General features: G+C 72.1%; 68 protein-coding genes. 34 read left to right on the top strand and 34 right to left on the bottom strand.

What is annotated here, in order from left to right:
• Window positions 1-587 (top strand): response regulator (locus M8J74_RS24260; protein WP_249838473.1); only part of this gene is annotated, 587 nt, incomplete at its 5' end.
• 19 nt (window positions 588-606) lie between these two features.
• Here M8J74_RS24260 and M8J74_RS24255 read toward each other — a convergent pair.
• Window positions 607-2,310 carry an NAD-dependent malic enzyme gene (locus M8J74_RS24255; RefSeq protein ID WP_249838472.1) on the bottom strand — a complete coding sequence of 568 codons (1,704 nt, stop codon included), beginning with the start codon at window positions 2,308-2,310 and terminating at the stop codon, window positions 607-609.
• A gap of 141 nt (window positions 2,311-2,451) precedes the next feature.
• Between M8J74_RS24255 and M8J74_RS24250 the strand changes: the two genes are divergently transcribed.
• Window positions 2,452-3,516 (top strand): sodium:calcium antiporter, encoded by a 1,065-nt coding sequence (locus tag M8J74_RS24250; protein ID WP_249838471.1) that lies wholly within the window; start codon window positions 2,452-2,454, stop codon window positions 3,514-3,516.
• A 27-nt stretch (window positions 3,517-3,543) separates the two neighbouring features.
• Here the strand turns inward: M8J74_RS24250 and M8J74_RS24245 are convergent, their stop codons facing one another.
• Window positions 3,544-4,755: an erythromycin esterase family protein gene (locus tag M8J74_RS24245; protein ID WP_249838470.1), complete on the bottom strand. Its 1,212-nt coding sequence runs from the start codon at window positions 4,753-4,755 to the stop codon at window positions 3,544-3,546.
• 58 nt (window positions 4,756-4,813) lie between these two features.
• Between M8J74_RS24245 and M8J74_RS24240 the strand changes: the two genes are divergently transcribed.
• Both M8J74_RS24240 and M8J74_RS24235 read left to right on the top strand, forming a co-directional pair.
• Complete coding sequence (locus tag M8J74_RS24240) at window positions 4,814-5,554, top strand: TioE family transcriptional regulator (protein ID WP_249838469.1); 741 nt, start codon at window positions 4,814-4,816, stop codon at window positions 5,552-5,554.
• 74 nt (window positions 5,555-5,628) lie between these two features.
• A complete protein-coding gene (locus M8J74_RS24235; protein ID WP_249838468.1) occupies window positions 5,629-6,741 on the top strand; it encodes a diaminopropionate ammonia-lyase in 1,113 nt (370 codons plus the stop codon).
• Window positions 6,742-7,045: 304 nt separating this feature from the next.
• On the opposite strand, the gene M8J74_RS24230 is transcribed toward M8J74_RS24235, so the two are convergent.
• The 13 genes from M8J74_RS24230 to M8J74_RS24170 form a co-directional block, all read right to left on the bottom strand.
• Complete coding sequence (locus M8J74_RS24230; RefSeq protein ID WP_249838467.1) at window positions 7,046-7,711, bottom strand: carbonic anhydrase; 666 nt, start codon at window positions 7,709-7,711, stop codon at window positions 7,046-7,048.
• A gap of 81 nt (window positions 7,712-7,792) precedes the next feature.
• The gene (locus M8J74_RS24225; protein ID WP_249838466.1) at window positions 7,793-8,518 is read right to left on the bottom strand and encodes a DUF6348 family protein; all 726 of its coding nucleotides are present in this window, start codon (window positions 8,516-8,518) and stop codon (window positions 7,793-7,795) included.
• A 10-nt stretch (window positions 8,519-8,528) separates the two neighbouring features.
• Entirely contained in the window at window positions 8,529-9,308 is a 780-nt protein-coding gene (gene arsM / locus M8J74_RS24220; RefSeq protein ID WP_249838465.1) for an arsenite methyltransferase, read from the bottom strand.
• A gap of 86 nt (window positions 9,309-9,394) precedes the next feature.
• Complete coding sequence (locus M8J74_RS24215; protein WP_249838464.1) at window positions 9,395-10,051, bottom strand: aggregation-promoting factor C-terminal-like domain-containing protein; 657 nt, start codon at window positions 10,049-10,051, stop codon at window positions 9,395-9,397.
• Window positions 10,052-10,272: 221 nt separating this feature from the next.
• A complete protein-coding gene (locus tag M8J74_RS24210) occupies window positions 10,273-10,953 on the bottom strand; it encodes a response regulator (protein ID WP_249838463.1) in 681 nt (226 codons plus the stop codon).
• Between the two features lie 23 nt (window positions 10,954-10,976).
• Complete coding sequence (locus M8J74_RS24205) at window positions 10,977-12,161, bottom strand: sensor histidine kinase (protein ID WP_249838462.1); 1,185 nt, start codon at window positions 12,159-12,161, stop codon at window positions 10,977-10,979.
• 63 nt (window positions 12,162-12,224) lie between these two features.
• Window positions 12,225-14,420, bottom strand: coding sequence for an MMPL family transporter (locus tag M8J74_RS24200; RefSeq protein ID WP_249838461.1), 2,196 nt, complete (start codon window positions 14,418-14,420; stop codon window positions 12,225-12,227).
• Between the two features lie 248 nt (window positions 14,421-14,668).
• Window positions 14,669-17,533 carry a glycoside hydrolase family 2 TIM barrel-domain containing protein gene (locus tag M8J74_RS24195; RefSeq protein ID WP_249838460.1) on the bottom strand — a complete coding sequence of 955 codons (2,865 nt, stop codon included), beginning with the start codon at window positions 17,531-17,533 and terminating at the stop codon, window positions 14,669-14,671.
• A 27-nt stretch (window positions 17,534-17,560) separates the two neighbouring features.
• Complete coding sequence (locus M8J74_RS24190) at window positions 17,561-18,430, bottom strand: carbohydrate ABC transporter permease (protein ID WP_249838459.1); 870 nt, start codon at window positions 18,428-18,430, stop codon at window positions 17,561-17,563.
• Entirely contained in the window at window positions 18,427-19,395 is a 969-nt protein-coding gene (locus tag M8J74_RS24185) for a carbohydrate ABC transporter permease (protein WP_249838458.1), read from the bottom strand. Before M8J74_RS24185 ends, M8J74_RS24190 begins: the two co-directional genes overlap by 4 nt.
• 20 nt (window positions 19,396-19,415) lie before the next feature.
• The gene (locus M8J74_RS24180) at window positions 19,416-20,681 is read right to left on the bottom strand and encodes an ABC transporter substrate-binding protein (protein ID WP_249838457.1); all 1,266 of its coding nucleotides are present in this window, start codon (window positions 20,679-20,681) and stop codon (window positions 19,416-19,418) included.
• A 246-nt stretch (window positions 20,682-20,927) separates the two neighbouring features.
• Window positions 20,928-22,772, bottom strand: a complete 1,845-nt coding sequence (locus M8J74_RS24175) for a glycoside hydrolase (protein ID WP_249838456.1) — start codon at window positions 22,770-22,772, stop codon at window positions 20,928-20,930.
• A gap of 11 nt (window positions 22,773-22,783) precedes the next feature.
• Complete coding sequence (locus M8J74_RS24170; RefSeq protein ID WP_249838455.1) at window positions 22,784-24,028, bottom strand: ROK family transcriptional regulator; 1,245 nt, start codon at window positions 24,026-24,028, stop codon at window positions 22,784-22,786.
• A 319-nt stretch (window positions 24,029-24,347) separates the two neighbouring features.
• Here M8J74_RS24170 and betA point away from each other — a divergent pair, with 319 nt between their 5' ends.
• Both betA and M8J74_RS24160 read left to right on the top strand, forming a co-directional pair.
• Window positions 24,348-26,018, top strand: coding sequence for a choline dehydrogenase (gene betA, locus M8J74_RS24165; protein ID WP_249838454.1), 1,671 nt, complete (start codon window positions 24,348-24,350; stop codon window positions 26,016-26,018).
• A gap of 3 nt (window positions 26,019-26,021) precedes the next feature.
• On the top strand, window positions 26,022-26,858 hold the full coding sequence (locus M8J74_RS24160; RefSeq protein ID WP_249838453.1) for a methylenetetrahydrofolate reductase: 837 nt from the start codon (window positions 26,022-26,024) through the stop codon (window positions 26,856-26,858).
• A gap of 103 nt (window positions 26,859-26,961) precedes the next feature.
• On the opposite strand, the gene purU is transcribed toward M8J74_RS24160, so the two are convergent.
• Window positions 26,962-27,843 (bottom strand): formyltetrahydrofolate deformylase, encoded by an 882-nt coding sequence (gene purU / locus M8J74_RS24155; RefSeq protein WP_249838452.1) that lies wholly within the window; start codon window positions 27,841-27,843, stop codon window positions 26,962-26,964.
• Window positions 27,844-28,060: 217 nt separating this feature from the next.
• On the opposite strand from purU, the gene M8J74_RS24150 reads away from it, so the two are divergent.
• The 10 genes from M8J74_RS24150 (at window position 28,061) to M8J74_RS24105 (ending at window position 43,567) form a co-directional block, all read left to right on the top strand.
• Window positions 28,061-29,530 carry an aldehyde dehydrogenase family protein gene (locus tag M8J74_RS24150; RefSeq protein ID WP_249838451.1) on the top strand — a complete coding sequence of 490 codons (1,470 nt, stop codon included), beginning with the start codon at window positions 28,061-28,063 and terminating at the stop codon, window positions 29,528-29,530.
• 20 nt (window positions 29,531-29,550) lie between these two features.
• Window positions 29,551-30,639 carry a quaternary amine ABC transporter ATP-binding protein gene (locus M8J74_RS24145; RefSeq protein WP_107416203.1) on the top strand — a complete coding sequence of 363 codons (1,089 nt, stop codon included), beginning with the start codon at window positions 29,551-29,553 and terminating at the stop codon, window positions 30,637-30,639.
• Window positions 30,639-32,651 carry an ABC transporter permease gene (locus M8J74_RS24140; RefSeq protein ID WP_249838475.1) on the top strand — a complete coding sequence of 671 codons (2,013 nt, stop codon included), beginning with the start codon at window positions 30,639-30,641 and terminating at the stop codon, window positions 32,649-32,651. Before M8J74_RS24145 ends, M8J74_RS24140 begins: the two co-directional genes overlap by 1 nt.
• Window positions 32,652-32,665: 14 nt before the next feature.
• Complete coding sequence (locus M8J74_RS24135) at window positions 32,666-33,634, top strand: ABC transporter substrate-binding protein (protein WP_249838450.1); 969 nt, start codon at window positions 32,666-32,668, stop codon at window positions 33,632-33,634.
• 215 nt (window positions 33,635-33,849) lie between these two features.
• Window positions 33,850-36,288 carry a GcvT family protein gene (locus M8J74_RS24130; protein ID WP_249838449.1) on the top strand — a complete coding sequence of 813 codons (2,439 nt, stop codon included), beginning with the start codon at window positions 33,850-33,852 and terminating at the stop codon, window positions 36,286-36,288.
• 114 nt (window positions 36,289-36,402) lie between these two features.
• The gene (locus M8J74_RS24125; RefSeq protein ID WP_249838448.1) at window positions 36,403-37,263 is read left to right on the top strand and encodes a bifunctional methylenetetrahydrofolate dehydrogenase/methenyltetrahydrofolate cyclohydrolase; all 861 of its coding nucleotides are present in this window, start codon (window positions 36,403-36,405) and stop codon (window positions 37,261-37,263) included.
• Complete coding sequence (glyA, locus tag M8J74_RS24120; protein WP_249838447.1) at window positions 37,260-38,546, top strand: serine hydroxymethyltransferase; 1,287 nt, start codon at window positions 37,260-37,262, stop codon at window positions 38,544-38,546. The genes M8J74_RS24125 and glyA overlap by 4 nt, the downstream gene beginning before the upstream one ends.
• Window positions 38,543-39,775 carry a sarcosine oxidase subunit beta family protein gene (locus M8J74_RS24115; protein ID WP_249838446.1) on the top strand — a complete coding sequence of 411 codons (1,233 nt, stop codon included), beginning with the start codon at window positions 38,543-38,545 and terminating at the stop codon, window positions 39,773-39,775. Before glyA ends, M8J74_RS24115 begins: the two co-directional genes overlap by 4 nt.
• Window positions 39,776-39,795: 20 nt before the next feature.
• Window positions 39,796-42,972, top strand: a complete 3,177-nt coding sequence (locus M8J74_RS24110) for a sarcosine oxidase subunit alpha family protein (protein ID WP_249838445.1) — start codon at window positions 39,796-39,798, stop codon at window positions 42,970-42,972.
• The gene (locus M8J74_RS24105) at window positions 42,965-43,567 is read left to right on the top strand and encodes a sarcosine oxidase subunit gamma (protein ID WP_058926975.1); all 603 of its coding nucleotides are present in this window, start codon (window positions 42,965-42,967) and stop codon (window positions 43,565-43,567) included. The genes M8J74_RS24110 and M8J74_RS24105 overlap by 8 nt, the downstream gene beginning before the upstream one ends.
• An 18-nt stretch (window positions 43,568-43,585) precedes the next feature.
• On the opposite strand, the gene M8J74_RS24100 is transcribed toward M8J74_RS24105, so the two are convergent.
• Window positions 43,586-44,437: a class I SAM-dependent methyltransferase gene (locus tag M8J74_RS24100; protein ID WP_249838444.1), complete on the bottom strand. Its 852-nt coding sequence runs from the start codon at window positions 44,435-44,437 to the stop codon at window positions 43,586-43,588.
• Between the two features lie 74 nt (window positions 44,438-44,511).
• Between M8J74_RS24100 and M8J74_RS24095 the strand changes: the two genes are divergently transcribed.
• Both M8J74_RS24095 and M8J74_RS24090 read left to right on the top strand, forming a co-directional pair.
• Window positions 44,512-44,985, top strand: a complete 474-nt coding sequence (locus M8J74_RS24095; protein WP_249838443.1) for a helix-turn-helix domain-containing protein — start codon at window positions 44,512-44,514, stop codon at window positions 44,983-44,985.
• A gap of 108 nt (window positions 44,986-45,093) precedes the next feature.
• Window positions 45,094-46,572: a glutamate-cysteine ligase family protein gene (locus tag M8J74_RS24090; protein ID WP_249838442.1), complete on the top strand. Its 1,479-nt coding sequence runs from the start codon at window positions 45,094-45,096 to the stop codon at window positions 46,570-46,572.
• Window positions 46,573-46,582: 10 nt separating this feature from the next.
• Here the strand turns inward: M8J74_RS24090 and M8J74_RS24085 are convergent, their stop codons facing one another.
• The gene (locus M8J74_RS24085) at window positions 46,583-48,373 is read right to left on the bottom strand and encodes a helix-turn-helix domain-containing protein (RefSeq protein ID WP_249838441.1); all 1,791 of its coding nucleotides are present in this window, start codon (window positions 48,371-48,373) and stop codon (window positions 46,583-46,585) included.
• A gap of 163 nt (window positions 48,374-48,536) precedes the next feature.
• Here M8J74_RS24085 and M8J74_RS24080 point away from each other — a divergent pair, with 163 nt between their 5' ends.
• The 6 genes from M8J74_RS24080 (at window position 48,537) to M8J74_RS24055 (ending at window position 57,299) form a co-directional block, all read left to right on the top strand.
• Window positions 48,537-50,294, top strand: coding sequence for an FAD-dependent oxidoreductase (locus M8J74_RS24080; RefSeq protein WP_308406091.1), 1,758 nt, complete (start codon window positions 48,537-48,539; stop codon window positions 50,292-50,294).
• Window positions 50,295-50,367: 73 nt separating this feature from the next.
• Window positions 50,368-51,279, top strand: coding sequence for a YceI family protein (locus M8J74_RS24075; RefSeq protein WP_058926980.1), 912 nt, complete (start codon window positions 50,368-50,370; stop codon window positions 51,277-51,279).
• Window positions 51,280-51,409: 130 nt separating this feature from the next.
• Window positions 51,410-52,633: an aminotransferase class V-fold PLP-dependent enzyme gene (locus M8J74_RS24070; protein ID WP_249838439.1), complete on the top strand. Its 1,224-nt coding sequence runs from the start codon at window positions 51,410-51,412 to the stop codon at window positions 52,631-52,633.
• A gap of 236 nt (window positions 52,634-52,869) precedes the next feature.
• Entirely contained in the window at window positions 52,870-54,882 is a 2,013-nt protein-coding gene (locus M8J74_RS24065) for a galactose-binding domain-containing protein (RefSeq protein WP_249838438.1), read from the top strand.
• A 27-nt stretch (window positions 54,883-54,909) separates the two neighbouring features.
• Entirely contained in the window at window positions 54,910-55,500 is a 591-nt protein-coding gene (locus M8J74_RS24060) for a TetR/AcrR family transcriptional regulator (protein ID WP_249838437.1), read from the top strand.
• A gap of 137 nt (window positions 55,501-55,637) precedes the next feature.
• On the top strand, window positions 55,638-57,299 hold the full coding sequence (locus tag M8J74_RS24055) for a cellulase family glycosylhydrolase (protein WP_249838436.1): 1,662 nt from the start codon (window positions 55,638-55,640) through the stop codon (window positions 57,297-57,299).
• A gap of 107 nt (window positions 57,300-57,406) precedes the next feature.
• Here M8J74_RS24055 and M8J74_RS24050 read toward each other — a convergent pair whose 3' ends face one another.
• Entirely contained in the window at window positions 57,407-58,453 is a 1,047-nt protein-coding gene (locus M8J74_RS24050; RefSeq protein ID WP_249838435.1) for a LacI family DNA-binding transcriptional regulator, read from the bottom strand.
• A 199-nt stretch (window positions 58,454-58,652) separates the two neighbouring features.
• Between M8J74_RS24050 and M8J74_RS24045 the strand changes: the two genes are divergently transcribed.
• Complete coding sequence (locus tag M8J74_RS24045; RefSeq protein ID WP_249838434.1) at window positions 58,653-59,708, top strand: glycoside hydrolase family 5 protein; 1,056 nt, start codon at window positions 58,653-58,655, stop codon at window positions 59,706-59,708.
• Between the two features lie 79 nt (window positions 59,709-59,787).
• Here M8J74_RS24045 and M8J74_RS24040 read toward each other — a convergent pair whose 3' ends face one another.
• The 7 genes from M8J74_RS24040 to M8J74_RS24010 form a co-directional block, all read right to left on the bottom strand.
• Entirely contained in the window at window positions 59,788-60,462 is a 675-nt protein-coding gene (locus tag M8J74_RS24040; protein ID WP_249838433.1) for a LuxR C-terminal-related transcriptional regulator, read from the bottom strand.
• A gap of 105 nt (window positions 60,463-60,567) precedes the next feature.
• Window positions 60,568-62,328, bottom strand: a complete 1,761-nt coding sequence (locus tag M8J74_RS24035; protein ID WP_249838432.1) for a protein kinase domain-containing protein — start codon at window positions 62,326-62,328, stop codon at window positions 60,568-60,570.
• 122 nt (window positions 62,329-62,450) lie between these two features.
• Window positions 62,451-64,022: an oleate hydratase gene (locus tag M8J74_RS24030; protein ID WP_249838431.1), complete on the bottom strand. Its 1,572-nt coding sequence runs from the start codon at window positions 64,020-64,022 to the stop codon at window positions 62,451-62,453.
• Window positions 64,023-64,151: 129 nt separating this feature from the next.
• Window positions 64,152-65,366 carry a globin domain-containing protein gene (locus tag M8J74_RS24025; RefSeq protein ID WP_249838430.1) on the bottom strand — a complete coding sequence of 405 codons (1,215 nt, stop codon included), beginning with the start codon at window positions 65,364-65,366 and terminating at the stop codon, window positions 64,152-64,154.
• 214 nt (window positions 65,367-65,580) lie between these two features.
• A complete protein-coding gene (locus M8J74_RS24020; RefSeq protein WP_249838429.1) occupies window positions 65,581-66,387 on the bottom strand; it encodes an SAM-dependent methyltransferase in 807 nt (268 codons plus the stop codon).
• 84 nt (window positions 66,388-66,471) lie between these two features.
• Window positions 66,472-66,723, bottom strand: a complete 252-nt coding sequence (locus M8J74_RS24015; protein WP_058926992.1) for a DUF397 domain-containing protein — start codon at window positions 66,721-66,723, stop codon at window positions 66,472-66,474.
• Entirely contained in the window at window positions 66,720-67,595 is an 876-nt protein-coding gene (locus M8J74_RS24010) for a Sco1979 family transcriptional regulator (protein ID WP_249838428.1), read from the bottom strand. Before M8J74_RS24010 ends, M8J74_RS24015 begins: the two co-directional genes overlap by 4 nt.
• Window positions 67,596-67,858: 263 nt before the next feature.
• Here M8J74_RS24010 and M8J74_RS24005 point away from each other — a divergent pair, with 263 nt between their 5' ends.
• Window positions 67,859-68,299: an ATP-binding protein gene (locus M8J74_RS24005; RefSeq protein WP_249838427.1), complete on the top strand. Its 441-nt coding sequence runs from the start codon at window positions 67,859-67,861 to the stop codon at window positions 68,297-68,299.
• 15 nt (window positions 68,300-68,314) lie between these two features.
• Here M8J74_RS24005 and M8J74_RS24000 read toward each other — a convergent pair whose 3' ends face one another.
• Window positions 68,315-69,727, bottom strand: coding sequence for a PP2C family protein-serine/threonine phosphatase (locus M8J74_RS24000; RefSeq protein ID WP_249838426.1), 1,413 nt, complete (start codon window positions 69,725-69,727; stop codon window positions 68,315-68,317).
• Between the two features lie 93 nt (window positions 69,728-69,820).
• Between M8J74_RS24000 and M8J74_RS23995 the strand changes: the two genes are divergently transcribed.
• Window positions 69,821-70,606: an SAM-dependent methyltransferase gene (locus M8J74_RS23995; protein WP_308406089.1), complete on the top strand. Its 786-nt coding sequence runs from the start codon at window positions 69,821-69,823 to the stop codon at window positions 70,604-70,606.
• 475 nt (window positions 70,607-71,081) lie between these two features.
• Here M8J74_RS23995 and M8J74_RS23990 read toward each other — a convergent pair whose 3' ends face one another.
• Genes M8J74_RS23990 through M8J74_RS23980 form a run of 3 tightly spaced genes read right to left on the bottom strand, consistent with a single transcriptional unit; the run spans window position 71,082 to window position 72,312 of the window.
• Window positions 71,082-71,399, bottom strand: a complete 318-nt coding sequence (locus tag M8J74_RS23990; RefSeq protein ID WP_249838425.1) for a hypothetical protein — start codon at window positions 71,397-71,399, stop codon at window positions 71,082-71,084.
• Window positions 71,396-71,866 (bottom strand): nitroreductase family deazaflavin-dependent oxidoreductase, encoded by a 471-nt coding sequence (locus M8J74_RS23985; protein WP_249838424.1) that lies wholly within the window; start codon window positions 71,864-71,866, stop codon window positions 71,396-71,398. The genes M8J74_RS23990 and M8J74_RS23985 overlap by 4 nt, the downstream gene beginning before the upstream one ends.
• Window positions 71,863-72,312 (bottom strand): OsmC family protein, encoded by a 450-nt coding sequence (locus M8J74_RS23980; RefSeq protein WP_249838423.1) that lies wholly within the window; start codon window positions 72,310-72,312, stop codon window positions 71,863-71,865. Before M8J74_RS23980 ends, M8J74_RS23985 begins: the two co-directional genes overlap by 4 nt.
• Before the next feature lie 246 nt (window positions 72,313-72,558).
• On the opposite strand from M8J74_RS23980, the gene sqr reads away from it, so the two are divergent.
• From sqr to M8J74_RS23965, 3 genes are read left to right on the top strand one after another with little or no spacing between them, the layout of a single operon-like run.
• A complete protein-coding gene (sqr, locus tag M8J74_RS23975) occupies window positions 72,559-73,821 on the top strand; it encodes a type III sulfide quinone reductase, selenoprotein subtype (protein WP_249838422.1) in 1,263 nt (420 codons plus the stop codon).
• A 17-nt stretch (window positions 73,822-73,838) separates the two neighbouring features.
• The gene (locus M8J74_RS23970) at window positions 73,839-74,156 is read left to right on the top strand and encodes a TusE/DsrC/DsvC family sulfur relay protein (protein WP_249838421.1); all 318 of its coding nucleotides are present in this window, start codon (window positions 73,839-73,841) and stop codon (window positions 74,154-74,156) included.
• A gap of 14 nt (window positions 74,157-74,170) precedes the next feature.
• Window positions 74,171-74,644, top strand: coding sequence for a DsrE/DsrF/DrsH-like family protein (locus M8J74_RS23965; RefSeq protein ID WP_249838420.1), 474 nt, complete (start codon window positions 74,171-74,173; stop codon window positions 74,642-74,644).
• Here M8J74_RS23965 and M8J74_RS23960 read toward each other — a convergent pair.
• The 4 genes from M8J74_RS23960 to M8J74_RS23940 form a co-directional block, all read right to left on the bottom strand.
• Window positions 74,637-74,912 (bottom strand): hypothetical protein, encoded by a 276-nt coding sequence (locus tag M8J74_RS23960; RefSeq protein ID WP_058927000.1) that lies wholly within the window; start codon window positions 74,910-74,912, stop codon window positions 74,637-74,639. The two genes, M8J74_RS23965 and M8J74_RS23960, sit on opposite strands and share 8 nt — an antisense overlap.
• 382 nt (window positions 74,913-75,294) lie before the next feature.
• Window positions 75,295-76,467: an acyl-CoA dehydrogenase family protein gene (locus M8J74_RS23950; RefSeq protein WP_249838419.1), complete on the bottom strand. Its 1,173-nt coding sequence runs from the start codon at window positions 76,465-76,467 to the stop codon at window positions 75,295-75,297.
• 103 nt (window positions 76,468-76,570) lie between these two features.
• Window positions 76,571-78,124, bottom strand: coding sequence for an acetolactate synthase large subunit (locus tag M8J74_RS23945; protein ID WP_249838418.1), 1,554 nt, complete (start codon window positions 78,122-78,124; stop codon window positions 76,571-76,573).
• Window positions 78,125-78,146: 22 nt separating this feature from the next.
• Window positions 78,147-79,520 carry an FAD-binding oxidoreductase gene (locus tag M8J74_RS23940; protein WP_249838417.1) on the bottom strand — a complete coding sequence of 458 codons (1,374 nt, stop codon included), beginning with the start codon at window positions 79,518-79,520 and terminating at the stop codon, window positions 78,147-78,149.
• Between the two features lie 242 nt (window positions 79,521-79,762).
• On the opposite strand from M8J74_RS23940, the gene M8J74_RS23935 reads away from it, so the two are divergent.
• The 4 genes from M8J74_RS23935 (at window position 79,763) to M8J74_RS23920 (ending at window position 82,854) form a co-directional block, all read left to right on the top strand.
• A complete protein-coding gene (locus tag M8J74_RS23935; protein ID WP_249838416.1) occupies window positions 79,763-81,481 on the top strand; it encodes a SulP family inorganic anion transporter in 1,719 nt (572 codons plus the stop codon).
• Window positions 81,478-81,954, top strand: coding sequence for a pyridoxamine 5'-phosphate oxidase family protein (locus tag M8J74_RS23930; RefSeq protein ID WP_249838415.1), 477 nt, complete (start codon window positions 81,478-81,480; stop codon window positions 81,952-81,954). The genes M8J74_RS23935 and M8J74_RS23930 overlap by 4 nt, the downstream gene beginning before the upstream one ends.
• 3 nt (window positions 81,955-81,957) lie before the next feature.
• Complete coding sequence (locus tag M8J74_RS23925; RefSeq protein WP_249838414.1) at window positions 81,958-82,383, top strand: ATP-binding protein; 426 nt, start codon at window positions 81,958-81,960, stop codon at window positions 82,381-82,383.
• A 120-nt stretch (window positions 82,384-82,503) separates the two neighbouring features.
• Window positions 82,504-82,854 carry an ArsR/SmtB family transcription factor gene (locus tag M8J74_RS23920; RefSeq protein ID WP_249838413.1) on the top strand — a complete coding sequence of 117 codons (351 nt, stop codon included), beginning with the start codon at window positions 82,504-82,506 and terminating at the stop codon, window positions 82,852-82,854.
• The last annotated feature ends 418 nt before the right edge of the window (window positions 82,855-83,272 follow it).

Raw genomic sequence — 83,272 nt, 5'->3', positions numbered from 1 at the left:
ACGTGGTAGGGGAGGCCGCGCACGGCGCCGAGGCCGTCCGCAAGGCCGCCGAACTGCGCCCCGACGTGGTGCTGATGGACGTGCGGATGCCCGGCATGGACGGCATCGAGGCCACCCGCCGCATCGTCGCCTCCGGCGGCCGCTCCCGCATCCTGGTGCTGACCACGTTCGACGTCGACGAGTACGTCCACGCCGCCCTGCGCGCCGGAGCCAGCGGCTTCCTCCTGAAGGACGCCCGCCCCGAGGAACTCCTCGCCGGCATCCGCGCCGTGGCCGCGGGCGACGCCGTCATCGCCCCCGCCCTGACCCGGCGCATCCTCGACGAGTACGCCCGGTACCGGCCCGCCCGCCCGGGCGACCCCGCCGAGGACGCGCGCCTGGGCACGCTGACCGAACGGGAACGCGAGATCCTCGAAGCCGTCGGCAGGGGCTGGACCAACGGCGAGATCGCCGCGCACTTCGTGCTGTCCGAGTCCACCGTCAAGACCCACGTCGGCCGCGTCCTGGCCAAGATCGGCGCCCGCGACCGCGTCCAGGCCGTGATCTTCGCCTACGACATCGGACTCGCCCGGCCCAACGAGGGATGAGCGCGGAGCGTCCAGCGCCTCAGACCGCCACCACCGGCCGGTACACCGGCTCCCACATCGCCCGGCGGACCCGGTCCTCGATGGTGTCGTCCACCGGCTCGCGGGCGACGCCGTCCTCGGCCGCCGCCCGCGCCACGGCGACCGCCACCGCGGCGGAGGTGCGCCGCAGCAACCGGGTGTGGGGGAGCAGGGAGGCCCCGCGGGCGGTGGAGTCGACCTGTCCGGCGACCGCGTGGGCCGCGGCGGACAGCATCGAGTCGGTGACCCGCGTGGCGCGGGCGACGACGGCACCGAGACCGAGACCGGGGAAGACCAGCGCGTTGTTGGCCTGGCCGATCTCATACGTGACTCCACCGCGGGTCACCGGCTCGAAGGGGCTGCCCGTCGCGATGAGCGCACGGCCCTGCGTCCAGTCCAGCAGGTCGGAGGGCACGGCCTCGGCGAGCCGGGTCGGGTTGGACATCGGCAGCACGATGGGGCGCTCGGTGTGCGCGGCCATCTCCCGCACGACGCTCTCGGTGAAGGCCCCGCCCTGGCCGGAGGTGCCGATCAGCACGGTGGGCCGGACCCGGCGCACCACCTCCTCCAGGGAGACGCCCCCGAGCTTCGCGTCCCGCCGCCAGCCGGCGACCTCCTCGGCCGGCCGGGCGTAGCGGAGCTGGACGTCGCGCAGCCCCTCCTGGTCACGGGTGATCAGCCCGTGGCGGTCCACGGCCCAGAAGCGGGCGGTGGCCTCCTCGCGGCCCAGGCCCTGCGCGGCCATGGCGTCCCGCAACTGGTCGGCCACGCCGATCCCCGCCGTCCCGGCGCCGAGGACCACCACCCGGTGCTCGGGCAACGGCATCCCGCTGGCCCGCACAGCGGACAGGACGGCGGCCAGGTTCACCGCGCCTGTGCCCTGGATGTCGTCGTTGAAGACGAAGTGCTCACGCCGGTAACGGTCCAGGACGCGGCGCGCGTTGGCGGCCCCGAAGTCCTCGAAGTGCAGCAGCGCGTCCGGGAAGAGGCGTTCCGCGGTGGTGACGTAGCGCTCGATGAAGGCGTCGTACGTCTGCGTGTCCACCCGGGGGTGGCGGTTGCCCAAGTAGAGCGGGTCGTCGAGGAGTTGCTCGCGGTTGGTGCCGACGTCGAGGACGACGGCGAGGGTGCGGGCCGGGTCGATGCCGGCCGCGGCCGTGTACACGGCGAGCTTGCCCACCGAGATGTCGATGCCGCCCACCCCCCAGTCGCCGATGCCCAGGATGGCCTCGCCGTCGGTCGCCACCACCAGGTCGACGTCGGCCGCGTCCAGCCCGGAGGCGCGCAGGGCGCGTTCCATGTCCTCGGGGGCGTCGACCGACAGGTAGATGCCGCGCGGGCGCCGGTACTCGGTGCTGTAGCGCTCGATGGCCGTGCCGACCGTCGGTGTGTAGACGATGGGCAGCATCTCCGGGAGGTGATCGCTCAGCAGGCGGTAGAACAGCACCTCGTTGCGGTCGTGCAGGGCGGCCAGGTTGACGTGCTTGGCCAGGTCGGTGGGCTGCGCGGAGTACTGGCCGTACGCCCGGTCGGCCTGCTGGTCCAGGGTGAGCACGCGCGGCGGGATCAGTCCGTCGAGGCCCAGGTCCCGCCGTTCCTGCGCGGTGAAGGCCGTACCGCGGTTGAGACGCGGGTCGGCGAGCACGGCACGGCCTCGCGCCGAGGTCTCGAAACGGTGGTGGCCGGCGTTCCACTCGGTGCTCATCGTCGCTCCGTGACGTGTCCGGGGGCGCGACCGTCGGCCGCCCTGTCCCTTCCCAGGGTGACCCACGCGGGCACGGGCCGCCGCGCAGGCCGGGCACGAGCGTCGTACACGTGGAGACGATCGGTGGGTACCCGCGCGTGCATGGGATCTCTGGGCTCTCCGGTTCTGCTGTTGTTGTTCGTCGCGAGCGCGGCCGTCATCTGGTACGCGGGCATCAAACTGTCCGACACCACCGACGTCCTCGCCGAGCGTCTCCACCTGGGCAGCGCGCTGGGCGGGCTGATCCTCCTCGCCGTGGCGACCAACCTGCCCGAGCTCGCCATCACCGTCTCGGCGGCCCTGGCGGGGCAGTTGGACGTCGCCGTCGGCAACATCCTCGGCGGCATCGCCATCCAGACCATCGTCCTGGCCGTGCTCGACGCCGCGGGCGTCCGTCCGCGCGCCCCGCTGACCCGTGTCGCCGCCAGCCTGCAACTGGTGCTGGAGGGCGCCCTCGTCGTGGTGGTCCTGGCCGTGGTGGTCATGGGCACCCAGCTCTCCCCGGGGCTGCACGCCGCCCGGCTGGCCCCGGCCTCCATGGCCGTCGCCGTCCTGTGGGTGATCGGCCTGGTGCTGCTGAACCGGGCCGGCCGCGGGCTGCCGTGGCGGGAGGGCGGCGACGCCCCGGACAGCCAGCCCGAACCGCGCGGCCACTCCCGGGGGAAGAAGGAGAAGGCCGCCACCGACCAGGGCGTGCGGACCGGCCGCGCCGGGCTGATCTTCGGCACGGCGGCCCTCGCGACGCTCGTCGCCGGTGTGGTCATCGAACGCAGCGGCGAGGAGTTCTTCGCCCGCCAGGGACTGAGCGGTGTGCTGTTCGGCGCGACCGTCCTTGCCGCCGCCACCTCCCTGCCCGAGGTCAGCACCGGCCTGACCTCCACGAAGCTGGGCGATCACCAACTCGCCATCAGCGACATCTTCGGCGGCAACGCCTTCCTGCCCGTGCTGTTCCTGCCGGCCGCGATCATCTCCGGCAAGCCCGTGCTCCCCGCCGCGCACGACACCGACATCTACCTCACCGCCCTCGGCATCGTCCTCACCGTCACCTACATGGCGGGACTCGTCTTCCGCCCGCGCCGGCAGTACGCCCGGATGGGCATCGACAGCGTCATGGCCGTCGTCATCTACGTCGTGGGCATCGCCGGCCTGGCCACCATCGCCACCTGAACGGGGTCGGCGCGCGGGAAGTGGAACCTAGTAACGGGCCTCCTCCCGGACGTCCTTGACGAACACGACGCCCGCCGCGTCCCGCAGGTGAGCCGGGTCGAGCGGTGCGTAGCCGAACCAGGGGGACTCGCGGGGCGCGGGAGGCGTGGCGCCGAGGGCCGAGGCGAGCCGCCCGGCGTCGACGACACAGCGGTCCTCCGGGAGCGCGTACAGCAGGCCCTCGACGGTGTCCGGCGCGGGCGTGTCCACCCCCCGGTGGCGGATCGTGCCCAGGGCCGTGGCCAGGAAGGCGTACCGCGCGCCGAGCCGGGCGCCCACCAGGGCACCGGCGCTCCACCACTCCACCGGCCCCTCCCACATCCGCATCGAGCTCTTCGCCCGCTGCAGATGGGAGTTGTGGGCGTGCACCAGCACCGGGCCGCGTTCGGCGAGGGCCAGCAGGTTGTGGGCCATCATCAGATCGCGCAGCGCGCACAGCCGTGTCATGCGGGCCGGTGAGGGGTCGGCCATCGCGTGGTGATAGCGCAGCAGTCCGACGGCGGTACGGCCGTACAGGCGCGCCCGCTCCCAGTCCTCCCGCGAGCCGGCCCCGCCCGGGTCGGGCGGCTGCGTGCCGAGCAGGGCCACCAGGTCGTCGGCCAGCAATCGGAGCCGGCCCGCCTCGGCCGTGCGGCCCACGGACCGGGACGGGTCGGTCATCGCGGCGGGCTCGGTCCACCGCTCGTCGGGCCCGAGCAGACCGTCGAGCGTCTCCGCGGCGCAGGGCAGCAGGTTCGCGGCGACCCGGTGCGCGAGGTGGGCGTGCAGCGCGGTGAGGGACTGCCGGGGGCTTGCGGCCCCGGTGATCTCCAGGGGGCCGTCGAAACCGGCGAAGCGCACCCACTCGGACGCGGGCCGCCGCGCGTTGTGGGCGCGCATCCAGCGCACCAGCTCGCGGTTGCCGGGCAGGGCGCCCCAGCCGTGGCTGAACCCGCGCTCCATGACGTCGTCGAGGGTGCCGGTGCCCGAGGTGACGTACTCGTCCACTGCCAGGCCCCGCACGCAGTCGCTCTCGATCGCGACGGTCCGGTAGCCCTCCTGTTCGACGAGTTGCCGGAAGAGGGCGTTGCGCAGGTCGAGCAGGGAGCCCTCGCCGTGGGTGGGCTCGCCCAGCCCGAGCAGCCGGGGCCGGCCGGGAAGCAGCCTCATGACGGAGGCGGCGTCGACGGTCGCGGTGATGTCTTCGATGTCAGCGGCCATGCCTTCAACGGTATCGTTGAACTTGCGATTGAGACTTTTGGACGATACGAGCAGGAGCATGGCGCGAAACCCTCAAAACGCGGGACGGCTCAGGCCCGTCGATCTGGCCCGCGCGCACGGTCTGTCCACCCAGGCGGTCAGGAACTACGAGGAGGCCGGCATCCTCCCTCCGGCCGACCGCACCGCCCACGGCTACCGCACCTACCTCCCGCTGCACGCGGCGGCTCTGCGGGCGTTCCTCGCGCTGCTGCCCGGGCACGGCCACCCGACGGCGGCGTCGATCATGCGGGCGGTGAACCGGGGCGCGACCGACGAGGCGTTCCGCCACATCGACGAGAGCCATGTCCAGCTCCTCGACGACCGGCGGACGCTGCATGCCGTGGAAGAGGCCCTGCGCGCCCTGGAACCCGCCCCGGCGTCCGAGCCCGGCGGCATCTTCATCGGGCCGCTCGCGGACCGGCTCGGCGTCCGGCCGGCGACCCTGCGCAAGTGGGAGCGCGCCGGGCTGGTGCGCCCGCACCGCGAGCCGCGCACCGGCTACCGCGTCTACGACGACGCCGCCGTACGGGACGCCCGGCTGGTCCACCAGCTCAGGCGCGGGGGCCACCTGCTCGAGCAGATCGCCCCGCTCATCACCCAGGTGCGCGCGGCCGGCGGACTCGAACCCCTGGAGGGCGCACTGGCCGACTGGCGCCGCCGGCTGTCCGGCCGCGCACGGGCGATGCTGAACGGGGCGGCCGAGCTGGAGGCGTACCTCCGCCTGACGCAGGCGGCCGCGGACGGCGCCACCGGTGACTGATCTTTCGGTTTTCCGACGTACAGGTCGCAAACGTTCGCTGGACCGATCCCACGGGCGCATCGGACCCTGGACGGGTGGCCGACAACTCTCTCGCGCCCTCCTGGTACGCGCGACCCGACGCCCGCGCCTGGCGGTGCGAACCCGCGCCCGCCGACGTCCGGGCCTTCCACCGCTCGCTGCCCGACCACGCGCCCACGCCGCTCACCGAACTCCCCGTGCTCGCTGAGGAGTTCGGGGTGGGCCGGGTCTTCGTCAAGGACGAGTCGTGCCGGCTGGGGCTGCCCGCGTTCAAGGCGCTGGGCGCGTCCTGGGCGGTCCACCGCGCCCTCGCCGAGCGGGCCGAGCGGGGTGCGGAACCCGGACCGGTCACCCTGGTGGCGGCCACCGACGGCAATCACGGCCGCGCCGTGGCCCGCATGGCACACCGCCACGGCCACGCCGCCCACGTCTTCGTCCCCCGGGGCGTGCACCCGCGGGCCGTCGCGGCCATCGCCGCCGAAGGGGCACGGGTCACCGAGGTCGCGGGCCCGTACGACGAGGCCGTGCGCCTGGCGGCGGAGGCGGCCACCGCCCCGGACACCCTGCTGATCCAGGACACCGGCCTGCCGGGCTACGAGCGGATCCCGCGCTGGATCGTCGAGGGCTACTCCACCCTCTGCGCCGAGATCGACGAGCAACTGACCGCTGTGGGGGTCACCGAAGGCCCCGATCTCGTCGCGGTGCCCGTGGGGGTGGGCTCCCTGGCCCAGGCCGTGGTCACCCACTACCGCGGCAGCCCCCGCGGACATGCCCCGGCGCTGCTGTCGGTGGAGCCGGAGGCCGCGCCGTGCGTCCTGCGCAGCCTCACCCTGGGCAGACTCGTCAGTGTGACGACGGGCGAGACCGTCATGGCCGGCCTGAACTGCGGCACACCGTCCGGCATCGCCTGGCCGCACCTGCTCGCCGGGCTGGACGCGGCGATCGCCGTCACGGACGACGACTGCGCCCGGGCCGGCGCCGACCTCGCGGCCTCGGGCGTCTCCTCGGGGCCCTGCGGCGCCGCGGCGCTGGCCGGTCTGCGCGCGGCGATCACCGGCACGGATGCCGCGGACCGCCGCACGGCCCTGGGGCTCGGGCCGGACTCGGTCGTCGTCCTGCTCAGCACCGAGGGCACGGCCGCCAACCCGGGGAGGCCGGCGGCGTGCTGACCCCTCCCGTGGCCGCGACCGGCGTCCTCGGGCTGCTGACCGCCGTGCCCGGAGATCGCCGTGTTCTCCACCGGCCTGCTGCCCTCACTCGTCCCCCCGGGGCTGCCCACCGCCTGGGGCATGGCGGTCCTGGTCCTGCTCCACACCGCCCTCACCCTCGTCCGGCTCGGCGGCTGTGTGTGGTCTGCCGGCGAAGGCGGGCCCGGTCCTCGACGGACCGCGGGCCGGCCGTGGGCTCGGCCGCGTCATGGGCGTCGTGCTGATCGGCCTGGGCCTGCCGGTCTCCTCGCACGCGTCGAGCGGGTCAGCCGACCTCGGCTCGTGAGGCGGTGCCGGGGCGCTCGGCCGGGAGCTCCAGGCCGCGGGCGACGACGGGACGGGCGCTGCCGTCGGCCAGCCGGTAGGTCAGGCCCACCACGGCGGTGCGCCCGCGCGCGACCTGGTCGGCCAGTTCCCGCGAGCGGTCCAGGACGAAGTCGACGGTGTGCCGCACGTGCGTGGCGATGAACTCCTCGTCCTCGCTCGCACCGTCGGCGTGAGCGGCCAGCACACTGGGCGTCACGCGCTCTATCACGTCGCGCAGGTACCCGGGCGCCGCCCTGCCGTCCGTCACGGCGGCCCGGGTCGCGGCGACCGCTCCGCAGGCGTCGTGGCCGAGGACGACGACGAGCGGGCAGTCGAGCACGCTCACCCCGTACTCGATGCTGCCGAGCACCTCCGGACCGGCGGCGTGTCCGGCGGTGCGGACGACGAACAGGTCGCCCAGGCCCTGGTCGAAGATGATCTCGGCGGCCAGCCGGGAGTCGGAGCAGCCGAGGAGTACGGCGAACGGCCGCTGGACGGAGGTCAGGTCGGCGCGGCGGGCGGCGTCCTGGTTGGGGTGCAGGGGCGTGCCGGCGGCGAAGCGGTGGTTGCCTGCCAGGAGCAGGTCGTACGCCTCGCGCGGGCCGGAGGGAAAGGCATCGCTCATGGTGTCGCAGGTTACGGCGGAATCGGGTCCGGCGTCGCGCCGGGGTCGGCCAGATGCCGCACAGGGGGGCCGGGCCGGCCGTCAGCCGTCGGCCGGGAGAAGCAGCGCGTAGTGGCGGACGGCCGTGAACACCGTCGGCTCGGGCAGGCCCAGCTCCGCCATGGCGGCCGAGGCGGGTTCGTGCCGTTCCCCGTTGACGCGGATCTCGGCGTGCATCGCGCCGGGCCGGCCGCCGTAGAAGACCTTGACCCCGTCGAAGAACGGCGACCGCAGGTCCTGGACGAAGGTGTGGGCGACGCGGTGCAGCACGTTCGCGTCGAGGAGGGCGGTCTGCAGGCGCCGGTTCTCCGCGGGGTCGACGCCGAGGCCGACCACGCCGGAGGCGATCATGTGCCGGCCGGGGACGCCGCGCTCGTCATCGGGGTCCGTGTGGTCGGCGAAGCGCCCGCGCGGGTCGAGGAGTTCGAGCATGCAGGCACCCGCGGTCTGCACCCACGAGTCGGCCGCGCGGCGCGGATCGCCGGACATCGCCACGACACAGTCGGCGAAGCAGGGGACGTCCGGCTGGATGCTCACGTCCGGCAGTGCGACGAGGTCGTAGTGGTGCCCGCCGCCGTGATGCGGCGGTGCCACGCCCACCGCCCATCCCCGCGGGCTGCTCAGCGAGTTGCCCTTGAGCGTGGAGCCCTGGGTGGCGCCGGGCGCGTACTCCTCGATACTCGCCTGCACGAGGGCGAGGAACTCCAGGTCGGGCAGGCGATCCTCGGCAGGCCGCGCGCCGCGCGCACGCCGTCGTATCCAGGGCATGCGGCGGATCTTACGGGAGCCGCCCGGACCCGCTGCCGGCCCCGGCGGGTTTGACGGCGCGGATCAGGGCGGAGTGCATGCCGTCGGCGACCGGGTGGGTCGGGGTGATCTCGATGCCGGTGAAACCGGCGGCTTCGAGGCCCGCGCGGTATTCGGCGAAGGACAGGGCGCCGGCGATGCACCCGACGTAGTCGCCGCGCTCGGCACGCTGCTCGACGGTGAGGGTGTCGTCCGAGACGATGTCGGACACGCCGATCCGGCCGCCGGGCCGCAGCACGCGGAAGGTCTCGGCGAACACCGCCGCCTTGTCAGTGGACAGGTTGATCACGCAGTTGGAGATCACCACGTCGACGGTGTTCGCGGGCAGCGGGATCGCCTCGATGGTGCCCTTGAGGAACTCCACGTTCGTCGCGCCGGCCTTCGCCGCGTTGGCCACGGCGAGTTCTAGCATCTCGTCGGTCATGTCCAGCCCGTACGCCTTGCCGGCCGGGCCGACGCGACGGGCGGACAGCAGGACGTCGATGCCGCCGCCGGAGCCGAGATCCAGGACGCGCTCGCCGGCGCGCAGTTCCGCCACGGCGGTGGGGTTGCCGCAGCCGAGGGAGGCGGCGACGGCCTCCACGGGCAGGGCGTCGCGCTCGTCCGCGGCGTACAGCGAGGAGCCGAAGTCGGCGTCGACCTCGACCGGCTCGGGCCCGCAGCAGGCCGCCGCACCCTCGGTGACCTGGACGGCCGCTGCCGCGTACCGGCGACGGACCGCTTCGCGCAGATCGGTGGACTGCTCGTTCATGGCGCACCCCCAGGGCTTCTTGATGCAAGCCTGCGCCTTGCATCGACGGACGTCAACATAGAAGTCCGTCGAAACAGTGGGGTGCGTCAGTACGCGTGGTGGACCTGCCAGAACGCCCAGGCGTCGCAGGGGCTGCCGTAGGCGGCGTTCATGTAGTTGAGCCCCCACTTGATCTGGGTCGCGGGGTTCGTCTGCCAGTCGGCGCCGACCGTGGCGTACTTGGACGCCGGCAGGGCCTGCACGAGGCCGTAGGCGCCGGAGGAGGCGTTGAGGGCGTGCATGTTCCAGCTGGACTCGCGTTCCACGATGTTGCTGAAGCACTGGAACTGGCCGCTGGGCACGATCTGCCGGGCCAGGGCCTGGAGCTCGGCGACGGAGTACGTCCGCTGGAGGGAGACGGCGGTGCCGCGGCTGGCGGCGCTCTTGGTCTCGGCGCGCTTCGCGGCTTCCTTCTTCGCCGTGGCCGTCCTGGCGGCGGCCTTGCGGGCGGCCTCCTCGGCCTCTTTCCTGGCGCCGGCGTCCGCCTGCACGGCCTGCGCGTCGGCCTGCATCGCCAGGGACTCGGTCTGCACCTGGGCCTGCCGGCCCGCCGGTATGTCCGCGAGCAGCGTCGCGTCGGCCGCGCCGGCCTCGGCGCCGCCCGGCTGCGCGGCGCTGCCCGAGGCGACGCCGACAACGCTTCCGACGGCGGTGACCGCGGACGCCGAGGCCACCGCGAATCCGCGGACCGAGATCGGGCTCACTGGTCTTCCTTCCGGGTGGTCCGTGGCGCCTTGCCCTGGAGGTGCGGGCAACTCGCCTCACGCATCCCGCAGTTGGAACACTCTGCCGCGCCGTGGCAGGGCGCGCAATGGTGAAGGAGGTGTGGATGCTCACATCTGAGCCGACACCGCGAGCCCTTCGACGCCGGAGCGGGGAGGCACGGGAGCGGGGGCACGGGCCGGTGTCACCCGGTGGACGCCGCTCACGGGTCCGCACGCCGGCCGGCGCGCACCAGACCGCTCTCGTAGGCGATGACGACGAGCTGGGCGCGGTCGCGGGCGCCCAGTTTCGCCATGGCCCGGTTGGCGTGGGTCTTGGCGGTGACCGGGGTGACGAAGAGGCGTTCGGCGATCTCGTCGTTGGACAGCCCCTGGCCCACCAGCGTCAGCACCTCGCGCTCCCGGGGAGTGAGCGCGGCCAGCCGGTCGGGGTCGACGAGGTCCCCCGCCGAGGGCTGGTCGAGGACGCGCGCGATGAGCCCCTTGGTGGCCGTCGGCGACAGCAGCGCTTCTCCGGCGGTGACCAGGCGGACGGCGTCGAGAAGCTGGGCCGGCTCGACGCCCTTGCCGAGGAACCCGCTCGCGCCCGCCCGCAGGGCCTCGATGACGAACTCGTCCTCCTCGAAGGTGGTCAGGACGAGGACCTTGACGCCGGCCAGATCCTCGTCCCGGCCGATCAGGCGGGTCGCCTCGATACCGTCGACCCCGGGCATCCGGATGTCCATCACCACGATGTCGGCCCGTTCGGAACGCGCCAGCCGCACCGCCTCCGCGCCGTCGGCGGCCTCCGCGACGACCTCCATGTCCGGCTGGGCGTCGATGAGCAGCCGGAAGGTGCCGCGCAGCAGGGCCTGGTCGTCGGCGAGCAGGACGCGAATCGTCATCAGCGGTGCTTTCTCGAGGGGTGTCAGAGCGGGGCGGGGGCGAGGGACAGCGGCAGTTCGGCGACGACCCGGAAGCCGCCTTCGGGGCGCGGGCCCGCGGTGACGCTGCCGCCGATCGCGGTGGCCCGCTCCCGCATGCCGACCAGACCGTGACCGCCGCCCGTGCCCACCTTGGGCGGACCGGGGCGTCCGTCGTCGGTCACGGTGATCCGCAGCGCGAGCGGGCCGTAGTCCAGGACCACCTCGGCCCGGGTCGCGGACGCGTGCTTGTGGGTGTTGGTCAACGCCTCCTGGACGATGCGGTAGGCCGTCAGCTCGGTGGCGGGCGCCGGCGGGCAGGCGCTGCCGGTCCGGGTCACCGACACCGGAAGCCCGCCGGCCCGGATCCCGGCGACCAGTGTGTCGAGGTCGGCCAGGCGGGGGATCGGGGCACGCGAGCCCGGTGCGTCGTCCGGCTGCCGCAACAGGCCGACGGTGGCCCGCAGTTCGTCCAGCGCGGCGCGGCTGTTGTCCTTGATGTGGGCCAGGGCCTCGTACGCCCGGTCGGGGTCGGTGCGCATCAGATGGTGGGCCACCCCTGCCTGGGCGTTGACGAGGGTGATGTGGTGCGCGACCACGTCGTGCAGATCGCGCGCGATGCGCACGCGTTCCTCGGTGACCCGGCGCCGGGCCTCCTCCTCCCGCGTGCGCTCGGCGCGCTCCGCCCGCTCCCTCGCCTCCGCCAGATGCTCGCGGCGGCCGCGCACGGCACGGCCCAGGGCGGTGGCCGCGATCACGAAGTCGAACCGCAGCAGACCCCTCGCCCCCAGCAGGGACTCCGCGTGGGTGGCGGCGAAGACGCCGGTGACCGCCACGGCGGAGGCGACGCCGACGATCCACGCCGTGCGCCTGCTGCCACGGTCGGCGAGCGTGTACAGGGCGACCAGGCTCGCCGCCGGAGTGGCCGCGGTGTGCGGGGAGAAGGCCATCAGCGTGAGATCGACGGCCAGGGTGAGAAGGGCGACGCCCAGCGGGCGGCGGCTGCGGACGATCAGCGGCACACAGAACAGCGCCGTCCACGCCACCTCCGCCCAGCGCGGCTCCCGCCAGCCCGAGGGGCCCACGGCCGTCGCGGCCGCGGCGATCAGGACCACCGGAATCGCGGGCAGCGCGTCCCTGATCCGTTCATGACCGGCCGACCACCGCCGCCACACCGTTCCCACGTCCATTCCCTCACTGTAAGGAGCGCGGACCAGCCGGAAGCCGGCCCGCTCCGCCGGGCGCCGGGTGCCCTAGTCGGCCAGTCCGGCGGGCTGCGGCCTTCGATCCGGCTGATGTGCCGGGACCGGCTCGTCGTCCGCGGGGCCTTCCACGGACACCCGCGGCAGGGCCGCGTCCAGCCGGCGGGGCAGCCACCAGTTCGCCCGTCCGCACAGGTGCATGAGCGCCGGGACGACCACCATCCGGATCAGCAGCGCGTCGAGGGCGACGGCCACGGCGAGACTGACGCCGAACTCCGAGATCACCCGCATGCCGCCGAAGACGAAGGAGCCGAAGACGCAGAACATGATGGTGGCGGCGACGGCGATCACCCGGCCGGTCTCGGCCTGCCCGACCCGAACCGCCCGGTGGCTGTCACCGGTGCGGGCCCACTCCTCCCGCATCCGGCTGACCAGGAAGACCTGGTAGTCCATGGACAGACCGAACATGATCCCGACGACCAGGATCGGCACGAACGACTCGATCGGCCCGGCGGCGCCCAGCCCGAGGAGCGAGGACCCGAAGCCGTACTGGAAGACGACGACGATCGCGCCGAACGCCACCCCGACGCTCAGCACGTTCAGTACGGCGCCCACGGCCGGGACGAGCAGGCTGCGGAAGGCGACGGTCAGCAGCAGGAACCCGAGCGCGGCGATCACCAGCACGAACACCGGGAGCTTGGCCAGCAGCACCGAGGCGAAGTCGTCGTTGCTCGCGGTGGTGCCGCCGACGTACACCTTCAGGGACGTGCCCTGCTCCACCGGCGGGATCACGTCCTCGCGCAGGCGGTCGATCAGATCGGAGGTGGCCGCCGACTGCGGGGAGGTCGTCGGCACCACGGAGATCACGCCGACCGCCCGCCCCTCGGCCATGGGGGCCGCGCCGACATCGGCGACCCCGTCGACCCGCCGCAGGTCGGTGACGAGCCGCGCCTCGGCGGCCTTGGCGGCGGCGGTGGGCGCCTGCACGGCGAGGACGAGCGGGCCGTTGAAGCCGGGCCCGAAACCGTTCGCGATCATGTCGTACGCCTGCCGGTTCGTGGACGTCGTGGGCAGGTTGCCGTCGTCGGAGGCGCCGAGCCGCAGCGACAGCGTCGGGAAGGCGAGCGCCGCCAGCACGACCAGGGCGACCAGGCCGAGAGCCCTGGGCCGGGCCTGGACCCGCGCGGCCCACCGCCCCCACAGTCCGGCCCCGTCAGCGGGCGCGACCGCGCCGGCGGCCACAGCCCGGCGCTCGGCGCGCCCGAGGACCCGCAGGCCGATCATGGCGAGCAGCGCCGGCAGCAGGGTGATGGCGGCCAGCACCGTCAGGACGACGGTGACGGCCGCGCCGACGGCCATGCCGTTGATGATGCCGACGTTCAGGGTGAGCATCCCGAGGAGCGCCACCACGACGGTCAGCCCGGCGAACACCACCGCCCGCCCCGAGGTGTTCAGCGACTTGGCGATCGACTCGCCGACGCCCATCCCCGCCTTCAGGTTGGACCGGTGCCGGTTCACGATGAACAGGGCGTAGTCGATGCCCACGCCGAGGCCGATCAGCGAGCCGAGGGTCAGCGTCGTGCTGGAGAGGGTGATGACGTGGCTGATGAGCATCACCGCGAGGGCGGAGGTGCCCACGCCGACGACGGCCGTCACGATCGGCAGTACCGCGACCCACACCGCGCGGAAGACGCACAGCAGCACCACGAAGGCCAGCGCGACGCCCATGGCGTCGGCGACCGGATTCGGCGCGGGGGCGACGCTGAACGCCTGCCCGTTCAGCGCGATGCGCAGGTTCCCCGACTGCGGGGCGGTCGCCAGATCCTCGACATGGGCGATCTGCCCGTCGGCCACCTCGCGGTCGAACGCGACGGTGGCGTAGGCGGTGCGGCCGTCCCCGCTGACCTGCGCCCGGCCCGCGGTCGTGAAGGGGCCGGTGACGGAGGCGACGCCCGGCGCGTCGGCGACACGGTCCAGCGCGCCCGCCATGGCCTTCTCGGCCGTCGGATCGGTGACCCTGCCGTCGTCGACCTGCCAGACGACCCGGCCGCTCTTGCCCGCCGCGCTGTCGGAGGCCCGCTGCAACAGGGCCGTCGCCCTGGCCGAGTCGGTGTTCTGGGAGGTCGGGCTGTTGCCGAAGGCACTGCCGGCCGCACCGGCCCCGGCCCCGAGGGCGAGCAGCAGGCCCACCCAGACCAGGACGACGGCGAGCCGGTGCCGGTGGCACCAGCGGGCGAGAGGGGACATCGACGAGCCTTTCGGGGGATACGCCACGATCGGGCCGCCGATCACGGCCCGCCCTCACGCTCGCAGCCCCGCGTCCTGTCGTCGTCGGCCGTCCGCAGACACTTGCGCCTGCTGCGATCGCAGTAGCTCGACGACCTGGCCGACGGCGTCCTCCCCAAGGACCTGCTCGTTCCCGGCGGCGGCATGACGCGGCCGTCCCGTCGGCGAGGACGGGACGGCCGCACACTGCGAGGGTCACGCGGATCGTGTCACCCGGTGGCCGAGAACACGAAGGAGAACTCGGCCGGCTCGGCCCGTAGCCAGTACGCGGGCAGCACGCCGGGCCCGCAGGACCCGGTGCCGATGCCGTGCAGGCCGTGGTCGAGATTGACCCACACCGTCTCACCGGGTGTCAGGTCGGTGAGGTGGGTGGCCGCGTCCAGCTGCTCGGTCGTCCAGCGCCGGGCGGTGAGGAAGAACTCCGGGTCGCCCTCCACGCGCAGCCCGCCGATCTCCGCCCAGCGCACGTCGGCACGCGCCCCGTTCTCCTGCGGACGCAGGTACGGCGTCTGCATGCCGTCCACGGTCGACTCCCAACGCGCCACTCGCGAGGCCGACTTGGTGTCGGGGTAGCCCTCGCCGGGGCCGCCGCCGTACCACGTCACCGCGTCGGCGCTTTGAAGCCCGAAGCGGACGCCCAGCCGGGGCAGCGGCACCGGCCACTCGCCCTCCGGGCCCACGGACACCGTCAGCTTCAGACGGTCGCCGTCCGAGGTCCACCGGTACACCGTCGCCAGGCCGAACTCCCACGCGGCGGGCGCCACCCGGGTACGCACGGTCAGCGCGTCACCGTCGAGCTCGACGGAGTCCAGCCGGTGCCGCATGCGGTGCAGGCCGAACTTGCGCCACAGCTGCGCGTACCGGGTGTCGGACTGCCACTCCGCGCCCTCGTCGTTGTCGGTCGTCGCCCGCCACACGTCCAGCCGCAGTCCGCTGACCGCGACACCGCCGAGGGACCGCAGCGCCCCGCTGCGGGCGTCGAACGCGGCCGGACCGAGCGTGATCACACCGTCGTCGGCCACCGGTTCCGCGCTCGCGGACACCACCGGCAACGGCCGCGCCGCCACGGCCACCTGGCCCCAGGCCACCTCGTGACCCTGCGGCGCCCAGGAGGTGTCGGCCGCCAGCGACGCCCGCACCGTCCACAGGGTCTCGGCGCCCGTGTGCCCGTGCGGCGGTTCGGGCAGCTTCACCTCCGCCGACTCGCCCGGGCCGAGCGCGGGCACGGCCAGGGCGCCCGACTCGACCGTCTCGCCGTCCACTTGGTACGACCACTCGAAGGCGAAAGCCGAAAGGTCGGCGAAGTCCTGCTTGTTCGTCACCCGCACGGTGCCGTCGGACGGCTCGAGGGAGACGGGCTCGATGACCTTCTTGAACTCCAGCAGGCCGGGGGAGGGACGCCGGTCCGGGAAGATCAGGCCGTCGCACACGAAGTTGCCGTCGTGCAGCTCCTCGCCGAAGTCGCCGCCGTAGGCGTAGCCCAGCTCGGCGTGCTTGACGCCGTGGTCGATCCACTCCCAGATGAAGCCGCCCTGGAGGCGGTCGTAGGACTCGAACAGCCGCTGGTAGTCGGCGATGCCGCCGGGGCCGTTGCCCATGGCGTGCCCGTACTCGCAGAGGATGAAGGGGAGTTGGCGACGCTTGTGCGTGCCGCCGTCCAGGTCCCGGCCGATGGCCTCGACCTCGGCGTGCGAGGCGTACATCCGCGAATAGACGTCCGTGTCACGGCAGTTCCAGTCGCCCTCGTAGTGCACGAGGCGGGAGGAGTCCCGGCCGTGGATCCACTCGGCCATCGCGGTCAGGCCCCGCCCGGTGCCGGCCTCGTTGCCCAGCGACCAGATGACCACCGACGGATGGTTCTTGTCCCGCTCGACCATGCGCTCGGCGCGGTCGAGGAGGGCCGGGGTCCAGCGGTCGTCGTCGACGGGGTTGTCCCGCCAGGCCTGCTCGGTGAAGCCGTGGGTCTCCAGGTCGCACTCGTCGATGACCCACAGGCCCAACTCGTCGCACAGGTCGAGGAAGGCGGGATGCGGCGGGTAGTGGGAGGTGCGCACGGCGTTGAGGTTGTGCCGCTTCATCAGCAGCACGTCCTCGCGCATCGTCTCCAGGTCCAGGGCGCGGCCCTTCTCGGGGTGCCACTCGTGGCGGTTGACGCCCTTGAAGAGCACCGGCCGGCCGTTGACCTTGATCAGACCGTCGGCCAGCTCCACGGTACGGAACCCGATGCGCAGCGGGACCCGTTCGCCCTCGGTGACCAGCTCGCCGTCGTACAGCTTCGGCACCTCGGCCGACCACGGCTGGACCGGGACCGTGACCGTGGTGCCCGTCTCGACATCGATGTCCAGGGCGGGCACGAGCACCCGCCCGTCGACGTCGGAGTCGACGCGCAGGGTGCCCTCGCCCATGGCGTGGTCGTAGGAGGCGTGCACGAAGAAGTCGAGCGCGCTGCCCGCCGGGCGGTGCAGCAGCGTCACGTCACGGAAGATGCCGGGCAGCCACCACTGGTCCTGGTCCTCCAGGTAGGAGCCGGCCGACCACTGGTGGACGCGGACGGCGAGCACGTTGCCGCTCGGCTTGAGCAGGTGCCCGACGGCGAACTCGTGCGGCAGCCGGGAGCCCTTGAACTCGCCGATGTCCGTGCCGTTCAGCCAGACGCGGGCGCAGGACTCCACGCCGTCGAAGCGGAGCACCGCCCCGCCCTCGGCCGGCCAGTCCGTGGGCAGGTCGAAGACGCGCAGGTGGTCGCCGGTCGGGTTCTCCGTCGGGACGTGCGGCGGGTCGACCGGGAAGGGGTAGAGGTGGTTGGTGTAGATCGGCAGGCCGAAGGCACCGTCGCCCTGGAGCACCCAGTGACCCGGGACCGTGACCTCGCCCCAGTCCCCGGCGTCGAAGCCGGGCTCGGCGAACGAGTCGTCCTCGGCGTCGGCGGTCGGCGACACGCGCAGCCGCCAGCTGCCGTTGAGCGAGAGTGACGCCGCGTCGGAGGACGCGTACCAGGCACGGGGCGGAAGGGCTCCGCTGCCGGGCGAGACGTCCTCGACGTAGTCGAAGGCAGGGGTGGTACGGAAAGACATCGGTCTCCAGGTCGTGAGTGGAGGGCGTCAGCCCTTGATACCGGTCTGCGCGATCCCCTGCACCAGCCAGCGCTGGAGGAAGAGGAACACGAAGATCAGGGGCAGGATGGAGATGGCGGTGGCCATGAAGATCAGGTGGAAGTTGACCGTCTGGTTCGTCATGAAGGAGGACAGGGCGATCTGGACGGTCCAGGAACTCGGGTCCTGTCCGATGACCAGGGGCCACAGGAAGGAGTTCCAGGCGCTGATGAAGGTGATCGTGGCGATCGCCGCGAAGAAGTTCAGCGAGTTGGGTACGACGATCCGCCAGTACGCACCCCAGTAACCGAGCCCGTCCACGCGTGCCGCCTCCTCCAGCTCCTTGGGGAATCCCAGGAAGTACTGCCGGAAAAGGAAGCAGGTGAAACCACTGAACAGCCCCGGGATGATGAGGCCGCGGTAGGTGTCCACCCAGCCGAGGGACGAGACCAGCACGAAGCTGGGCACGAAGGTGACGGCCGTGGGGACCATGAGGGTCGCGAGGACCGCGTAGAAGACCTTGTTGGCGTGCTTGTACGGGATGCGGGCCAGGCCGTAGCCGGCCAGGGAGCAGACCAGAAGGGTGCCGAGCGTGGTCAGGACGGCGACGACCAGGGAGTTCACCATGGAGCGGCCGAACTCGACCGTCGGGTCGTCGAACAGCTCGGAGACGTTGGCCCACTGGAACGAAGGCAGCAGCTTCCAGTTCTCGCCCGTGATCTCCGGGTCCGTGGAGAGGGCGTTGCGGACGATCAGGTAGAACGGGACCAGGAAGAGCAGGGCTGCGACGCCGACGGAGACGTACAGTCCCGTGTTGCCGAGGATTCCCCGGGCCTTCTTGTGCTGCTTGCCGACCTGATGAGGTGCGGTGGTGGTCACTTGGACTCATCCCCCCTTCCGAAGCCCATGAACTTGCCCTGGACCAGGGTGACGAGGCAGATGAGCAACGACAGGATGACCGCGCCCGCGCTGCCGGCGCCGTAGTCCTGGTTGGTCCCGAGGGCTGCCTTGTAGAGCTCCATGAGCGGTGTCTGCGCCCAGGTCGCCTTGGTGCCGATGATGTTGAAGAACTCGTCGAACGCCTGGTACGCGGCGATGAGCAGCAGCAGGATCACCGCCGTCGAGGTGGCCCGCAGCTGCGGCAGGGTGATGTACCGGAAGGTCTGCCAGCCCTTCTTGGCGCCGTCGATTGCGGCGGCCTCGTACAGCTCGGCCGGGATGTTCTGCAGCGCCGCGAGGAAGAGGATCATGTAGAACCCGGACTGGATCCACAGGCGCAGGGTCACGATGACCAGCCAGTACCAGGGCGGGGTCGGGTCCGCCAGATAGGCGATGTTGTCGACGCCGAACCAGCCGAGGACGGTGTTCATCAGACCGAAGCGGACGCCGCTGAAGATGGACATCTTCCAGATCAGCGCGGCGGCGACGTAGGACACGGCGGTCGGCAGGAAGAACACCGAGCGGAAGAAGGCCCGCATGAATCGCAGCTGGTTCACCAGCAGTGCCAGCCCCAGCGACAGGGCCCAGGTCGTCGGCACGATGAAGGCGGCGAACACGCTGAACGTCAGCAACGAGTCGGGGAAGTTGCTGTTGGTCAGGATCTGCTTGTAGTTGTCGAGGCCGATGAAGTTGCTCGGTGTGACCGTGTACCGGGCGTCGAAGAAGCTGAGCCAGATGCTCCAGACGATCGGCACGAAGACGAAGATCACCAGGCCGATGAGGAAGGGCCCGGTGAAGAGCCAGAAGTTGAGCGTCGGGTTGCCCCGCAGGCCCCGCCGCGGCCGGGCCTGGGAGGCCTTGGCCGGGGCGGGCTGGGCGACCCCGCGTGTGGTCGTGGTCGACATGTCGTGGTCTTCCCGGCGGCCTATCCGAACAGCTTCTTGAGCTCGACGTTTACCTTCTTGTCGCAGGCGTCGAGCGCCGCCTCCGGGTTGCCGTTCTTGCGCACGGAGGACGCGATCACGTCGTTGAACGCGGTGATCATCACCTGGTCGAAGCCGATGTTGTCGAAGTGGCCGTAGTCGGTGAAGAGCTTGACCGCCTCGGCGGGCAGACCCGACTTGAGCTTGGTGGCCGAGTTGGCTATCGAGGTGCGCGGCGGGATGTGGAAGCCGTAGGAGAGCGCCCAGTCCTCCTGGTACTTCTTCTGGTCGATCCACAGCCACTTGACGTATTCCTTGGCGGCGTCGACGTTCTTGCTCTTGGCGTTCACGAAGATCGACCAGCCGCCGTTGTAGACCGACAGCTTGCCGGAGCTGCCGATCTTCGGGAACGGGAAGATGCCCAGGTCGTCGCCGAGGGCCTTCTGCATGGCCGGCATCGACCACATGCCGCCCCACTGGATCGCGCACAGACCCTGGTTGAGGGCCGAGGGGTCCCAGAAGTCGGTGGGGGCGTCCAGCAGCACGTGGCCGCTGGTGAACAGCGTGCGCAGCTTCTTCAGGCCCTCGACGACGCCGTCCGTGTGATACCCGATCTTGTTGTTCGCGTCGAGGGTCTCCGCGCCGGCCGAGAAGATCAGGTTGTTCTGGATCGCCGTGAAGTCGTTGCCGAGGAAGACGCCCTTGACCTTGTCGGTGGTGAGCTTGGCCGCCGCGTCCAGCAGCTCGTCGAGCGTGGTCGGGACGTCGACCTTGGCCTTCTCCAGCATCGACTTGCGGTAGTAGAAGAACTGCGGGTCGTCGATCATCCGGATGCCGTAGATCTTGCCGTCGACCGTGTGCGACTTGATGTCGTTCGGGTTGAAGTCGTCCTTGACCGGATCGATGAGGTCGCTGAGGTCGGCGACCTGGCCGCTCTTGACCATCTGCAGCTGCGGGTGGAACTCGAAGACGTCCGGGGCCTGCTTGGTGAGCAGCGCGGAGAAGAGCTTCGCCTCGAAGTTGTTGCCCGTGATCCAGTTGGTGCTGACGCCGGCCTTCTTGTACGCCGCCGCGTACCGCTTGATGGCCTGCTCGGTGCCCGCCTCGCCGTAGGCGTGGAAGTACTGCACGAGCTGGGTGCCGGACCCGCCGCTCCCGCCCCGCCCGTTGTTGCTGCCGCACGCGGCGAGGGTGCCGGCGGCGGCCATGCCCGCGGCGGCCCGGAAGAGGGACCTGCGGGAGAAGTTGTCGTTGCTCAATGCCGACATGCTGACGTCCTTGTCTCGAGTGCGGCTGCGGCTCTGCGGCTCAGCGCCCGGTGGCTCGAACTGATTGCAGGGCCGGACGCTAAGCTTTCGATCAGGGCTTAGGCAAGGGGTTGGACGAAGTCTGCGCGAAATGTTGTCTGCCGTTCGGCATGCCGAACGCAAGCACTTTCCATGGGAGTTGAGATAAGTGAGGGCCGCCCGGCCAGGGGTGGCCGGGCGGCCCTCGAAACAGTGAGTGCTACGAGGTCACTGCCGGGACCACGCCTCGTTGCCGCCGCCGTTGCAGCTGTAGAGGATCACCCTGCTGCCGTCGGCGGTCGCCTGCCCGCTGACGTCCAGGCACTTGCCGGACGCCTCGCTGAGGATCTGGCCGTTGGCATTGAGCAGCCAGCGCTGGGACGCGTCCCCGGTGAAGTCGGGGGTAGTCGTCAGCCCCGAGCTCCCGGCCGTCAGATAGCCGTTCACGCCCTTCAGGGCGCCCTTTCCGTCGTACGACCACGACTGTTCCGCCCCGCCGGTGCAGGTGCTGATGGCGGCTCCCGAGGCGTCCGCGGTCAGGCACTTGCCGGACTGCCTGCCCTGCCAGGCGCCCGTGACGGCCGTACTGCCGTGGCCGCGCTGGTCGAGGACGTACGTCGTGACGGAACGCGCGGCCAGGTGCGCCGAGACCGTGCCGCCGCTCACCGGCGGCTTGGCCACCCTGGCCCAGTCCTCGGTCGCCGAGGTCCGCACGGCCTGGCTCGCCCGCACCGGAGTCCTGCTGTTGAAGTGCAGGTTCAGCGGTGTGTCGGTGGTGTTGTGGTTGTTGACCACGACCACCCACTTGCCGCCGGACTCGTAGGAGGAGACCTCGACCCCGGCCGGCGCCCCGGTCACGTTGTGCGCGACCGAGCCCGGCCGGACGAACTTGCTGTACTGGCCGAGCGCGTAGTACCGCTTGGTGAAGTACAGGTTCTGGTTGCCGTTCGTCGCGTAGTCGGGGTCGTAGTAGACCAGTCCGTCGTTCCAGCCGGCGTCGTTCCTCTCGGTGGGGGAGGTGCCGTAACCGCTGGCCAGCGCCACCCACCACTGGAAGGCCGAGTCGTGGGCGCTCGCGAAGTCCTTGTAGATGATCCGCGACATCAGCAGGGCGTTGTCGATGGTCGGGTCGTACTCCTGGTTCCAGCCCGTCGAGCCCTTGCCGAAGCAGCAGATCTCGGTGGCCCAGGACTTCTGGCCGACGGCCCTCGACGTCTCGTAGACGTTGGCGAGCTGTCCGTCGTTCGGATTGTTGTACGTGTGGTGGGCGAGCGCCGACACGTACTGCCGCGTCCCCGGCTGTGAGATCCACTGGGGCAGCTCGAAGACGAACTGGGTGGTCTGGCTGGACTCGTCGGCGATGATCGACGTCTGCTGCTTGCGGGCCCGCTGCTCGGCGCCCAACGCCCGCACGATGTCGTCCCGTTGGTCGACCGTGACCTGCATGCCCTCCTGGCCGCACGAACCGAAGTCGTTGTCGGGCTCGTTGAAGGGGCTGATGTAGTCCAGCTTGACGCCCTGGCGGGCGAAGTGGTCGGTGACGTCGGCGACGTACTTGGCGTAGTCGCCCTCGTTCTCGGCCTTCAACTGCCCGCCGCAGCTCTGCCCGTTGGTGGTCCATTCGGCCGGTGCGCTGTTGACGAAGCCGATCAGGTCCTTGACGCCGTACTTCGCGGCGTACTTGAGGAAGGTGCGGCCGCCTTTGTCCCTGCTCCAGTCGTAGGAGCCGTCGGGGTTCAGGAAGTCCTCGGCGGCGCGGGCCGGGGTGGTGACCGCGACTCCACCGCCGCCGATGTTGTAGCGGTAGGAGGACAGGGCGAGGCCCTGCCTGGAGAACAGCAGCTTCGCCACCCTGGCCTGCACCTCGGGCTCGAAGTGCTGCAGGTCGTTGACCCACCAGGCGCCCGAGGCGCCGATGTCGTCGATGGTCTGGGCGGCGTGGGGGGAGACCTCGGCCGCCGTGGGGGTGGCGGCCGAGGCGGTCGGGGCGGATATCAGGGGGCCGGTGACGGCGAGCGCGGCCGCGGCCGTCAGCAGGAGCGGTCTCCTGCGGTGGGGGTGAGTCACGTGCATCCCTTCCGTCGTCATGAAGGTGGTGCGGTACGGCTCCTTGCGGGGGTGGTGCGTCTGCCCGTCCTCTGGCTCACCGACTGCAGGGCCCCTTCGAGCGCGAACGTGGCCGCGCCCAGGCACACCGGGTCGGTGGGGATGGGGGAGAGGACGATCTCGGTGGCGGCCATCGGCCGCTTCAGCGCGTGCCGCCCGACGGCGGCGCGCACCTCGTCCAGCAGCGGCTCGGCCAGCTTCCTGGCGACCCAGCTGCTCAGGACGACCACTTCGGGGTTGAACAGGTTGACCAGGTCGGCGATGCCCGCGCCGAGGTAACGGGCCGTGTCGCGGACGACCTTGACGGCCTCCGGGTCGTGCGCGGCGACCGCCGCGGCGAGCGCGTCGATGGTGGCCGTCTGGTCCTCGGGGTGCAACAGCGTGCTGCGCGGGCTGAGTTCGCGCAGGTTCAGCATGATCCCGGGGGCCCCGACATACGTCTCCACGCAGCCGTGGTTGCCGCAGTGGCACAGCCGGCCGTCCAGGACGATCGTGTTGTGCCCCCACTCGCCGGCACTGTTGCTCACGCCGCGGTGCAGCGCGCCGTCCAGGATCAGGCCGGCGCCCACGCCGGTGCCGAGGTTGACCACCACGGCGTCGCGGCGTCCGCGCGCGGCCCCGAACCACAGCTCGGCCACCGCGCAGGCGCGCAACGGGTTGTCCAGGTAGAGGGGGTAGGCGATGACCTCGGAGAGCAGGTCGAGCAGCGGCACGTCGTGCCAGTCCCAGTTGGGCGCGTACTCCGAGATGCCCGTGGCGCGGTCCACCTGCCCGGGCACGCTCACTCCGACGCCCAGCACCCGGGCGCCCTCCACGCCGGCCTGGGTGACGACGGCGCCGACGGCCGCGGCGACATGGCCGACGACCTGCTCGGGCCGGTTCTCGCCGGGCCGCATCTCCTCCATGGCGCGGGCCAGGACGTTCAGCCCGAGGTCGAAGAGCTCGACGCGGACGTACGTCTCCGCGATGTCGACGCCGATCAGCGCGCCGCCCGAGGTGTTGACGGCCACCAGGCCCCGGGGGCGGCCGCCCGCCGAGTCCTCGAAGCCGACCTCGGTGATCATGCGCAGGTCGAGGAGTTCGCCGACGAGCGTGGCGACGGTGGCCAGGCTCAGGCCCGTGGCGGCCGCGAGCTCCTGGCGGGAGGTGGGAGACTCGGCGATGATCTGGCGCAGCACCTCGTAGCGGTTCGCGGTTCGGATGTCACGCGATGTGCGCTTCACTGGAGTCTTCACTGACGTTCGTCCCCATCCCTTCCCAGGCCGGTACCGGCCGGGTCGGCAGTGAACACCAGCACCGGCGCGGCGCAAGGCTATGGCCTGCGGGGGACTTTCGACAAGGGATTGGGAAAGGGTTGAAAAACCCGGACCTGCCGTCTTGGCCGCAGTGGCCGTAAGCATAAGCCCCCGACGGGCGGTGCCGGTGCGGATCGGCGTGCCGGCCCCGGTTCCCGTCAAGTTGCGCGCCTCGCAACCTAGTGCGTATAGCGATACCGGTACTAGCATGCCTCGCGTATCTACGGCGCGAGCGAGACGAGGCACCATGGCTCCCTTGCAGTACGACTTCGTCATCGTCGGCGGCGGTTCGGCCGGCAGTGCACTGGCGAACCGGCTCTCGGCGGACCCGGCGAACAAGGTGCTGGTCCTGGAAGCGGGCCGGTCCGACTACCCGTGGGACGTCTTCATCCAGATGCCCGCGGCACTGACGTATCCCATCGGCAGCCGCTTCTACGACTGGAAGTACGAGTCGGAGCCCGAGCCCCACATGGGCGGCCGGCGCATCTACCACGCCCGCGGCAAGGTGCTCGGCGGTTCCAGCAGCATCAACGGCATGATCTTCCAGCGCGGCAACCCCATGGACTACGAGCGCTGGGCCGCCGATCCCGGGATGGAGGCGTGGGACTACGCCCACTGCCTGCCCTACTTCCGGCGCATGGAGAACTGCCTCGCCGCCGACCCGGACGACGAGTTCCGCGGCCACGACGGCCCCCTCGTCCTGGAGCGCGGCCCCGCCACCAACCCGCTGTTCACCGCCTTCCAGAAGGCCACCGAGGAAGCCGGCTACGCGCCCACCGACGACGTCAACGGCTACCGGCAGGAGGGGTTCGCCAAGTTCGACCGCAACGTCCACCGCGGCCGCCGCCTCTCGGCCTCCAAGGCCTACCTCAAGCCCGTCATGAAGCGGCCCAACCTCACCGTCACCACCCGCGCCCTGGTCACCCGCGTCCTGTTCGAGGGCAAGCGGGCCGTCGGCGTCGAGTACCGGCGCGGCAAGGGCGCCCCCCAGCAGGTCCGGGCCAAGGAGGTCATCCTCTGCGGCGGCGCCATCAACTCCCCCCAGCTCCTGCAGCTCTCCGGCGTCGGCAACGCGCGGGAGCTGAGCGCGCTCGGCATCGACGTCGTCCACGACCTGCCGGGCGTCGGCGAGAACATGCAGGACCACCTGGAGGTGTACGTCCAGTACGCCTGCAAGCAGCCGGTCTCCATGCAGCCGTACATGGCGAAGTGGCGCGCGCCCTTCATCGGCCTGCAGTGGCTGTTCCGCAAGGGGCCGGCCGCGACCAACCACTTCGAGGCGGGCGGTTTCGCCCGCAGCAACGACGACGTCGACTACCCCAACCTGATGTTCCACTTCCTGCCCGTCGCCGTCCGCTACGACGGCTCCTCGCCCTCCGGCGGCCACGGCTACCAGGTGCACGTGGGCCCCATGTACTCCGACGCCATCGGCTCGGTGAAGATCAAGAGCCGGGACCCGCGCGAGCACCCGGCGCTGCGCTTCAACTACCTCTCCACCGAGCAGGACCGCCGCGAGTGGGTCGAGGCGATCCGGGTCGCCCGCAGAATCCTCAACCAGCCCGCGATGGCCCCCTACAACGGCGGGGAGATCTCGCCGGGACCGAAGGTGGACACCGACGAGGAGATCCTCGCCTGGGTCGCGAAGGAGGGCGAGACCGCCCTGCACCCGTCCTGCACGTGCAAGATGGGCACCGACGAGATGGCCGTGGTCGACCCGGCCAGCATGCGGGTGCACGGAGTCGAGGGACTGCGCGTCGTCGACGCCTCCGTCATGCCGTACGTCACCAACGGCAACATCTACGCGCCCGTGATGATGGTCGCCGAGAAGGCCGCCGACCTGATCCTCGGCAACGAACCCCTCGCCCCGTCCAAGGCCGCCTACTACCGCCACCGCGACGCCCAGACGCAGGCCGGGTAGACCTTGGCCGGCCAAGCACTGCGCCGCCTGCTGGAGCACGTCCGCTACGAGGTGCTGCCCGCGGCGGCGACGGAGGAGAAGGTCCTCGCGCACGTCCCGCGCGACGTCGTGGTCACGGTCACGGCGTCGCCGGTCAAGGGACTGGAGCCGACCCTGGAGCTGACCGGGCGGCTCGCCGCGCACGGCTACCGCGTCGTCCCGCACGTGCCCGCGCGGCTGCTGCGGGACGACGTCCACCTCAAGGAGGTCGTCACCCGGCTGCGCGAGGCGGGCGTGGACGACGTCTTCGTACCGGCGGGCGACGCCGACCCGCCGGCGGGGCCCTACGACGGCGCCCTGCCGGTGCTGGTGAGGCTCGGCGAGCTGGGCGCGCCCTTCGCCCGGGTCGGCATCACGGGCTACCCCGAGAGCCATCCCCTCATCCACGACGACCTGACCGTCCAGGCGATGTGGGACAAGCGCGCGCACGCCACGTACATCGTCAGCAACCTGTGCTTCGACGCGCGGGTGCTGGGGGAGTGGATCGCGCGCGTGAGGCGCCGGGGAGTGACGCTGCCGCTGTGCGTGGGCGTCGCCGGCCCCGTGCAGCGGACCAAGCTGCTCGCCGTCGCGACGAAGATCGGCGTGGGGGAGTCGGCGCGGTTCCTGAGCAGGCATCCGTCGTGGTTCCTGCGGTTCGCCGCTCCCGGGGGCCATGCGCCGGAGCGGCTGCTGGAGCGCGGTGAGGCGGCACTGACCGCACCGGCGTCCGGTGTGGCGGGCCTGCACTTGTTCACCTTCAACCAGATCGCCGAGACCGAGCGCTGGCGCCGGGCGGCGCTGGAGCGGCTCGGCGGCTGACGCGGCGGCGGGGCCGGGAAGGACATCCGTCCGTCCCGGCCCCGCTTCCGTGTGTCCCCGAGCCGTCCGGCCGTCGTATACGGAGGACCGGCGCGAGGCGGCCTCAGCGGAAGACGACCGTGCGGTTGCCGTCCACCATCACGCGGCTCTCGCTGTGCCACTTCACCGCGTGCGCCAGCACCTGCGCCTCCACGTCCCGGCCGACCGTCACCAGTTCGCCGGGGTCGAGGGAGTGGTCGACGCGGACCACGTCCTGCTCGATGATCTGGCCCTCGTCCAGGTCCGGCGTGACGTAGTGCGCCGTCGCGCCGACCAGCTTCACACCGCGGGCGTACGCCTGCTCGTAGGGGCGCGCCCCCTTGAAGCTCGGGAGGAAGGAGTGGTGGATGTTGATGGCACGGCCGTCGAGCTGCTTGCACAGGTCGTCGGAGAGGATCTGCATGTAGCGGGCCAGCACGACGAGGTCGACGTCCAGCTCGCGCACCAGCTCCATCAGCCGGGCCTCGGCCTCGGGCTTGGTGTCGCGGGTGACCGGGACGTGGTGGAAGGGGATGCCGTAGGTCTCGGCCAGCCCCTCGAAGTCCCGGTGGTTGGAGACGATCGCCGGGATCTCGATGTTCAGCGACCCGGTGCGCCGGCGGAAGAGCAGGTCGTTCAGGCAGTGCCCGAACTTCGACACCATGATGAGCGTCCGGGTGGGGGTGGCGGCGTCGCGCATGGTCCAGGAGATGCGGTGGGCCTCGGCGACCGGGCCGAACCGGTAACGCAGGGTTTCCAGGTCCGCGATTGGATCGGAAACGTCGAAGTGGACCCTCATGAAGAAGCGGCCCTTGAGCCGGTCGTCGAACTGCTGGCTCTCCAGGATGTTGCCGCAGTTCCTGACGAGGAAGCCGCTCACGGCATGGACCAGTCCCGCGCTGTCGGGACAGGAGAGGGTGAGGACGTATTCGCGGCCTGACTGCGGACGAGGGAACTTGGGGGACACGGCGGCCTCCGTCGGTGCGTAATGCACAACTCAGTGAGCGATGCGCAACATAGTCCGGGCTCGCGGGACTCTCGGTCAAGAGAGAAGGGGCCTTTGGACCCTTGCCGAATCGTCATCGGCGGACCCCTTGACGTATGTCCTCACATTCGCCAGGGTGTTCCACCACAAGCAATACGGTGCACGATGCGCAACGCATTTCGGTTGAAGGGCTGGGCGCGTGGCAGACCTGTATGTGGACGGTGAATGGCGGGAGTCGGTGGCCGGTGGCCGCCGGGAGATCCGCTGTCCCGCTGACGGCACGCTCGCCGCGACCGTCTCCGAGGCGACACGCGCCGACACCGAGGCGGCGATCGCCGCGGCCCGCCGCGCCTTCGACGAGGGCCCCTGGCCGCGCACCCCCGAGCGCGAGCGCGGCGCCCTGCTGCTGCGCACCGCCGACATCATGGAGCGCGACGCCAAGGTGTTCGCCCGCGCCGAGTCGCTGGACACCGGCAAGCGGCTGGTGGAGAGCGAGTACGACATCGCCGACGTCGTCTCCTGCTTCCGCCACTACGGCGGCCTCGCCGGCACCGACGCCGGACGCGTCATCGACACCGGACGCGACGACGCCGTCAGCCGCGTCGAGTACGAGCCGGTCGGGGTCTGTGGACTGATCACACCCTGGAACTACCCTCTGCTGCAGGCCAGTTGGAAGGTCGCCCCGGCTCTCGTCGCCGGCAACACCTTCGTCCTCAAGCCCAGCGAGCTCACCCCCTCCACCTCCATCCTGCTGATGCGGGCCCTTGAAGAGGCGGGACTGCCCGCGGGCGCCGGCAACCTCGTCCTGGGCGCCGGACCCGAGGCGGGCGCCCCGCTCTCCGAGCACCCGGCGGTCGACATGGTCTCCTTCACCGGCGGACTGGAGACCGGCAAGCGGATCATGGCCACCGCCGCCGCGACCGTGAAGAAGGTCGCCCTCGAACTCGGCGGCAAGAACCCGAACGTCGTCTTCGCGGACGCCGACTTCGACGCGGCCGTCGACTTCGCCCTGACCGCCGTCTTCCTGCACTCCGGGCAGGTCTGCTCGGCCGGCGCCCGGCTGATCGTCGAGGACGCGCTGCACGACCGGTTCGTCGACGAGATCGTCCGCCGCGCCCGGAACATCCGGCTCGGCGGCCCCTTCGACCCCGACGCCGAGACCGGCGCGCTGATCTCCGCCCAGCACCTGGCGAAGGTCGAGGCGTACGTCGCCGCCGGGCTCGCCGAGGGCGCCGTACTGCGCTGCGGCGGCGCACGGCCCGACGACCCCGCCCTCGCGGGCGGCTTCTACTACCCGCCGACCGTCCTCGACGAGTGCCGGCAGGACATGCGGGTCGTGCACGAGGAGTCCTTCGGACCCGTGCTGACCGTCGAGCGCTTCACCGGCGAGGACGACGCCGTCCGCATCGCCAACGACACCGAGTACGGACTCGCCGGAGCCGTCTGGACGCAGGACGCGGGCCGCGCCCAGCGGGTCGCCCGGCGGCTGCGCCACGGCACGGTGTGGATCAACGACTACCACCCCTATGTGCCGCAGGCGGAATGGGGTGGCTTCGGGCACTCGGGCACGGGCCGGGAGCTGGGACCGACCGGCCTCAACGAATACCGCGAGCCCAAACACATCTGGCAGAACATCCAACCTCGGCCGCAGCACTGGTTCCGCGGCTGAACGCCGAAATGAGGTCGAACGTGACCACCACACAGACCGAGGTGCCGCAGCGGCGCGGCGGGCCCCAGGACTCGGCCGGCACGCCGGTGATCTCCGTGCGCAGGCTGTGGAAGGTGTTCGGGCCGAAGGCCGAGAAGGTGCCGGAGTCCGAGGAGCTGTGCGGCCTCAGCCGCCGCGAGCTCATGGACCGTACCGGCTGCACGGCCGCCGTCCGGGACGTCGGCTTCGACGTCGCCCCCGGCGAGGTCTTCGTCGTCATGGGCCTGTCCGGCTCCGGCAAGTCCACGCTCGTGCGCTGTCTGACCCGGCTGATCGAACCCACCTCCGGCGAGGTCGTCTTCGAGGGCGAGGACATCCGGGGTGCCGACGCGGCCCGGCTGCGCGAGCTGCGCCGCCGCAAGTTCTCCATGGTCTTCCAGCACTTCGGGCTGCTGCCGCACCGCCGGGTCGTCGACAACGTGGCCTTCGGCCTGGAGATCCGCGGCATGAGCCGGGCCGAACGCACCAAGCGGGCCCTGGAGGTCGTGGACCTGGTCGGCCTTTCCGGCTACGAGAACTCCTACCCCGACCAGCTCTCCGGCGGCATGCAGCAGCGCGTCGGCCTGGCACGGGCGTTGGCCGGTGAACCGGACGTCCTCTTCTTCGACGAGCCGTTCTCCGCGCTGGACCCGCTGATCCGCCGCGACATGCAGAACGAGGTCATCCGGCTGCACCACGAGGTCGGCAAGACCATGGTGTTCATCACCCACGACCTCTCCGAGGCGCTCAAGCTGGGCGACCGCATCCTGATCATGCGCGACGGCAGGACGGTCCAGTGCGGCACCGGCGACGAACTCGTCGGCGCCCCGGCCGACGACTACGTCCGCGAGTTCGTCAAGGACGTGCCGCGCGGCGAGGTCCTCACCCTGCGCTGGATCATGCGCCCGCCGGCCGACGGCGACGAACTCGACGGCCCCGAGCTCGGCCCGGACGTCGTCGTACGGGAGGCCACCCGCACGGTGCTGGCCGCCCACAAGCCGGTCAAGGTCGTCGAGAACGGCAAACTGCTCGGCATCGTCGGCGACGAGGAGATCCTCTCCGTGGTCGCCGGGCAGGAAGGCGGCGCATGATGGCCGTCACCATCGAGAAACCCGACGGGAAACCGGGCACGGCGGAGAAGACGGTCCCCGCCGCTCCCGTGGAGAAGACCCGCAGGATCAGCCGGGCCATGGTGGTCGGCGCCGTCCTGGTCGTCTGGCTGGTGCTGTTCGCCGTGCTGCGCGGCAAACAGACCCTGTCTCTCGCGGCGGCCGACCTCACCGGCCTGCACAAATGGCTGAACGACCTCAACGACTCCATCGGCGCCAACCGCAACTCCAACCCGCTCTTCCTGTACTTCTTCAACGAGATCCGGCTGGTCATCGACAACCTGGTGACCTTCATCCAGCACCTGATCTCCCAGCCGTCCGGCGCCCGTCCGGTCCCGCAGATCGGCTGGCTCGGCGTGGTCGGCCTGGCGGGCTACGTCTCCTGGGCCGTCGGCAACTGGCGGGTGGCGCTGCTGGCGGTGGCGGGCTTCACCTTCTTCGGGCTGCAGGGCCTGTGGCAGGAGAGCATGGACACCCTCGCGCTCACCGTCTCCGCGGTGTTCGTGGCGCTGCTCTTCGCCATCCCGCTCGGGGTGTGGGCCGGGCTGTCCGACCGCTTCAACCGGGTCGTCACGCCGTTCCTCGACTTCATGCAGACGATGCCCACCTTCGTCTACCTCGCCCCGCTGACCCTGATCTTCCTCATCGGCGGCGCCTCCGCCACCATCGCCACCGTCATCTACGCGGCCCCGCCGACGATCCGCATCACCGCGCACGCCATCCGCAACGTGTCGAAGACGACCGTCGAGGCGGCCGACTCGCTCGGCGCCACCCGCCGCCAGTCGCTGCTGAAGGTCCTGCTGCCGATGTCCAAGCGGACCGTGGTGATGGGCGTCAACCAGACCATCATGGCCGCCCTGGCCATGGTGACCATCGCGGCGCTCATCAACGCCCCCGGACTCGGCGCGAACGTCATCCAGGCCCTGCAGTCGCTCGACGTGGGCACGGCCTTCAACGCGGGCCTCGCCATCGTCGTCATGGCGATCGTGCTGGACCGGGTCACCACCGCGGCCAGCGCCCGCGAGGAGACCTCGCGCAACGCCAAGGACCGCTTCGCGACATGGCGCCGGCCGCTGCTGGGCGCCGGCGCGGTCCTCACCCTGGTCCTGATCTACCTGTCGCACACCTACCTGTGGGCGGCCGACTTCCCCGGCGACGGCACCGTCGGCACCCACATCGCCAGTGCCGCCGACACCGCGACCAACTGGGCGCAGGACCACCTGTCGGGCCTGACCAACGCCATCCGCGACGTCCTGACCAACGGCCTGCTCAACCCGTTCCAGACCCTGCTCACCGACTCCCCGTGGTGGCTGGTGGGGGCGGTGCTGGTCGTGCTGGGCGTGGTGCTCGGCGGCTGGAAGGCCGGTGTCACGGCGGCCGTGTGCGTGGGCCTGCTGGTCGGCACCGGTCTGTGGTCGGACGCCATGACCACGCTGGCCTCGACGCTGGTGGCGACCGTGCTGGTGATGGTCCTCGGCATCGTCTTCGGGGTGTGGATGGGCCGCAGCGCGATAGTGGACCGCATCATCCGGCCCAGCCTCGACGCGGCCCAGGTCATGCCGCCGTTCGTCTATCTCGTGCCGTTCCTCGCGCTGTTCGGCGCCACCCGCTTCACGGCGATCGTCGCCGCCGTCGTCTACGGCGCGCCCGTCGCCATGAAGATCATCGCCGACGGGATCCGGGCCGTGCCGGAGACCACCGTGGAGGCGGCCACCTCCGCCGGGTGCAACACCTGGCAGATCATCACCAAGGTTCAACTGCCGATGTCACGCAGTGCCCTGACGCTCGCGACCAACCAGGGCCTGATCTACGTGCTGTCGATGGTTGTGGTGGGCGGCCTGGTAGGAGCGGGCGCCCTCGGCTACGACGTCGTGGCCGGATTCTCGCAGGGTGAGCTGTACGGCAAGGGGCTGGCGGCGGGACTCGCCATCGTACTGCTCGGAGTCATGTTCGACCGGATCACTCAGGCAGCGGCGCGACGCGCGAGCGCTTAAAGGAGCAGGACACCATGGCAAGACACTGGCGTGCCGGCGCGGCCGGCCTGGCCGTCCTCGGCCTCACCCTCACCGCCTGCGGCGGTGCGAAGGTCGGCGACACCTCCTCGGGCTCGGACAACGCGGGCGGCTCCGGCAAGTGCGGCGCCTTCAACCTCGCGGTCAACCCCTGGGTGGGCTACGAGGCCGACGCGGCGGTCGTCGCCTACGTCGCCCAGCACAAGCTCGGCTGCACCGTGAACAAGAAGAACCTCAAAGAGGAGATCGCCTGGCAGGGCTTCGGCACCGGCGAGGTCGACACCGTCCTGGAGAACTGGGGTCACGACGACCTGAAGAAGAAGTACATCAGCGGCCAGAAGACCGCCCAGGAGGCCGGCCAGACCGGCAACAAGGGCATCATCGGCTGGTACGTGCCGCCGTGGCTGGCCAAGGCGCACCCCGACATCCTCGACTGGAAGAACCTCAACAAGTACGCCGCGAACTTCAAGACCTCGGAGTCGGGCGGCAAGGGCCAGCTCCTGGACGGCGACCCGTCCTACGTCACCAACGACGCGGCCCTGGTGAAGAACCTCAAGCTGAACTTCAAGGTGGTGTACGCGGGCAGCGAGACCGCGCTCATCCAGTCCTTCCGGGACGCCGAGAAGAACAAGAAGTGGGTCATCGGCTACTTCTACGAGCCGCAGTGGTTCCTGTCCGAGGTCCCGCTGAAGAAGGTGTCGCTGCCCAAGTACACGACCGGCTGCGACGCGGTGGCGGAGAAGATCGCCTGCGACTACCCGGTCTACGACCTGGACAAGATCGTCAGCACGAAGTTCGCCAAGTCCGGCAGCCCCGCCTACAAGCTGGTGAAGAACTTCAACTGGACGAACGACGACCAGAACACCGTCGCCAAGTACATCGCGCAGGACAAGATGACCGACGACGCGGCCGCGAAGAAGTGGGTCGACGCCAACAAGGACAAGGTGGACGCCTGGCTCAAGTAGGCCCGGCCCGGGGCCGGTCGAACACGCCCGGCGGGCGGTGCGCACCCTCGCGCACCGCCCGCCGGGCATTGCCGTGTTCAGGCCGTGTTTCGGGCCGTTTTCCGACGTCACGGACCCCTTGACACCCCCCTCCACGAAAGGCACGCTGAGTTGCGCAACCTGAATCACGTTGCGCAGAAAGCAACTGAACGGTTCTTGATTCCGGAGGTGCGGCGATGGCGGGACCCCGAGTGGTGATCATCGGAGTGGGCGTCGTGGGAGCGGCCCTCGCGGACGAGATCTCCGCACGAGGCTGGACCGAAGTGACCGTGGTCGACCAGGGCCCCCTCCCCGCCACCGGAGGATCCTCGTCGCACGCCCCCGGCCTGGTCTTCCAGACGAACTCGTCCAAGACCATGACCGAACTGGCCCGCTACACCGTCGAGAAGTTCTGCTCCCTCGACGTCGACGGCAAGCCCTGCTTCCTGCAGGTCGGCGGCCTGGAAGTGGCCACCACCCCCGAGCGGCTGACGGAACTGCGCCGCCGCCACGGCTGGATCACCGCCTGGGGCATCGAGTCCCGGCTGCTGACCTCCGACGAGTGCGTCGAGCGCCACCCGCTGGTCGACCGCGACAAGGTCCTCGGCGGCCTCCTCGTCCCCACCGACGGCCTCGCCAAGGCCGTCCTCGCCGTCGAGGCCCAGATCCGCCGCGCCACCGAGCGCGGCGTCACCTTCCTCGCCCGCCACGAGGTCCTGGACATCCTCCGGGCCGACGGCGAGGTCACCGGCGTCCGCACCGACCAGGGAGACCTGGAGGCCGACATCGTCGTGTGCTGCGCCGGCATCTGGGGCCCGAAGATCGCCCGCATGGCCGGGATGAACCTCCCGCTCACCCCGCTCGCCCACCAGCTCGCCTGGACCGGCCCGATTCCCGCCCTCGCCGGCCAGACCGAGGAGGCCGTCCGCCCGATCCTGCGCCACCAGGATGCCGACCTGTACTACCGCGACCGCTTCGACGGCATCGGCATCGGCTACTACGGCCACCGCCCCATGCCCATCACCGCCGACGAGATCCTCTCCGTCGACGAGGCCGGCGGCATGCCCTCGGTCCTGAAGTTCACGGAAGAGGACTTCGCGCCCGCCTGGAGCGAGACGCAGAACCTGCTCCCCGCCACCCGGGACGCCAAGGTCGAGGAGGGCATCAACGGCCTGTTCTCCTTCACCACCGACAACTTCCCGCTCCTCGGGGAGTCCCCGGACCTCAAGGGCTTCTGGGTCGCCGAGGCCGTCTGGGTCACCCACTCCGCGGGCGTCGGCCGGGCCATGGCCGAATGGCTGGTCGACGGCCACTGTTCGTCCTTCGACCTGCACGAGTGCGACGTCAACCGCTTCGAGCCGCACCAACTGACCCCCGAGTACGTCCTGGCCCGCGACTGCCAGAACTTCGTCGAGGTCTACGACATCCTCCACCCCCTCCAGCCGTCCGGCCGGCCGCGCCCGATCCGCAAGAGCCCCTTCTTCGCCCGCCAGCAGGAGCACGGGGCGTTCTTCCTGGAGGCCAACGGCTGGGAGCGCCCGCAGTGGTACGAGGCCAACGCGCACCTGGTGGAAGGCCGTTCCATCCCCACGCCGAACGACTGGGCCGCGCGGTACTGGTCGCCGATCGTCGGCGCCGAGGCCCAGGTCACCCGCGAGACGGTCGCCCTGTACGACATGACCGCCCTCAAGCGCCTGGAGGTCAGCGGCCCCGGCGCCGCCGACTTCCTGGAGCGCCTGGTCACCGGCAAGGTCGCCAAGTCCGTCGGCTCGGTGACCTACACGTTGCTCCTGGACCACGACGGCGGCATCCGCAGCGACATCACCGTGGCGCGGCTGGCGCGCGACCTCTTCCAGGTCGGCGCCAACGGCAACCTCGACCTCGACTGGTTCACCCGCCACCTGCCCGCGGACGGCACCGTCCAGGTCCGCGACATCACGCCCGGCACCTGCTGCATCGGCCTGTGGGGGCCCCTGGCCCGCAAGGTCCTGCAGCCGCTGACCGACGAGGACTTCTCGAACGACGGCCTGAAGTACTTCCGCGCCAAGCGCGCCCACATCGGCAGCGTCCCGGTCACCGCGATGCGGCTGTCGTACGTCGGCGAACTCGGCTGGGAGCTGTACACCACCGCCGACCTCGGCGAGAAGCTCTGGGACACCCTGTGGGCGGCGGCCGAACCCCTCGGCGGCATCATCGCCGGCCGCGGCGCCTTCAACAGCCTGCGCCTGGAGAAGGGTTACCGCTCCTTCGGCACCGACATGACCTACGAGCACGACCCCTACGAGGCCGGCGTCGGCTTCGCGGTCAAGCCCGACAAGGAGGACTTCGTCGGCAAGGCGGCACTGTCGCTCCGCAAGGAGCACGTGGGGCGCAGGCTGACCTGCCTCACCATCGACGACCCGCGGTCGGTCGTGCTGGGCAAGGAGCCTGTGTACGACGGGGAGCGGGCCGTCGGGTACGTCACCAGCGCGGCGTACGGCTACACCATCGGCAAGGGGATCGCGTACGCGTGGCTGCCGGTGGAGGTGGCTGCGCCGGGCACGGTGCTGCACATCGGGTATTTCGACGAGCGCGTCGAGGCGGTCGTCGCCGAGGAGCCGTTGTTCGATCCGACGATGTCGCGGCTGCGGGGGTGAGTTCCGAAGGGCCGCGGCGGGTCGGTGTTCGGCCGCGGGCTCGTCGTGGCTGGTCGCGCAGTTCCCCGCGCCCCTTCACAGCATCCAGTCCTCGTCAGGGAAGGAGCACCGTCGGTGACAGCACAGGTACTCGACGGCAAGGCCACCGCCGGCCGCATCCGGCATGAACTGGCCGATCGTGTCGCCAAGTTGACCGCCGGCGGTGATCGCCCGCCCGGTCTCGGGACCGTTCTCGTCGGGGACGACCCCGGCAGCCGGGCCTACGTCGCAGGGAAGCACCGGGACTGCGCTCAGGTCGGTATCGCCTCCCTCCGGCGGGAACTGCCCGCCGACGCGACCCAGCGGCAGGTCGAGGACGTCGTCGACCAGCTCAACGCCGACCCCGCCTGCACCGGCTACATCGTCCAACTCCCGCTCCCGGCACACCTGGACGCGAACGCCGTGCTGGCCCGCATGGACCCGGCCAAGGACGCCGACGGGCTGCACCCCGTGAACCTCGGCCGGCTCGTCCTGGGCAGCGAGGCGCCGCTGCCCTGCACCCCGCGGGGCATCGTCGAACTGCTGCGCCGACACGAGGTGCCCCTCGCCGGGGCACGGGTCTGCGTGATCGGACGCGGCATCACCGTCGGACGCCCCATCGGCCTGCTGCTGACCCGCCGCTCCGAGAACGCCACCGTCACCCTCTGCCACACCGGCACCAAGGGCCTGGCCTGGCACGTCCGCGAGGCCGACATCGTCGTCGCGGCCGCCGGGTCGCCCGGACTGATCACCAAGGACATGCTGCGCCCCGGCGCGGCCGTCCTGGACGTCGGTATCACCCGCACCGCACACGGGCTGGTCGGCGACGTGCACCCGGAGGCCGCCGCGGTCGCCGGATGGGTCGCGCCGATGCCCGGAGGCGTGGGCCCCATGACCCGCGCGATGTTGCTCGCCAACGTCGTCGAGGCCGCCGAGAGGAACGCGAACGCCGTATGAACGCGCTCAACACCCCGCTGTCGGAGCTGGACCCCGAGGTCCACGCGGCCCTCGCCGCCGAACTGCACCGCCAGCAGTCCACACTGGAGATGATCGCCTCCGAGAACTTCGCGCCGACCGCCGTGATGGAGGCGCAGGGCTCGGTCGCCACCAACAAGTACGCCGAGGGCTACCCCGGCCGGCGCTACTACGGTGGCTGCGAACACGTCGACGTCACCGAGCGGTTGGCGATCGAACGGGTCAAGTCCCTCTTCGGCGCCGCCTTCGCCAACGTCCAGCCGCACTCCGGCGCCCAGGCCAACACGGCGGTCTTCTTCGCCCTGTTGCAGCCCGGCGACACGATCCTCGGTCTCGACCTCGCGCACGGCGGCCACCTCACCCACGGCATGCGCATCAACTACAGCGGCAAGATGCTGAACGTCGTGCCCTACCACGTCTCCGAGGCCGACAACCTGGTCGACCTGGACGAGGTCGAGCGCCTCGCCAAGGAACACCGCCCCAAGATGATCATCGCGGGCTGGTCGGCGTACCCCCGGCAGCTGGATTTCGCGGCCTTCCGCCGGATCGCCGACGAGGTGGGCGCCCTGCTGATGGTCGACATGGCGCACTTCGCGGGCCTGGTCGCGGCCGGACTGCACCCCAACCCGGTCCCGCACGCCCACGTCACCACCACGACCACCCACAAGACCCTCGGCGGCCCGCGCGGCGGCGTCATCCTGACCAACGACGCCGACCTCGCCAAGAAGATCAACTCCGCGGTGTTCCCGGGCATGCAGGGCGGCCCGCTGGAACACGTCATCGCCGCGAAGGCGGTCTCCTTCAAGGTCGCCGCCTCCCCGGAGTTCGCCGAACGCCAGGCCCGCACGCTGGCCGGCGCCCGCATCCTCGCCGAGCGCCTCAACCGGCCGGACGCGGCGGCCGCCGGGGTGAAGGTCCTGACCGGCGGCACGGACGTCCACCTGGTCCTCGTCGACCTCCGGGAGTCCCCGCTCGACGGCCGCCAGGCGGAGGACCTCCTCCACCACATCGGCATCACGGTCAACCGCAACGCGGTCCCCTTCGACCCGCGCCCGCCCATGGTCACCTCCGGCCTGCGCATCGGCACCCCGGCCCTGGCCACCCGCGGCTTCACCGAGGACGACTTCGCCGACGTCGCCGACGTCATCGCCCTCGCCCTCCAGCCGGAGCCGGACACCGCCGCCCTGCGCGCCCGCACGGCCGCGCTGGCCGCCCGGCACCCGCTCTACCCGCACCTTTCCGGACCCGCAGGAGACGCCCGATGAGCCCCACCACCCCCGGCGCCGACCTCCCCGACCACCCGGACTTCCTCTGGCGCACGCCCGAGCCGAAGCGGTCGTACGACGTCATCGTGGTGGGCGGCGGCGGGCACGGCCTCGCGACCGCCCACTACCTGGCGAAGAACCACGGCATCACCAACGTCGCCGTGCTGGAGAAGGGCTGGCTGGCCGGCGGCAACATGGCCCGCAACACCACGATCATCCGCTCCAACTACCTGTGGGACGAGAGCGCGGGCATCTACGAGCACGCGCTGAAGCTGTGGGAGGGCCTGGAGGAGGAACTGGACTACCCCATCCTCTTCTCCCAGCGCGGCGTGCTGAACCTCGCCCACAGCCTCCAGGACGTCCGCGACAGCGTGCGCCGCGTCGAGGCGAACCGCCTCAACGGCGTCGACGCCGAATGGCTGGACGCCGAGCAGGTCCAGGAGGTCTGCCCGATCGTCAACATCTCGCCCGACGTGCGCTACCCGGTCCTCGGCGGCACCTACCAGCCCCGCGCCGGCATCGCCAAGCACGACTACGTCGCCTGGGGCTTCGCCCGCTCCGCCGACGCCGCGGGCATCGACATCATCCAGAACTGCGAGGTCACCGGCCTGGACGTGGTCGACGGCCGGGTGGTGGGGGTCCGCACCAGCCTGGGGCCGATCGCCGCGGGCAAGGTCGCCCTCTGCTCCGCCGGGCACACCTCGGTCCTCGCCGCCATGGCCGGCATCGAACTCCCGCTGCAGAGCCACCCGTTGCAGGCCCTGGTGTCGGAACTGCTGGAGCCGGTGCACCCGACGGTGGTCATGTCGAACGCCGTCCACGTCTACGTCAGCCAGGCGCACAAGGGCGAACTGGTGATGGGCGCGGGCATCGACTCCTACAACTCCTACACCCAGCGCGGCGCGTTCCACATCATCGAGGACCAGATGTCCGCCGCCCTGGAACTCTTCCCCGTCTTCGCCCGCGCCCACGTCCTGCGCACCTGGGGCGGCATCGTCGACGTCAGCCCCGACGCCTCCCCGATCGTCGGCCTCAGCCCCGTCGACAACCTCTACCTCAACTGCGGCTGGGGCACCGGCGGTTTCAAGGCCACACCGGGCGTCGGCTGGGTCTACGCCCACACCATCGCCCACGACACCCCGCACCCCCTCAACGCCCCCTTCTCGCTCGACCGTTTCACCACCGGCGCGCTCGTCGACGAGCACGGCGCGGCCGCGGTCGCCCACTAGGACCCCTGGGAGCCGACCCCATGCTGCTCATTTCCTGCCCCTGGTGCGGGCCCCGCGACGAGTCCGAGTTCCACTACGGCGGCCAGGCCCACGTCCCCTACCCCCAGGACCCCTCGGCCCTGACCGACGAGGAGTGGGCCCGCTACCTGTTCTTCCGCGCCAACCCCAAGGGCCCCTTCGCCGAACGCTGGAGCCACGCGACGGGCTGCCGCCGCTGGTTCAACGCGGTACGCGACACCGCGACGAACGAGATCCTCGCGGTGTACCGGGCGGGGGAGGAGCGCCCGCCCACTCCCGGGCCCCGGCCGGCAGATCCAGCCTGTCCGGGGGTACCCCCTCTGGGGGATTTTGAGGACAAGGCCCCTTCAGGGCCGATCGAGGGTCTGGGGGCGGAGCCCCCAGCACACCGTCGCACCGGCAAGCGCACCCTCACCTTCACTTTCGACGGCACCGAATACCAGGGCGTACACGGAGACACCCTCGCCTCCGCCCTCCTCGCCAACGGCATCATCGCGGCAGCGACCAGCATCAAGCTCGGCCGCCCCCGAGGCATCTTCTCCGCCGGCGTGGAAGAACCCAACGCCGTCGTCCAGATCGAGGAACCCTTCCCCGAGCCGATGCTCCCCGCCACCACCGTCGAGCTCTACGACGGCCTGGTCGCGAGCAGCCTCTCCGGCCAGGGCCGCCTCGCCGCCACCCCCGACCCGGCCCGCTACGACGCCGTGCACGACCACTGCGACCTGCTGATCGTCGGCGCCGGCCCGGCCGGCCTCGCGGCGGCCGCCGCCGCGGCCCGCAGCGGCGCCCGCGTCATCCTCGCCGACGACCGCCCCGAACCCGGCGGCAGCCTCCTCGGCACGGGCGAACTCCTCGACTGGGTCGCCGAGACCACCGCTCACCTGGACGCCGCCTCCGAGGTCAGGGTCCTGCGCCGCACCACCGTCTTCGGCTACTACGACGACAACCACCTCCTGGCCGTCGAGCGCCGCACCCACCACCTCGGCGCCGCCGCCCCGCCGGACGTCGCCCGCGAACGCGTCCACCGCATCCGCGCCCGCCGCGTCGTCCTCGCCACCGGCGCCCACGAACGCTCGCTCGCCTTCGCGGACAACGACCGGCCCGGCGTGATGCTGGCCGCCTCGGCCCGCACGTACGTCAACCGGCACGGCGTCCTGCCCGGCCGTCACGCGGTCGTGTTCACCACCAACGACAGCGCGTACGCGGCGGCGCTGGACCTGCACGCGGCCGGTGTCGGGATCGCCGCGATCGTCGACACCCGCACCGACCCGGGCGAGTGGGCGGAGCGCGCCCGCGCGGCCGGCATCGAGGTGCTGCCGGGGCACGCCGTCGTCGGCACGGACGGCGCGGCGCGGCTGACCGCGGTGACCGTCGCCCCGTACGGACAGACCGTGGGGGAGCGGGAGTTCACCGCCGACCTGCTGCTGGTCTCGGGCGGCTGGAACCCGGTGGCGCACCTGTTCAGCCAGGCGGGAGGCCGGCTCCGCTTCGACGACGCGCTCGGCAGCTTCGTTCCCGACACCTGCCGGCAGGCCGTCGAGGTCGCGGGCAGCGCGAGCGGTGTCCTCGACCTGGCCGCCGTCCTCGCGCAGGGCGCGGCGGCCGGGGCCCGGGCACTCGAGGCCGAGGGCTACGCGCCCGAGACCCCGCGCCTTCCTCGGCCGCCCGCCCAGCCGCGGCCGACACCCCCCATGCGGGTCTTCACGGTGCCCGGCCGCGAGGGCGCCCCCCGTTTCGTCGACCTCCAGCGCGACGTCACGGTCGAGGACCTGTCGCGCGCCACCGGCGCCGGGCTGCGCTCGGTGGAGCACACCAAGCGCTACACCACGGCCGGCACCGCCAACGACCAGGGCAAGACCTCCGGCGTCCTGGCGAGCGGAGTCGTCGCCGAACTGCTCGGCGTGGACGTCTCCGAGCTCGGCACGACCACGTTCCGCCCGCCCTACACCCCGGTCTCCTTCGCCGCCCTCGCCGGCCGCGACCGCGGCGCGCTGAGCGACCCGGTGCGCACCACCGCCCTGCACGAGTGGCACGTCGGACACGGCGCGCTGTTCGAGAACGTCGGTCAGTGGAAGCGCCCCTGGTACTACCCGCGGGACGGCGAGGACATGGAGAGCGCGGTGCTGCGCGAGTGCGCCGCGGCCCGGGAGGGCGTCGCCTTCATGGACGCCTCCACCCTCGGCAAGATCGACGTCCAGGGCCCGGACGCCGGCGTCCTCCTGGACCGGCTCTACACCAACATGATGAGCACCCTGAAGGTCGGCATGATCCGCTACGGCGTGATGTGCCGCCCGGACGGCATGGTCTTCGACGACGGCACCGTCATCCGCCTCGCCCCCGACCGCTTCCTGGTCACCACGACCACCGGCAACGCGGCGGCCGTACTGGACTGGATGGAGGAGTGGCTGCAGACGGAGTGGCCGGAACTGCGCGTGCACTGCACGTCCGTGACCGAGCAGTGGGCCACCGTCGCCCTCGTCGGCCCCCAGTCGCGCGCGGTCCTCGGCTCGCTCGCGCCCCAACTGGCCGTCGCCAACGAGGACTTCCCGTTCATGGCCTGGCGGGAGACGACCGTCGCCGGCATCGAGGCACGTGTGTGCCGCATCAGCTTCTCCGGCGAACTCGCCTACGAGATCAACGTCTCGCCCTGGCAGGCCCTCGCCCTGTGGGAGGCGCTGTACGAGGCCGGCGCCCCCTACGGCATCACCCCGTACGGCACCGAGACCATGCACGTCCTGCGCGCCGAGAAGGGCTACCCGATCGTCGGCCAGGACACCGACGGCACGGTCACCCCGCAGGACCTCGGCATGAGCTGGGTGGTGTCGAAGAAGAAGCCGGACTTCATCGGCAAGCGCTCCTACGCCCGCGCCGACACCGTCCGCCCCGACCGCAAGCACCTGGTCGGCCTGCTCCCCGAGGACCCGGCCACCTTCCTGCCGGAGGGCACGCATCTGGTGGCCGACAGCGTGCTGCCCGCCCCGCCCGTCCCGATGCTCGGGCACGTCACCTCCAGCTACCGCAGCGCCGCCCTGGGCCGGACCTTCGCCCTGGCCCTGGTCAAGGGCGGCCGGGACCGCATCGGCGAGCGGCTCTACGCGCCCGTCGGCGACCGGCTGGTCCCGGTGACCGTCGCAAGCCCCGTCCTCTACGACCCCGAGGGAGCCCGCCGCGATGGCTGACACCGCGCTCACCGCCCCGCCCCGCAGCCCCCTGGCGCACGCCGCCGGCCGCCTGGCGGCCGCGACACGCGCCTCCGGCGGCGCCGTCCGGCTGGCCGAACTGCCCTTCCTGACCCAGGTGAACGTGCGCCTCGACGCCAAGGGGCCGGCGGCGGACGCCGTGGCGCTCGCCCTGGGCCTGCAACTGCCGCTGGAACCCGACACCGTCGTGCGCGCCGGCGAGTTGAGGGCGCTGTGGCTCGGCCCGGACGAATGGCTGCTGGTCGGCCCGCCGGGCACCCGGCACGAACTGGAGGGCCGGGTCCGGGAGGCGGCCGGGGAGGAACCGGTGTCCGTCACCGACGTCTCCGCCCAGCGCACCACCCTCCTCGTCGCCGGTCCCCGCGCCCGCGACCTGCTGGCCCACGGCTGCGCCCTCGACCTGCACCCGCGCGTCTTCGGCCCCGGCCGCTGCGCCCAGACCGCCCTGGGCCGCACCCAGGTCGTCCTGGTCTCGCGTGACGAGGCCCGGGCCGGCTTCTGGGTGCTGGTCCGCTCGTCCTTCGCCGGCTACCTCACCGACTGGCTGCTGGACGCGGCGACGGAGTACGTGTAGCCCGCGGCGACACACGCCCTAGGAGGCGTGGGCGTCGACCAGCCAGGCGCCCGCCGTGAAGCGGACGTCCGGGCCGTGCACGAAGGGCTCGAAGGCGGCGCGGACGGTCTCGGTCACCTTCGTCCGGGTCGCCTCGTCCACCTCCCGCAGGGCCTGCCCGACCGGCCCCATCTTCGTGAAGTAGCCGATCAACTGCCGCTCGGGGAAGGTGCATTCGGCGTCGAACGGCCGGACGTCGACATCGCTCCAGCCGCTCTCCGCCAGGATGCTCCGGACCCGGTCGCGGTCGGCGAAGGCGAACTGGCCCGGCTCGTCGGGGCGGCGGGCGGGCAGGCCGGGCAGGTACGGCGCCGCGGCACGCTCGGCCGTCGTCATGAACGGATTGTCCGCCGGGCCGCGCCAGGCGATGAACCGCAGCCCGGCCCCCTCGCGCGCCGCCCGCCGGAGATTGGCGAAGGCCCGGACGGGGTCGGCGAAGAACATCACGCCGAACCGGGAGAAGAGGGCGTCGAAGCCGCCCGGCTCGAAGGCGTGCTCGGCCGCGTCGGCGCGGACGAAGGACGCGGCGGTGCCCTCACGCTCGGCGCGCTCCCGGGCGGCGGCGATCATCGCCTCGGAGATGTCCACGCCCACGCAGCGGGCCGTGGGCCCGAGCCGCCGCGCGGCCGCCAGGGTCGTGCCGCCGGTCCCGCAGCCCACGTCCAGGACCCGGCCCGCCGGCCCGGCCCATGCCTCCACCGCGTCGAGGAGGGGTGCCTCGAAGGGCCTGAGCAGCCCGTCCAGCACCGCCTGGGCCTCCACCCAGGCGTGTCCCGCGGCGCCGTTCCAACGGGCCGCCTGTTCGTCACCGGTGCTGCGCTCCACGTCCATGACCGTCTCCTGTGCTTGCCGTCATCGGGCCAGGATGACACCGTGCTACTTCAAGCCGACTTGAGGTCAAGAGGATGACAGAGCTGGACATCGCCGAGGTGGTCCGGCGCGCCGGGGTGCCCGCCTCCACGCTGCGCTACTACGAGGAGAAGGGCCTGATCACACCGGTCGGGCGACGCGGCCTGCGCCGCCAGTACGACCCGTCCGTGCTGGAGCGTCTCGCGCTGATCGCGCTGGCCCGCACCGCCGGGTTCCCGCTCGACGAGATCGCGCGGGTCTTCGCACCGGACGGGACGATCCGCATCGACCGGGAGGCCCTGCTGGCCAAGGCCGGGGAGCTGGACCGGCGGATCGGCGAACTGGCCGTCCTGCGCGACTCCCTGCGGCACGTCGCCGCCTGCCCGGCGCCCAGCCACATGGAGTGCCCCACGTTCCGGCACATCCTCGCGGCCACCGCGGCCGCGGACGTTCCGGGCCGCCCGAAGCGGGCACCCGGAGCAGCGTGGAACCCCTCGATCCCGTCAAGCGCCAACGAGTACGCTCCGTGACCACGCAGTCGCCGTACCGCCCGTACGTGCGTCTCCGGCTGTCCGCGAGCCGCCCGAGGTGCGACGCTGGGACGACAGGCATCCGCCGAGGGGACTCGGGAGGGCCCGATGGGACGTGACGTGCCGGCCCTGGTGTTCACGCGGGAGGACCGCCGTCGGTACCGGGACAAGATGCACACCTGCCTCGACGTACTCGCCCAGATGCTGCGCGAGTCCGGTTTCGAGGCCGAGCGCCCCCGGGTCGGGCTGGAGATCGAGCTCAACCTCGTCGACGACGACGGCCGGCCGGCGATGCGCAACACGGAGGTGCTGCACGCCATCGCCGACCCCGCCTGGTCCAGCGAGCTGGGCCGCTTCAACCTGGAGATCAACATCCCGCCGCGGGAGCTGACGACCGGCGGGCCGGGCGCCTGGGAGGAGGAGATCCGCCGGGCCCTCAACCACGCCGACGAACGCGCCCGTGCCGTGGGCGCCCACCTGATCATGGTCGGTATCCTGCCGACCCTGCGGGAGTCGGACGTGGGGGAGGCGGCCCTGTCCGGCGATCCGCGCTACAAGCTCCTCAACGAGCAGATCTTCGCGGCGCGGGGCGAGGACCTGCGCATCAGGGTGGACGGCGTGGAGCGCCTGTCGATGTACGCCGACGCCATCACGCCCGAGGCCGCCTGCACCAGCACCCAGTTCCATCTGCAGGTCGATCCAAGGGAGTTCGCGGACTACTGGAACGCGGCGCAGGCGATCGCGGGTGTGCAGATCGCCCTGGCGGCCAACTCGCCCTTCCTCTTCGGCAAGGAGTTGTGGCGCGAGACCCGCGTACCGCTGTTCGAACAGGCCACCGACACCCGCCCGCAGGAGATCAAGGCCCAGGGTGTGCGCCCCCGGGTGTGGTTCGGGGAGCGCTGGATCACCAGCGTCTTCGACCTGTTCGAGGAGAACGTGCGCTATTTCCCGGCGCTGCTGCCGATCTGCGACGAGGAGAACCCGCAGGAGGCGCTCGACGCCGGGGGCATCCCGGAGCTGGGCGAGCTGACCCTGCACAACGGCACCATCTACCGGTGGAACCGCCCCGTCTACGCCGTCACCGACAGCGGCCCGCACCTGCGCATCGAGAACCGCGTCCTGCCCGCAGGCCCCACGGTCGCCGACATCATCGCCAACGGCGCCTTGTACTACGGCCTGACGCGCGCCCTCGTCGACGAGGACCGGCCGGTGTGGACGCGGATGTCGTTCGCGGTCGCCGAGGAGAACCTGCACGCGGCGGCCCGCGACGGCATCGACGCCCGTCTGTACTGGCCCGGCGTCGGTGAAGTCCCGGTCACCGAACTGGTGTTGCGCCGCCTGCTGCCACTGGCCCACCGGGGCCTGGAACTGGCCGGCCTGGACGCCGCCTGGCGCGAACCCCTGCTCGGCATCATCGAACAGCGCTGCGTCACCGCCCGCAACGGCGCCCTGTGGCAGGCGGAGACGGTCCACCACCTGCAGAAGGCGGGCGTCCCCGACCGCGAGGAGGCCCTGCGCCGCATGACGACGACCTACATGGACTACATGCACCTCAACGCCCCCGCCCACACCTGGCCGGTGGACTGAGGGCGGGGCTTCAGGCGCCGTAGCCCCGCAGCTTGCGGTACAGGGTGGCGCGGCCGATGCCGAGGGCCGCCGCCGCGCGGGCCTTGTTGCCGCCGTGCAGGCGCAGGGCGTCGAGGATGGCGGCGCGCTCGGCGTGCTCCATGGGGCTGAGCGGGCGCGGCGCTGGGCCCTCGCGCACGGGGTCCGGCAGTTCGGTCCGCCGGACGGGCCCGGTCGAGCGGCGGTGCTCGGCCAACGCGCGGACCATATGGGCGAGTTCGGTGACGTTGCCGGGCCACGGGTACTGCTCCAGCGCGCGCAGAGCGTCCAGCGTCCAGGTCAGCGGAGGACGTCCGGGTGCCGGGCGCGGAGTCAGGGCCGTCAGCAACTCCCTGACGTCCTGCGGGCGTTCGCGCAGCGCGGGCAACGTCACCGAGCGTGCCGCCAGGGTGTCCAGGAGCCGCTGCAGACACGGACCCGGCGCGGCGCCGGGGGTGTGGGTGACCAGCAGGGGCACGCCCGGACGGGAGGCGAGCAGCGTGTTGAGCGCCGCCGTGTCGGACGCCGCGAGGCGCTCGGCATGCCGCACGAGCACAGGCCGCCCCTCCAGCAACCCCTCCAGGCGGTGGCCCGTTTCCCGCTCCGCCGCGTCCACGGTCACGGCGTCGGGAGCCAGTTCCCGGGCCAGCGCGCTCTTCCCGGTACCGCGCTCGCCCACGAGCAGCACGGGCCCGGGGGAGCGGGCCAGCTCCACGGCGCGGCCGACCGCATGCCGCCAGGGCACCGACCGACCGGCCAGCCCCACCTCGCTCCGCGCCGCCGGCGCCGGCGCCACTGATCCCACCGACTCCAGCACGGCGACGGCACCCACGACGGCCCCCAGATGCACCACCGGCGTCAACACGGCGGTACACCCCGCCCCGTCCGGAAGCGGGACACGATAGGAGACGGCCATCACGTCGCTCCCGCGCCGGGGCGCTGGCCCGCCCGTATCGCTCTCGTGCTCCGACGACCGCCCGCCCCCGCCCGCCGTCTCCCGCACCAGCGCGACCGTTTCCCGTTCCAGCGCCTCCAACCCCTCCGGCGGCAACAGCCGTTCGGCCGCGCGGCTGACGAAGCGGTTGCGGCCGTCGAGGCCGACGACCGCTCGGGACTCCTCCCCGGCGGCGCGCAGATACGCGTCGAGCAGTACCCGCTCGGCCGCGCGCGAACGCGCGAGGAGTTCCGTCTCGACGGCACCGGCCGCTGCCTCGGCCAGGGGAGCCCCCGGATGCGGGCCGTCGTCGTCGCACAGCCCCGTGGCCACCGTCACCGTGCCCAGCGGCTGCCCGGTCTCCGGGGCCCGCACCGGCACGCTGACCGCGGAGACCTCCTGCCACAGGTCGAGGAAGTGCTCGGGCCCGTGCACCTCGGCCCGGCGATGGGTGTGCAGTGCGAGGGCCGCGCTGTTGTGGCCGACCGCCCGCTCGGAGAGGTCGGGGCAGGACTCGCAGGGCCCCTTCCCGCCGGCCCAGAGCACCCGCAGCCGTGCGTCGGTGAGGACCAGTGAGGTCTGCCCGGCACCCAGCACGGGGGCGATGCGTTCGAGCACGGGCCGGGCCGCGTCGAGCAGCGGCGACCGAGGGGCCGTTGGCGGAGGGGGTGCGTCGGTGGCCGGACCGGGCGCGTCGTGCCGTACGCCGAAGAAGCGGGCACGACGCCACGCGGCGACGACGTCCTCCGGTGTCCCGTCGGGCAGTTGCCGCCCCAGCAGGAACAGCTCGCGGGCCCTGCGCAGCGAGGTGTGCGCGGGGCGGACGGTGGGATGCTCTGCGGTGGTCACGGCACCGTTCACCCTACCGGGAGCGGTTGAACGCGCAACAATCCACGTCCGCACCCGGCGCCCGGCTCGACACACTGTCTCGAATTGAGACACCCAAAATCCCGGCCGGCCGTACATGATCTTGAACAGTCGGCGCCTGTCCCCATGCCCTGGAGCGTTCCCCGTGCACACCGTCGAGCCCGATGTCGAGACCGACGTACTGATCGTCGGAAGCGGCCCCGCCGGCGCCTCCGCCGCGCTCGCCCTGAGCACCTACGGCGTGCCGAACATCGTCGTCACCCGGTACTCCGGCCTCGCCGACACACCCCGGGCGCACATCACCAACCAGCGCACCATGGAGGTGCTGCGCGACCTCGGCGTCGAGGACGAGGTGGTCGACAAGGCCACGCCGCAGCATCTGATGGGCGACACGACCTTCTGCACCAGCCTGGCCGGCGAGGAACTGGGCCGGATCCGCTCCTGGGGCAACGACCCACTCGTCCAGGCCGCGCACGAGCTGGCGAGCCCCACCCGCATGTGCGACATGCCCCAGCACCTGATGGAACCGGTGCTGATCGACGCGGCCGTGGCCCGCGGCACGCACCTGCGCTTCAGCACCGTCTACAAGTCCTTCGTCCAGGACGACTCCGGCGTCACGGTCACCGTCGAGGACCGGCTGCGCGGCGACGAGTACACCGTCCGCGCCCGGTACCTCATCGGCGCCGACGGCGGCCGCAGCAAGGTCGCCGAGGACGCGGGCCTGCCGATGGGCGGTCAGATGGGCGTGGCCGGCAGCATCAACATCGTCTTCGACGCGGACCTCACCCGGTACACCGCCCACCGCCCCTCCACCCTGTACTGGGTGCTCGCCCCCGGCGCCACCGTCGGCGGCATCGGCGCCGGCCTGGTGCGCTGCGTGCGGCCGTGGAACGAGTGGCTGATCGTGTGGGGCTACGACGTCACCGCCGGCGCCCCCGACCTGACCACCGAATACGCCGAGAGAATCGTCCGCAAGCTGGTCGGCGACGACGAGATCCCGGTGACGATCAAGTCGTCCTCGGCCTGGACGGTCAACGAGATGTACGCCGAGACGTACTCCAACGGCCGGGTCTTCTGCGCCGGCGACGCCACGCACCGCCACCCGCCGTCCAACGGCCTCGGTTCCAACACCTCCGTCCAGGACTCCTACAACCTGGCCTGGAAGCTCAAGCACGTCCTCGACGGCACCGCCTCCCCGAAGCTCCTGGACACCTACACCGCCGAACGCGCCCCGATCGGGCGGCAGATCGTCACCCGCGCCAACAGGTCCATCGCCGAGACCGCCCCCGTCTTCGAGGCCCTGGACGGCCTCTCGCCGCAGACGCCCGAGCAGCTGTGGGCCAACATCGCCGCCCGCAAGGACGCCACCGAGGCGGCGGGCGAGCAGCGGGCCGCGCTGCGCGAGGCGATCGCGCACAAGGTGTACGAGTTCAACGCGCACGGCGTCGACCTCAACCAGCGCTACGACTCCGCCGCGATCGTCCCCGACGGCACGCCCGACCCCGGTTTCGACCGCGACCCCGAGCTGTACCACCAGCCCACCTCCCGCCCCGGCGCCCGACTCCCGCACGCCTGGATCACCTCCGGGACCCGCAGGCTGTCCACCCTCGACACCGTCGGCCGCGGCCGCTTCACCCTGCTCACCGGCATCGGCGGCGAGAGCTGGGTGCGGGCGGCGCGGACCCGCACCCCGCGCATCGCCACCGTCGTCATCGGACCGGGCCAGGAGTACGAGGACCCGTACGGCGACTGGGCCCGGCTGAGCGAGGTGGCCGACGGGGGAGCGCTGCTCGTCCGGCCGGACGGCTTCGTCTGCTTCCGGCACGCGGCCGCGGCCGCCTCCGACGAGGCCGCCGAGGAACTGCTCACCGACGCGCTGCGGCGCATCCTCGGGCACGCCTGATACCCCCACCGGCCCCCGCCTGGGCCGACAGATGACCGACCCCCACAGGTCAGCACAGTGAAAGGTGATTCCCATGCCCCTCGGACTGCTCCGGCGGCGCCTGCGACATGCCCCCGGAAGCGCCGCGGGCCACGCGTTTCCCGTCCCGGCCGGCGCGGGCGTCGTCGTCCGTGAGGTCCTGGACCCGGTGAGCCAGCCCCTGGGCGCCGCCGACGTCACGGTGACGGAACTGCGCAGCCACCAGGTCGCCGCCCGCGGCACCACGGACCCGTACGGCCTGTTCCTCGCCGCCCTGCCGCCGGGCAGCTACAGCCTGATGGTCGTGGCGGAAGGGCTCGAACCGCACCGGGAGACCGTCGAGGTGGTCGCCGACGCGCCCCTGGAGCCGCAGAAGGTGTGGCTCCAGCCCGGCCGCCAGGCGGACCTCCCGGTCCCCGGCACCTGGCTGTTCGACCCCCCGCACACGGCGATCCGGTTCATCGCCAAGCACGTCGGCATGGCCCATGTGCACGGCCGCTTCGAGCGGTTCGAGGGCGGCATCCAGGTCAGCCCGGACGTCACCGACTCCCGTGTCCACGTCCGTATCGACGCGTCGAGCATCACCACGGGCAACAACACCCGCGACGCGCACCTGCGGTCGGACGACTTCCTGGACGTCGACCGCTTCCCGTACATCGACTTCACCAGCACCCGCTTCGCCTACCGGGGCGGCAGCAAGTGGACGCTGCTGGGCAGCCTGACCATGCACGGCGTCAGCCGCTCGGTGTCGCTCGACACGACCTACCTGGGCATGGTCAACGGCGGCTACGGCGAGGAACTGCGCTGCGCCGCGCTGGCCAAGACCGAACTGCACCGCGAGGACTACACCCTCAACTGGCGCTCCATGCTGGCGCGCGGCATCGCGGTCGTCGGCCCGACGGTCCAACTGGAGCTGGACGTCCAGGCGATGTACCGCACCCACGACACCCCGACCCCACCGGAGTAGCCGCGCACGCGCCCTCGGGCGGGCCGTGGTCTCCGCGGCGCGGAGCCTGCCCGCCGGACCGGCCGTCGGAGCGGCCCGCGTCCCGTGTCAGGATGCGGGTGATCGACCGTCCTCCCGAAAGCTGCCCGACGTGAGCGAAACCCAGCCGGCCACCGCGCCGCGCCCCCTGCTGCTGGCCGACGGCCGGCCCGCCGCCGAGGCGTGGTCGCTGGACCCGGCCCTCCGGCACCTCAACCACGGCTCCTTCGGCGCCGTCCCGCTGGCGGCGCAGGAGCGGCAGCAGGAACTGCGCGCCGAGATGGAACGCTCGCCGGTGGTGTGGTTCCCGAACCTGCCCCCGCGTCTGGCCGCCGCCCGCCGGGAACTCGCCGCGTTCCTGCGGGTGGACGCCGGCGACCTCGCCCTGGTGCCGAACGCCAGCGCCGGCGCGAGCATCGTCTACGCCGCCCTGGCCCCGCGCCCCGGCGGCGAGATCGTCGTCACCGACCACGGCTACGGGGCCGTGACCATGGGCGCCGAGCGGCTGGCCCGCCGCTGGGGCGGCCGGGTGCGCACCGCCCGGGTGCCGCTGGACGCCGACGCCGAGCAGGCGTACGAGGCCGTGGTGGCCGAACTCGGTGACGCCACCGGCCTGATCGTCGTCGACCAGATCACCTCGGCGACCGCGCGCAGGCTGCCGGTGGAGGCGATCGGCGCGGAGGCCCGGCGGCGCGGCATCCCGATGCTCGTCGACGGCGCACACGCGCCCGGGCTGCTGCCGGCACCGCTCGCCGACGCCCCGTACGACTTCTGGACCGGCAACCTGCACAAGTGGGGCTGCGCCCCGCGCGGCACCGCGGCGCTCGTCGCGCGCGGCCCCCAGCGCGAGCGGCTGTACCCGCTGATCGACTCGTGGGGAGCCCACGACCCCTATCCCGACCGCTTCGACCAGCAGGGCACGATCGACGCCACCTCCTACCTGGCCGCGCCGACCGCCCTGGCCTTCGTCGAGCAGACCTGGGGCTGGGACGCCGGCCGCCGCTTCATGGACGACCTGGCCGACTACGGCGCCCAGGTCGTCGGCGCCGCCTTCGCGGACCTCACCGGCGAGGACTGCCGGGTCGACGTCGGCCTGCCCGTGCCCGGCATGCGCCTGGTCCGCCTCCCCGACGGCCTGGGCCGCACCCGCGTCGAGGCCGACGCCCTGCGCGACCGCGTCGCCCGCGAACTCGACGTGGAGGCCGCCTTCACCAGCTTCGCCGGCATCGGCTACTGGCGGCTGTCCGCGCACGTGTACAACACGCCCGCGGACTATGAGTACTTCGCGGAGAAGTGCGTACCCGTGCTCGGCGAATGGGCCCGGTTCGCGGACTGACCCCCTCCCCGGCGAGATCAAGGGCCGCGATCATCCCCGGCGTCATCAGGTCAAGCGTCCCGGACCCTTGACTCGCCGCCCCGTCACCCCGATCCTCGTCCCAGATATTGCGCTGGTCATGACAACCCCATGGTTCCCCCATGCCATGGGGCCGGCCGCGCCATCGCGCCGACGGAGGGACGTGGGCAGTGACGCCTAAACGACGCTCGAACCGCAGACGCAGGAACGTCACCCTGATGTCGCTGCTCCTCCTGGTGCTCGCCGTGGTCCTCGGTCCCACGCCGAGTTCGGCGGCGGGCAGTGACTGGTGGATCCCGACCGCGGCGCCCACCCCGGACGTGCAGATCAACGTCACCGGTGAGCCCTTCACCGGCACCGACTCGGCCGGAAACGTGCGCGGGTTCGTCGACGCCCACAACCACCTCTTCGGCAACGAGGCCTTCGGCGGACGGCTGATCTGCGGCAAGGTGTTCTCCCCGAACGGTGTCGCCGACGCCCTCAAGGACTGCCCCGAGCACTACCCCGACGGCACCCTCGCGGTCTTCGACTACATCACCCACGGCGGTGACGGCCGGCACGACCCGGTCGGCTGGCCCACCTTCAAGGACTGGCCGGCCTACGACTCGATGACCCACCAGGCCGACTACTACGCCTGGGTGGAGCGGGCCTGGCGCGGCGGGCAGCGCGTGCTGGTCAACGACCTCGTCACCAACGGCATGATCTGCTCCATCTACCCGTTCAAGGACCGCAGTTGCGACGAGATGACGTCGATCAGGCTGCAGGCGAGGATGACCTACCAGCTGCAGGACTACATCGACGCCATGTACGGCGGCCCCGGCAAGGGCTGGTTCCGGATCGTCACCGACAGCGCGCAGGCCCGCCAGGTCATCGAACAGGGCAAGCTGGCCGTCATCCTGGGCGTCGAGACCTCCGAACCCTTCGGCTGCAAGCAGATCCTGGACATCCCGCAGTGCAGCAAGGCCGACATCGACAAGGGCCTGGACGAGCTGTACGGGCTCGGCGTGCGCTCGATGTTCCTGTGCCACAAGTTCGACAACGCCCTGTGCGGCGTCCGCTTCGACTCCGGCGGCCTCGGAACGGCCATCAACGTCGGCCAGTTCCTGTCCACCGGCACCTTCTGGCAGACCGAGAAGTGCACCGGCCCGCAGCACGACAACCCCATCGGCAACGCCTCCTCGGCGGCCGAGTCCGACCTGCCGTCGGGCGTGACGGTGCCCTCGTACGACTCCGGCGCCCAGTGCAACAAACGCGGGCTCACCGACCTCGGCGAGTACGCCGTGCGCGGGATGATGAAGCGCAAGATGATGCTGGAGATCGACCACATGAGCGTCAAGGCGGTCGGCCAGGCACTGGACGTCCTGGAGTCGGCCTCCTACCCCGGCGTGCTCTCCTCGCACAGCTGGATGGACCTCAACTGGACCGAACGGGTCTACTCCCTCGGCGGTTTCGTCGCCCAGTACATGCACGGCTCCGAGGGCTTCGTCGCCGAGGCGGCCCGCACCAAGGCACTGCGCGACAAGTACGGCGTCGGCTACGGCTTCGGCACCGACTTCAACGGCGTCGGCGACCACCCCGCCCCGCGCGGCGCGAACACCTCGAACCCGGTGACGTACCCCTTCCGAAGCGTCGACGGCGGCTCGGTCATCGACCGACAGACCTCCGGTGAGCGCACGTTCGACATCAACACCGACGGCGCCGCGCACGTCGGGATGATCCCGGACTGGATCGAGGACATCCGGAAGGTCGGCGGACAGACCGTGGTCGACGACCTGTTCCGGGGCGCGCAGTCCTACCTCGACACCTGGGGCGCCACCGAGCGGCACCAGGCGTCGGTCGACCTCGCCAAGGGCCGGCCGGCGACGGCCAGTTCGTCCGAGTGGAACCCGTTCACCAGCTATCAGCCGGGGCGTGCGGTCGACGGGGACGGCGGCACACGCTGGGCCAGCGACTGGAGCGACGACCAGTGGTGGCAGGTCGACCTAGGCTCCACCCACCTGGTCTCCCGGGTCACCCTCGACTGGGAGCGGGCGTACGGCAAGTCGTACCGGATCGAGCTGTCCACCGACGGCACCACCTGGCAGACCGCCTGGTCCACCACCTCCGGCGACGGCGGGCTGGACACGGCCAGGTTCGCCGGCACCCCGGCCCGCTACGTCCGGGTCCACGGCCTGGCCCGCGGCACCTCCTGGGGATACTCGCTCTACGACGTCGGCGTCCACAGCGCCTGACACCCCGCACGACACTCAAGGACACGCATGGCACGCAGACCGTCGGCCGAACGACGCACCCAGCTGACGGAAGCGGCGATCCGGGCGATGGCCCGGGACGGCGTCCCCAGGACGACGACCCGGTCCATCGCCGCCGAGGCCGGCGTGTCCCTGAGCGTCTTCCACTACTGCTTCGACTCCAAGCAGGCCCTGATCGAGTCGGTCATCACCACCCTCACCGACCACTCCGTGATCGTGGTGAAGGAAGCGCTGCGCCCGAAGGCGACGCTGGAGGAGACCGTCCGGGCCGGCTTCCGGGCGTACTGGGACCATGTGCGCGCCCACCCCGACGAGCACATGCTCACCTACGAACTGACCCAGTACGCGCTGCGCGAGCCGGGCTTCGAGCATCTGGCCCGGCGCCAGCACGAGCTGTACGCCGGCGCCTTCGCGGAGCTCATCGAACGGCTGCGGCTGGACCGGGATCTCGAACTGAAGGTTCCCGTACCGGTGTTGGCCCGTTACCTGGCCGCCGTCACCGACGGGCTGACCCTGAACTTCCTGGTGATGGGGGACGAGTCGGCCTGGTCGGAGATCCTCGACACGGTCGTCGCGCACATCGCGGGACTCGTGGTCTGAGCGGCGCGGGAGGACGGGACCCCGCCCCACTCCTTGACGTGTACTGGGCGATGTGGATTCATGGGAGCGCTCCCATGAAATCCGCTCGTGCCATGTCCACGCCTGGATCTCCCGGCGCTCACCCCCATGGAGCCGCAGTGAGAAGAACAAGCAGCACGACACGACAGCACCCCTTGACGGGCCTGGTGGCCCTGCTGGCGAGCCTCGTCGGACTCGTCCTCGTCGGCGCGCTCTTCCCCGCCGCCGCCCACGCGCAGTCGCCCCGCCTCCAGGCCACCGGCCTGCACATCAGCAACGGCCGGCTGGTCGAGGGCAACGGCAACGACTTCGTCATGCGAGGCGTCAACGCCGCCCACACCTGGTACCCGGGGAAGACCAAGCAGTCGCTGGCCGACATCAAGGCCCTCGGCGCCAACTCCGTCCGGGTCGTCCTCGCCGACGGCCACCGCTGGGCCGCCAACAGCGCCTCGGACGTCGCAGACGTCATCGCCCAGTGCAAGGCCAACCGGCTCATCTGCGTCCTGGAGGTGCACGACACCACCGGCTATGGCGAGGACAGCGCGGCCGGCACGCTCGACCAGGCCGCCGACTACTGGATCGGCCTGAAGAACGTCCTGGCCGGCCAGGAGAACTACATCGTCATCGACATCGGCAACGAGCCCTGGGGCAACACCAATCCGGACGGCTGGACCGCCCCCACCATCGCCGCCGTCAAGAAGCTGCGCGCCGCCGGACTCCAGCACACAATCATGGTCGACGCCCCCAACTGGGGCCAGGACTGGCAGGGCGTGATGCGCGCCAACGCCAAGTCGGTCCAGGACGCCGACAGCACCGGCAACCTCATCTTCTCCATCCACATGTACAGCGTGTACGACACCGCACAGGAGATCACCGACTACCTCAACGCCTACGTCAACGCCAAACTGCCCATCGTCATCGGCGAGTTCGGCGGTCCCGCCGACCAGTACGGAGACCCCGACGAGGACACCATGATGGCCACCGCCCAGCAGCTGAAGCTGGGCTACCTGGCCTGGTCGTGGAGCGGCAACACCGACCCGATCCTGGACCTGGCGGTCAACTTCGACCCCAAGCAGCTCAGTTCCTGGGGACAGCGCGTCTTCAACGGCGCCAACGGCATCGCCCGGACCGCCAAGGAGGCCACGGTCTTCGGGGGCGGCTCCGGCGACACCCAGGCGCCGACGGCCCCCGGCACGCCCACCGCCTCGGCCGTCACGGCCACGTCCGTCACCCTCAGCTGGCCCGCCGCCACCGACGACGTCGGCGTCACCGGCTACGACGTCGTCCGCGTCTCCGGCGGCGACGAGACCCGGGTCGCCACCTCCACCACCAACACCGCCACCGTGTCGGGGCTGAGCGCCGCGACGGCGTACACCTTCGCCGTCTACGCCCATGACGCGGCCGGCAACCGCTCGACCCGCTCGGCCGGCGTGAACGTCACCACCGACAAGGCCCCCACCACCGCCTGCTCGGTCGGGTACCGCGTCGTGGGGGAGTGGTCGGGAGGCTTCCAGGGCGAGATCAAGATCGGTAATCCGGGCACCGCAGCCGTCAACGGCTGGAAGCTCGGCTTCGCCTTCGCCGACGGCCAGACCGTCTCCAACATGTGGGGCGGTACGGCCGCGCAGTCCGGCGGCGCGGTGACCGTCACCCCGGCCTCCTACACCACCACCATCCCCGCCGGCGGCTCGGTCACCGTCGGCTTCATCGCGAGCAAGGGCACCACCAACACCGCCCCGACCGGGTTCACCCTGAACGGCAGCACCTGCACGACCGGTTGACCCGCGGATCGGCGGGGGCGACAACCCCCGCCGACCACCGCCCGCGAGGAGGGAGCCGAACGAGCGCGCCTGACCCCGGCCCGCCCCTGCCGCGCCCGCAGATACCGTCACCTCCGCGGTGACCCCGTGCTCCCCCTCACCACCAGCGACGTCGGCACCAGATCTGTGCCCGCGGGTACCCCGCCGGCTCCGCGGATCTGCTGGAGGGCCTTCTCCACGCACCGTCGGCCCACCTCCGCGAAGTCCTGGTGGACCGTGGTCAGCGGTGGTACGAAGTACGCGGCGTCGGGGATGTCGTCGAAGCCGACCACGCTGATGTCCTCCGGGACGGCGACCCCGCGTTCGTGGAAGGCGCGCAGGACGCCCAGCGCCATCTGGTCGTTGGCCGTGAACACCGCGGTGCAGTCGGGGCGGTCGGCGAGTGCGAGGCCGGCCGCGTAGCCGGACTCGGCCGACCAGTCGCCGTGCAGCAAAGGCGGCACAGGGCGGCCGGCCTCCTGAAGTTCCGTACGCCAGGCCTGGGTTCGGCGCTGTCCGGCGTAGGAGCTCTCGGGTCCGGTGACGTGCCACACCGTCTCGTGGCCCAGGTCGAGGAGATGCCGTACGGCCTTGCGGGCGCCGTCGGCCTGGTCGGTGTCGACGACGCAGTAGCGGTCACCGGCGTCCGAGTCGACGACCACGACGTGGACGCCCGGCGGCAGTTGGACCGTCCCGGTGTCCAGGAGGTGCACCTCCATGATGACGACGACCGCGTCGACGGCCAGCTCGCCCATGCGGGTGAAGGCGCCCAGGACGTTGTCCTGGGTCGGCACGTCGATCGGGATCAGGGTGATCGCGTAGCCCTCGGCCGCCGCGTGCGTGGCGATGGCCTCGACCGTGCGGCTGTTGCCGGTCGAGGATAGGCTGAACAGGATGACGCCGATGGTGTTGAACTGCCCGTAACGCAGGGCGCGCGCCGCGCTGTTGGGCCGGTAGCCCAGCTCCCGCATCGCCGCCAGCACCTGCTCCCGGGTGGAGGCGATCACCCCGGGATGACCGTTGGAGACCCGCGAGACGGTCTGCGAGGAGACGCCCGCGAGCTTGGCGACGTCGGCCATCGACACCCGCTGCTTGCGGCGCCCGCCGGGCACACCGGAACCACCCCGCTCCACCACTGGAGCCTCCTTCGACCCGGCCCCGCACCCGTTGCGGAGCCCACCGGATGTTACGCGTGCGACACCTTGACTGCCGCCGGGGCGGATGCCACGATTCCGGCGCCGCCGAGTTTACGTAAACATCCCCCACGACGGCAGTCCATGTTTACGTAAACATCGCGTGGAGCGCCGAGCCGCCACCTCCTGAAAGGGCACGTCGATGCGCAAGACCCCCGCCAAGAACCGCCTCAGCTCCCGATTGCGCGCCACCTGTGTGGCGGTGGCCATCGCCGCGGTGAGCGGCGCGACACTGGCCGGCAGCCCCGCCTCCGCCGCCGCGCCGACCGGCACGAGCCAGTTCCGTGGCGTCAACTGGGCCGACCCGCGTGACAACTTCGCCGACGACTACCTCCAGCTCTCGGGTCTGTCGACCACCGACACCTACGCGCAGACCTACGCCAAGGCGAGCCGCATCATCACCGCGTTCCGCGCCAACCTGGGCGCCAACACCGTCCGGCTGCCGATCAACCCGTACACGGTCAACGGCGCGTACTGGAAGTCCTACCGCGCGGTCATCGACGCGGCCTCGGCCCACGGCTTCAAGGTCATCGTGTCCTACTGGGAGGGCACCGGCGACAAGCGCGACGGCTACATCGACGACGAGGCCACCTTCTGGCCCATGTGGGACACCGTCGTCAAGACGTACAAGCACGACCCGCGCGTCTACTTCGAGCCGATGAACGAACCGCACGGCTACACCGACGCCCAGTGGGCCGACATCGCCGCCAAGTGGCTCGCGACCTATCCGTCCGTCCCGCGCGACCGCGTCTTCGTCAGCGGCGCCGGCTACAACGACCACGTCACCTCGGTCTGCGCCGACCCGCGCCTGAAGGGCACCTACCTGTCGCTGCACCACTACGGCTTCTGGAAGTCGTACGCCACCTACGACCAGTGGGTGTCCGACCTCAAGGAGCGCATCGGCGACTGCGCGAACCGCACGGTCATCGACGAGTTCGGCGCCCCGATGACGACGGGCCTGGACTACGACAAGCCCGCGCCCGACGACAACTACGTGAACTTCATCCAGGCCGAGACCGACACCGCCCGCGAACTCGGCATGGGTTCCGTGTACTGGCCCGGCCTGCGCACCGACGACATCTACTCGATGCAGAAGCTGGTCGGCGACCCGTCCCGACCGTGGCTGGCCACCACCAACCAGTCCGGCGCCGACCGGCTGGCCTGGGCCTGGGGCCGTGGCCGGCCCGTCCAGGGCTGACCGACTCCTCGCCGCAACGGCCGTACTGCGCCCGGCCGTTGCGGCGAGGCCGTTCGAACGGTGGGCCGCCCCGGGGTGATCAGGCGGCGGCCGGGCGCACCAGCCCCGTCTCGTAGGCGAAGATCACGGCCTGCACCCGGGCCCGTGCGCCGATCTTGGCGAGGATGTGGCTGACGTGGGACTTCACGGTCGTGGGCGCGATGGACAGCCGCTCGCCGATCTCGGCGTTCGACCAGCCGGAGGCCACGGCGGTCAGGATGTCGCGTTCGCGTTCGGTGAGCGTGGCCAGCCCGGACCGGCGTGCGGTGCGGGGGGTCGGCTGCTCCTGGCGGACGGTCTCGATCAGCGCGCGGGTCAGGGCGGGCGTGATGACGGCGTCCCCGGCCGCCACGACGCGGACCGCCGCGGTCAGCTCCTGCGGGGTGGCGTGCTGGGCGAGGAAGCCGCCCGCCCCGGCGCGCAGTGCGGCGGAGGCGTACGCCTCGCTGCTGGTCGGCGTCAGCACCAGGACGCGCGGGCGGCGCTCGCCCGGCACGACGGGGCGGGTGATGCGGCGGATGGCCGGGACGCCGTCCGCGTCGCACGCTCCGCTGCCGAGGACGACCACGTCGGGACGGAGTTCCTCGCACCGGTCGGCGGCATCGAGGGCGTTCGCCGCGTCGCCGATGACGCTCAGGTCGGGTTCGGCCGCGAGGAGCATACGGAGGCCGAGGCGTTGCAGGGACTGGTCATGGACGACGAGTACGGAGGTCATGGCGAGCTTCTCCCCTGAACGAAACCGTTTCGTTCACGTGGAAACCCAGCCTAGTCCCGCCGCTATCGAAACGGCACCGTGTCGATTGTGGTGTCGATCACGCGCTCAGTCGGTTTCGCGCAGCGCGGTCCAGGTGTCGTGGCTCACGACGCCGTCGGCCTCGAGCCCCTTGTCGTTCTGGAAGCTCTCCACGGCGGCCGTCGTGCCGGGGCCGAACTCGCCGTCGACGCCCGAACCGCCCACGCTGTAGCCGCGCTTGGTCAGCATGCACTGCACCTGCAGGACCCGTTTGCCGCTGTCGCCCTCGCGGGTGCGGCCGCTGCCGGCGTAGTAGGTGCAGTCGGAGATCCAGGGCGGGGTCGCGGGAGCCTCGGGCGTGGCCGTTGTCGGCGCCGCCCCGGTCGGTTCGTCGCTCGCGCTCGGCACGGGGGCCGCCGGGGCGGTGGAGGTGCCGTGGCGCCCGGCCCGGGCCGGGCCGGTGGTGGTGGACGCCGAGGGGGAGTCGGCGGTCCGCGCCCCTCCGTCGACGCTCTTGCCGGAGGCGGACGTGTACCCCAAGGAGCCCGATGCCGTCGGCCGGGCGCCGTCGGACACGGTGCCGCCGCCGGCCGCGCGGGAGCCGGGCGGGGCGTGGGAAGCGGGCGGGAGGGGGTTGTCGAGAGCGAGGATGCCCGCGGCCGTCGCGCAGAGCACGACGCCGGCGGCGACGACCAGCAGCGGCTTCCTGCGGCCGGCGGTGCGGGGCTGGTCGGCGGGTAAGCGCTCGGGCGGGTCCGCCGGCGTCACGCCCGCTTCGGCCTCGCCCCCGGCGGGCCGGGCCGCGGCCCCGGCCGGAGCGGCGACCACGGCCACCGGCTCCTCGGGAGAGCGCAGGCGGGTCGTCCCCTCGCCGGGCAGGCCGTCGAGGACCTCGTACGCCCGCTGCCGGGCCAGCACCCGGCCGGCCAGCGGCTCGGGCCAGTCGGCCGCCTCGGCATGGCCCGAGGCCGTGTCGACCAGGTCCCGCGGGGTGGGCCGGCCCTCCGGCTCCTTGGCCAGGCAGGCGGCCAGCAGGGCCGCGAGGTCCGCGTCCGCCTCCGCGACCTGGCCCAGCAGCTCTCCGTCGGGCTCCTCGAAGGCCACCCGGTGCATCACGTCGACGCCCGTGCCGTCGCCGAACGGCGCATGCCCGGTCGCCGCGTAGACCAGCGTGGCGCCCAGCGAGAACACGTCCGAGGGCGGCTCGCAGGTGCCCGTGCGCAGGTGCTCCGGCGACATGTACGCAGGGGTCCCCACCCGGTTGCCCGTGCCGGTCAGCGCGCTCGCGTCGACGGCCTTCGACAGGCCGAAGTCGATGACGTGCGCGCCGTGCACCGTCAGCAGCACGTTCGACGGTTTCAGATCCCGGTGCACGATCCCGGCGGCGGCCAGGTCGGCCAGCGCCCGCCCCAGCTCGGCCACCAGCCGCCACACCGCGGCGGTCGCCAGGGCGCCGTCCTCACGCACGGCGTCCGCCAGATCCAGGCCCGGCAGGTACTCGGTGGCCATCCACAGCAGCCGGTCCTCGAAGCCCGTGCCGCACAGCCGGGCCGTACGGGCGGTGGGGACCAGGTCGTGCACCGACGCCTCGCGCTCGAACCGGCGCCGGAAACCGGCGTCCTCCGCGTACTCGGGCCTGATCACCTTCGCCGCGACCAGACCCGGGCCGCCGCCCGCGGGACGGGCGAGATACACCCGTCCCATGCCGCCGCTGCCGAGCAGCGCCAGCGGCACATAGGGGCCGATGCGCCGCGGATCGCCCGAGTGCAGGGGCGCGGCGCCGGTCTGCCGCAGTGCCGCGGCCTCGTCCGGTGCCGAGCCCGACGGCACCGACCGGTGTTCTGACACGGGTCCCCCGAAGTGATGTTCGTCGTATGCCAGTTCGCCCAAGAGGGGAAGACGAGGCTAACGCAGCAGCGACGCGCGGACAGCGGTTTCGATCAGTATGGAGGTCCCGGCCGTGCGCCTTCTCACCGGCGGTGCATGGTCTCCAGCGCGGCGGCCAGCACCTGCGGGTCGTGGTGGCCCTTGTGGACCGCGGGCGGCTGCCGGTCCAGGCGCAGCAGCCGGGACACGGCCGTCCAGGCGGTGCGCACCGAGTACTCCACGGTGAAGACGACGTCGTCCGGCACCTCGGCGAACTGCCCGATGAAGGCGAGGTTCACCGACCCCTCCGGCACCACGTGCGGCCGGTCCTCGCGACGCCGGACCAGGAACTGGCTGGTGATGTACGGCATCACGCACGGCACGACCGTGGAGGTGGCCAGCACACGCTCCGCGAGCTCCCCGTCGATGCGCAGGTGGTGCAGGACCTCCTCCAGGATCTCCCGGCCGGAGCACATCGTCATCGGCTTGGGTGTGTGGTTGCCCGCGCGGCCCGGGAAGAGACCGTAGCCCCACCACACCGAGACACCCTCGGGCTGGTCGCGGTAGACCGGCTGGCGGTTGGCGACGATGGTCAGCAGCCAGTTGGAGTCGGTGAAGGTCATCAGGCCGCCCCGGCCGGTCTCGCGCCCGTCGAACTCGGCGAGCGCGTCGAGGAAGGTGGGGTCCTTGGCGGTGACCGTGAACGACTCCCAGCGCGACTCCTTGACGTGCTTGTCGAAGGCCGCCGGGTTGCCGAACTCCTCGCGCCCCCGGGCCAGTCGGTGCCACAGCAGCCAGGAGCCGGAACGGCCCGGCGCCGGGGGCGGGGCCGAGGTGTGGGTGCCGAGGGTGGAGGCGTCGGTCATGGAGCCGTTGGTGACGAACACGAGGTCCTCGGGCGCCACGGCGATCTTCTCCTCGTGGCCGTCCCGGGTGAGGTGGAGCGTCTCGACCGTGCCGCTGTGCCGCCCCGCGGCGAACCCCAGATCGGTGACCCGGGCGCCGGAGTGCACCACGACGCCGCGCTCGCGCAGCCAGGCCGCCAGGGGCAGCACGATCGAGTCGTACTGGTTGTAACGGGTGCGGTGGATCCCCGACATGGACGAGAACTCGGGGAAGAGGTGGATGAAGCGGCGCAGATAGCGGCGGAACTCGATGGCGCTGTGCCAGGGCTGGAAGGCGAACGTGGTGCACCACATGAACCAGAAGTTGGTGGTGAAGAAGTGCTCGCCGAAGCAGTCCGTGATCCGCTTGCCGTCCAGACGGCTCTCGGGGGTCGCCACACAGCGTACGAGCTCCAGCCGGTCGCGCTCGGAGAAGCCCATCGTGGACGTGTCGACGATCCGCCCCTCGCCGTCGACCAGCCGCGCGGCGTCGTCCCAGCCGAACTCCTCGTGCCCGGACAGGATCTCCTCGGTCACCGACACCGCGGGGTCGTCGAGGGTGGGGATGCCGGACAGCAGGTCGTAGGTGCAGCGGAACTCCGCCTCGAACATCCGCCCGCCGCGCATGCTGTAGCCGGTGTCCGGGGTGCCACCGGCGTCCAGGCTGCCGCCCAACTGCCGCTGCTCCTCGAAGAGGTGGATGTCCGCCCCCTCGAACCCGCCGTCGCGGATCAGGAACGCGGCCGCCGAAAGCGCCGCGATCCCACCGCCCACCAGGTATGCCTTCGCCATCGCCCGACTCCTCGTCTCCCCGCGGTCGTTCGGCGACCGCGCACCTCACTCTTCCCTTGCGGACCAGGGGCCGTCAGTGGGCCGTCCGGCACCCCGGGGGACCGGACGGCCCTTACGGGCGCGGCCCGTTCAGTCGGACTCGCCGGGAAGCCACAGGTCGGGGCCGAAGACCTCGTAGCGGATGTGGCGGGCCGGGATACCCGCGCCCAGCAGCTGGGTGCGCACGGCGCGCATGAAGGGCAGCGGGCCGCACAGGAACACCGTCGCGTCGGTGGGCAGTTCGATGCCGGTGAGGTCCATCAGGCCGGTGCGGGCGGCGGGTTCCTCCGCGCCGGGCCGCTCGTACCAGAACTCGACGCGTGCGCCGGGCAGTCGGCCGGCCAGCTCGCGCGTCTCGGCGCGCAGCGCGTGCTCGGCGGGGGAGCGGTCGGCGTGCAGGACGGTGACCGGGCGGGTGGAGCCGATGGCCGCGAGGTGGGCGAGGATGCCCGTCATGGGGGTGCCGCCGATGCCCGCCGAGACCAGCACCACAGGGGTGGTGGTGTCGGCCGGGTCGTCGAGGAACACATCGCCGAAGGGCGCCGACAGCGTCAGTTCGTCGCCCTCGCGCACCTCGGCGTGCAGCAGGTTGGAGACTTCGCCGTCCGGTGCGCCGCCCTCGCCCTCGACCCGCCGGACGGTGATGCGCCGCAGGTCCGTGCCGGGATCCGAGGACAGGCTGTACTGGCGCAGCTGGTGCACCCCGTCGGGCGTGCGCACCCGCACGCTGACGTACTGGCCCGCGCGCGCCCGCGGCGCCGCCTCGCCGTCGGCGGGACGCAGCAGGAAGGACACCGCGTCCGGGGTCTCGGTACGGCGTTCGACGACCGTCCACCGCCGCCAGATCCGGCCCGGCTGGACGCCCGCCTCCTGGTACAGCCGCGCCTCCTGGCCGATCAGCGCGCCGGCCATCAGCCAGTACACCTCGTCCCAGGCGGCCGCGACCTCGGGGGTGACCGCGTCGCCGAGCACCTCGGCTATCGCGCCGAAGAGGTACTTGTGCACGATCGTGTACTGGTCGTCGGTGACCCCGACCGCCGCGTGCTTGTGGGCGATGCGGTCCAGCAGGGTGTCGGGCCGTACGTCGGGGTGGTCGAGGAGCATGGTGGCGAACCCGGCGATCGAGCCGGCCAGCGCCCGCCGCTGGGCGCCGCTGGCCTGGTTGCCGCGGTTGAACATCCCGTCGAGCAGTTCCGGGCGGTCGTGGAACATCGCGCCGTAGAAGCGCGTCGTGATCTCGTCGAGTGCTCCCGCGACGGCGGGGAGCGTGGCACGGACCACGGCGGCGGACTCTGCGGACAGCATGGGACCTCCCGGAAGGGAACGGTGTGGCAGGAAGAGCGCCGCCCCGTCGGCGGGCGGCGGCCCCAGGTCTAGCAGGCCGCCACCGGACTTTCCGGGCCGTTCCGGGGCGCTGAGGCCAAGAGGGGCCGGTCGGCCCCGGGACCGGGGACCACCGGCCCACAGGACCTTCCCGGTTCCGGAGCCGTCCGGCCCCGCCACGCTCTCCCGTGCGGCCCTACGGCTTGATCCCCACCGCCGTCCACAGGCTGACCTCGGCGTCGGTCGCTTCGATCTCGGCCTCCGGGCGCCAGCGGTGCCCCACGCTGACACCGGGCTCCAGCAGCTCGAACCCCTCGAAGAAGCGGGCGAACTCGTCCTTGGACCGCACCTGCACCTCGGTCCCGGAGCTGATGTAGATGTCCACCAGCTTCCGCCAGGTCTCGGGGTCGAAGTCCGGCGTGCAGTGGCTGATCGCCAGCGCGCTGCCCGACGGCAGGGCGTCCATGAGCCGGGCGACGATGTCGTACGGCCCCCAGGCGTCCGGGATGAAGTGCAGCAGCGCGTTGAGGGACAGCGCCACCGGCTGCGTCAGGTCCAGCGCCTCGCTCAGCTCCGGCGCGTTGAGGATGGTGTCGGGCTCGGTGAAGTCGGCGTGGATGTAGGTGGTACGGCCCTCGCTCGTGCTGCGCATGAGGCGCTCGGCGTACTTGAGCACCAGCGGGTCGTTGTCGGCGTACACCACCCGGGCGTCGGGGACCACGGACTGGGCGACCTGGTGCAGGTTCGGCTCGGTGGGAATGCCGGTGCCGATGTCCAGCCACTGCCGGATGCCGTGCTCCCGGGCCAGCACCCGGGTGGCGCGGTGCATGAACGCCCGGTTCTCGCGGGCGCACGTGTAGATCGCCGGGAAGACGCCGGCGACCTGCTCACCGGCCCGCTCGTCGATGTCGAAGTGGTCCTTGCCGCCCAGGTAGTAGTCGTACATGCGGGCGGAGTGGGGCCGGCTGGTGTCGATGTCCCGCGCGGCGTGGGAGTTGCTCATCCTGTCCCTTTCGGTGGTGATCGTGGGGGTGTCGGGCAGGTCGCGGCCAGGGCCGGCACGGGTCCTTCCCGCTGGGGTTCTCGGTCAGCCGGTGGCCAGATGGTCGGCCAGGCCCCGCTTGACGCCGGCGACGAACGCGGCGATCTCCTCCGGGGTGTAGATGAGGGCGGGCCCGGCCGGGTCGGTCGACTGGCGCAGGGCCACGCGCCCGTCGGCCAGCTGCTTCGTCTGCACGCACTGCCCGCCGTTGGGCCCGCTCCACGGCGACTCCCAGCCCTGTTCGCCGAGGTCCGACGCGGGCATGCCGTTGTACACGTGACAGTCGATGAAGCTCATGAGTACTCCTTGCGCATGCGGTTCAGGAGTGCCCTGCTGTCCGCGTCCGAGGTCAGCAGGGACATGCGGTTGTGCGCCTCGAGATGCGCCACGACGTCGGAGCGCTGGTCCAGGTACATCGCGCCCGAGAGGATCTCGGTGTAGACGATGTCGGGCAGCTCCGGGGCCTCGAAGCGGAAGTAGGTGAACGGCGCGCAGGCCCCGACGTGGGCGCCCGCGGTGAACGGCACGACGTCGACGCTGACATGCGCCAGCTCCGAGACCTCGAGCAGCCGCTCGATCTGCTCCCGCATCACCTCGGGGCCGCCCACCACCCGGTGCAGCACGGCCTCCTCCATCACCACCCACAGCGTGGGCGCGTCGGGTCTGTCCAGCAGGCTCTGCCGGCGCAGCCGCAGGTCCACCCGGCGGTCGAGGTCCTCGTCGTTGTCGTTCGGGAAGCCGCCGCCGAGCACCGCGCGCGCGTAGGCGGGCGTCTGCAGCAGTCCGGTGACGTAGTGCGGCTCGTAGGTGCGCAGCGTCCTGGCACCGGTCTCCAGGCTCACATAGGCGCTGAACCAGCCGGGCAGCACATCGCGGTAGGTGTGCCACCAGCCGGGCTCGTTGGCCCGCTCGGCGAGGGCGACGAACTCGTCGATCTCCTGCCGGTCGGCCCCGTACGTCTGCAGCAGCAGCTCCACGTACAGCGGGCGCAGCCCCACCTCCGCCTTCTCCAGCCGGCGGATGGTGAGGGGCGTGACGCGCAGCGCCTTGGCGGCCGCCTCCAGCGAGACGCCCGCACCCTGCCGGCGCTCCTGCAGCCGGCGGCCGAGGATCATGCGCAGCACGGTGGGGGCACTGTTGCCCCCCGTGCCCTGACGGCCTTCGCTCACGCCCTTACCTCCTGAGGAACTGTCACTCGCCCGAGTCTGACAGTGACTTGATGACCTCACCAGACCGATACCGGCTCGCTGAAATTATCAGCAGGTCTGTTGCAGGCTGAACCTGGGTGCGATCATAGTTACGTGTGTGAACCGTGCCGCCGAACGCGCGCGCGGTCCGTCAACCGCGCCCACCCCAAGCCGAGTTGGCGTGCTCCGACGTTCGAGGCGTCCCCCGCGCCTGGCTGCCGCCCGCCCCACGGAAGGCCAACACCGTGTCCCCCCACCTGACTTCGTCACCACAGCTGTTAGACGTGGCGAACCCCGACCGCACGCACTGGCTCGAACTGCCCGCCCACCGCTCCAGCGTGAGAGTGGCCCGCCGGTCCATGGGCGCCCGGCTCACCGCCTGGCGGCTGCCGGCCGCGCTGTGCGAGGACGCGGTGCTGCTGCTGTCCGAGCTCGCCACCAACGCCGTGCGCCACACGCTCAGCGCGCGGATCCTGTGCGGCATCGGCTTCGTCAGCGACGTGTGCCTGCGCCTGGAGGTGCACGACCACGACTACTCGGGCAGCGAACTGCCGCGCCGCGAGGCGGGCCCCGAGGACGAGGGCGGACGCGGGCTGCTCCTGGTGGAACAGCTCGCCGACGCCTGGGGGGTGGACCGGTCCAGACTCACCGGCGGCAACGCCGTGTGGGCGAACCTGACGGCCTGAGGGCGCGCGGCGGTGTCAGTCCTTCGCGGGCGTCAGCTCGGCGAGCAGCAGCGTGCGGTCGTCCCCGCCACCCGGCCCGGCCGGCGCGTGCAGCAGCTTGCGGCACACGGCGGACAGCGTGTCGTCGACGGCGCCCGGCGGCGCGAGCGCGGCCTCGTCCACGGCGCCGGCCAGCCGCGCGATCCCGTGGTCGATGTCGTCGTCGCGGGACTCCACCAGGCCGTCGCTGTAGAGCACCAGCACGCTGGGCTCCGCCAGCTCCAGCACGGTCGGCTCGTAGCTGCCCGCGCCCAGCCCGAGGGGCAGGCCCGCGCCGACGAGCGGCACCGGCGCGGTCCGGCCGTCCGCGCCGCGCAGCAGTGGGGGAGGGTGCCCGGCGCCCACCAGGGTGCAGGTGCGCAGGCGCGCGTCCCACTCGGCGTAGATGCAGGTCGCGAAGGAGGCGCCCGGGGTCTCGCTGGCGAGGTCGTCCAGCCGCCGTATGAGCTCCGCGGCGGGGATGTCCAGGCCGGCCAGGGTGCGGACCGCGGTGCGCAGCTGGATCATCGCGACCGCGGACTCCGGGCCGTGCCCCATCGCGTCCCCGACGATCAGGCTGACCCGGTCGCCCGGCCGCCGCAGCACGTCGGACCAGTCGCCGCCGATGACCGTGCCCTGCCCGGCCGGCAGCGAGCCGTGCGCGATGCGGCAGCCCTCGACCTCCTGGACCGCGCCGGGCAGCAGACTGTTGCGGATGGCCAGGGCGGTGCGGTGCTCGCGCTCGTAGCGGCGCGCGTTGTCCAGCGCGACGGCGGCGCGTGCGGCCAGCGACTCCACGGCGGCGACGTCCGCGGTCGTGAACGGCCCCCGGTCCGGTCCGCGCGTGCAGGCCACGAACCCGATCGCGTCGTTGCGCGACCGCAGCGGCACCACCAGGAAGGACCCCACCCGCAGCAGTTGGTCGATGCGTTCGTCGCCGTCCGCCGAGGCCTTCAGCCGCTCGGTGGTGTGCGCGTCGACGGTGTCCAGCAGCTGCGCGTGGCCGTCGGTCAGGGCGCGCGCGTACGGCGTCCCGCGCGGGAAGACGATCACCTCGCCGACCGGCAGTACGCCCTCCCAGGTCTCCGGCGCGTCCGCGCCCACGCGGACCGCGAGCCGGCGCGCCTCCCGCTGGGGCGGATCGGCGACGGCGTATGCGCTCTCCTCGCGCCGCCAGCGCTCCAGCAGGTACACGGACGCGGCGTCGCAGAACCCGGGCGTCAGGGCGTGCACGACATGGCTGCCCGTCAACCGCAGATCGAGTTCGGAGCCGATGACGTCGGCCGCAGGGGAGAAGGCCGACCGGCGGGGCGACGGCAGGACGGCGGGGGTGTCGTCGGCGGAGCTGCGCGGTTCGTTCCGCAGGGTCGTGCCTTTCCGGGTGGGGGGCCGGCCGCGCGGCTGTGACAACGGATCACCGCGCGTCGACAGCAACTATATGATGAGGCGTCAAGAGCCCTTGTCCGAGAGGATGTTGTGGTGTCCGACAGTGCAGGACCACCGGTGACCGATCCCGACAGGGCCAGTGTCGCCCGTATGTACGACGCGATGCTGGGCGGACAGCACAATTTCGCCATCGACCGGGAGGCGGTGGCGGCCGTCACGGCCATCGATCCCCAGGTGCGCATGCTGGCCCGCGCCAACCGCGCCTTCCTCGGCCGGGCCGTGCGTCACCTCGTCGGAGAGGGGGTGCGGCAGTTCATCGACCTCGGCTCGGGCATCCCGACCCAGGGCAACGTGCACGAGGTGGCCCAGGCGGCCAGTCCCGGGGCCCGCGTGGTCTACGTCGACAAGGACCCGGTGGCCGTCGCCCACAGCACGTCGCTGCTGGCGGACAACCCGGACGCCGACATCGTCGACGCCGACATACGGCGCCCCGCCGACGTCCTGTCCGCGCCCCAGCTGCGCAAGCTGATCGACTTCGACCAGCCGGTGGCGGTGCTGATGGTCGCGATCCTGCACTTCGTCACGCCCGAGGAGGACCCGGCCGGCATCGTCGCCGCCTACCGGGACGCCCTGCCCGAGGGCGGCTGGCTGGCCCTGTCCCACGCCACGAACGAGGACCGCCCGCGCACGGCGGCCGCGGTGACGCAGCTGTACAACTCCAAGGCCACCTCGCAGGTCGCCACGCGCTCCCAGGAAGAGATCCTCGGCTTCTTCGACGGCTTCGAACTGACCGAACCGGGCCTGGTCCACGTCCCGTTGTGGCGGCCGGACCCGCAGGACGCCGTCCCGGACAACCCTTCGGAGTACTGGGTGTACGCGGGAGTCGGCCGCAAGAACGGATGAGGGGGCGCGCCCGGGGGAGACGCACGGTCCCCGCGCACAGGTGAAACCCCGGCGGGGAACGGACCGCCCGGCCAGGGACCCGGTGGACGACCCACTCGCGACCGGGTCCCACGAGCGGCCGTCCCCCTGGCACGGACGCCGTCCCCGAGGGGACGGGGGAGCCCCTTGCAGTGCCGGGTCCGGCGTCCGCGCCTAACTCAATGATCATCGCTGTGACCGTGGATGCAGGAGGGGCGAGCGGCCCGGAGCAGGGGCCGGTCGGGCCCTTGACGCCCACGCCCACGCCACCGCGCCGGGAGGGCGCGTCACGGGCGGGGTGAGGTGCCGGGTGCCGGGTGTCGTGCCGGTGCCCAGCGTGACGCCGGGTGTCGCATCAGCGCCGGCCGCGGTGTCGCGTCGTGCGCCGTGGCAGGGTGTGCGCGGCGGCGCGCGGCCGTGCCGACTGCCGACCGCCCCGATCGCAGGCCCTCCGCCGTCAGCCGCGTCCCCGCCGGCCCTCCGCGAGCCGGTGGCTTCGGGTCAGGGCCCGCCTGCCCTCCGTGAGCGGATGCCACCGCACCGCCACCCGTCGCCCCTCCGCCAGCGCGTGCATCGCCTGCCGGTAGGCGACCGCGTCTATCCGGCCGTGCAGCCGTCGCTCCACCAGGCGTCGCTCGGCGGCCTCCAGCGCCGTGCGGCGACGCCTGGCGCGTGCCACGCGGTGCGGGCCCGGGTCCGGTCCCAGCAGGCGGGCCGTGTCGTACAACGCCCCCGCGAGGATGAGGAGTTGGAGCACTACGGCGAAGAAGATCATGTCGGTGGCCCCGATCCCTCGCCCAGCACGGGCAGTTCCACGCACTCCTTCGTCCGCACCACGTACCGCAGTGCGGCACCGAACAGCCACGGCATGCCCCGTACGCCCTCCGCGACGGGCACGATCCGCGGGGCGCCGAGCCGCAGCCACTGCCCGCCCAGCCGCATCCGGCCACCGCCGGCGGCCCGGATGTTGCGCAACCAGTCCGATTCCCGACCGAAGTTGACGCCGACGACGACCGTGTCCCCGGTGCGGAAGGCGCGCAGCGGTGTGTGGCGCACCGTGCCGGTGCGGCGGCCGACGTGTTCGAGGTCGGCGAAGGCGAGATGCCCGGCGAGGTGCAGGGTGGCCCTGTTGACGCCGCCGCGCAGCCGGCGGCTCAGCAGCCGGGGAAAGGGCACGGCGGGTTCACCTCCTCGGTGCGCGGGGCGCGGGGCGACCGGACGGTACTCGGCGGGCGCGCTCACGGCACCACCTTGATGGCGATCTCGGGCGGCTGCCGCAAGGTGTTGTGGACGGTGCAGTGCGAGACGACGGCCGCCAGGGCGGGCAGCCGCTCCGGGGGCAGCCCGGGCGGCGGCGACACGACGATGCGTACGGCGTCGACCCGGGCCGGCCGGTCGGGCGCCATCGTGAACTCGGCCCGCACGCGCAGACCCGTCTGCGCCAGCCCGTGCCGGTGCAGGAAGCGGCCCGCGTAGAAGGCGACGCAGGTGGCCAGCGACGCGGCGAACAGTTCGGTCGGGGTCGGCGCCCTGTCCGTCCCGCCCGCGTCCAGGGGCTGGTCGACCAGCAGGCGGTGGTCGCGGACGTCGACGGCGTAGGCGTCTCCGTCGACGTGGGTGACGTCGATGACGTGTGCGTAGTCCCGCACGGGAACTGACGTGGCCGTCTCCGGCGCGGTTCCTGCCATGACCTGCCTCCTGGGTGCCGTACCCGCTGTCGTCTTCAGTGCAGCGCGCGGGCGCCGGGCGGTCAGCGGGCCACCCGGGTGCGCGGGGGGCCGTTCGGCCCTGGCGGGGCGGCCGAGCTGCGGTCACACGTGCCGGCCGTCGCTCGGCGGCCCGGACGAGGGGGCCTCACGTATACCCCGGTGGGTACCCGTCGAGGGGACCATCGGCCCCTGCCCCGGACTGATCTCGGGCCCGACCGTGGAGGCATGGGCACACACATCGTGATTCTCGGAAGCGGCACCGCCGGCACCATGACGGCCAACCGGCTGCGCCGCGCGTACGACGAGAGTGAGCTGCGGATCACGGTCGTCGACCAGGACGACAGCCACGTCTACCAGCCGGGACTGCTGTTCGTGCCGTTCGGGCTCGCCCAGCAGCACGCCCTGGTCCGCTCCCGGCCGCACCAGCTGCACGACGGCATCGACTACCGGCGGGCCCGTATCGACCGGGTCGACCTCGACGCGCGGACCGTGTACTTCGCGGTCGGCGGCTGGGTCGCCTACGACGTTCTGGTGGTCGCCACCGGTGCCCGGCTGCTCCCGGAGGAGACCGAGGGGCTGACCGGGCCGGGGTGGGGCGAGAGTGTCTTCACCTTCTACGACCTGCCCGGCGCGGTGGGCCTGCACGAAGCGCTGGAGCGTTTCGAGGGGGGCCGTGTCGTCGTCGACGTGGCGGACATGCCGGTCAAGTGCCCGGTCGCGCCGCTGGAGTTCGCCTTCCTGGCCGACTGGTACTTCCAGCGCCGCGGCATCAGGGACCGGGTCGAGCTGACGTATGCCACCCCGCTGGACGGGGCGTTCACCAAGCCGGTCGCCGCCCGGACGCTCGGCGGACTGCTGAAGCGCAAGGGCGTGGAGCTGGTCACCGAGTTCACGCTCGGCGAGGTCGACGGCAAGGGCGGCCGGCTGGTGTCGTACGACGAGCGGGAGGTGGGCTTCGACCTGGCCGTCGTCGTGCCGCTGCACGGCGGCGCCGAGTACGTGGAGCGCTCGCCGGGCCTGGGCGACGAGCTGGGGTTCGTGCCGGTCGACCCGCACACCCTTCAACTCCCGGACCACCCCGAGGTGTTCGCCATCGGCGACGCCGCCGGGCTGTCGGCCTCCAAGGCCGGTTCGGTGGCCCACTTCGAGGGCGAGGTGCTGGTGCGCAACATCGGCCGCTTCCTCGCGGGAGAGCCGTTGGACGGCTCCTTCGACGGGCACGCCAACTGTTTCGTCGAGACCGGCTTCCACAAGGCCCTGCTGATCGACTTCAACTACGACACCGAGCCGCTGCCCGGCCACTTCCCGGGCCCGGTGGGCCTGCCGCTGATGAAGGAGTCGCACGCCGCGCACCTCGGCAAGCTCGCCTTCGAGTGGCTGTACTGGCACAGCCTGCTGCCCGGCCGGGAGATGCCCGGCATCGGCTCGGCGATGCCCGAGCGCGGCAAGATCCACTTTCCTGCCTCAAGCGAGAACTTTCCTGCCTGAACGAGAAGGAGACAGTCATGCCCACCGCCACCTATGACGGCACGGCCGTCCCGGTCGACGACGAGGGCTTCTTCACCGAGCCCGAGCGGTGGACCGAGGCCATGGGCGAGCAGATCGCCAAGGAATGCGGCATCGACACCCTGACCGACCGGCACTGGACGGTCATCCGCTTCATGCGCGAGCAGTACGCCGCCAAGGGCACCGGACCCACCGTGCGGGTGCTGGGCAAGACCTCCGGCGTGAGCGTCAAGGAGCTCTACCAGCTCTTCCCCAAGGGACCGGCGAAGACGGCCGCGAAGATCGCCGGTATCCCCAAGCCCCGCGGCTGCATCTGAGGAGGATGCCGGTCATGCCCGACACCGCCACGATCGAGAAGGTCTCGATCATCGTCTCCAAGGGGTCCCTGGAGGGGATCTACCCGGCTCTGATCATGGCCAACGGCGCCCGCGCCGAGGGCATCGAGGCCGACCTGTTCTTCACCTTCTTCGGCCTGGACGCCATCACGAAGAAGCACTGGGAGCACATCAAGCTGGCCACCGTCGGCAACCCGGGCCTGCACCTGCCGACCCTGCTCGGCGGCATGCCGGGCGTGCCCGACCTGGTCACCCGCTACATGGAACGCAAGATGGACAAGCTCGACATCCCGCCGATCCCCGAGTTCATCGAGATGATCGCCGACACCGGCGCGGGCATCTACGCCTGCAAGGCCTCCGTCGACCTCTTCGAACTCGACAAGGACGACCTCGTCGAGCAGGTCCAGGACATCATCACCGTCGGCGAGTTCTACGCACACGCCGCCGGCGGCCAGATCATCTTCACCTGAGGGTGCCGCGCGGCCCGTCGGTGCCGCGCTCCGCCACGGCGGCCTGGGCCAGCAGCAGTTGGGCCAGGCCGCGGGCCTCGTCCGCGGTCAGCGCGGCCCACGCGCCCGGCACGCCGCCCCCGTCCCGGCCCACGTCCAGCGCGATCCGGGTGATCGGCCGCTCCTGCTTCGTCAGGCGCAGGCACTTCACCGCGATACGCCGGCCGCAACCGGTGACCAGATCAGAGTCGGCGATCTCGTGGAACCGCTCTCCTCCCGTGCCCGTCATCGGACTCACGCCCTTCCTTCTCGCTCGCATTCGTACCGGCGGTGGTATCTGAGTGAGCGCCCGCGGAGAGCGAATTGTTCCCGGACACCGCCCCTGAACAGCCGCCGCCGCTGATCCGTACCGCCTGCCGGTGTCGTGGCCCCCGCGAAGGTCGAGGTGATCGCCGGGCTGATCGGCTGCCGGGCCAGGATCCGCGTCGAGGTGGAGGAGCTGCGGCAGGGGGTGTGCGACACGAAGGAGAGGGACCGGGTCATCACGACGTTCCCCGAGGAGCACTACCAACTGGCCTGGCTCGACGCCGACCGCGGGGGAATTCCGGCAGCTCAGCGGCTTCGGCCCCGCCGCCGCCCCGTAGGAGACGGCCGCCGCGACGGCCCGCCGCTCACAGGAACGGCGTGCCCGGGTCGAGCCCCGACAGCACCCGGCCGTACAACTCCAGATTGGTCGTCGGATTGACGAACGCGTGCAGGTTCAGCGCCTGCACGTCGCGCACCGCCCGCTGGACGGGCACCTCCCGGTGCAGGGACGACGCCCCGGAGGCGGACGCGATCAGGTCCACCGCCTCCTTGCACAACCGTGCCACGTACCCCGTCTGTGCCCGGACCCGGGCGCGGTCCCGCCGCGGGTACGGCCCGCCGGCCTCGACGCGGGCGACGAGGTCCCGCGCCAGCAGTTCGGCGCAGGAGATCTTCATCGCCGCCTCGGCGGCCTGCAGATGCGTCACGCCGGCCTCGTGCTGCCGCGTGTGCAACGTGTACGTGATGCCCCGGCGGTGGATGCGTCCGGTGAACTCCGCGAGCGCGCCCCTCGCCAGGCCGAGCGCGTGCGGCGCGGTCCACACGCAGAACATCAGCAGGACGGGCACCTGGTAGAACGGGTCGTCGGCGTTGCTCTTCGAGGGGAACTCCCCGGCGAGCAGCGGGCCGACGGGCAGCACACGGTGGGCCAGCACGAAGACGTCCCGCGCGACGACACTGTTGCTGCCGCTGCCGGCCAGTCCGGAGACGTACCAGTCGTCGAGGATCTCCAGCTCCGACATCGGTACGGCGGTCCACAGCGCCTGCGGCGGCCCGTCCTCGGTCTCCACCCGGGCGGTGAGCAGATGCCAGTCGGCGTGCCGGCAGCCGGTGGCGAAGGCGGAGGTGCCGTCGACCAGGTAACCCCCGTCCGTGGCCTTCGCGGTGGCGTCCGGGACGAGGGTGCCGCCGACCCGTACGTCGGGACCGGTGAAGATCTCGTCCTGCGCCTCGTCGGGGAAGAGCGCCGCGATGAAGGCGCAGCCCGCCTGGATCAGCGTGGCGAACGCGGTCGAGCCGCAGGCGGCGGCGATCTCGGCGAGGGCCTCGACCTGGGTGTGCGGCGCCGTCTGGTAACCGCCGTACCGCCGGGGCACGTTCATCCGGTACACCCCGGTCTCCGTGAGGGCCGCGACCACCTCGTCCGGCACCCGCCGCTCCTGCTCCGCGCGCAGCGCGTGCTCGCGGACGAAGGGGGCGAGGTCCCGCAGGCGTGCCACGAGGCCGGTGTCGGACGAGGGTGCGGGCGGCGGAGCCATGGCGGACCTCCGGGCGGGCCGACGGGGTCATCACCGTTTCGCGGATCGGCCCGGGTGTCAACGCCGCCTGAAGGCAGGGGAGTTGAGTCGACGGGGAGTTGGCTCAGAACAGCGGGGGGACGTCCGCCTCGATGAGGTGCGGACCGGGTTCGGCGAGTGCCGAGCGCAGTTGGGCGGTGAAGTCCTCGGCGGTCGTCGCCCGGGTGGCGGGCACGCCCATGCCCCGGGCCAGCGCGACGAAGTCGATGCGGGGACGGGACAGGTCGAGCAGATCGCGGCGGGCCGGCCCGTCCGCGCTCATGCCGAGCCGCTGGGACTCCATGCCCAGGATCGCGTACGCGCTGTTGGCGAAGACCACCGTCGTGATGTCCAGGTGCTCGCGGGCATGGGTCCACAGCGCGGAGACCGTGTACATCGCGCTGCCGTCGGCCTCCAGGCACAGCACCGGCCGGTCCGGGCAGGCGAGCGCGGCGCCCGCGGCGAGCGGCAGGCCCTGGCCGATGGCGCCGCCGGTGAGGGTCAGCCAGTCGTGCCGGGGTGCGCCCGCGGTGGCGCCGGGCAGCCAGAGACCGGAGGTGTTCGCCTCGTCGACCACGATCGCGCCCTCCGGCAGCAGGGCGCCGACGGCCGCCGCCGCGCTCTCGGCGGTCAGCGCACCCGAGGGCGCCTCGGGACGCTCCGCGGCCTGCACCACCGGCACGATCCCCGCCGCCACCGTGTCGGCCAGCCGGCCCAGTGCCCCGGCCGCGTCGTCGGCGGCCGTCGCCAGTGTGTGGATACGGCAGTCGTCGGGCGCGAGCGCACCCGGCAGGCCGGGATGGGCGAAGAACGACACCGGCGCTCGGGCGCCGGCCAGCACCAGGTGCCGCACGTCGCGCAGCTGCGCCATCGCCCCCTCGGCGAGATAGCCCAGCCGCTCCACGGACGGCAGACCCGCACCGCGCTCCAGGCGGGCCGGGAAGGTCTCGCACAGCAGCCGGGCGCCGGTGGCGGCGGCGATCCGGGCGGCCGCCCGCAACGCCGGTTCGCGGGTGGCGGGTCCGCCCAGCAGGATCGCGGCCGGCTCGCCGCCGCGCAGCGCCTGCGCCACCTCCACGATCGTCTGCTCGGGTACGGCGGCGGGCGGCCGGGCGCCCCCGCGCGGTGCGGGCCGTGCACCGTCCGACCAGGACACGTCGGCGGGCAGGATCACCGTGGCCACCTGCCCGGGGGCGCCGGTGGCGGCGGCCACCGCCTCGGCCACGTCGCTGCCGGCCGTCGCCGGGTCCTCGCAGCGGCGCACCCAGCCGGACACGGTCCCGGCCAGGGCGTCGACGTCCGACTCCAGCGGGGCGTCGTACTTCTTGTGGAACAGGGCGTGGTCGCCGATCAGGTTGACCAGCGGGGTGTTCGCGCGGCGGGCGTTGTGCAGGTTGGCCAGGCCGTTGCCCAGGCCGGGCCCCAGGTGCAGCAGGGTGGCCGCCGGCCGGCCCGTCATCCTGCCCCAGCCGTCGGCCGCGCCGGTGGCCACCCCCTCGAACAGGCACGGCACGGCCCGCAGGGCGGGTTCGTCGTCCAGGGCGGCCACGAAGTGCAGTTCGGAGGTGCCGGGGTTGGCGAAGCAGATCTCGACACCGCACTCCAGCAGGGTGCGGGCCACGGCATGGGCACCGTTCACGGTGATTCGGCCTTTCACGCGGTCAGTCGAAGAGGATCCCCGGGTTGAGGATGCCGTCGGGGTCGAAGGCGTGCTTGACGCGGCGCATCAGCTCCACCTTGGCCGGGTCCTCCAGTTCGAGGAAGTACCTCTTCTTCGTCGTCCCGATGCCGTGCTCGCCGGAGATCGCGCCACCCAGGTCCGCACCGGCCCGGAACAGCCCGCGCAGCACCCCCTCGCGCCGCACGGGGTCCGGCTGGAAGACAGCCAGGTGCACATTGCCGTCGCCGGCGTGCCCGCAGCCGGTGATGATCGAGGCGCTGTCCCGGGCGATGGCGTCCGCCGCGGCGAACAGCCTCGGCAGCGCGGCCCGGGGGACGACGATGTCCACGACCTCGTCCGCGCCGGCCGCCTTCGACGCCCAGAACGCCCGCTCGCGGGCCTCCATCAGATCCCGCGCGGCGGCCGCGGGCAGCACGTAGACGTCGGCCGCGCCCAGCCCGAGCAACTGCTCGCCCAGCCGCTCCACGTCCGCCTCCAGCCGCTCGGCGAAGCGCTCCTCCAGGACCACGACGAGATATCCCAGGGCGGTGCGGCGGACCTGCCCGGGAATGCCGAGGGCCAGCTCCTGCCGCTCCGTCATGGCCGCCATGGTGAGCATGTCGACGTACTCCAGGGCCAGCGGATCCACGCCCCCGGCCAGCAGCCGCGGCACCGCCCGCGAGACCTCCTCGGCCGAGGCGAACGGCGCCAGCACCGTCGCACGGTGCTCGGCCCGCGGGCGCAGCCGCAGGACCGCCTCGGTCACCAGGGCCAGCGTGCCCTCCGAACCCACGAGGAGCTGCGTCAGGTCGTAGCCGGTACTGGTCTTCACGTACCGGCCGCCGCTGCGCACGATCTCGCCGGAGGCGAGGACGGCCTCGACGCCGAGGACATGGTGCCGGGTCACACCGTGCCGGACGGCGTGCATGCCGCCGGCGTTGGTGTTGACGGTCCCGCCGACCGAGGCGCCCTGCTCGCCGGGGCGCACGGGGTAGCACAGCCCGGCCGCGGCGGTCCGCTCGTCGAGTTCGGCCAGGGTCACGCCGGCCTGGGCGACGGCGACGTGGTTGTCGGTGTCGATCTCGACGATCCGGTTCATCCGCTCGAAGGAGACGACGATCCCGTCGGCGCGCGGCACGCACGCCCCGCACAGCCCGGTCCCCGACCCGCGGGCGGTCACCGCGATCCGCCGCGCCGCGGCGAGCGACATCACCTCCGACACCTCGTCCGCCGTGGCGGGCCGCACCAGGTACGCGGGCGTGCGGGCCACGGCGGTCAGCGACTCGTCGTGTCCGTACTCCGCCGGCACACCCTCCCCGCTCAGGACGTGCTCCGCCCCCACCACCTCGGCCAGCAGCGCTCCGGTGTCGGTCATGATCCGGTTCCCTCCTCGGTGACGCGCCACGGGCAGCGCCCGGGGCCGTGCTCGCCATCATGGGACCGGCTCCGCCGCTCGGATGCCGGTCCAACAGGCCTCACCCGGCGGCCGGTTGGCCCTCCCGTCGCCCGCCTGTGCCCTCTCGATGACAGATGCTGAATTGCAAAGTTTCGCAATTCGTTAGATGCTGTCATGGCTGTGCTCGCAAGTAATGCCAGGGAAGCCGAGGGCGTCACCCGATGACCACCACGATCCGCCGGGCGGCCGCCCGCCTCCTGTCGTTGCTGCCCTCCCGCACCGATCTCGCGCAGGTACGACGGGATCCGCGCCGGGACCTGCTCGCCGGTCTCACCGTGGCCATCGTCGCCCTGCCGCTCGCGCTCGGTTTCGGCGTCTCCTCCGGACTCGGCGCCGCGGCGGGACTGGCGACCGCCGTGGTCGCGGGCGCCGTCGCCGCGGTGTTCGGCGGGTCCAACCTGCAGGTCTCCGGCCCGACCGGCGCCATGACGGTGGTCCTGGTGCCGATCGTGGGCCGGTATGGCCCGGGGGGCGTGCTCACCGTCGGCCTGATGGCGGGCGTCCTGCTGGTCGGCCTGGCGGTGCTGCGCGCCGGCCGCTACATGCAGTACGTGCCCGCCCCGGTCGTCGAGGGCTTCACCCTCGGCATCGCCTGCGTGATCGGCCTGCAGCAGCTCCCGAACGCGCTCGGCGTGCCCAAGCCGGAGGGCGACCGGGTGCTGGTGGTGGCCTGGCGGGCCGCCGAGGAGTTCGTCCGGTCCCCGAACTGGACGGCGGCCGGCCTCGCGGTCGGCGTGGCCGCGGTGATGCTGCTGGGGGCGCGGTGGCGGCCGGCCGTGCCGTTCTCGATCGTCGCCGTGATCGCCGCCACGGCCGTGGCCCAGCTGGCGCACCTGGACGCGGCGAAGCCGATCGGCGACCTGCCGTCCGGACTGCCGATGCCGTCCCTGTCCTTCCTCGACCTCGGCTCGCTCGGCACCCTGGTCGCGCCCGCGGTGGCCGTCGCCGCCCTGGCGGCCCTGGAGTCACTGCTGTCGGCCTCGGTCGCCGACGCGATGACGGTGGGCCAGCGGCACGACCCGGACCGGGAACTGTTCGGACAGGGGCTGGCGAACATCGCGGCGCCCCTGTTCGGCGGGGTCCCGGCGACCGGCGCCATAGCCCGTACCGCGGTCAACGTCCGCACGGGCGCGAGTTCCCGCCTCGCCTCCCTCGTGCACGCCGCCGTCCTCGCCCTGATCGTCCTCGCGGCCGCGCCCCTGGTGTCGAGGATTCCGCTGGCCGCGCTCGCCGGCGTCCTGCTGGCCACCGCGATCCGCATGGTCGAGGTCGGCTCGCTGCGGGCCATGGCGAGGGCGACGCGCTCGGACGCGCTGATCCTCGTCCTGACCGCCGTCGCGACCCTGGCCCTCGACCTCGTCTACGCCGTGATCATCGGCCTCGCCGTGGCGGGTGTCCTCGCCCTGCGCGCCGTCGCCCGGCAGGCCCGGGTCGAACAGGTGCCGCTGGACCGCGGCGACCACAGCGACGAGGAGCACGCGCTGCTCGCCGAGCACATCGTGGCGTACCGCATCGACGGTCCCCTGTTCTTCGCCGCGGCCCACCGCTTCCTGCTGGAGCTGACCGAGGTCGCGGACGTCCGCGTCGTCATCCTCCGTATGTCCCGGGTGTCGACGATGGACGCGACCGGCGCCCTGGTGCTGAAGGACGCGGTGGAGAAGCTGCGGCGCCGGGGCATCGTGGTGCTCGCCTCCGGTATACGCGCCGGCCAGCTGCAGGTCCTCGAGTCCGTCGGCGCCCTCGACCTGCTCCGGCGCGACGGTCAGGAGTACGCCACCACGCCCGAGGCGATCCGTGCGGCGCGCGACCACCTGGAGGCCACCGGAGTCCTGCCCCCGCCCCGGCCCTCGGGCACCGCCACGGAGGAGGCCCTGCGATGAGCACCGCCCCCGCCACGCTCCGGACGGTCGAGGTCTCCGGCGCGGAGGCCCTGTGTCTCCTGCGGCGCGGCCGCCCGGGCCGGCTCGTGTACACGCAGCGGTACCTGACCGTGCTGCGGCCCGCCGCGCAGGTGTGGGCGGACGGCCGCCTGCTCGTGCGCACATGCGGCCCGGCCACCGACGGGCCGGCGACGGCCACCTGCGAGGTGGAGGAGTGCCGCGCCCTGCCCGGCACCGGCTGGACGGTCACCGTCTCCGGTCCGGCCGAGGTCGTCACCGCCACCGCCGACGACGCCGCCGCCGACGTCGTCACCGCCACCGTCGACGACGCCACCGCCGCCGCCGACGCCGCCGTCACCGACGGCACCCGGCAGCGTGCCCCCGGCGGCTGGACCCCCGGTCCGCAGGACACGATCCTGCGCATCCGCCCCCGGGCCGTCACCGGGTTCCGTGTCGCGCGCGGGGAGGCGTGAGGGATGCCCACACGACCGCAGGCTCTTCCCCACCGGCATGTGCTCACGCTGCCCACCGCGCCCTCGGCCGTCCGGGCGGCTCGTGAGACGGCCGAGCAGGCCCTGGTCGAGTGGGGGATCGGGCTACGGCACCGCGCCGTGGACCCGGCCCTGCTGATCCTGAGCGAGCTGGTCACCAACAGTGTCCGGCACGCCGCCGTGCTCTCCCCGACGGTGACCGTGACATACGCTGCGGGCGCGGACTGCCTGGCCTTCGCCGTCCACGACCGTCACCCCTACCAGCCGGCGCTGTACGCGGCGGTCACCGGGGCCGGCGCGGGAGGCCTCGGTACCGTCATGGAACTCCTGCTCGCCCTGCACGGCACCGCGGTCGTCCGGCCCGACGCCGACGGCGGCGGCAAGAGCATCTGGATCACCCTGCCGCTCTGAGCGGAGCGGGCAGGCATGATCCTCACATGACAATGCGTAATTGCTAAAGTCGATAATTGATGATGTCGTACCGCCGGCCGCGGCGGTCCGGCCTGGTGTGCGGGTGGAGGAGACGGCACGGTGAGTACGCCGCTGTACCAGCTGAAGGCCGAGTTCTTCAAAACCCTCGGTCACCCGGCGCGCATCCGCGTCCTGGAGCTGCTGAGCGAACGCGAGCACGCGGTCGCGGAGATGCTGCCCGAGGTGGGCATCGAACCCGCGCACCTGTCCCAGCAGCTCGCCGTGCTGCGCCGGGCGAACCTGGTCGTGACCCGTAAGGAGGGCTCGACCGTCTACTACTCCCTGACCAGTCCCGAGGTGGCCGAGCTGCTGCGGGTGGCGCGGACGATCCTCTCGGGAGTCCTGGCCGGGCAGGCCGAGCTCCTCGCGGACCTGCGGGCCACGCCGGGGGCGGCGAAGCCGCGGGCGTGACGTCCGCCGCCCGGTCATCCCTCACACCCCGGGTCCACTGACACCCGCGCCCACCGTCGCGTCGCCCAACCGTCCTGGTCGGGGCCTCGAACGCGCGGGCGGGGATGTGATCCCGCACACGGGCGGGCTCAGGAACGGTTGCTATATTGCGCAATCATCCAACCCGTGGGGTGCGCCCTGACGTGCGGGGCGGTCGCCCGCCGCCCGGTCGTTCGCGCCGGGACGGTTGGCGTCGGCCACAGCGTAGGGAGTGGGACTTGAGCGACCCCTGGGGCGAAACCCGCGGCCGCGCGGGCACACGCAGCCGTACGGCCGGTGTCCCCCGGCAGCGGGAGACGGGCGATGAGGCGTTCGACCCCGGCCCCGGCCCAGGCCCCGGCGGCCGGGCGGCAGCCCGGCGGGCGGCCCAGGCGCACGG

Source organism: Streptomyces panaciradicis, assembly GCF_023516615.1.
Lineage (GTDB): Bacteria > Actinomycetota > Actinomycetes > Streptomycetales > Streptomycetaceae > Streptomyces > Streptomyces panaciradicis.
This window is presented reverse-complemented; position numbering and strand designations above follow the sequence as displayed.

Bases quoted from the DNA above. Each gene is read 5' to 3' on its own strand.
- M8J74_RS24240 (WP_249838469.1), top strand. From the start codon at position 4,814: ATGGCGCGAAACCCTCAAAACGCGGGACGGCTCAGGCCCGTCGATCTG.
- M8J74_RS24130 (WP_249838449.1), top strand. From the start codon at position 33,850: ATGGCGGGACCCCGAGTGGTGATCATCGGAGTGGGCGTCGTGGGAGCG.
- M8J74_RS24205 (WP_249838462.1), bottom strand. From the start codon at position 12,161: ATGGACGTGGGAACGGTGTGGCGGCGGTGGTCGGCCGGTCATGAACGG.
- M8J74_RS24115 (WP_249838446.1), top strand. From the start codon at position 38,543: ATGAGCCCCACCACCCCCGGCGCCGACCTCCCCGACCACCCGGACTTC.
- M8J74_RS24110 (WP_249838445.1), top strand. From the start codon at position 39,796: ATGCTGCTCATTTCCTGCCCCTGGTGCGGGCCCCGCGACGAGTCCGAG.
- M8J74_RS24105 (WP_058926975.1), top strand. From the start codon at position 42,965: ATGGCTGACACCGCGCTCACCGCCCCGCCCCGCAGCCCCCTGGCGCAC.
- M8J74_RS24090 (WP_249838442.1), top strand. From the start codon at position 45,094: ATGGGACGTGACGTGCCGGCCCTGGTGTTCACGCGGGAGGACCGCCGT.
- M8J74_RS24095 (WP_249838443.1), top strand. From the start codon at position 44,512: ATGACAGAGCTGGACATCGCCGAGGTGGTCCGGCGCGCCGGGGTGCCC.
- M8J74_RS24060 (WP_249838437.1), top strand. From the start codon at position 54,910: ATGGCACGCAGACCGTCGGCCGAACGACGCACCCAGCTGACGGAAGCG.
- M8J74_RS24075 (WP_058926980.1), top strand. From the start codon at position 50,368: ATGCCCCTCGGACTGCTCCGGCGGCGCCTGCGACATGCCCCCGGAAGC.
- M8J74_RS24175 (WP_249838456.1), bottom strand. From the start codon at position 22,772: ATGCACGTGACTCACCCCCACCGCAGGAGACCGCTCCTGCTGACGGCC.
- arsM (WP_249838465.1), bottom strand. From the start codon at position 9,308: ATGAACGAGCAGTCCACCGATCTGCGCGAAGCGGTCCGTCGCCGGTAC.
- M8J74_RS23930 (WP_249838415.1), top strand. From the start codon at position 81,478: ATGAGCACCGCCCCCGCCACGCTCCGGACGGTCGAGGTCTCCGGCGCG.
- M8J74_RS23950 (WP_249838419.1), bottom strand. From the start codon at position 76,467: ATGGCTCCGCCGCCCGCACCCTCGTCCGACACCGGCCTCGTGGCACGC.
- M8J74_RS23990 (WP_249838425.1), bottom strand. From the start codon at position 71,399: ATGATCTTCTTCGCCGTAGTGCTCCAACTCCTCATCCTCGCGGGGGCG.
- M8J74_RS23980 (WP_249838423.1), bottom strand. From the start codon at position 72,312: ATGGCAGGAACCGCGCCGGAGACGGCCACGTCAGTTCCCGTGCGGGAC.
- M8J74_RS24040 (WP_249838433.1), bottom strand. From the start codon at position 60,462: ATGACCTCCGTACTCGTCGTCCATGACCAGTCCCTGCAACGCCTCGGC.
- M8J74_RS24225 (WP_249838466.1), bottom strand. From the start codon at position 8,518: ATGCCCTGGATACGACGGCGTGCGCGCGGCGCGCGGCCTGCCGAGGAT.
- M8J74_RS23935 (WP_249838416.1), top strand. From the start codon at position 79,763: ATGACCACCACGATCCGCCGGGCGGCCGCCCGCCTCCTGTCGTTGCTG.
- M8J74_RS24030 (WP_249838431.1), bottom strand. From the start codon at position 64,022: ATGGCGAAGGCATACCTGGTGGGCGGTGGGATCGCGGCGCTTTCGGCG.
- M8J74_RS24195 (WP_249838460.1), bottom strand. From the start codon at position 17,533: ATGTCTTTCCGTACCACCCCTGCCTTCGACTACGTCGAGGACGTCTCG.
- M8J74_RS24255 (WP_249838472.1), bottom strand. From the start codon at position 2,310: ATGAGCACCGAGTGGAACGCCGGCCACCACCGTTTCGAGACCTCGGCG.
- M8J74_RS23925 (WP_249838414.1), top strand. From the start codon at position 81,958: ATGCCCACACGACCGCAGGCTCTTCCCCACCGGCATGTGCTCACGCTG.
- M8J74_RS23940 (WP_249838417.1), bottom strand. From the start codon at position 79,520: ATGACCGACACCGGAGCGCTGCTGGCCGAGGTGGTGGGGGCGGAGCAC.
- glyA (WP_249838447.1), top strand. From the start codon at position 37,260: ATGAACGCGCTCAACACCCCGCTGTCGGAGCTGGACCCCGAGGTCCAC.
- M8J74_RS23970 (WP_249838421.1), top strand. From the start codon at position 73,839: ATGCCCACCGCCACCTATGACGGCACGGCCGTCCCGGTCGACGACGAG.
- M8J74_RS24135 (WP_249838450.1), top strand. From the start codon at position 32,666: ATGGCAAGACACTGGCGTGCCGGCGCGGCCGGCCTGGCCGTCCTCGGC.
- M8J74_RS24140 (WP_249838475.1), top strand. From the start codon at position 30,639: ATGGCCGTCACCATCGAGAAACCCGACGGGAAACCGGGCACGGCGGAG.
- M8J74_RS24210 (WP_249838463.1), bottom strand. From the start codon at position 10,953: ATGACGATTCGCGTCCTGCTCGCCGACGACCAGGCCCTGCTGCGCGGC.
- M8J74_RS23965 (WP_249838420.1), top strand. From the start codon at position 74,171: ATGCCCGACACCGCCACGATCGAGAAGGTCTCGATCATCGTCTCCAAG.
- M8J74_RS24245 (WP_249838470.1), bottom strand. From the start codon at position 4,755: ATGGCCGCTGACATCGAAGACATCACCGCGACCGTCGACGCCGCCTCC.
- M8J74_RS24185 (WP_249838458.1), bottom strand. From the start codon at position 19,395: ATGTCGACCACGACCACACGCGGGGTCGCCCAGCCCGCCCCGGCCAAG.
- M8J74_RS24020 (WP_249838429.1), bottom strand. From the start codon at position 66,387: ATGAGCAACTCCCACGCCGCGCGGGACATCGACACCAGCCGGCCCCAC.
- M8J74_RS24065 (WP_249838438.1), top strand. From the start codon at position 52,870: ATGTCGCTGCTCCTCCTGGTGCTCGCCGTGGTCCTCGGTCCCACGCCG.
- M8J74_RS24180 (WP_249838457.1), bottom strand. From the start codon at position 20,681: ATGTCGGCATTGAGCAACGACAACTTCTCCCGCAGGTCCCTCTTCCGG.
- betA (WP_249838454.1), top strand. From the start codon at position 24,348: ATGGCTCCCTTGCAGTACGACTTCGTCATCGTCGGCGGCGGTTCGGCC.
- M8J74_RS24230 (WP_249838467.1), bottom strand. From the start codon at position 7,711: ATGAGCGATGCCTTTCCCTCCGGCCCGCGCGAGGCGTACGACCTGCTC.
- M8J74_RS24045 (WP_249838434.1), top strand. From the start codon at position 58,653: ATGCGCAAGACCCCCGCCAAGAACCGCCTCAGCTCCCGATTGCGCGCC.
- M8J74_RS24015 (WP_058926992.1), bottom strand. From the start codon at position 66,723: ATGAGCTTCATCGACTGTCACGTGTACAACGGCATGCCCGCGTCGGAC.
- M8J74_RS24200 (WP_249838461.1), bottom strand. From the start codon at position 14,420: ATGTCCCCTCTCGCCCGCTGGTGCCACCGGCACCGGCTCGCCGTCGTC.
- M8J74_RS24100 (WP_249838444.1), bottom strand. From the start codon at position 44,437: ATGGACGTGGAGCGCAGCACCGGTGACGAACAGGCGGCCCGTTGGAAC.
- M8J74_RS24250 (WP_249838471.1), top strand. From the start codon at position 2,452: ATGGGATCTCTGGGCTCTCCGGTTCTGCTGTTGTTGTTCGTCGCGAGC.
- M8J74_RS23960 (WP_058927000.1), bottom strand. From the start codon at position 74,912: ATGACGGGCACGGGAGGAGAGCGGTTCCACGAGATCGCCGACTCTGAT.
- sqr (WP_249838422.1), top strand. From the start codon at position 72,559: ATGGGCACACACATCGTGATTCTCGGAAGCGGCACCGCCGGCACCATG.
- M8J74_RS24025 (WP_249838430.1), bottom strand. From the start codon at position 65,366: ATGCTGTCCGCAGAGTCCGCCGCCGTGGTCCGTGCCACGCTCCCCGCC.